Annotated in this window: 84 protein-coding genes and 1 riboswitch (2 of these 85 running past the window's edge); of the genes, 46 read left to right on the top strand and 38 right to left on the bottom strand. The window is 64.1% G+C overall.

The window, feature by feature from the left end:
* The 5 genes from BH93_RS13515 to BH93_RS13495 form a co-directional block, all read left to right on the top strand.
* Window positions 1-105: the final stretch of an amidohydrolase gene (locus BH93_RS13515; protein WP_037173722.1), read on the top strand. It extends 1491 nt beyond the left edge of the window; the window shows 105 of its 1596 coding nt (coding positions 1492-1596); its start codon lies beyond the left edge, outside the window; the stop codon is at window positions 103-105.
* Window positions 95-1702: an apolipoprotein N-acyltransferase gene (gene lnt, locus BH93_RS13510; protein WP_037173720.1), complete on the top strand. Its 1608-nt coding sequence runs from the start codon at window positions 95-97 to the stop codon at window positions 1700-1702. The genes BH93_RS13515 and lnt overlap by 11 nt, the downstream gene beginning before the upstream one ends.
* A 499-nt stretch (window positions 1703-2201) precedes the next feature.
* On the top strand, window positions 2202-2360 hold the full coding sequence (locus tag BH93_RS13505) for a hypothetical protein (protein ID WP_155290941.1): 159 nt from the start codon (window positions 2202-2204) through the stop codon (window positions 2358-2360).
* Entirely contained in the window at window positions 2361-29120 is a 26760-nt protein-coding gene (locus tag BH93_RS13500) for a non-ribosomal peptide synthase/polyketide synthase (protein ID WP_165712709.1), read from the top strand. It begins immediately after the preceding gene.
* 100 nt (window positions 29121-29220) lie between these two features.
* Window positions 29221-29817, top strand: coding sequence for a hypothetical protein (locus BH93_RS13495; RefSeq protein WP_032377910.1), 597 nt, complete (start codon window positions 29221-29223; stop codon window positions 29815-29817).
* A gap of 70 nt (window positions 29818-29887) precedes the next feature.
* Here BH93_RS13495 and pabB read toward each other — a convergent pair whose 3' ends face one another.
* The 3 genes from pabB to BH93_RS13480 form a co-directional block, all read right to left on the bottom strand.
* Window positions 29888-31948: an aminodeoxychorismate synthase component I gene (pabB, locus tag BH93_RS13490; protein ID WP_037173714.1), complete on the bottom strand. Its 2061-nt coding sequence runs from the start codon at window positions 31946-31948 to the stop codon at window positions 29888-29890.
* A 9-nt stretch (window positions 31949-31957) separates the two neighbouring features.
* Window positions 31958-32353, bottom strand: coding sequence for a chorismate mutase family protein (locus BH93_RS13485; RefSeq protein WP_197914613.1), 396 nt, complete (start codon window positions 32351-32353; stop codon window positions 31958-31960).
* A 277-nt stretch (window positions 32354-32630) separates the two neighbouring features.
* Complete coding sequence (locus BH93_RS13480; RefSeq protein WP_027497120.1) at window positions 32631-32969, bottom strand: RNA polymerase-binding protein RbpA; 339 nt, start codon at window positions 32967-32969, stop codon at window positions 32631-32633.
* 193 nt (window positions 32970-33162) lie between these two features.
* Between BH93_RS13480 and BH93_RS13475 the strand changes: the two genes are divergently transcribed.
* The 4 genes from BH93_RS13475 (at window position 33163) to BH93_RS13460 (ending at window position 37270) form a co-directional block, all read left to right on the top strand.
* Window positions 33163-33495 (top strand): hypothetical protein, encoded by a 333-nt coding sequence (locus BH93_RS13475; protein ID WP_037173713.1) that lies wholly within the window; start codon window positions 33163-33165, stop codon window positions 33493-33495.
* Between the two features lie 129 nt (window positions 33496-33624).
* A complete protein-coding gene (locus BH93_RS13470; protein ID WP_027497122.1) occupies window positions 33625-34080 on the top strand; it encodes a tellurite resistance TerB family protein in 456 nt (151 codons plus the stop codon).
* A 208-nt stretch (window positions 34081-34288) separates the two neighbouring features.
* On the top strand, window positions 34289-35926 hold the full coding sequence (locus tag BH93_RS13465; RefSeq protein WP_037173712.1) for a cation:proton antiporter family protein: 1638 nt from the start codon (window positions 34289-34291) through the stop codon (window positions 35924-35926).
* A 756-nt stretch (window positions 35927-36682) separates the two neighbouring features.
* On the top strand, window positions 36683-37270 hold the full coding sequence (locus BH93_RS13460) for a TetR/AcrR family transcriptional regulator (RefSeq protein WP_037173710.1): 588 nt from the start codon (window positions 36683-36685) through the stop codon (window positions 37268-37270).
* A 255-nt stretch (window positions 37271-37525) separates the two neighbouring features.
* Here BH93_RS13460 and BH93_RS27800 read toward each other — a convergent pair whose 3' ends face one another.
* A complete protein-coding gene (locus BH93_RS27800; RefSeq protein WP_197914611.1) occupies window positions 37526-37783 on the bottom strand; it encodes a tautomerase family protein in 258 nt (85 codons plus the stop codon).
* A gap of 203 nt (window positions 37784-37986) precedes the next feature.
* On the opposite strand from BH93_RS27800, the gene BH93_RS13450 reads away from it, so the two are divergent.
* Window positions 37987-38223 (top strand): hypothetical protein, encoded by a 237-nt coding sequence (locus BH93_RS13450; RefSeq protein WP_155290940.1) that lies wholly within the window; start codon window positions 37987-37989, stop codon window positions 38221-38223.
* A gap of 345 nt (window positions 38224-38568) precedes the next feature.
* Here BH93_RS13450 and BH93_RS13445 read toward each other — a convergent pair whose 3' ends face one another.
* Complete coding sequence (locus BH93_RS13445; RefSeq protein ID WP_052065078.1) at window positions 38569-39327, bottom strand: ArsR/SmtB family transcription factor; 759 nt, start codon at window positions 39325-39327, stop codon at window positions 38569-38571.
* Between the two features lie 96 nt (window positions 39328-39423).
* On the opposite strand from BH93_RS13445, the gene BH93_RS13440 reads away from it, so the two are divergent.
* Window positions 39424-39891, top strand: coding sequence for a hypothetical protein (locus tag BH93_RS13440; RefSeq protein ID WP_052065077.1), 468 nt, complete (start codon window positions 39424-39426; stop codon window positions 39889-39891).
* Between the two features lie 206 nt (window positions 39892-40097).
* The gene (locus tag BH93_RS13435; protein ID WP_037173706.1) at window positions 40098-40559 is read left to right on the top strand and encodes a hypothetical protein; all 462 of its coding nucleotides are present in this window, start codon (window positions 40098-40100) and stop codon (window positions 40557-40559) included.
* A 42-nt stretch (window positions 40560-40601) separates the two neighbouring features.
* Here BH93_RS13435 and BH93_RS13430 read toward each other — a convergent pair whose 3' ends face one another.
* From BH93_RS13430 to BH93_RS13420, 3 genes are all read right to left on the bottom strand, one after another.
* Window positions 40602-41066: a hypothetical protein gene (locus tag BH93_RS13430; protein WP_037173704.1), complete on the bottom strand. Its 465-nt coding sequence runs from the start codon at window positions 41064-41066 to the stop codon at window positions 40602-40604.
* 326 nt (window positions 41067-41392) lie between these two features.
* Entirely contained in the window at window positions 41393-41890 is a 498-nt protein-coding gene (locus BH93_RS13425; protein ID WP_037173703.1) for an NUDIX hydrolase, read from the bottom strand.
* 276 nt (window positions 41891-42166) lie between these two features.
* Window positions 42167-43024, bottom strand: coding sequence for a hypothetical protein (locus BH93_RS13420; protein ID WP_037173702.1), 858 nt, complete (start codon window positions 43022-43024; stop codon window positions 42167-42169).
* 423 nt (window positions 43025-43447) lie between these two features.
* On the opposite strand from BH93_RS13420, the gene BH93_RS13415 reads away from it, so the two are divergent.
* From BH93_RS13415 to BH93_RS13400, 4 genes are all read left to right on the top strand, one after another.
* Window positions 43448-44635 carry a DUF6745 domain-containing protein gene (locus tag BH93_RS13415; RefSeq protein WP_242459203.1) on the top strand — a complete coding sequence of 396 codons (1188 nt, stop codon included), beginning with the start codon at window positions 43448-43450 and terminating at the stop codon, window positions 44633-44635.
* 26 nt (window positions 44636-44661) lie between these two features.
* Window positions 44662-45117, top strand: coding sequence for a hypothetical protein (locus BH93_RS13410; RefSeq protein ID WP_037173700.1), 456 nt, complete (start codon window positions 44662-44664; stop codon window positions 45115-45117).
* A 125-nt stretch (window positions 45118-45242) separates the two neighbouring features.
* Window positions 45243-45701, top strand: a complete 459-nt coding sequence (locus BH93_RS13405) for a TolB family protein (RefSeq protein WP_037173698.1) — start codon at window positions 45243-45245, stop codon at window positions 45699-45701.
* 67 nt (window positions 45702-45768) lie between these two features.
* Window positions 45769-46125 (top strand): TolB family protein, encoded by a 357-nt coding sequence (locus BH93_RS13400; RefSeq protein ID WP_165712706.1) that lies wholly within the window; start codon window positions 45769-45771, stop codon window positions 46123-46125.
* 135 nt (window positions 46126-46260) lie between these two features.
* Here the strand turns inward: BH93_RS13400 and BH93_RS13395 are convergent, their stop codons facing one another.
* The 4 genes from BH93_RS13395 to BH93_RS13380 all read right to left on the bottom strand — a co-directional run bounded on the left by BH93_RS13395 (window position 46261) and on the right by BH93_RS13380 (window position 49722).
* Window positions 46261-47100 (bottom strand): SDR family NAD(P)-dependent oxidoreductase, encoded by an 840-nt coding sequence (locus BH93_RS13395; protein WP_037173695.1) that lies wholly within the window; start codon window positions 47098-47100, stop codon window positions 46261-46263.
* Entirely contained in the window at window positions 47097-47441 is a 345-nt protein-coding gene (locus BH93_RS13390; RefSeq protein WP_037173694.1) for a nuclear transport factor 2 family protein, read from the bottom strand. Before BH93_RS13390 ends, BH93_RS13395 begins: the two co-directional genes overlap by 4 nt.
* Window positions 47442-47519: 78 nt before the next feature.
* On the bottom strand, window positions 47520-48704 hold the full coding sequence (locus BH93_RS13385; RefSeq protein ID WP_037174246.1) for a GNAT family N-acetyltransferase: 1185 nt from the start codon (window positions 48702-48704) through the stop codon (window positions 47520-47522).
* Window positions 48705-49206: 502 nt separating this feature from the next.
* Window positions 49207-49722, bottom strand: coding sequence for a GNAT family N-acetyltransferase (locus BH93_RS13380; protein WP_052065076.1), 516 nt, complete (start codon window positions 49720-49722; stop codon window positions 49207-49209).
* Between the two features lie 49 nt (window positions 49723-49771).
* Between BH93_RS13380 and BH93_RS13375 the strand changes: the two genes are divergently transcribed.
* The 4 genes from BH93_RS13375 (at window position 49772) to helR (ending at window position 55844) form a co-directional block, all read left to right on the top strand.
* Window positions 49772-50311 carry a hypothetical protein gene (locus tag BH93_RS13375; RefSeq protein ID WP_037173693.1) on the top strand — a complete coding sequence of 180 codons (540 nt, stop codon included), beginning with the start codon at window positions 49772-49774 and terminating at the stop codon, window positions 50309-50311.
* 42 nt (window positions 50312-50353) lie between these two features.
* Window positions 50354-51016 carry a class I SAM-dependent methyltransferase gene (locus BH93_RS13370; protein ID WP_037173692.1) on the top strand — a complete coding sequence of 221 codons (663 nt, stop codon included), beginning with the start codon at window positions 50354-50356 and terminating at the stop codon, window positions 51014-51016.
* A 179-nt stretch (window positions 51017-51195) separates the two neighbouring features.
* Entirely contained in the window at window positions 51196-53430 is a 2235-nt protein-coding gene (locus tag BH93_RS13365) for a sensor domain-containing protein (protein ID WP_242459202.1), read from the top strand.
* 236 nt (window positions 53431-53666) lie between these two features.
* The gene (gene helR / locus BH93_RS13360; RefSeq protein WP_052065075.1) at window positions 53667-55844 is read left to right on the top strand and encodes an RNA polymerase recycling motor ATPase HelR; all 2178 of its coding nucleotides are present in this window, start codon (window positions 53667-53669) and stop codon (window positions 55842-55844) included.
* On the opposite strand, the gene BH93_RS13355 is transcribed toward helR, so the two are convergent.
* A complete protein-coding gene (locus tag BH93_RS13355) occupies window positions 55805-56704 on the bottom strand; it encodes a LysR family transcriptional regulator (protein WP_037173691.1) in 900 nt (299 codons plus the stop codon). The two genes, helR and BH93_RS13355, sit on opposite strands and share 40 nt — an antisense overlap.
* 72 nt (window positions 56705-56776) lie before the next feature.
* Between BH93_RS13355 and dapA the strand changes: the two genes are divergently transcribed.
* The 6 genes from dapA (at window position 56777) to BH93_RS13325 (ending at window position 63739) form a co-directional block, all read left to right on the top strand.
* Window positions 56777-57721 carry a 4-hydroxy-tetrahydrodipicolinate synthase gene (dapA, locus tag BH93_RS13350; RefSeq protein ID WP_037173690.1) on the top strand — a complete coding sequence of 315 codons (945 nt, stop codon included), beginning with the start codon at window positions 56777-56779 and terminating at the stop codon, window positions 57719-57721.
* A 6-nt stretch (window positions 57722-57727) separates the two neighbouring features.
* Window positions 57728-60112, top strand: coding sequence for an ATP-binding cassette domain-containing protein (locus BH93_RS13345; RefSeq protein WP_037173684.1), 2385 nt, complete (start codon window positions 57728-57730; stop codon window positions 60110-60112).
* 42 nt (window positions 60113-60154) lie between these two features.
* Window positions 60155-60709 (top strand): isochorismatase family protein, encoded by a 555-nt coding sequence (locus tag BH93_RS13340; RefSeq protein ID WP_037173683.1) that lies wholly within the window; start codon window positions 60155-60157, stop codon window positions 60707-60709.
* 19 nt (window positions 60710-60728) lie between these two features.
* Complete coding sequence (locus tag BH93_RS13335; protein WP_037173682.1) at window positions 60729-61406, top strand: GAP family protein; 678 nt, start codon at window positions 60729-60731, stop codon at window positions 61404-61406.
* A gap of 22 nt (window positions 61407-61428) precedes the next feature.
* Complete coding sequence (locus tag BH93_RS13330) at window positions 61429-62229, top strand: HugZ family pyridoxamine 5'-phosphate oxidase (protein ID WP_032377929.1); 801 nt, start codon at window positions 61429-61431, stop codon at window positions 62227-62229.
* A 106-nt stretch (window positions 62230-62335) separates the two neighbouring features.
* Window positions 62336-63739 carry an NAD(P)/FAD-dependent oxidoreductase gene (locus BH93_RS13325; RefSeq protein WP_037173680.1) on the top strand — a complete coding sequence of 468 codons (1404 nt, stop codon included), beginning with the start codon at window positions 62336-62338 and terminating at the stop codon, window positions 63737-63739.
* Between the two features lie 86 nt (window positions 63740-63825).
* Here BH93_RS13325 and BH93_RS13320 read toward each other — a convergent pair whose 3' ends face one another.
* The 8 genes from BH93_RS13320 to BH93_RS13285 all read right to left on the bottom strand — a co-directional run bounded on the left by BH93_RS13320 (window position 63826) and on the right by BH93_RS13285 (window position 71073).
* Window positions 63826-64494, bottom strand: a complete 669-nt coding sequence (locus BH93_RS13320; protein WP_037173679.1) for an urease accessory protein UreD — start codon at window positions 64492-64494, stop codon at window positions 63826-63828.
* A gap of 6 nt (window positions 64495-64500) precedes the next feature.
* Window positions 64501-65205 carry an urease accessory protein UreG gene (ureG, locus tag BH93_RS13315; protein WP_032403459.1) on the bottom strand — a complete coding sequence of 235 codons (705 nt, stop codon included), beginning with the start codon at window positions 65203-65205 and terminating at the stop codon, window positions 64501-64503.
* A gap of 52 nt (window positions 65206-65257) precedes the next feature.
* On the bottom strand, window positions 65258-65914 hold the full coding sequence (locus tag BH93_RS13310; RefSeq protein ID WP_037173678.1) for an urease accessory protein UreF: 657 nt from the start codon (window positions 65912-65914) through the stop codon (window positions 65258-65260).
* Entirely contained in the window at window positions 65914-67635 is a 1722-nt protein-coding gene (locus BH93_RS13305; RefSeq protein ID WP_037173677.1) for an urease subunit alpha, read from the bottom strand. Before BH93_RS13305 ends, BH93_RS13310 begins: the two co-directional genes overlap by 1 nt.
* The gene (locus BH93_RS13300) at window positions 67635-68267 is read right to left on the bottom strand and encodes an urease subunit gamma (protein WP_052065074.1); all 633 of its coding nucleotides are present in this window, start codon (window positions 68265-68267) and stop codon (window positions 67635-67637) included. Before BH93_RS13300 ends, BH93_RS13305 begins: the two co-directional genes overlap by 1 nt.
* A gap of 85 nt (window positions 68268-68352) precedes the next feature.
* On the bottom strand, window positions 68353-69621 hold the full coding sequence (locus BH93_RS13295; RefSeq protein ID WP_052065133.1) for a DUF6986 family protein: 1269 nt from the start codon (window positions 69619-69621) through the stop codon (window positions 68353-68355).
* Window positions 69622-69626: 5 nt separating this feature from the next.
* The gene (locus tag BH93_RS13290; protein ID WP_032377935.1) at window positions 69627-70088 is read right to left on the bottom strand and encodes a PaaI family thioesterase; all 462 of its coding nucleotides are present in this window, start codon (window positions 70086-70088) and stop codon (window positions 69627-69629) included.
* Window positions 70089-70311: 223 nt separating this feature from the next.
* Window positions 70312-71073, bottom strand: coding sequence for a hypothetical protein (locus BH93_RS13285; RefSeq protein WP_037173674.1), 762 nt, complete (start codon window positions 71071-71073; stop codon window positions 70312-70314).
* A 179-nt stretch (window positions 71074-71252) separates the two neighbouring features.
* On the opposite strand from BH93_RS13285, the gene BH93_RS13280 reads away from it, so the two are divergent.
* The 3 genes from BH93_RS13280 (at window position 71253) to BH93_RS13270 (ending at window position 74691) form a co-directional block, all read left to right on the top strand.
* Window positions 71253-72728, top strand: coding sequence for an iron chelate uptake ABC transporter family permease subunit (locus tag BH93_RS13280; protein ID WP_080739028.1), 1476 nt, complete (start codon window positions 71253-71255; stop codon window positions 72726-72728).
* Window positions 72729-72829: 101 nt separating this feature from the next.
* Window positions 72830-73825, top strand: coding sequence for a FecCD family ABC transporter permease (locus BH93_RS13275; RefSeq protein WP_242459233.1), 996 nt, complete (start codon window positions 72830-72832; stop codon window positions 73823-73825).
* Window positions 73822-74691, top strand: a complete 870-nt coding sequence (locus BH93_RS13270; RefSeq protein WP_032377938.1) for an ABC transporter ATP-binding protein — start codon at window positions 73822-73824, stop codon at window positions 74689-74691. The genes BH93_RS13275 and BH93_RS13270 overlap by 4 nt, the downstream gene beginning before the upstream one ends.
* A 6-nt stretch (window positions 74692-74697) precedes the next feature.
* Here the strand turns inward: BH93_RS13270 and BH93_RS13265 are convergent, their stop codons facing one another.
* Together BH93_RS13265 and BH93_RS13260 are read right to left on the bottom strand one after the other, a co-directional pair.
* Window positions 74698-77220 (bottom strand): bifunctional lysylphosphatidylglycerol flippase/synthetase MprF, encoded by a 2523-nt coding sequence (locus tag BH93_RS13265; protein WP_037174235.1) that lies wholly within the window; start codon window positions 77218-77220, stop codon window positions 74698-74700.
* Between the two features lie 128 nt (window positions 77221-77348).
* A complete protein-coding gene (locus BH93_RS13260; RefSeq protein ID WP_037173672.1) occupies window positions 77349-78650 on the bottom strand; it encodes an alpha/beta hydrolase in 1302 nt (433 codons plus the stop codon).
* Between the two features lie 201 nt (window positions 78651-78851).
* Between BH93_RS13260 and BH93_RS13255 the strand changes: the two genes are divergently transcribed.
* From BH93_RS13255 to gndA, 4 genes are all read left to right on the top strand, one after another.
* Window positions 78852-79268 (top strand): BlaI/MecI/CopY family transcriptional regulator, encoded by a 417-nt coding sequence (locus BH93_RS13255; RefSeq protein WP_032377940.1) that lies wholly within the window; start codon window positions 78852-78854, stop codon window positions 79266-79268.
* 23 nt (window positions 79269-79291) lie between these two features.
* A complete protein-coding gene (locus BH93_RS13250; protein ID WP_032403466.1) occupies window positions 79292-80248 on the top strand; it encodes a M56 family metallopeptidase in 957 nt (318 codons plus the stop codon).
* A gap of 278 nt (window positions 80249-80526) precedes the next feature.
* Complete coding sequence (locus BH93_RS13245) at window positions 80527-82263, top strand: DEAD/DEAH box helicase (RefSeq protein ID WP_037173671.1); 1737 nt, start codon at window positions 80527-80529, stop codon at window positions 82261-82263.
* A gap of 184 nt (window positions 82264-82447) precedes the next feature.
* On the top strand, window positions 82448-83899 hold the full coding sequence (gene gndA / locus BH93_RS13240; RefSeq protein WP_037173669.1) for an NADP-dependent phosphogluconate dehydrogenase: 1452 nt from the start codon (window positions 82448-82450) through the stop codon (window positions 83897-83899).
* Window positions 83900-83965: 66 nt separating this feature from the next.
* Here gndA and BH93_RS13235 read toward each other — a convergent pair whose 3' ends face one another.
* Window positions 83966-84427 carry a DUF4262 domain-containing protein gene (locus BH93_RS13235; protein WP_052065072.1) on the bottom strand — a complete coding sequence of 154 codons (462 nt, stop codon included), beginning with the start codon at window positions 84425-84427 and terminating at the stop codon, window positions 83966-83968.
* A 262-nt stretch (window positions 84428-84689) separates the two neighbouring features.
* Between BH93_RS13235 and BH93_RS13230 the strand changes: the two genes are divergently transcribed.
* The 9 genes from BH93_RS13230 (at window position 84690) to BH93_RS13190 (ending at window position 97155) form a co-directional block, all read left to right on the top strand.
* On the top strand, window positions 84690-85934 hold the full coding sequence (locus tag BH93_RS13230) for a DEAD/DEAH box helicase (protein WP_242459200.1): 1245 nt from the start codon (window positions 84690-84692) through the stop codon (window positions 85932-85934).
* Window positions 85931-86830, top strand: coding sequence for a DMT family transporter (locus tag BH93_RS13225; RefSeq protein WP_037173667.1), 900 nt, complete (start codon window positions 85931-85933; stop codon window positions 86828-86830). Before BH93_RS13230 ends, BH93_RS13225 begins: the two co-directional genes overlap by 4 nt.
* An 11-nt stretch (window positions 86831-86841) precedes the next feature.
* Complete coding sequence (locus tag BH93_RS13220; protein ID WP_037150357.1) at window positions 86842-88278, top strand: GuaB1 family IMP dehydrogenase-related protein; 1437 nt, start codon at window positions 86842-86844, stop codon at window positions 88276-88278.
* 345 nt (window positions 88279-88623) lie between these two features.
* Window positions 88624-90003 (top strand): hemolysin family protein, encoded by a 1380-nt coding sequence (locus BH93_RS13215; protein ID WP_037150354.1) that lies wholly within the window; start codon window positions 88624-88626, stop codon window positions 90001-90003.
* Window positions 89996-91126: a hemolysin family protein gene (locus BH93_RS13210; protein ID WP_032403473.1), complete on the top strand. Its 1131-nt coding sequence runs from the start codon at window positions 89996-89998 to the stop codon at window positions 91124-91126. The genes BH93_RS13215 and BH93_RS13210 overlap by 8 nt, the downstream gene beginning before the upstream one ends.
* Window positions 91127-92041 carry a hypothetical protein gene (locus tag BH93_RS13205; RefSeq protein ID WP_037173666.1) on the top strand — a complete coding sequence of 305 codons (915 nt, stop codon included), beginning with the start codon at window positions 91127-91129 and terminating at the stop codon, window positions 92039-92041. It abuts the gene before it with no gap.
* 64 nt (window positions 92042-92105) lie between these two features.
* Window positions 92106-94280, top strand: a complete 2175-nt coding sequence (locus tag BH93_RS13200) for a malate synthase G (protein ID WP_037174232.1) — start codon at window positions 92106-92108, stop codon at window positions 94278-94280.
* Window positions 94281-94347: 67 nt separating this feature from the next.
* A complete protein-coding gene (locus BH93_RS13195) occupies window positions 94348-96012 on the top strand; it encodes a substrate-binding domain-containing protein (protein WP_052065070.1) in 1665 nt (554 codons plus the stop codon).
* 3 nt (window positions 96013-96015) lie between these two features.
* Window positions 96016-97155 carry a metallophosphoesterase gene (locus BH93_RS13190; RefSeq protein ID WP_037173664.1) on the top strand — a complete coding sequence of 380 codons (1140 nt, stop codon included), beginning with the start codon at window positions 96016-96018 and terminating at the stop codon, window positions 97153-97155.
* A gap of 16 nt (window positions 97156-97171) precedes the next feature.
* On the opposite strand, the gene gcvP is transcribed toward BH93_RS13190, so the two are convergent.
* From gcvP to idi, 12 genes are all read right to left on the bottom strand, one after another.
* Entirely contained in the window at window positions 97172-100024 is a 2853-nt protein-coding gene (gene gcvP / locus BH93_RS13185) for an aminomethyl-transferring glycine dehydrogenase (RefSeq protein ID WP_037173661.1), read from the bottom strand.
* 194 nt (window positions 100025-100218) lie between these two features.
* A riboswitch (glycine riboswitch) is annotated at window positions 100219-100316 on the bottom strand.
* Between the two features lie 11 nt (window positions 100317-100327).
* Window positions 100328-100867, bottom strand: coding sequence for a MerR family transcriptional regulator (locus tag BH93_RS13180; RefSeq protein ID WP_157226114.1), 540 nt, complete (start codon window positions 100865-100867; stop codon window positions 100328-100330).
* A gap of 412 nt (window positions 100868-101279) precedes the next feature.
* Window positions 101280-101753, bottom strand: a complete 474-nt coding sequence (locus BH93_RS13175) for a bifunctional nuclease family protein (protein WP_032377953.1) — start codon at window positions 101751-101753, stop codon at window positions 101280-101282.
* Between the two features lie 97 nt (window positions 101754-101850).
* Window positions 101851-102588 (bottom strand): transcriptional regulator FtsR, encoded by a 738-nt coding sequence (gene ftsR, locus BH93_RS13170; RefSeq protein ID WP_032377954.1) that lies wholly within the window; start codon window positions 102586-102588, stop codon window positions 101851-101853.
* The gene (gene odhI, locus BH93_RS13165; RefSeq protein WP_032377955.1) at window positions 102585-103082 is read right to left on the bottom strand and encodes an oxoglutarate dehydrogenase inhibitor Odhl; all 498 of its coding nucleotides are present in this window, start codon (window positions 103080-103082) and stop codon (window positions 102585-102587) included. The genes ftsR and odhI overlap by 4 nt, the downstream gene beginning before the upstream one ends.
* A 212-nt stretch (window positions 103083-103294) precedes the next feature.
* Entirely contained in the window at window positions 103295-103699 is a 405-nt protein-coding gene (gcvH, locus tag BH93_RS13160) for a glycine cleavage system protein GcvH (protein ID WP_032377956.1), read from the bottom strand.
* A gap of 40 nt (window positions 103700-103739) precedes the next feature.
* On the bottom strand, window positions 103740-104489 hold the full coding sequence (locus BH93_RS13155; RefSeq protein ID WP_037173659.1) for a DUF881 domain-containing protein: 750 nt from the start codon (window positions 104487-104489) through the stop codon (window positions 103740-103742).
* 3 nt (window positions 104490-104492) lie between these two features.
* Window positions 104493-104933 (bottom strand): small basic family protein, encoded by a 441-nt coding sequence (locus BH93_RS13150; RefSeq protein WP_371832100.1) that lies wholly within the window; start codon window positions 104931-104933, stop codon window positions 104493-104495.
* Window positions 104933-105784 (bottom strand): DUF881 domain-containing protein, encoded by an 852-nt coding sequence (locus BH93_RS13145; protein ID WP_037173658.1) that lies wholly within the window; start codon window positions 105782-105784, stop codon window positions 104933-104935. Before BH93_RS13145 ends, BH93_RS13150 begins: the two co-directional genes overlap by 1 nt.
* Window positions 105785-105849: 65 nt before the next feature.
* Window positions 105850-106452 carry a CDP-alcohol phosphatidyltransferase family protein gene (locus BH93_RS13140; RefSeq protein ID WP_032403481.1) on the bottom strand — a complete coding sequence of 201 codons (603 nt, stop codon included), beginning with the start codon at window positions 106450-106452 and terminating at the stop codon, window positions 105850-105852.
* Window positions 106453-106511: 59 nt separating this feature from the next.
* The gene (locus BH93_RS13135; protein ID WP_155290939.1) at window positions 106512-107147 is read right to left on the bottom strand and encodes an NUDIX hydrolase; all 636 of its coding nucleotides are present in this window, start codon (window positions 107145-107147) and stop codon (window positions 106512-106514) included.
* Between the two features lie 10 nt (window positions 107148-107157).
* Complete coding sequence (gene idi / locus BH93_RS13130; protein WP_037173656.1) at window positions 107158-107781, bottom strand: isopentenyl-diphosphate Delta-isomerase; 624 nt, start codon at window positions 107779-107781, stop codon at window positions 107158-107160.
* Window positions 107782-107825: 44 nt separating this feature from the next.
* Between idi and BH93_RS13125 the strand changes: the two genes are divergently transcribed.
* The 3 genes from BH93_RS13125 (at window position 107826) to BH93_RS13115 (ending at window position 109609) form a co-directional block, all read left to right on the top strand.
* Window positions 107826-107990 (top strand): hypothetical protein, encoded by a 165-nt coding sequence (locus BH93_RS13125; protein WP_165430220.1) that lies wholly within the window; start codon window positions 107826-107828, stop codon window positions 107988-107990.
* Between the two features lie 102 nt (window positions 107991-108092).
* Window positions 108093-108350, top strand: a complete 258-nt coding sequence (locus tag BH93_RS13120) for a hypothetical protein (protein ID WP_032398144.1) — start codon at window positions 108093-108095, stop codon at window positions 108348-108350.
* Complete coding sequence (locus BH93_RS13115) at window positions 108347-109609, top strand: cupin domain-containing protein (protein ID WP_080739027.1); 1263 nt, start codon at window positions 108347-108349, stop codon at window positions 109607-109609. The genes BH93_RS13120 and BH93_RS13115 overlap by 4 nt, the downstream gene beginning before the upstream one ends.
* 6 nt (window positions 109610-109615) lie before the next feature.
* Here the strand turns inward: BH93_RS13115 and BH93_RS13110 are convergent, their stop codons facing one another.
* Together BH93_RS13110 and BH93_RS13105 are read right to left on the bottom strand one after the other, a co-directional pair.
* The gene (locus BH93_RS13110) at window positions 109616-110377 is read right to left on the bottom strand and encodes an SDR family NAD(P)-dependent oxidoreductase (RefSeq protein WP_037173652.1); all 762 of its coding nucleotides are present in this window, start codon (window positions 110375-110377) and stop codon (window positions 109616-109618) included.
* A gap of 27 nt (window positions 110378-110404) precedes the next feature.
* Window positions 110405-112201 carry an acyl-CoA dehydrogenase gene (locus BH93_RS13105; protein WP_037173651.1) on the bottom strand — a complete coding sequence of 599 codons (1797 nt, stop codon included), beginning with the start codon at window positions 112199-112201 and terminating at the stop codon, window positions 110405-110407.
* 317 nt (window positions 112202-112518) lie between these two features.
* Here BH93_RS13105 and car point away from each other — a divergent pair, with 317 nt between their 5' ends.
* Window positions 112519-115343: the 5' portion of a carboxylic acid reductase gene (car, locus tag BH93_RS13100; protein WP_037173650.1), read on the top strand. Its footprint extends 703 nt past the window's final position; only the first 2825 of its 3528 coding nucleotides appear in the window; its start codon is at window positions 112519-112521; its stop codon lies beyond the right edge, outside the window.

Raw genomic sequence — 115343 nt, 5'->3', positions numbered from 1 at the left:
GACCCACGGGCCGGAGTGTCTCCGCTGCCCAGCCTCGACGCGTCGGCCGAGAGCCCGCGTTGTTCGATGACCGTGCATCGCGGCAAGGTCATCCATGAAGGGTGACAGTCTTCCGGCGGTCGCGACGACGCCGTCACGGGGTGATCGTCTACGCAGGGCCACCGTGTCGACCCTGCTCTCGGTCGGTGCCGGTGTACTGATCTTCGCGAGCTTCCCTCCTCGGACCCTGTGGTTCCTGGCACCGATCGGCATTGCGGTACTGGCGCTGGTGTTGACCGGGTTCGGCGGTCGACGATCGGTGTCACTGAAGGCAGGCTTCGGCTACGGGTATGCCGCCGGCCTCGGATTCTTCGTTCCGCTGCTGCCGTGGATAGGTGTGTACGTGGGGCCGATGCCGTGGTTGGCGTTGGCTGCCGCCGAGTCCGTCTTCGTGGGATTGTTCGGGGCACTCGGCGTGGTTGCAGCGCGAAGTGCCTGGTGGCCACTGTCGTTGGCGTTGGCGTGGAGTCTGACCGAATGGCTGCGGTCGAGTGTTCCGTTCGGTGGCTTCCCGTGGGGTCGGCTGGCTTTCGGGCAACCCGAGGGTTGGTTGCTGCCGTTGGCGAGCGTGGGAGGCGCACCGCTGCTCACCTTCGGGGTGGCCCTGACCGGAACCGGCCTGGCAGCGCTGATCCTGGCGAGCTGCCGTCCGCGCACTGTGCGATCCTTCGTCGTTCCCGTGGCCGCGACAGCGGTCGCGTCCATCTTCGCGCTTGCTCTGCTACCGACTCTGCACACCAACGACGCGGAGGACGGCGAACGCACGGTCACCATCGCTGCCGTGCAGGGAAGCGTTCCGCGATTGGGTCTGGATTTCAACGCACAGCGCCGCGCAGTTCTGGACAATCACGTCCGGGAGACCTTGACTCTGGCCGCCGATGTCGAGGCGGGCAGACAACCGGCTCCGGATCTCGTCGTGTGGCCGGAGAACGCGTCCGATATCGACCCGTTGCGCAATCCCGACGCTGCGACTCTCATCACACGAGCCTCGGTTGCCGTCGGCGCGCCGATCCTCGTCGGCACGGTGCTCGTCAATGCCGATGGCACGAACTCGAATTCCGTCATTGCCTGGAACGGTGACGACGGCCCCGGCGAGAGGCACGACAAAAAGATAATTCAACCGTTCGGCGAGTACTTGCCCTACCGAAGCTTTTTCCGTTTGTTTTCGGAATATGCCGACCGGGCGGGATATTTCGTCCCCGGCAGTGGTAACGGCGTGGTGCACGCCGCAGGAATAGCCGCCGGAATAGCGACGTGCTATGAGGTCGCATTCGATCGCGCCCTCGAGGAATCGGTCAGGTCCGGAGCAGAATTCATCGCCATCCCCACCAACAACGCGACCTTCGGCGACACCGAAATGACCTACCAGCAACTTGCGATGTCGCGAGTACGGGCCGTCGAACACGGACGGACTGTCGTGGTGGCCGCGACGAGTGGCGTCAGCGCGATAGTCTCGCCCAACGGCGACGTGTTGCAACAGACACCGCTGTTCACCCCCGACGTGCTCGTTTCGAGTGTTGCGCTGCGCCGAACGCACACCGTCGCCACTCTGCTCGGCTTCGGATCAGAGCTGATTCTGTGCCTTTCTGCTGTCGGTGCACTCGGTGCGACGCTGCTGATCAGCCGGCGCGAGTTGCCACACAAACAAACACGAGGTCGGTAAATGCCACGTTTTACCGATCACTACGCCTGAAAAATACCGGGACGTGACGCCTGTTCCTTTCGAGAAGTCATTCGTTCGATCGAATAGCGCACGTTCGAGTGGCGAACACGGTCACTCCTGTAACAGGCTGGAAGCGGTCGTCGATGCTTCTTATGACTACTGCACAAAAGGCTCCTGCCAATGTTGTATCTTTGTAAGCCGCTGGAGGTGTTGGAGGCCGGTTTTCGGGTGCGGCTTCAGTGGGTGGACAGGCTGAACAGCTTCGGCCACACGTTGTAATGGGATCCAAGGGTCGGCACCGACGTTGCGTTCATGCCGGACACCTGTTCGGGGAGGGGAAGCTCATGTCGCAGACACATAACCGATCGGTCGTCGTCTCGTACTCGTCCTGCGAACTCACAGTTCGGTCGAAGCGGTAGAACCAGGGAGCCGCCCCGTTTCAATCCGGTCGGCGATGCGCGACGAAGCAATACGAGCCCTTTCAGTACATCGAGCGTGTGTGAACCGACACGAACGCAGACCAGAACGGAAGCCAGAATTGCTCAATCGCGCGCACAAGCCGCCGCGGCTCGACACCCCGAACCGGACCGAAACGTACGAGCCGATGAATTCGGCGTCGGATTTCGCCACCGCGACCGTGCCGCCGAAGGGCAAGTGAATGCGCGCAACAACGACCGGTGGGTCTCAGACGCCGCCGACCGGCACCGGTTTCGAAAACGGCTTCCCACTCTCCTCCGCCCAGCGGGGAATGTGGTTCGCTCAGCAGCTGGCGCCTGACGTTGCAGTCTGCATCGCCCAGTACGTCGACCTGCGAGGCAACCTCGACATAGCAGTGCTGCAGGAAGCATCGGCTCAGGCCGGACACGAGTTCCAGTCCGCCTACCTCCGTCTGGCCGAAGTCGACGGAGAGGCCGTTCAGCTGGTCGATCATTCGATCGACCAATCCGTGCACTATCTGGATCTTCGCGGCGAGGACGATCCGATGTCCTCGGCGCTGCAGTGGATCGACCACAACTACGTGCAGCCGGTCGACATGGAGAACGATCCGCTGGTCGAGAGCTGGATCATTCAGGTCGAGGACGAGCGCAACCTCTGGTACAGCAAGATCCACCACGTGGCCCTGGACGGCTACGGTGCCATGACGCTCGTCAACCGCACCGCAGCGCTGTACACAGCCGCCGTCGAGCACTCCGAACCCGAGCCCAACAAGGCGGCCGAGTTGCGCCGTCTGTACGAGCTCGATCAGGAGTACCGGACGTCGACACGCTTCGAGTCCGACAAGGAATATTGGGTCGCCCGCGCCGCCGACATTCACGACGGAGCAACTCTGTCGAACACGGACGGCCGCACGATTGCCGCCAGCAAGTTGCGCAGCATCGCTCTGCCCGCCGACGTCGTCACCGCTCTCGAAGAGTCCGATTCCACCAAGGGCGGAACCTCGGCCGCGGTGTTCATCGCCGCGTTCGGCTGCTACCTCTCGCGAATGACCGGACGAGACGACGTACTGGTCAATATTCCGGTGTCCGCCCGAACCACGGCGTTGCTCCGCCGATCCGGCGGAATGCTGGTCAACGTCGCACCGATTCCGATGCACGTCCGAGAGGACGCCACCGTCGGTGAACTGGTCCAGCAGGTCCAGCTCGAGTTGATGGGCGCGCTCAGGCACCAGCGGTTCAGCATCGAGGACATCCGGCGCGAGCTGGCGGCCTCGGGTAGCGACAAGCAGCTCACCGGGCCGATGGTCAACATGATGCTGTTCCACCAGCAGATCAACCTCGGTTCCATTGTCGGCGAGTTCAACATCGTCACGTCGGGACCTGTGGAAGACCTTTTGGTCAACGTGTACCAGAGCGGTTCACCTGCAAGAACATTCGTCGATTTCAGGGCCAACCCGAACCGGTACGACGACGACGACCTCACGGCGCACCACTCGAGTTTCGTGGATATGGCCGAAGCATTCATCGCGGCCGCCCCCGATGTCGTTGTCGCCGAAGTACATCCGGACAGCGCCCACGAAGGCCGTCGACGCCGACGCGCCGCCGCTCAGCTCGCCTACTGGACGGATCGACTCTCCGATTCTCCGGACCTGATCGGCATCCCCAGCGATCGCGTCCGTCCTTCACGTATCGGCCATGTTCGCGCATCGCACGAGATCACCCTCGGATCCACCACCTGGGCAGCAGTCGAACAACTGGCCGCCGACCGGGCGACAACGCCGTTCGTGGTGTTCGAATCCGTTCTCGCCGTGCTTCTTTCACGCCTTGCCAGCACCGACGACGTCTCGATCGCCGTGCCCGTCGACAGCGGCGAAACCGTCGTTCTGCGAACCAACCCGAACGGACGGCAGTCTTTCGGCGACTTCGTCGCTGCGACCGAGGTCGATTTCGACGCTGCACTCGCACACGGTGACGTGGCGTTCGACGACGTCGTCGGCGCGCTCGGTCTGTCTCGGTCCGGCTCGCACAGCCCGCTGGCTCAGGTTGCGCTTCGATTCGGTCCCGCAGTTCTGCCGCACGACGGAATCGACATGGATCTGGTCGTCACCGTGAACGAGTCCGATTCGGTCGGTGTCGTTTTCGATTACGCCACAGAACTGTTCGACGCCGCGAGCATGTCGCAATTCGGCCGCCGAGTGGTCCGAATTCTCGATGCACTCACGGATGCACCCGAGCTGCTGATCGGTGACGTGGACATGCTGTCCGCGGCCGAGCGCGCTCGACTGGCTCCGGTTCGTGGTCCGCGGTCTGTGGTGGGTGTGGTGTTGCCGGAGTTGTTGGCTGGTGCGGTGGGTGTGGCTGGTGTCGGTGGTGTTGCGGTGGTGTCGGGTTCGCGGGTGCTTTCGTATGGTGAGTTGGATGCGGCGTCGTCGCGGTTGGCGCGGATGTTGATGTCGTGTGGTGTGGGTCCGGGGTCGTTCGTGGCGTTGGCGTTGTCGCGGTCGGTGGAGTCTGTGGTGGCGGTGTGGGCGGTGGCGAAGGCCGGTGGTGCGTTCTTGCCGGTGGATCCGAATTATCCGGTGGATCGGATCGAGCACATGTTGGTCGATTCGGGTGCTGTGGTGGGTGTGACGTTGGGTGCTCATGTGGGTGCGGTGTCGGGTGTGGGTGGGGTGTCGTGGGTGGTGCTCGATGATCCGGATGTGGTGGCGGATCTGGCGTTTCGGTCGGCTGCTCCGGTGTTGGATGCCGAGCGTTCGGGGGTGTTGCGTCTCGATGATGCGGCGTATCTGATTTATACGTCGGGGTCCACTGGTGTGCCCAAGGGTGTGGTGGTCACTCATCGTGGTGTGGGGAACTTGGCTGCTGAGGAGCGGGTTCGGTTCGGTGTGGGTCCGTCGTCTCGGGTGTTGGCGTTTGCGTCGCCGAGTTTCGATGCGTCGATTCTCGAGTTCGTGTTGGCGTTTTCGGGTGGGGCGACGATGGTGATTGCTCCGCCGTTGGTGTTCGGTGGGGTGGAGTTGGCGTCGTTGTTGGCGCAGGAGCGGGTCTCCCATGCGTTCGTGACGCCTGCGGCGTTGGCGTCGGTGGATCCGGTGGGGTTGGATTCGGTTCAGGTTGTGGTCACCGGTGGTGATGTGTGTGCGCCGGAGTTGGTGGCGCGGTGGGCGCCGGGTCGGCGGATGTTCAATGCGTACGGTCCGACGGAGGCGACGATTTTCTCGTCGATTTCGTCGGCGTTGGTGGTGGGGGAGTCTGTCGATATCGGTTCTCCGACTATCGGTTTCGCGGAGGTGGTGTTGGATGCGCGGTTGAATCCGGTGCCGGTGGGTGTGGTGGGTGAGTTGTATCTGGCGGGTCCGGCGTTGGCTCGTGGGTATCACGCTCGGTTGGGTTTGACGGCGGAGCGGTTCGTGGCCAATCCGTTCGGTGGTGCGGGTTCGCGGATGTATCGCACCGGTGATGTGGTGCGGTGGAATGCTTCGGGTGCGTTGGAGTATGTGGGGCGTAGCGATTTTCAGGTGAAGGTGCGTGGTTTCCGGATCGAGTTGGGTGAGATCGATTCGGTGTTGGCTGCTGTGCCGGGTGTCGATTTTGTGGTCACGGTGGGGCGTGAGAGTGCGGCCGGGGCGACGGTGTTGGTGTCGTATGTGTTGCCGGTGGCGGGGACGGTTCTCGATGCGGCGTCGTTGCGGGAGCATGTGGGGTCGGTGTTGCCGGCGCATATGGTGCCGTCGGCGTTGGTGATGCTCGAGTCGATTCCGTTGACTCCGGCAGGCAAACTCGACCGAAACGCACTACCCGAACCGGAACTCGGATCGCACGGTGCGTTCGAGGCCGCGCAGACGGAGTACGAAGCCGCTGTGGCCGCTGTCTTCTGCGACGTTCTCGAGGTCGATCGGGTAGGTGTGACCGACAGCTTCTTCGATCTCGGCGGAAACTCGCTGGTGGCAACGCGATTGATCGCGCGAGCCAATTCTGCCCTCGGAACCGATCTGAAGGTTCTCGACCTGTTCGAGGCATCGACGGTGCGCACGCTGGCAGAACGTGCGGAGGCAAAGGGTGCCTCGTTGCACCGCCGCCCGGCACTCGTGGCTGTCGAACGACCCGAGTCCGTTCCGCTCTCTCTCGCTCAGCAGCGAATGTGGTTCATCAACCAGTTCGATGTGGCGTCGCCCGCGTACAACATTCCACTCACCGTCCGTTTGACGGGTCGCCTGGACGTCACCGCGATGTCCGCGGCCATCGGCGACGTTCTGTCGCGCCACGAATCTCTCCGGACGGTGTTTCCCACCGGGGGAGATCTGCCGAACCAGGTCATCACCCCGGTCGAGGACGTCACCGGACCCAACCTCCCACTCGACTTCGTCGAGGTCGACGCCGCGTCGGTAGACGCACTCGTCCGCACCTCTGCGACAACAGGATTCGACGTCACGGTCGATCTTCCATTCCGCGCCGTGCTGTATCGGACCGGCGCGGAAAGTTTTGTGCTCGCCATCGTGGTACACCACATTGCTGCCGACGGTGCCTCGATGGCACCGCTGGCGCGCGACGTCATGGTCGCCTACGGTGCCCGGTCTGCGGGATCGGCTCCGATGTGGGATCCCCTGGCCGTGCAGTACGCGGACTTCGCCTTGTGGCAACATGCCGTCCTCGGCAACGAGAACGACCCCACATCCGTGGCATCGCGGCAGATCGACTTCTGGCAGTCGGCACTGGCAGATCTACCCGACGTGTTGCCGATGCCACTCGATCGACCACGGCCGATTCGGCAGTCGATGCGTGGCAGCGTCACCCCGTTCACCATTCCGGCCGATGTCGCCGCTCGATTGTCTTCGGTTGCGGCCGAACACGAGTCGACGCTGTTCATGGTGGTCCACTCCGCGCTTGCTTTGCTGCTCGCCCGGTTGAGCGGCACCCGCGACATCGCTATCGGAACCCCGATCGCCGGTCGAGGGGACGCAGCCCTCGACGATCTGGTCGGTATGTTCGTCGGCACGCTCGTGCTGCGTACACAGGTCGAGCCGCACGCGACGTTCGGCGAGTTGTTGGCCGGTACCCGACGATCCGATCTCGCGGCCTTCGACAACACCGACATTCCGTTCGAGCGACTCGTCGATGTGCTCGATCCGGCGAGATCGACCGATCATTCGCCGCTGTTCCAGGTTCTCCTCGAATTCCAGAACAACGCCGCGGCCACGCTGGAACTGCCCGATCTCACCGTCGAGTTCGAGGAAATCAGCACCGACACAGCGAAGTTCGATCTGCAACTACGGGTCGATCAGAACCCCGCCGACGAAACCGGTGCGTTGTCGGCCGCCTTCACCTACGCCACAGATCTGTTCGATCCCGACACCATCGATCGGTTCGTCGACCGCTTCCTGCGAATCGTCTCCACCATCGGCACGTCGACGGACGTCCGAACCGGCGACATCGACATCCTCTCCGCCGCAGAACGGGAACTCGTTCTGTTCGAGTGGAACGACACCGCACGACTGATCGAATCGTCTTCGGTCCACCAGCAGATCCCGGCCGGAGACATCGGCGTCACGCTGAGCAGCATGTTCGACCGGCAGGTGCTCCGCAGTCCGTACTCGACCGCGCTGGTGTTCGAGGACGAGCACATCACGTATCTCGAACTGGACGAGCGTGCCAATCAGCTCGCTCGGCACCTCATCTCGCTCGGCGTGGCTCCGGAATCCCACGTCGGCCTGGCAATGCGACGATCGATCGACCTGCTCGTGGGCATGTACGCCATCGTCAAGGCCGGTGGTGCGTATGTGCCGATCGACCCGGACCATCCGGTCGAGCGGTCGTCCTACGTACTGTCGAGTGCTCAACCGGTGTGCATTCTCACCACGAGCCGCGACTGGATCAACATTCCGGTGGCAACTCCCGTTCTCGCCGTCGATCTGTTGGACGTCTCCGATCGCGATCACTCGTCGGTCACCGATGCCGATCGACTGGGCAGCCTGGGTGGCTCGAACACCGCCTACGTGATCTACACCTCCGGTTCCACCGGCCGGCCCAAGGGCGTGGCAGTCACGCACTCCGCCATAGTGAATCGCCTGCTGTGGATGCAGCACGAGTATCGCCTCGAGCCCGCCGACACCGTTCTGCAGAAGACGCCCGCCACCTTCGACGTCTCGGTGTGGGAATTCTTCTGGCCACTTCAGGTGGGTGCCAAACTCGTGGTGGCAGAACCCGACGGACACCGCGACCCCGCGTACCTGTCCCGCATCATCGCCGACGAGCACATCACCACCGTGCACTTCGTACCGTCGATGCTCGCTGTGTTCGCGGCCGGCGCCCGGGCTGCAGAGTGCACATCGCTGCGGCTCGTCTTCTGCAGTGGCGAGGCACTTCCGCCTGCCACCGCGGCACAGTTCGCTCGGTTCTCCCTCGCGGAGTTGCACAATCTCTACGGTCCGACCGAAGCCGCAGTCGACGTCAGCTACTACCACGTGACCGGACGGGATCCGGTCTCCATCCCCATCGGCGCACCGGTGTGGAACACCCGGTTGTACGTGCTCGACGCGTCGTTGCGGCTGGCACCGATCGGCGCACCCGGCGAGCTGTATCTCGCGGGTGTCCAACTCGCACGCGGTTACGTAGGCCGCGGCGATCTGACGGCAGATCGCTTCGTCGCCGACCCGTTCGGGGAACCGGGTGAGCGGCTCTACCGCACAGGCGATCTGGTCCGCTGGCGCGCCGACGGTGAGCTCGAGTACATCGGCCGTACCGATTTTCAGGTCAAGTTGCGCGGCCTGCGTATCGAACTGCCCGAGATCGAAGCCGTCCTGCTGCGGTCCGAGTCGGTCGCCCAAGCGATCGCATTGGTACACAAGGACCCCAACACCGGTGAGACGCTGGTTGCGTACGTCGTGGGCGCACCCGGTGTTGCCGTCGACCCCACCGATCTGACGGCCGAGGCCGCGCGGCGGCTTCCGGCCTACATGGTGCCCTCGCACGTGGTGGTGCTCGATTCGCTGCCGGTCAACGCCAGCGGAAAGCTCGATCGAAAGGCGCTGCCTGCACCCGAGTTCACCGTCGCCGCTGCGGAATTCGTCGGTCCCGAGAACCCCGTCGAAGAAATCGTGGCCGGCATCTTCGCTGACCTGCTCGGCATTTCCCAGGTGGGCGTCACGTCGAGCTTCTTCGAGATCGGTGGCAACTCGCTGATCGCGATGCGATTGGTAGCGCGGGTCAATGCCGCACTCGGAAGCAATATCGGTATCCGGGATCTGTTCGACGCGCCCACCGTGCGCGCATTGTCCGCAGGCATCGACATCCGCGAACACGACGCCGACGCGGCTCCACGACTGATTCCGCAGGAGCGGCCCGACGTGGTGCCGCTGTCGCTGGCGCAGCAACGAATGTGGTTCATCAATCAGTACGACACCGAGTCGGCTGCCTACAACGTTGCGTTCGCCATGCGACTGAGCGGTGCCCTCGACGTCGACGCGATGCGATCGGCCATCGGCGATGTGCTGACGCGGCACGAGTCTCTTCGCACGATGTTCCCGCTGTCCGACGACGGCCCTGTGCAATCGATTCTCGATGTGGCGTCGGCACTGCCGGATCTGACTCCGATCACTGCGGACGACGACCGGCATGTGCACGAACTGATCGGCGATGTCGCCGGCTCGGGCTTCGACGTGGTTGCGGACGTTCCGTCGCGCGTCCGATTGATCCGGGAGCGCGAGAACGAGCACGTACTCGTCATGGTGGTGCACCACATCTCTTCCGACGGCTTCTCCAGCGCCCCGCTGGCCCGCGATCTGATGGTGGCGTACAGCGCCCGTGCCGCAGGGCACGCACCGAGCCAGGAACCGTTGCCGGTCCAGTACGCCGATTACGCACTGTGGCAGCGTCGATACCTCGGCACGGAGTCCGATCCCGAGTCGCTGATGGCACAGCAATCGACCTACTGGGTCGACACATTGTCCGGCAGCCCCGAGGTTCTGCCGCTGCCAACCGATCGCCCCCGCCCGGCGGTGGCGTCTCTGCGCGGCGAGTCGGTCTCGTTCGAGATCGACGCGGCCATCCATGTGCGGCTCGCAACTGTTGCTGCCGAGCACAATTCGAGCTCGTTCATGATCGTGCACGCCGCATTGGCCGTCCTTCTCGCCCGACTGTCCGGCACCGAGGACATCTCGGTGGGAACGCCGATCTCGGGTCGAGGGGATGCTGCGCTCGACGAGCTCGTCGGCATGTTCGTCAATACCCTCGTGCTACGCACCCAGGTGCCGGGCTCCACTCGTTTCGAGGATCTCCTCTCGGACGTGCGGGCCACCGACCTTGCGGCGTTCACACACTCGGACATCCCGTTCGAGCGCGTCGTCGATGCGGTCGATCCCGCGAGATCGACCGCCCATGCGCCGTTGTTCCAGGTGATGCTCGAGTTCCAGCACACCGACCGACCGACGGTGACGTTGCCCGGTCTGTCGATCGAGGGCATCGAACTGCCCAATCACATCTCCAATTTCGACCTGCAGTTGACGGTCTCGGAAGAATTCGACAAGTTCGGGGCACCGGTCGGCATCGATGCCGGTTTCCGTTACGCCACAGAACTGTTCGATGCCGACACAGTCCGAGTCCTCGCCGACCGCCTTGCGCGAATCCTCGATGTCGTGACGACGGACCCGTCCGTCCGGATCGGGGACATCGACATTCTGTCGAACGACGAATACGCCACCCTGGCTCCGGTTCGTGGTCCGCGGTCTGTGGTGGGTGTGGTGTTGCCGGAGTTGTTGGCTGGTGCGGTGGGTGTGGCTGGTGTCGGTGGTGTTGCGGTGGTGTCGGGTTCGCGGGTGCTTTCGTATGGTGAGTTGGATGCGGCGTCGTCGCGGTTGGCGCGGATGTTGATGTCGTGTGGTGTGGGTCCGGGGTCGTTCGTGGCGTTGGCGTTGTCGCGGTCGGTGGAGTCTGTGGTGGCGGTGTGGGCGGTGGCGAAGGCCGGTGGTGCGTTCTTGCCGGTGGATCCGAATTATCCGGTGGATCGGATCGAGCACATGTTGGTCGATTCGGGTGCTGTGGTGGGTGTGACGTTGGGTGCTCATGTGGGTGCGGTGTCGGGTGTGGGTGGGGTGTCGTGGGTGGTGCTCGATGATCCGGATGTGGTGGCGGATCTGGCGTTTCGGTCGGCTGCTCCGGTGTTGGATGCCGAGCGTTCGGGGGTGTTGCGTCTCGATGATGCGGCGTATCTGATTTATACGTCGGGGTCCACTGGTGTGCCCAAGGGTGTGGTGGTCACTCATCGTGGTGTGGGGAACTTGGCTGCTGAGGAGCGGGTTCGGTTCGGTGTGGGTCCGTCGTCTCGGGTGTTGGCGTTTGCGTCGCCGAGTTTCGATGCGTCGATTCTCGAGTTCGTGTTGGCGTTTTCGGGTGGGGCGACGATGGTGATTGCTCCGCCGTTGGTGTTCGGTGGGGTGGAGTTGGCGTCGTTGTTGGCGCAGGAGCGGGTCTCCCATGCGTTCGTGACGCCTGCGGCGTTGGCGTCGGTGGATCCGGTGGGGTTGGATTCGGTTCAGGTTGTGGTCACCGGTGGTGATGTGTGTGCGCCGGAGTTGGTGGCGCGGTGGGCGCCGGGTCGGCGGATGTTCAATGCGTACGGTCCGACGGAGGCGACGATTTTCTCGTCGATTTCGTCGGCGTTGGTGGTGGGGGAGTCTGTCGATATCGGTTCTCCGACTATCGGTTTCGCGGAGGTGGTGTTGGATGCGCGGTTGAATCCGGTGCCGGTGGGTGTGGTGGGTGAGTTGTATCTGGCGGGTCCGGCGTTGGCTCGTGGGTATCACGCTCGGTTGGGTTTGACGGCGGAGCGGTTCGTGGCCAATCCGTTCGGTGGTGCGGGTTCGCGGATGTATCGCACCGGTGATGTGGTGCGGTGGAATGCTTCGGGTGCGTTGGAGTATGTGGGGCGTAGCGATTTTCAGGTGAAGGTGCGTGGTTTCCGGATCGAGTTGGGTGAGATCGATTCGGTGTTGGCTGCTGTGCCGGGTGTCGATTTTGTGGTCACGGTGGGGCGTGAGAGTGCGGCCGGGGCGACGGTGTTGGTGTCGTATGTGTTGCCGGTGGCGGGGACGGTTCTCGATGCGGCGTCGTTGCGGGAGCATGTGGGGTCGGTGTTGCCGGCGCATATGGTGCCGTCGGCGTTGGTGATGCTCGAGTCGATTCCGTTGACTCCGGCAGGCAAACTCGACCGAAACGCACTACCCGAACCGGACTGGTCCGCCCAGGTCACCACGGGCGGCCGCGATGCCGACAATGCGGTCGAGAAGACGCTGGCCGGATTGTTCGCCGAGGTCCTGCGGCTCGACCGCGTCGGCGTCGACGATTCGTTCTTCGCGCTCGGCGGCGACAGCATCATGTCCATTCAGTTGGTCTCGCGCGCCAAGGCAGCCGGCCTCGCCCTCTCGCCGCGAGACGTGTTCGAGCACAAGACAGTTGCCGCGCTGGCCGAGGTGGTCGCAGCCGGTGACGGAACTGCTGCGCTCGTGCTCGAGGAACTGCCGGGCGGCGGTGTCGGAGACGTACCGCTAACCCCGATCGTGGCGTGGATGCTCGATCGCACGGCAGTGCTCGACAAGCACACCCAGACCGCTGTCCTGACGCTTCCGGCGGACATCGAACTCGACGTTCTCGAAGCCACTGTCCAGACGGTTCTCGACCACCACGACATGCTTCGCGGTGTACTGCATCGCGGTGAGCACCCCGCGATGGAGGTTCTTCCCGTCGGATCGGTCTCGGCGCAGTCGGTTGTCCACCGAGTCTCGTCGACAACCGTTCACGGAGCGGAGTTCTCGGAGCAGGCCAGAACCGAGGCCGCGGCAGCGGTGGCCCGCTTGGCACCCGATTCCGGCGTCATGATCCAGATGGTGTGGTTCGACGCAGGCACCGAGGGGAGCCGTCTGCTCGTTGTCGCCCATCACCTGGTGATCGATGGTGTGTCCTGGCGAATTCTCGTTCCGGATCTCGCGTCGGCATGGGCCCAGATCATCGGCGGAAACACACCGGAACTTGCTCCGGTAGGCACCTCGATGCGCCGTTGGTCTCACGGCTTGCGTGAGGTCACTGCGACCCGTGCCGACGAGCTGGAGCTCTGGCGATCTGTTGTGGCGCAACCCGATCCGCTCATCGGATCCCGTGCACTCGATCGCGAGATCGACGTGTACCGGACCGTGGACAAGATCGAGACGACTCTGTCGACCGACGTCACCGAGGGACTGCTCACCGCACTGCCCGACGCGTTCCACGGCAGTGTCAACGACGGTCTTCTCGCAGCTCTGGCCCTTGCCACCGCCGTCTGGCGACGAGGTCGCGGCGTGGTCGTCGACGACGCGCTCATCTCCCTCGAGGGCCACGGCCGTGAGGACCACGTCGTGCCCGGCGCCGATCTCGGCCGCACCATCGGTTGGTTCACTACGATCTACCCGCTCAGATTGACCCTCGACGGTATCGATCTGGACGACGCTCTTGCGGGCGGCGCCGATGCAGCGCGCCTGATCAAGTCGGTCAAGGAGCAATTGCTGGCCGTCCCGGACCACGGCATCGGCTACGGCATGCTGCGATACCTGGACGAGACGGGTGCCGCTGCGCTTCGCGACTTCCCGGCTCCCCAGATCAGTTTCAACTACCTCGGGCGCTACAGCACCGACATTCCGGACGAGCTTCGCGGGCACGGCTGGTTGCCGGTGGACGATTCCGGTGTCGGTGATTCGCAGGACGAGGATCTACCCGTCGCCGCTGTGCTCGACATCAACGCCGTCACCACGGCGACACCGACCGGCCCACGGCTGGAAGCCTCGTTCGCGTTCCCGACAGGCGTTCTCGACGCGGCCGAGGTCGCAGAGCTGGTCGAGCTGTGGCGTCAGGCACTCACCGCGCTGACTCTGCTTGCGCAGCGGCCCGGTGCCGGCGGTTTCACTCCATCCGATCTCCAGCTGGTTCGGCTCGACCAGAGCTCCATCGACGATCTCGAACGCGTCTATCCGACACTGGACGACATCTGGTCGATGACGCCTCTGCAGGCCGGTCTGCTGTTCCACGCCGAGCTGTCGGATCAGTCCGTCGATGCCTACATCGTTCAACTCGTGTTGGAACTGCGCGGACACGTCGACGAAGCGCGGTTCCGACGGTCTGCTCAGGCGCTGCTGCGTAGGCACGCCAACCTACGTACCGCCTTCGTGCACAACACCGACGGCGAGTCGATCCAGATCGTGCATCACGAGGTGGACGCACCGTGGTCGTCGATCGACCTCACCGGTCTGGACGTCGACGAGCGGGCCGCCGAGCTCGAACGCATCGAACACGAGGACCGAGCCACCCGTTTCAACATGGCTCAGGCTCCGCTGCTGCGCTTCATGCTGATCACGGTGGCGCCGGGTGAGTGGCGTCTGGTGATGACCAACCATCACATTCTGCTCGACGGTTGGTCGACGCCGCTGCTGCTCAAGGACCTCTTGACCCTGTACGTGGTCGACGGCGACGAGACCGTGCTCCCACGCGTCCCCGCCTACCGCGACTACCTGTCGTGGCTCGCAAAACGTGACCGTTCGTCGGCAACTGCGGCGTGGACCGACGCGCTCGCAGGACTGTCCGAACCCACTCTGTTGACTCCGGTCGAAAGTCGGCGCCAGGAGTCGACGTTGGCCGGCCGTGCGCTGATCTCCTTGGACACCGCACAGACCGACCGACTGCGGGCCGTCGCCCGAGCACGCGGCGTGACGATGAACTCCATGGTGCAGGCGTCGTGGGCCATGGTCCTCGGCACCTTGACCGGACGCTCCGACGTGGTGTTCGGTGCGACCGTGTCCGGACGACCGCCTGAGGTGTCCGATATCGAGTCGATGGTCGGCTTGTTCATCAACACCCTGCCGGTCAGGATCGTGCTCGATCCATCCGAGACACTCGGTGAATACCTCGATCGGGTGCAGGCCGAGCAGGCTGCTCTGCTCGATCACCACTACCTCGGACTCACCGACATCCAGCGCGCCGTGGGACCGGCCGTCGCCTTCGACACCTTGACGGTGTTCGAGTCCTACCCGATGGACCGTGCAGGACTGTCGGCCGAGACCGACCTCGCCGGCATGCATGTCCACGACGTCCACGACGGCAGCGACACCGCGCAGTATCCACTGACTCTGGTCGCCATGGTCGACGACCGCCTGCACATCGAAGCCAAGTATCTGCCAGAACTGTTCGAGGACAGCGTCGTTCGCGCGACGATCGACAGGATCGTCCGGGTACTGGAGGCCATTGCCACCGATACCGATCGGCGCGTCGGATCGCTGTCACTGCTGTCCGAGGACGAACTGGGTCGACTGGCCCCGGTTCACGGCCCGGCGTCGTCGGGTGTTCGTCTGCTCCCCGACATCTTCACCGGTGCAGCGGCGACGAACACCGACGGCCTCGCTCTGTGGAGCGGGGACGGCACCCTCGGCTACGCCGAGCTGGACGCGCGGTCCTCCGCTCTTGCCCGCGCGCTCATCGCCCGCGGTGCCGGACCGGAAACTGTTGTCGCACTGGCTCTACCACGCTCCATCGATTCGGTTCTCGGTATCTGGGCGGTCGCCAAGACGGGCGCGGCATTCCTGCCCGTCGATCCGAGCTACCCCCGCGATCGCGTCGAGCACATGTTGGTCGACTCGGGCGCCTCCATCGGCCTCACACTCGGCACGCATGTCACCGCGGTCGACGGTCTCGGCTCGGCCCGATGGACCGTCCTCGATCAGGACGAGACACGCGCCGAGCTTGCCGATCTCTCGACCACCCCGGTGCGCGACGACGACCGAATGCGTCCGATGCACGTCGATCAGGTCGCCTACTTGATCTACACGTCGGGCTCGACCGGTGTGCCCAAGGGCGTCACCGTCACCCATCGCGGTCTCGCGAATCTGGCAGAGGAAGAGCGAAGCCGTTTCGAGGTGACTCCCGATGCTCGAGTTCTGGCTTTTGCTTCGCCGAGCTTCGATGCCTCCATCCTCGAACTGGTCATGGTCTTCTCCGGCGCTGCGACAATGGTCATCGCACCGACCTCGGTGTACGGCGGCACCGAGCTGGCCGCACTGCTCGCCGAGCAGAACGTGACGCACGCGTTCGTCACGCCTGCAGCATTGGCATCGGTCGACCCCGAAGGCCTCACCGAGCTGCGCGTCGTCGCCACCGGTGGAGACGTCTGCCCGCCCGAGCTGGTGGCTCGCTGGGCACCGGGTCGTCTGATGTTCAATGCGTACGGACCCACCGAAGCGACGATCTTCTCGTCGATCAGCGATCCGCTGAGCGTCGATTCCTCTATCGACATCGGTTCGCCGACAATCGGTTTCAGCGAGGTCGTTCTCGACACACGGCTGCATCCCGTTCCGGTCGGAGTTGCGGGAGAGCTGTATCTCGCCGGGCCCGCGCTTGCCCGGGGCTACCATTCCCGATTCGGTCTGACAGCAGACCGATTCGTTGCACATCCCTTCGCCGAGCCGGGTGCGCGGATGTACCGCACCGGAGATGTCGTGCGGTGGACCGAATCCGGGACACTCGAGTACGTCGGGCGCAGCGACTTCCAGGTCAAGGTGCGCGGGTTCCGCATCGAACTGGGCGAGATCGACGCTGTTCTGACCGACGATCCGACGGTCGAATTCGCCACTACGGTCGGGGTCGACGGTCCGACGGGAAACACGATTCTCGTCGCCTACGTTCTCCCGCGACCGGGTCGGCAGATCGACGCCACCGCCTTGCGGACCCATGTGTCGAGTTCGCTTCCCACACACATGATCCCGACGGCCTTCGTCGCGCTGGAGTCGATTCCGTTGACCCCTGCCGGCAAGCTGGATCGAAAAGCACTGCCTGCTCCCGACCTCCATCTCGGAAGCGATTCACGTGCTCCCCGTACCGAGACGGAGCGGATCATCGCCGACATATTCGGCGAGGTGCTGGGAATCGAGACAGTCGGTATCGATTCGAGCTTCTTCGATCTGGGCGGCGACTCCCTCAGCGCCACCAGACTCACTGCACGAGTCAACACTGCCCTGGACACCGCGATCAGTGTGCGCGCCCTGTTCGAGGCTCCCACTGTCGAGTCGCTCGCCGAGCGCGTGGACAGCAACCCGCTCGGTACGGTTCGCCGCCCCGCACTCGTCGCGAAGCCGCGACCGAGTTCGATTCCGTTGTCCTTGGCTCAGCAACGGATGTGGTTCATCAACCAGTTCGACGTGACGTCGGCGGCGTACAACATCCCGCTCGCGGTTCGTCTGACCGGTCGTCTCGATATCGCTGCGATGAGCGCGGCCGTCGGCGACGTTCTGGAACGTCACGAGTCGCTGCGCACGGTGTTCCCCACGCAGGGGGAGCGACCCGAGCAGAAGATTCTCGATGTACGGACGGCATCGACGGAGCTCGACGTCGTCGATCTCGACGCCGGCGAGGTCGTGGCGGCCGTGTCGGCCGCTGCGGCACAGGGATTCGACGTCTCGACCGAGCTGCCCTTCCGTGCGGTTCTGTACCGGTTGGCACCGGACGAGTTCGTGCTCTCGATCGTCGTGCATCACATCGCCGCCGACGGAGCGTCCATGGCACCACTGGCGCGAGACGTGATGGTGGCCTACGGAGCCCGTGCCGCAGCCACAGTTCCGATGTGGGTACCGCTCGAGGTTCAGTACGCCGACTTCGCGCTATGGCAGCGCGATGTTCTCGGCGACGAGTCCGATCCGTCGTCACTCGCCGCACAACAGCTGGACTTCTGGAAAACCGCCCTGGCGGACCTGCCCGAGGTTCTCCCGCTGCCGTTGGATCATCCCCGCCCGGCCCGTCAATCGTTGCGCGGCAACAGCGTTCGTTTCGAGATCGACCGCGACACCCATGCATCACTGGTCGACGTCGCACGCGCCAACGAGGCAACCGTCTTCATGGCCGTACATGCGGCATGGTCGGTCCTGATGGCGCGACTGAGCGGCACCGAGGACATCGCTGTCGGTACCCCCATCGCAGGCCGCGGCGACGCCGCACTCGACGATCTGGTCGGCATGTTCGTGGGTACGCTCGTTCTGCGCACCGACGTGGCACCGCAGCTCTCGTTCACCGAGCTGCTCCGCGCTACGCGCACAGCCGATCTGGCTGCATTCGACAACACCGACGTCCCGTTCGAGCGGTTGGTCGACGTACTCGACCCGACGCGTTCGACCGACCACTCGCCGCTGTTCCAGGTTCTGCTCGAATTCCAGAACAACACCTCGGCGACGCTCGAGCTGCCGGACCTGACCGTCCGAGCCGTGGACATCGACGCACACGTGGCGAAGTTCGATCTACAGCTGACCGTTGCGGAGAACTTCGACGAGACCGGTGCGCCGTCCGGGATGACCGCAGCGATCACGTACGCGGTCGATTTGTTCGAGGAATCGTCCGTCCAGGAGTTCTCCGCACGCTTCGGCGCCCTCCTCGACGCAGTCACTGCCGATCCTGACAGCGCCGTAGGCGACATCGACCTGCTGCTCCCCGGGGAGCTCGATGCGATGACGCACGAGTGGAACCACTCGGGCCTCGCGGCAGACGATTCGACCTTGGCCGACCGATTCGCCGCTGCTGCAGCGCGATTCCCGGATTCGCGTGCCGTGGTCTTCGGCGATCGATCGATGACCTACGCCGAGCTGGACGACCGTTCGAGCCGCCTGGCCCGGGTTCTCGTCGGGCGCGGCGTGACGTCCGAATCGCTCGTTGCGGTCGCTGTGCCACGTGACGAGCAGCTGATCGTGGCGCTGCTCGCCGTGATCAAGTCCGGTGGCGGGTATCTGCCGATCGACGTCTCCTACCCGGCGGACCGACTCGCGTTCATGCTCGAGGACGCCTCGCCTGTGTGCGTCATCTCCACCGTTGCCGACAGCACTGCGGTGCCGACCTCCGACCTCGACGTTCTCCTCGTCGATTCGCCGGAACTGATCGCCGAGTTGAACGACGTCTCCGGCGCTCCGCTGACGGATGCGGACCGCTCGGGCAAGACCGGTGCAGATTCGATCGCGTACGTCATCTACACCTCGGGTAGTACCGGCCGTCCCAAGGGCGTCCAGATCGCACACCGCAATGTGGCGACACTGTTTGCGAACACCGCGGATCTGTTCGATTTCGACGAGCGCGATGTCTGGACGATGTTCCACTCGTACGCGTTCGACTTCTCGGTGTGGGAACTGTGGGGCCCGTTGCTGCACGGCGGAGCCCTCGTCGTCGTCGATTACTACACGGCACGCTCGCCGGAGCTGTTCCGCGAGTTGCTGGTGCGCGAGAAGGTCACGGTGCTCAACCAGACACCGACGGCGTTCTACCAGTTCGCTGAGGCCGACAGGGTTGCCACCGCGGCCGTGGGAGCTGCCGAGGATTCCGCAGAACTCTCGCTGCGTTACGTCATCTTCGGCGGTGAGGCACTCGATCTAGGACAGTTGGGCCGTTGGTATGCCCGACACGACGAGTCCGCGCCCACCCTGGTGAACATGTACGGCATCACCGAGACGACGGTCCACGTGAGCCACCTCGCTCTCACCGAGGAGTTCGCCGCCTCGGCCTCCGCCAGCGTCATCGGTCAGGCGATCCCGGCACTGAACGTTGCCGTTCTCGACGCGCGTCTGAAGCCTGTGCCACCTGGCGTGACCGGCGAAATGTACGTCTCCGGGGCACAGCTCTCGCGCGGCTACCTCGGACGGGCCGGCCTGTCGGCAACCCGTTTCGTGGCTGACCCCTCCGGTCCGGCCGGACACCGGATGTACCGCACCGGTGACACGGCGCGATGGAACCGCGACGGGGCGCTCGAATACCTGGGCCGCAGTGACATGCAGGTACAGCTGCACGGGTTCCGCATCGAACTCGGTGAGATCGAAAGCGCTCTGCTCGCATTCGACGGTGTCGCGGCCTCCGTGGTCTCGGTACGAGACGACGGATTCGGTGACCGATTGATCGGCTACGTCGTTGCCGAGTCCGGTCGAACCCTCGACCATTCCGCCGTTCTCGATTTCGTGGGCACCACACTGACGTCCTACATGGTGCCTGCCGCGCTGATCGTGCTGGACGAGCTGCCCCTCACCGCCAACGGCAAGCTCGATCGACGCGCCTTGCCTGCACCGGACTTCTCGGCCAATGTCACCGAAAGTCGCTTGCCTGCAACAGAAGTCGAGTCCATTCTCGCCGGCTTGTTCGCGGACGTGCTCGGACTCGACACCGTCGGCGTCGACGACTCGTTCTTCGCACTCGGCGGCGACAGCATCATGTCGATTCAGCTGGTCTCCCGCGCCAAGGCGGCCGGCCTGGTGCTGGCTCCACGCGACATCTTCGAGCGCAAGACCGTGGCCGCGCTGGCCGAGGTGGTCGTTCTCGGAGGCGACGTCGTCGTACTGGAGGAACTCGACGGCGAGGGAGTCGGCCCACTACCCCTGACACCGGTCGTTCGGTGGATGTTGGATCGCAGCACCGACTTCGGTCGCTACACCCAGACCGCTCTGCTTCAGCTCCCGGTCGGTATCGACACCACCACGCTCGAGCGCACAGTCCAGGCCGTGCTCGATCGTCACGACATGCTGCGGTCGCGTCTGTTCCAGGACTCGGACGGCACGTGGCACGAGGCAGTATCTCCGATCGGGACCGTGTCCGCCGCGTCGGTCATCCATGCCGTCTCGGTCGATTCCGTGGACGGTGCCGAGTTCTCTTCCCGCGCCGCAACCGAACTCGACGCCGCAGCGGATCGACTGATCCCCGCCGACGGGGTCATGGTCCAGATGGTGTGGTTCCAGGGCCCGAACGGATCCGGTCGACTTCTCGTCGTCGCACATCACCTCGTCATCGACGGCGTGTCCTGGCGCATCCTCGTTCCGGATCTGGCCACGGCATGGAGCCAGATCGTCGCGGGCGACGAGCCTGTGCTGGCACCGATCGGCACGTCGATGCGGCGCTGGTCCACCGGATTGACCGACGTCACCGCGAGCCGCGCCGACGAGCTCGGGTTGTGGCAGCGGATTCTCAGCGGCGACGATCCGACGATCGGTTCGCGACCACTGGACAAGAGCGTCGATGTCGACGCCACCGTGCAGCGCATTCGCACATCGCTGCCGGTCGAGGTCACCGAGCGCCTGCTCACGACTGTGCCGAATGTCTTCCGGGGCAGCGTCAACGACGGCCTGCTGGCCGGGTTGGCTCTCGCGCTCACGGCATGGCGTCGCGAACGGGGAGCCGCTGTCCGCAGTGCGCTGATCACCCTCGAAGGCCATGGCCGTGAAGACGCCGTGGTTCCCGGAGCCGATCTCGGCCGAACCGTCGGCTGGTTCACCACGATCTTCCCGGTGCGCCTCGACCTCGGTTCCGTCGACATCGCCGACGCGTTGTCCGGCGGAGACTCCGCAGGCGCGCTGATCAAGGCCGTCAAAGAGCAGCTGCTCGAGATCCCCGATCACGGCATCGGCTACGGCATGCTCCGGTACCTCGATCCCGCAGGAACCGAAGCTCTGTCCGATCACGCCGCTCCGCAGGTCAGTTTCAACTATCTCGGGCGCTTCTCGACCGGTTCGTCCGAGGGCATGGAAGACGTGGGCTGGATTCCCGTGGCCGACGCCGAACTGGGCGACGCGCAGAACCCGGACATGCCCGTGCCCGCCGCGTTGGACATCAATGCCGTCACGACGTCGACACCCGACGGCCCGCAGCTGGACGCCACCTTCGCGTTCCCGGCCGGGATCCTCGGTGCCGACGAGGTGGATCGGTTGATCGAGCTCTGGACGCAGGCACTCACCGCGATCACCGAGCACGCCTCGGCCGACGGTGCGGGTGGTCTCACTCCGTCCGATCTCGAGCTGGTCGACATCGATCAGAGGTCCATCGAGGTACTGGAGAACAGGTTCCCGGACCTGGACGACGTGTGGTCGATGTCGCCGCTGCAGGCTGGCCTGCTCTTCCACGCGCGCCTCGCGGGCGAGGTCGGCAGCGACTCTGCGGGCGTCGACGCCTACATGGTGCAACTCGGCCTCGAGTTGCGCGGCACCGTCGATTCCGCGCGGATGCACGCCGCAGTCGACAAGCTCGTCTCACGTCATCCGAATCTGCGGGCAGCGTTCGTCCACAACAGCTCCGGCGAGTCTCTGCAGATCGTGCAGAATTCGGTCACGGTTCCATGGGCAGAGATCGATCTGCGCGGTGCAGCCGATGTCGAGGCTGCACTGGAAGCAGTCCTCGAAGCCGATCGCGGTGTTCGGTTCGAGATGGACTCCGCGCCGCTGCTTCGATTCACGCTCATCACCCTCGCCGACGATCATTGGCGACTGCTGCTGACCAACCACCACATTCTGCTGGACGGGTGGTCGACGCCGCTGGTCGTCAAGGAACTCATCACGCTGTACGTCACCGAGTCCGACGACTCGATGCTGCCGCGGGTGCCCGCGTACCGGGACTATCTGACATGGATGCGGCAACGCGACGTCTCGATCTCCACCGCGCAGTGGGTCAGTGCGATGGCGGGCGTCGAGGAGCCGACCCTGCTGGTCACCGGCGATCGAGGGCGGCAATTGTCCACCGTCTCCCGCGAATCCGAACGCTCGTTGTCGATCGAGACCACCGCTGCCCTACGCGATTTCGCGGCGCGCCGCGGGTCGACTCTCAACACGCTCGTCCAGACCGCGTGGGGCGTCGTGCTCGCGACACTGACCGGTCGAGACGACGTCGTGTTCGGTGCCACCGTCTCGGGACGTCCGCCTGAGGTCCCGGGCATCGAAGGCATGATCGGGCTGTTCATCAACACGCTGCCCGTTCGGGTCACGCTCGATCCCGGCGAGACGCTGGGCGCTCTGGTCGATCGTGTTCAGTCCGAGCAGGCGTCGTTGCTGGACCACCACTACCTCGGACTGACCGACATTCAGCGTGCCGCAGGTGCAGGGGTCGCATTCGACACGCTGACGGTGTTCGAGTCGTACCCGGTCGATCGCGCAGGCGCGTCTGCGGCAACGGATTTCGCCGGTATGCAGGTGACCGACATTCTGGGAACCGACGCCGCGCACTATCCGCTGACTCTGGTCTCGTCCGTCGACGAGCGCCTGAATCTGAAGGCCAAGTACCTGCCCGAACTCTTCGATGTCGAGGACGTCGACGCCATCGTCGATCGAGTCGAGCGGGTGCTCGGCGCAGTGCTGGCAGACGAGCAGCAGCCTCTGGCCCGACTCAGCCTGCTCGATGAGGCCGAATTCGGCTCCCTGGCACCGGTATTCGGAATCGAGGGCCGCTCCACACGTTTGTTGCCGGAGATCTTCTCCGACGCCGCAGCCATCGATCCGGACGCCATCGCGCTGCGCAGCGTGGACGGAGAGCTGACGTACCGGGAGCTGGACCGACGGTCGAACAGACTCGCTCGGATCCTGCTGAGCCACGGCGTGCACACCGAGACGTTCGTCGCGCTCGGTATCGCGCGGTCCATCGAATCCGTTCTGACGGTGTGGGCGGTCGCCAAGTCCGGTGCCGCGTTCGTTCCGGTCGACCCGAACTACCCCGCCGATCGCATCGAGCACATGTTGGCGGACTCGGGCGCGAGTTTCGGTGTCACCACCCGTGCCCATCTCGACGACCTGCCCTCGACCGTGGCATGGATCATTCTGGACGATCTCGCCACGGACGGCCCGAACGGCGTCGGTGACGAGCCGATAGCCGACAGCGAACGTCACGGTCGCGTCACTCTGGACAGTGCTGCGTACACGATCTACACGTCGGGTTCGACGGGCGTTCCGAAGGGCGTCGTGGTCACCCACTCCGGCCTCGACAACTTCGCGACCGAGCAGCGCGAGCGCTACGGCGTCTCGAAAGACTCACGGACACTGCATGTTTCGTCGCCGAGCTTCGATGCCTCCGTGCTCGAATATCTGCTCGCATTCGGTGCCGGAGCAACCATGGTGATCGTGCCACCGACGGTGTACGGCGGCGAGGAACTCGCGTCGTTGTTGGCATCGGAGGCAGTGACTCACGGATTCATCACTCCGTCTGCCCTCGCGTCGGTGGACCCAACAGGTCTCGAAACATTCGCTGACGTCGTCGTCGGCGGCGAGGCCGTTCCGGCCGAGTTGGTCGGCAAGTGGGCCCCCGGGCGCAACCTGTACAACGGGTACGGACCGACCGAGGCCACGATCATGTCCAACATCAGTGCACCGATGGTCGCCGGCGAGCCGGTGTCGATCGGTGGGCCGGTGCGCGGCGTGCACGAGGTGGTCCTGAACTCACGGCTGCAGCCGGTTCCTGTCGGTGTCGCAGGAGAGCTGTACCTCGCCGGTGTCGGTCTGGCCCGCGGCTACCACGACCGAATGGGCCTGACGGCAGAGCGATTCGTCGCCGATCCGTTCGGTGCACCCGGTTCGAGGATGTATCGCACCGGAGACGTGGTGCGGTGGTCACCGGATCTGACCATCGAGTACGTCGGTCGGAGCGACTCCCAGGTCAAGGTTCGCGGATTCCGCATCGAACTCGGCGAAATCGACGCGGCGCTCTCCGCGCATCCTGCGGTGGACTTCGCGGCGACCTTCGGCACTCCAGGGCCTTCGGGGGCGACGGTGCTCGTTGCCTACGTGCGTCTGGGAGGGGAGGCTGTCGACACCGCTGTGCTGCGCGATCATCTCGCCGCTGCGCTGCCGTCTCACATGGTTCCGAGCGCCATCGTCGTGCTCGAGACCATTCCGCTCACCCCCGTGGGCAAGCTCGATCGCGCTGCCCTGCCGATACCGGAGTTCGGTGCGGCCACGTCGTACCGCGAGCCGACCACCCCTGCCGAGCTGACCGTCGCTGCGGTGTTCGCCGAGATCCTCGACATCGACCGAGTCGGTGCCGACGACAGCTTCTTCGAGCTGGGGGGCGACTCGCTCAGTGCAACTCGGGTGATCGCGCGTGTCAACGCCGAATTCGGTACTGCGATCGGCGTTCGCACGATCTTCGAGACGCCGACGGTGTCGGGTCTGGCGAACGCGGTCGGTACTGCGGACACCCGAACCCAGCGTCCGGCTCTCGTCGCGGTTCAGCGACCCGAGCACATTCCGCTGTCCCTCGCTCAGCAACGTATGTGGTTCATCAACCGGTTCGACACCTCGTCGGCGGCATACAACGTGCCTTTGGTCGTCAAACTGACCGGGCAGCTCGACACTGCGGCACTGGCCGCCGCGGTCGTCGACGTTCTCGAACGCCACGAGTCGCTACGCACGACCTTCCCCGAGGGACCGCAGTTCCCGGTGCAGCTGGTGCACCCGGCCGGCGATGTCGCACCGACGGTCGAACCCGAACGGATCGATGCCGGGGTACTGACCGATCGCGTGGCCCTGTTGGCGGGTCGAGGGTTCGACGTCACCACCGAGATCCCGGTGCATGTCGAACTGTTCCAGGTGCTCGACACGACCGGCTCGGCGGCGGACGATCAGGTCTTCGTTCTCGCCATGGTGGTGCACCACATCGCAGCCGACGGCGCATCGATGGCACCGCTGGCGCGCGACGTCGTACTCGCATACTCGGCTCGCAGCGCAGGGCGCGCGCCGGATTGGCGGCCGCTACCGGTGCAGTACGCCGATTACACGCTCTGGCAGCGTTCGTTGCTCGGCGACGAAAAGGACGAATCGAGCGTGGCTGCGGCCCAGCTGAAGTACTGGACCACAACGCTCGCAGGACTGCCGGATCTGTTGCCGTTGCCCACCGATCGCCCTCGACCCACCACTCAGGATTTCCGGGGTGGCCGGGTGCGATTCACCGTCGACGCCGAGATACACCGGGCACTCGTCGAGGTGACCCGCGAGCAGAACGTCAGCATGTTCATGGTGCTGCACGCCGCGTTCGCCGTGGTGTTGGCACGACTGAGCGGTACCGACGACATCGCGATCACCACCCCGGTGGCAGGGCGCGGCGACGCGGGACTGGACGACCTCGTCGGGATGTTCGTCAACACGTTGGTGTTGCGCAGCCGGGTCGTGGACTCCACCTCGTTCGTGGATCTGCTCACGCAGGTGAAGGCACACGATCTCGACGCCTTCGATCACACCGAGATGCCGTTCGAGCGCATCGTCGAGGTGCTCAATCCCACCCGGTCGACGGCGTACGCTCCGCTTTCACAGGTGGCGCTGTCGTTCCAGAACAACGAGAAGGCGTCACTCGAGCTCCCCGACCTACGGGTGGAGGGCTTCGACTTCGACGTACCCGTGGCCAAGCAGGATCTGCAACTCCTGGTGTCCGAGAATTTCGGGGACGACGGGCGACCGGCCGGCTTCGAGGCAGCGTTCGACTACGCCACATCACTGTTCGACGCAGCCACCGTCGACGCCATCGCGGCGCGTCTGGTTCGCGTACTCGACGCCGTCGGGAACGACCGACTCACACCGGTGGGGGATATCGATATTCTCAGTGCCGACGAGAAGCAGGCTTTGGCACCGGCCCGCGGTTCGGCGGACGTCGCGCTGCGGACATGGCCGGAAATGCTGGCCGCGTCGGTGGCACTCGACCCGTACGCGGTCGCCGTCACCTATCGAGGCGTGAGCTTGTCCTACGCCGACCTCGACAGCTGGTCCAACCGCATTGCTCGGATGCTCATCGACTACGGCGTCGGCCCGGAAACGTTCGTCGCCCTGGCACTGCCTCGGTCGATCGAATCGGTCCTGTCGGTGTGGGCGGTCGCCAAGACCGGCGCAGCTTTCTTGCCGGTCGACCCCAACTACCCGTCCGACCGCATCGCGCACATGCTCGAAGATTCCCGCGCTGCAATGGGATTGACCGATATCGACAGTAGGGAGTCGCTACCCGACACCGTGCCGTGGCTCGTGTTGGACGATCCCGAGACGTCCTCGGAACTGTCTCGTTACCCCGTGGACGCCGTCACCGACTCGGAGCGCACGGCAACGCTGCATCTCGACCACCCGGCATATTTGATCTACACGTCGGGTTCGACGGGTCGGCCGAAGGGCGTCGCGGTGCGACACCGAGGCATGGCCAACCTGCAGGCCGAGGTGATCGAGCGATTCCGACCCACCCGAGATTCGCGGGTGTCGCACATCGCCTCGCCGAGTTTCGACGCGTCGGTGTACGAGCTGACGATGGCATTCGGCGTCGGTGCCACGGTCGTGATCGTGCCGCCGGGTACGTTCGGCGGCAGCGAACTTGCCGACCTGCTCGAGTCCGAACACGTCACGCACGCATTCCTGACGCCGGCGGCGTTGTCCTCGATCGACGAGACTCGCCTCGGCACTGTCCGCGTCCTTGCGGTCGGCGGCGAGGCCTGTACTCCGGAACTGGTGGCGAAATGGGCACCTGGCCGCAAGATGTTCAACGGCTACGGTCCGACCGAGACCACCATCCAAGCGAGTGTCGGTGGGCCGTTGGTGCCCGGCGGCACGGTGGACGTCGGCAGCCCTGGGACCGGATTCCGGTTCCTGGTGCTCGACGCGCGCCTGCGACCGGTCCCGGCAGGTGTGTCAGGCGAGCTGTACATTGCCGGCCCAGGCACTGCACGTGGGTACCTACGGCGATTCGGACTGACGGCCGAGCGGTTCGTAGCCGACCCGTTCGGTACTCCGGGCGAGCGGATGTACCGCACCGGCGACGTCGTGCGCTGGGGGAGTACCGGTGCTGTCGAATTCGTCGGACGCAGCGACTTCCAGGTCAAGGTGCGCGGCTTCCGTATCGAACTCGGTGAGATCGACTCCGCCCTCACCGAGCACGAACAGGTCGGATTTGCCGCCACCATAGGACACACCGCGGCGTCCGGGGACACGGTGCTCGTGTCGTATGTCCTTGCGGCAGACGGCGAGACGGTCGACACCGAGGCGCTGCGGGATCGAGTAGCCAAAGTACTTCCACGCCACATGGTTCCGTCGGCGATCATCGAACTCGACGACATTCCGCTCACCCCGGTGGGCAAGCTCGATCGTCGAGCATTGCCGATACCGGAGCTGACGGTCTCGACAACTCCGTACCGAGCACCGAGTACCGACGTGGAGGCCGCCATCGCCGACGCCTTTGCTCAGGTTCTCGGAGTCGAGCGAGTCGGCATGGACGACAACTTCTTCGAGCTCGGCGGCACCTCGCTGGTGGCCACGAAGATCGTCCCGGCCATCGAAGGTGCCATCGGAGTACGAGTGCCGCTGCAAGCGCTGTTCGTCGACCCAACACCGGCCGGGCTGGCCGCACGGGTTGCGTCCGACGCCGATGCCGCGGGTGCCGATCTCGATTCGGTGTTCGGAGTGATGATTCCGCTGCGTGGTACCGGGTCGAAGGCACCGCTGTTCTGCGTCCACCCGGGAATCGGGCTCTCGTGGGGATACGCCGGTATCGTCTCGAAATTGACCGACGACCGTCCCGTGTACGGCCTGCAGCTGCCGAGCATCGTGGAAGGTACTTCGTTCGGTTCGATTCGTGACCTCGCGCATCGATACGCCGACGAGATCCGCACTGTCCAGCCGGTCGGTCCGTACCACCTGCTCGGTTGGTCGCTGGGTGGCTCGCTCGCTCACGCGATCGCTGTGGAATTGCGCAGCACCGGCAGCGAAGTTCACACTCTCGCGTTGCTGGACAGCTACGTCGACGGCCACGACGACGACAACATCGACGGAGCGTTGAGCGTCGAGAATCTGCTCGGTGGACTGGGTCTCGACCTGACGGCGCAACCGTCGGCCGAGCCGTTGACCTACGAGCGAGGCGTGGAACTGCTCGACGAATCCTTGGGTCAGACGACCGGAGTGACCGCCGATCATCTGCGAAGAATCAACGCAGGATTCGAGAATTCGACCAGAATCATGGCCGAGTTCGTGCCGGACGTCTTCGACGGAGATGTTTTGTTCTTTTCCGCAACGAAGGGTGCGAGCGACGGAATTGTCAGATCACCGCAGGAATGGCGACCGTACGTGACAGGGGATATCGTCATCCACGACGTCGAGGTTTTCCACAACGAGATGACAAATGCCGATGCGGCCGATGTAATCGGGCCGATCGTCGATTCTCATCTGGGTAATACAGCTGAATAACGTTTGGCGTGTTCTTCACATCGAGGAGCACCGTCACGAATACCATCGGCGTTCGGTACCAATGCGGTCGAATGCTCGTCACAACAACCAGGGGACAGAAGTGAAACTGATCAGAACAGCTACGGTCGCGGTGGCGTTGACCGCTGCGGTAGCCACCGGAGCGGGCCACGCCGTGGCAGACCCGTCGTCGGACACGGTGAACTACCAGACGTCGGTCAACCCGGATGGATCCGTCAAGACCATCCTCGACGCCGGGCTGTTCCGGGTCGATGCGACGAGCGAGACAGTGTCGATCATCGATCAGTCCGGTGCCACGCTCGCATCGGTTCCGCTGGAGTACACCATCAACGGCACGGTCTACTCGATCGCACCCTTGATCGGTGCCGAGGGTCGCGAGCTGACCTTGACTCCGCAGACCGTTCCCGTCGCCGATGCTGTGGGCCCTCGTACCAAGCAGCAGGCGTTCGACAACATGGTCAACCAGCTGGCAATCGGCTGGAACAACGGCGGCGGCGTCGGTACGGCAATCGGTGCAGGCCTCGGCTTCGCCATCGGCTGCGTGTCCATCTTCCCGAACTTCATTTCCGGTTGCATCATCGGAACTGTGATCGGAACCGTCGCCGGCGCGGTCATCGGAACGGCCAACGGCAACCCGCAGGCACAGCCCGCGGTCTTCGAGTACTTCACCACTCCGTAAGACGCGACAAGCGCTTACACAGACGCACACGACACGGAGGGTAGGGGCGGCAAGCGCCCTACCCTCCGTTTTATGTTCGGCCGGTCAGCGCCCGGCGCATGGACACGGCCTTGACCATCGTTTCCTCGAACTCCTCATCGGGATCGGACAGTGCCACGATCGCACCGCCGACACCGTAGGTCACCTCGTGCTCGGTGGCGACGATCGTGCGGATGACGATCGAGAAGTCCGCGGTGCCCGTGATCGAGAAGTAGCCGATGGCACCCGAATACACTCCGCGCGGGCCGTCTTCGAGCTTGTCGATGATCGCCATGGTGCGGATCTTCGGTGCACCGGTCATGGATCCACCCGGAAACGCAGCGCGGATACAGTCCGCCGCCGACGCGTCGTCACGCAGGCGACCGCGAACCGTCGACACCAATTGATGCACAGGGGCATAGGTCTCGACGTCGAACAACTTCGGCACATGCACCGAACCAGGAATGCACACCTGAGCCAGATCGTTGCGGACCAGATCGACGATCATGAGGTTTTCGGCCTTGTCCTTCTCGTTTGCGACGAGGTCGGCCTTCAGCGCGTTGTCTTCTTCGGAGGTCGCTCCGCGTGGACGAGTTCCTTTGATGGGCTTGGACTCCACGATGCGGTCTGCGTCGATTCGTAGGAAGCGCTCGGGTGACGCGCTCAAGACCGACACCTCGGGAAAATTCAAGAACGCACTGTACGGAGTCGGGTTGATTTCCCGCATATACGAATACGTTGCCGCAGGGTCGATCGAACCCGCCAACGTAGCTGTGTTCGTCAAACAGACCTCGTAGGTTTCGCCGGAGCGGATTTCGGCGAGGCACTGGGAAATCAAATCGAGGTAGTGGGCGCGATCGTGCCGCAGTCGCGGTTCGAGCGAGTGCTCTGCTCCGAGCAGAGGAGTACCGGACGCGCCCATGCCGGAGCGGGCCGCCTGTGCGGATCGACCGGACAGGCCGCGCAGTGTGGCGGTTGTCGAGTCGAACCACTGCGCCAGGACGGGGTCACCGGGCGTGGTGGCCAATCCCATCAGATAGAGGGTGCCGGCCTCGTGGTCGAAGACCAACGCGCGATCCGCGAAGACCATGGAGGCATCGGGGGTGGCAGCTGTATGCACCAATTGTCCGCCGGTGTCGGCCTTCAACTCGTAGCCGAGATATCCGACGTAGCCGAGTCCGAACGCAAACGGAAGGTCGTGGCGAGGGGGAGTGGCGCGCTCGCGCAATCGATCGTCGATGTAGTCGAAGAACGTGGAGTGAACGCGCTCCGTCGTACCGTCGGCACCCTGCACGGACACCATGGTCTCGGCAACGGAGTAGGTCACGTACTCGGCGTGTGGCCCCGAGCAGTCGCCCATGACGGTAAACCTGCATTCGGGCTCGAGTGCTGCACTGCCATCCAGCCAGAAACTCTTCTTACCGTTGGCGTAGAGCGTGGCGAAAACCTGCTCGGGATCGAAAGCCTCGTCGAGAGAGCGAGTTTCGATGGTGAACATCGAATCCTGGGTACCTGCAGCACTCGATGCGTTGGACTGCGCCAATGTCAGGTCTCGGAAGTTGGCGAGCAGTTCACGTCCGTACTCGGTGCTGATGGACTCGGGATGGAATTGCACTCCCCACATCGGCTTGCTGCGATGCCGAACTGCCATCACCAAGCCGTCGGGTGTCCATGCGACTTCCTCGAAGTCGGCGGGTGTTCGCGTCACGACCAGTGAGTGATACCGGACCACCGAGTAGGGAGACGGGATTCCGGCGAAGAGATCGACACCGGTATGAGTGATATCGGTGATCCTGCCGTGCATCGGTGCCGGTGCGAGATCGACACTGCCACCGAACAGGTGGCACAGCCCCTGGTGCCCGAGGCACACACCGAGAATCGGCAGACCGGATTCGGTGATCACTCGACTGCTGATGCCGAAGTCCTGCTCCAGATCAGGGCGTCCGGGCCCGGGGGAGATGACGACGTTGTCGTAGGCGTCGAAGTTCAGAGACGTCCACTCGACGTCGTTCTTGACCACTGTCGGCGGACAGCCGTTGACCTCCGCCAGCAGGCTGTACAGGTTGTAGGTGAACGAATCGTAGTTGTCCACGAGGAGTGTGTTGATGGTCATCGACGTGCTCTACCGTTCACTCTCGGGGCCGAGCCCGGCGGCCGGAGAGTCGATGATCAAGTCCTCGACGCGACATGCTTCGGCAATCATCGATCGGTACAGCTCTTCGAGGAAGTCGGGGGACAGGCCATTTTCGGACGCGAATTCTCGGGCGCGTTCGGTCACCAAACCGACGCGGCCGGGTTGCATCATCGGAATGGAATGTTCGCGCTTCACGTGTGCAACTCGGACACACACATCGATACGGTCTCGAATTGCAGCGCGCAGAACTTCGTCTATTCCGTCCAACTCACGCCTCAGCTCGGCGAGCTTCTGCTCACCTACAGCGCGATGACCTTCGGATTTCGCCTCGGAGGCAGCTGTGCGCAGAGCGTCGTTGGAGCGTTGATCAGAATCCTGGCTCACGAGTTACTGCCCCCTGATGTTTCGACTCCAGTGGTGATGATTATCGGAATGCACCGACAATTGTTACGGCAGACATTGCCGATCTACGTCCTGCACGCGGTAATCGATGCTCGATCATGACACCTCGCGCGGTTTCACCGCCACTCAACAGTATTGGAACGCAGGAAAGCGCGACGATAAACACACCGCCCTCACCCGGAACGTACGTCGAGTTGGAATAGCACAAAAAAACTGCACCGCCGGATTGTTTCCAATCAGGCGGTGCAGACGACGGTTCTCATGCTCCGCGGCGCTTGACCTTCAACAAATCCAAGCGCTCTTTGAGGAGTTCTTCCAGCTCGTCCACCGAGCGCCGTTCGAGCAGCATGTCCCAGTGGGTGCGCGGCGGCTTGACCTTCTTGGCCTCCGGCGCGGTTCCCTCGATCAGCGACCCTTCGAGACCGTTTCGGCAAGCCCAGGTGCCGGGGATTTCTGCGTCGTCGGCGAAGGGAACGTCGAACTCCTCACCGTTGTCGCATCGGTAGCGTGCAACGCGGCGAGGCGCCAGGTCGTGATCACGATCGGTCTCGTAGCTCACGGCTCCGAGTCGGCTACCTCGAAGTACACGATCTGCCATGGTGAAGTCCTCTCCATCGATAGTAGGTACGCGAGTCGGCGTCATCGGTCGACACCGAGCTACACCGTCTACCCACTGATCTACAACGTCGCCGCGCGTCGGTTCGTTCCCCGGGCCGATGAGCCCCGGTGCAATGCCATCGGCGCAGCTGGTGAATGCATCTTACCTTCCTGCCGCAGTAGGCTGAACGACCATGTCCGTCAGAACTCGCCGTGACCAGACGTGCACGTGGTGCGGACGCCCTGTCGCCGACTCCGGAACCGGACGGAAGCGACGGTACTGCCGTCAGTCGTGTCGCCAACGTGCTTACGAGCAGCGCAGTGCGATGAAGGAAACCTCGATTCCCGACGACGCCGTCATCTTGACGGCCGAAGAGGCGTCGGCGGCTGCCGATCGCGCGTTCGAGGTCCGCTGCGCCGCCGAGGACGTCAGCACCGCGGTCACAGAAGGTGCCGACATCGCAGAGTTGCACCGCTTGTGTGCCGAGCTGTTGACCAAGGCGCGCGATGCGGAGCGGCTGCGCTGAGGAGAACAGCAGGGAACGGCTGGTGAAGCGCCCTCACCGAACTGTGGTTCCATCCTCGTTCACCGGCACCGTGGACAATGGACGGGGTTCGCGCATGTGCGCGGATGAAAGAACACGAAGAGGAGCTCCATGGCGTTCTGGGATCAACTCAAGTCCAAGGCACAGGAACTGAACGGGCAGCTGCAAACCAAGACCAGCCAGTTCAAGAACAAGGAATTTGCCAACGGCAGCATGGCCATGTGTGCGCTCATCGCGGCAGCAGACGGCACCATCGATCCTGCCGAGCGTCAGAAGACGGCAGCCCTGATCGCCGGTAACGAGGCCCTGCGGGTGTTCGAGTCCGACGAACTTCGTCAGAAGTTCGACTGGTACTGCGACAAGCTGCAGGGCGATTTCGACTTCGGGAAGGTCGAAGCAACGGCCACGATCGGCAAGCTGAAATCGAAGCCCGACCAGGCGCGAGCCGTCATTCAGATCGGCATCATCATCGGCGGTGCCGACGGTCATTTCGACGATCACGAGAAGGCTGCCGTCCGCAATGCATGCTTTGCAGTGGGAATCGATCCGGCCGAGTTCGAGCTCTGAGACCTTCCGACCGATAGAGGACGAACACTCGATCGCAGCAACGGCGATCGGCGAAGGTGTACCTTCGTCGGTCGCCGTTGTCGTCCGCGGACTGTGTGCGCTGTGAAATAGCCGGAATGCCGGGATACTTGGGTCACTCCGACTGCATGTGCCGATGTCGTCGATCCGTTGGAGATCCGGTTGCGACCCACCAGCAGAGAGACCGTGCATGACAGTTGCCGCGATCTACCTCGTCATCGCCTTCGGCTTGGGCGGACTCGCCATGGCTGTCCGGCTGCCTCCACTGGTCGGCTTCCTGGCGGCCGGCTTCGTCATCAATGCCCTCGACGTCGGTGAGATGCCCCAACTCGAACTGATGGCGGACCTCGGTGTCACATTGCTGCTGTTCGCGATCGGTCTCAAGCTGGACGTGCGGATTCTGCTGCGCCGAGAAGTGTGGCTGACGACGTCGATACATCTGGTCTTCAGCGTCGTGCTCGGTACCACCGTCCTGTGGCTCGCGGCCGTCGCCGGAATGGCAATGCTGTCCGGGCAGAGCACAACGACGATTGCGTTGCTCGCCTTCGCCATGTCGTTCTCGAGCACTGTATTCGTCGTCAAAGTTCTCGAAGAACGAGGTGAATCGCACGCTCTCTACGGTCGTGTGGCCATCGGAGTGCTCGTGATGCAGGACATCGTTGCCGTGGTGTTCCTTACCGTCACCAGCGGCACACTGCCCAGTCCGTGGGCGGTGACTCTCGTACTCCTGTGGCCCCTGACACGAATCCTCCGAAGGGTGTGGAGCGGGCTGGGCCACGGCGAGATGCAGTCGCTCTTCGGCATCGTGATGGCCCTCGTTCCGGGTTACGCCTTGTTTTCCGCACTGGGGCTCAAAGGAGACCTGGGAGCGTTGATCATCGGCGTTCTCCTGGCGTCGCATCCGGCTTCCTCCGAGCTGTCCCGATCGCTGTTTCATATCAAGGAACTGCTGTTGGTCGGCTTCTTCGTTTCCATCGGCCTGTCCGGTTTGCCCGATGTTCCCAGCCTGGGCGTCGCCCTGCTGATGGTGCTCCTACTGCCGCTCAAATCGGTGCTGTACCTGGCGCTGTTCGCCATGATGAAACTGCGTTATCGAACCGCGCTGCTCGCAGGACTGAGCCTGATGAACTATTCCGAGTTCGGTCTGATCGTCGTCTCGGTCGGAGTGACGACCGGGCTGCTGGCACCGGCCTGGCTGGTCGAGATGTCGATCGCCGTGGCGTTGAGTTTCGTCGTGTCGGCTCTGGTGAACGGTCGGGGACACCTGATGGTGGAGAAGATCGCGGCGCGATTGCCCGATCAGGACGATCAGAGCCTGCACCCGGAGGAACGCTCCGGGGACGCGGGCGACGCCGAGGTCGTCGTGATCGGAATGGGGCGTGTCGGCTTCGCGGCGTATCAGCGACTCACCGAGCATTACAGACTCAGTGTGGTGGGGGTCGACTACGACGGTCCTCGGATTCGTCGACTCGCCGAACAGGGTCTGCGAGTGCTGGAAGGGGACGCAACCGATCTCGATTTCTGGAATCAGCTGCGGCACTCGGAGTCGGTGCGGATCGCGGTGCTGGCAATGCCACGTCACGGAGCCAACGTCACAGCACTCGCCTGTCTCCGCGAATCCGGATTCAGCGGAACCGTCGCGGCCGTCGCCCGCTACGACGACGAAGTTCAGTGGGCCAAGGAACACGGTGTGGACATCGCGTTCAACGTCTATGCCGGTGCCGGATTGGAATTGGCAGATCAAGTGGGACACGGTGCACCAGATCCCGTAGGCGACGCGGTCGACCCCGAGTCCGACAAGCCCCGCCGTCCGGACAGCGTGACATGACCCAGGGGAGTGAGCCTGTTGCGACGAGTCGATGGACCCGCCCGCGTGTACGTGCCGGCAATCCCCTCGGCAGCAATGTCCGACGACGACAGCCCTCGTGGGTCGACAAACTTCATGTGACGTCGGTGCTCGTGACCTGCAGGGCCCAGCCAGACTACGATGAAACGTCACAGTGACGTAATGAGTGGTTCACAAGGGGACTATCGAGGCGACAAAGCAAGAGTGAAGCATCAGTGCGATAGCGGCGAAATCGACAGCGCAGACGACTGCAGAACAGCGGGTCGATAGCCCGCAAGCCTTCATCGGTACACACGGACGAACGCATGCACGCACGCACGCACGCACGCACCGACGGTCTACCGGCCAAGTCACGGATGTTGGACGAAAAACCCCACAGCATTGATGGTGGATCGAAACCAAGAACTCGACGATGATCGACAACGTCGACCAGCAACGTTGTTTTGCCGATAATCGACATTATGTCAAGTCGACTGCTGGGCACCTCCTCCGCTCGCGGCCGAGCTGCTCGGATACAGCTACTCCGTCACCCACAGCCACGCCGAACTGGCCGCACAACCATGGGCGCAGAACTCCGCACAACGAAAGTAGTTTCACCGCCCGCCGCGACCGACTGCCAACAGGAGCCACCGGGCACGGTCTCTCGGTGTGATCACGAGCAGCGGCCTCCATCCCGTGGCTGAGAAGGTGACGTTCCACGTTGTAGCCGACTGGTCTATTCAAGCTTAGAATGGGGGTATGGCCAGCCAGGAGATCGACACACGCCAGAGGATCCTCGACACCGCCGAGCAGATCATGTCCCACAAGGGCTACGCCGCCGTCGGCTTGAACGAGGTCCTCAGTGAAGCGGGCGTCCCCAAAGGGTCCTTCTATCACTGGTTCAGCTCCAAGGATGCCTTCGGCGAGGCCCTCATCGAGAACTACTTCGAGCACTATCTCGCGAGTATGGATGGCATCGTCGCTCGACCCGGCAGCGGTGCAGACAGGCTGAGCGCGTACTGGCAGGACTTCTACGACATGCAAGCCTTCAACGAATGCCAGGGCAAGTGCTTGGTGGTCAAGCTTGCGGCCGAGGTCGCCGACCTCTCGGAGACGATGCGCCGGGCACTCGTCGTCGGAACGTCCAGCATCGCCGAGCGAATCGAGCGCATGATCCAGGACGGCGCGACGGACGGATCCGTGACGATCGACGTGGCGCCGAGTGAGCTCGCTCGTGACCTGTACACGGGGTGGATCGGGGCGAGCGTTCTGGCGAAGATCAACCGGGCCCCTGCATCTCTCGACCGGGTGTTCGCAATGACTCGCCACCGCCTGCACCTTTCCTGATCAGACTCGGGCAAAGAGAAATCCCACCGCACTGACTGCGCGGTGGGGATTTTCGTGGGTGCGAGGACGGTCAGCAGCTCACCAGTGGAAGTCGGCGGGCACGCTGTTCGGGTCGAGGCGGTCGGCGGGAACGCCGTTGACGTACGTGGCGATGCCGTTGCCCATCGACCAATCGGCCGGCTGGACGGTCTGCAGGTTGAAGAAGACGTCCTCGGTGCGGAGGAAGAGCTTGTCGTGCAGTTCGTCGACGACGGCCTAGTAGAAGTTGCCCTTCTGCTCAGGAGTGGCGACGTCGAGGAAGATCAGCTGGATGAAGACGGCGTCCTCGGAGCGGTAGATGCCCAGGTAGTCGGGGTCTGCGATGACCTCGCCCGGCGGGTGCTGGGTGATGACCTGGAAGCGGTCCTCGGGAACACCGAGATGAATGATCATCTGGTCGTAGACGACGTCGGCGATTGTGCGGCGGTACTCGGCGGACTTGCCTTCGGTCAGGTCGATGCGAGCGAGGGGCATGATGTCGTTCCTTCGTGTCGGTGGTGGCGATGACTGATGAACATGACAGTACATCCAAGTAGACCAGTCGTCTAGCGCTCCTTTCTTTTGGCCGACGTCTCGGTGTCAGCTGGCGCGTTGCGTCCGCAACTGGTGACAGGTGATATTCCAGCCGCAATCAACGCCCGCACTCGACCACGGAGGGCTCACCGAGCTGGATGGGCATGGCCCACGCGTTGGCCCTGGCCGGCACCACACTCGAGCCAGCCGGTACCAACAACCGCCCGCCGCTACTTGCGCAATCGGACCTTGTCTACCTCGGGGTCGATGCGACTCGCGAGACAACCGAGTGGGAGCGCGCACAGGCTGACGAGATGAGGCTCGCGATGGTCGATCAGGCGGCGCTGTGCAAGCACCCACGAGCGGCGGCGAAAACCGCTCGCATCGGCACTGTCCCCTGAAACTTAATGCGGTCAAAGGCGTTCCCGCACCACGACTCCGAACCGAGGTTGCGATCGACTCCCCCGCCGTGCACCGCCTGCCGGGTGAAACAGCAGGATCGCCGATCCATCAAGCGCTGCGCACGGCCGTAGTTGCTTCGTTGGTGGATTGCAGTTCGGCAACTATCGCACCGGGTTGGCTCCCGTACCGGCCTTTTACAAGCTTCCCGTCGAGTGCGCCGCGCCGAAGAAGGTCGACGACTCTTGCGCTAGCTCGTCCGGCGCTTCTTCGGCCATGTGATGTCCGGAATCGATGCCGTGCCCAACGACGCCAGGTTGCCTGTACGTGCAGATTCAAGAGCTAGTTCAACGAATTCGCAGTCGCGGCAGAACTGTCGACAGGTGGCGGCGACCAGTATCGGTGAGGTGTAGCGCTCGTCCAGTACGCCGGACCAGCCACTGATGCTGCAGGCAGGTGTCGGCTATCGCGGCCCCGAGAGCGCCGGCGAGGTGGAAGCGGCGCTCGCTCCAGTCCAGGCATAGCCGTATCTGGGGTCGCCGCGTGGGTGTGAGGGTGATGCTGATCAGATCGACTTCGAGGGCTGAGAAAACGTGTTCTGCGTTGGGGCCCAGTCGGACCGCGGCGGATGATCCGCAGGCCGCAGATCCGGCGAGCGGGTCCGCGAAGACGACCGCACCGTTGTCGCGGAGAGCATCGGTGAGGGCGACACCCAACCGTCCTGCCAGGTGGTCGTAACAGGTTCGTGCCTCGCGCAGTGCTGCGGCGGCGGTGCTTGCGCTCAGTGAAGTGATGGATCGTGTGGGTGCGAGGGCAGCCAGTGCTTCGACCATGTTCGCGACGTCGGGCCCGGCGAGGGAATGGAGACGGAACCGGCCCACCTGCTCCACACGAATCAGGCCACCGTCGGCGAGCTGGTTCAGGTGGCTCGTCGCCGCAGAACGCGACAGACCTGCAGCAGTAGCCAACTCCGATGCCGGGCGCGCGCGGCCATCAGCCAACGCCAGGAGAATCTCTGCCCGTCGCGGGTCGCCGATCAACCGGGCGATCGACCCGATATCGGCGTCACCTCGTCGCGCAGGCTCATACGTGTGCGCTGATGCCATGCAGACATCGTGTCACGACAACAGTTCACGCCAGCGTGAAGCGTTTCGAGGCCAGACTGGTGCCGACAACCGACCCCTACCGGGAGGAACGACGCTATGGGTGCGACGCAGGATCAGGCCGAGTTTGTTTTCATAGAGTGGCACGACCGCATTCGCAGACGCGACGCGACTGCGCTATCGGCGCTCTACACCGATGACGCAGTACTCGAAAGCCCGTTGGTGTGCCGGGTCCTGGACACGCCACGCGGCATTGTGGCTGGACGCGACGAACTCGACCGATTTCTGACAGAGATCACCAGACGCCGCCCGAGCGAGGACGAGCTCCCGGCGTTGTACCGTACCGGGACATACCTATTCGATGGCGAGACCCTCATCTGGGAGTACCCGCGAACGACCGGCGGTGGTGTCGACCAGCTGGATTTGGTCGAGGTCATGGAACTCGACGGACCACTCATCCGATGCCACCGGGTCTACTGGGGTTGGTGTGGAACGGAACACGTGATCGCCAACGCCGTCGGCAAGGCCGCACCGAACGTCGACGCTGGGCAATACGACAAGTTATGACATGTAGGGTTGCCGGTAGAGCACTGCATATGCTGTACCGCAGGATGTTTCGCTCGAGTTGGTGTCGCCGTTCTGTTTGGTCCGGTTTTCAAAAGGTTCGCCCGGAAATACGCAAGTCCCGGCGTGAACGGATCTAATTGTGAACGTGAGCGGTCAGACAGCGGCTTCGAGGCTGAAGCGCATTGCCGACGTGTTGTAGTGGAACAGTGGACTGGGTCGAGAAAGAACTGACGGACGCTGCTCTTACCGGTGCCTGCACAGCTGTGGGTGTCATGCTCCCCTGGGGCCTCGAAGGGACCTTGTCCCGGTTGGCTCTGCTGGTGTTTCCTGCGTTCTGCGGTGCCGTGGCCGGGCTGTTGGTCGGTGTGATCGCAGTCGGTGGTGGCCGCTACGCCTTGTGGTCGAACCGGGTGTGGCCCGCACGATCACGCCGCACCTGGCGACACCGATTCGCCGCGTGCACAGCAGCAGCGGTCACGCTGGTGACCGCTCTTGCATTGTGCTGGCTGGTCTTCGCTGGCCGTGAAATTGTCACCGACACAGATGAATTCCCGTCCTGGTGGATCGCACTTGCAGCGATAGCAGCGTCGAGTTACCTGTTCGCCTACCTTCTCGCTCCTCCGACCGGCCGCACCGCCCGAACAGTGGACCACCTCGGAGAGGTCTAGGTCACGTACCCCGGCCTGCGCTCAGCTTCCTCAGCGGGTGTGTCAGCGTGCAGGTTCGGTGATATCGGCGTGGAAGGCAACGTCTGCCGACACGGTGGGCACGGCGTTGAACAACTCGACCACGATCGCAGCGGCTTCATTGGCCACCTCGGCGGCCTCGCCTGCGGTGCCGGCCTGCGCGGTGACAGACAGCCCTGCTGCGCCGTCGACCGTGGGAGCGATCGACAGTGTGTCGGAGTAGTCCGCTGCCGATCCACCACGCTGGTGCGCCAGTCGTTCGCCGACCGGCATGAGAGGGTCGTAGCCGGTCAGGTCCAGACCGGTCCCCCTGTACGTCGAGACGGGTGTGTTGGGGTCAACCGTGTCTTCGCCGGGGTAGGTGGCCGTGATGGCAATGGTCGCGGTGCGGGTGTACGTCGCTGCCGTCATCCACCACACGCCGGCGATGATGCCTACGACCGTGACAGCCGCGATGGTCGCGTGCCGGCGCTTACGGGTTCCAGCCACGGGACCAACTCTAATTGCACGCAGTTGCAGGCCGTTGAGCGTGTAGTCCGGGCACTAGTACCGGACTGGCCGAAATACGACCAATCTCGATATGCAGGGCTACCAGTAATCGTCTGTTTATGTTGTGCCACAAAATATTTCGCCCGTACGCTGCCGTCGCCCGTCAGCGGTAACTGTTGCTGAGGCCTGGGTGTCGTGGGGTGTCTTTCGCGGGACGAGTCCTCGAATCAGGAGTTCGGGGATTCCACGATCGCGTTCTCCGCGAGGGCAAGGCGGCATTCGTGTACTGCTGGCGGAAGGGATTCTCGATGGTCATGGCAGAGCATTCAGTGAGTGGTCGAGCCGCCGCGGACATATCTCTGAATGCGTCTTCGGTCGTCAGCGAAAACGCTGCCCCAGAGGACCCCGAGCGGTACCCATCGTGCTGGCTGGTCGATCTCTGAGGACAGAGAAGTCTTTCGGTCGACGCTGGTGCTGTACGACAAGCTGAGTGTGGGTTCCCAGTCTGCTCGGAAGGATCTGACGGCCACGGCTGTCGGCGCGGCCTTTAGCGTGGTGGAGATGCCGGTTTCTTCTTTCAGTTCGCGGATGGCGGCTTGTCTGGGCACCTCACCCGGCTCGACGGTTCCCCCTGGCGGTACCCATCCCCGTATGCGGTGGTGGACGAACAGCACCTGTGATCGTTCTCGGTCTACGACCCAGACTTCGGCGTACAACGGCGTGATCAGAATCGGACGGGCCTGCAGCCAGGCCCGCGCGTCGTCGTACTCGGATACAGCTCGACGAGCATCCGCAACGGCCGCGGTACGAGTCGACTGCATCATGTGGACCACAATAGGTGGGAGCTTTCTTATCGGGCCTCTACGCCATGCGACACAGCGCGGGACCCGGAGGAGAGCTGTAGCGGTCAGATCCCCGGGAGAACTGGGAATCCGACCAATCGTGAAATGCAGGGTTGTTGCTGCCCGCAGTCGTTGATGAACCCAGGGCGCGCCTTCACCCAGTACTCGACAGCGCGGCAACGATATTCGGCGATGCGGTGAGTGGGGTGAATCCGTTCCCGAGTATGCGGCGGCAGCCGTCGAGCTCGACAGCGATAGTCACCGGTCGCCAATCGTCCACCGCGGCGTCGGTGACAGCAACAGCCACGCCGAGGTGGCTGCTTCGTTGCATGGGTTTGCTGCCGGAAGATCTGCTAGCACCTCTTCGCTCAGAACAGGATCGGCGCTGTTCCAGATCCGGGCACCGGTGAACGCAGGTATCGGTCCGGTGGCATCGAATCGGCAGACCCCGGAGGGGAAGATCGAGAGGTCGAGCAGGGGCCGTGGTCCCGGTGTCGGCAGGGCTGGCAGCGCGGATGGGCGGTTGAAGAGCAGGTCGATAGCGGCTGGATCAAGACGTGCATGATGCTCGACTGTGAAGATCTCAGGCAGGGATTGGATCTCGTACAGCCCGAGCGTGTTGTCGAATCCGCAGTCACTGATCGGATACGTCGGCTCCATTGCACGGCCGTCGGCGTCGATCATCCACATGTCTGTCAGCGGCGGCATGCTGTCGTCGGTGGTCCCGCAAAAAATTGGCCAGGCCGGTCGTGCCGAGGGCGCATTCAGGGCCTCGATCACCGGTCCGAAGTCGCCGCTGTAGTGCCGCTCGAAGTAGCTGACGGTGCCGTCGGCTGCGACCGTGTCGCCGGTGAAGGTGTCGCAGACGACCGCCGAGGTCGGGGTGAAGGTGGTCGGGACGGTGCCGGGAGTCGGCCTCGGTGGAACCGCAGTCCTGTTCGCCGTTGTCGGTATGTCGGCGGATCCGCTCACGTACTGAGGTAGCGGGCAGACGAACGAGTCCGCTGACCCGATGTGTGCTGCGGTGCGGGGTTGTGGGGTAGTTGCGACCCCGTACGCAGTGAGGGCGAGCAGCACGGCCACGAACAGAGCCAGCCCTGCCTCTCGTCCGTTCACATTCGCAGCATAGAACCACTTCGGGGCGACGGTGGGCGGGGCGCTACCGGTCGATGATGAACTGTGCTGTGTCGGGGCATTGCTGGCAGTGGAGTGCTAGATACCGTTGTCCCCGATCGACGGGTGGCACTCGGTTGCCGGAGCACAGTTTGCGATTGTCAAGCAATACGACCAGTTTTGATATGCAGGGTTACCAGTCGAGTTCTGCCTGGTGCATCCGATAAACCAGCTAGCTTCCGCTCATGTGCCGCACCTGATCGAGCGCGCCACTAGCTGCCACGCAACATTTGTGTCAAGCTGTTCCCATGACTACCGGAAAGGCTGACACAGCCTCCATCGCGTGAGCGCCGTGCGGATCCCCTCGACTTCTTCGTCGCACGGGACATTCATCGAAGACCCCCATTCAGAACCATTCGCAGTGTCGTGTCCAAGCGCGATACCTATCTCGGTCACGGAATGCGCGCCGGACCATCGGATCGACACTCTGCCGAATCTGCTGTGGCACAGCTGTATCGACATGCCGACCTCCCCGTTCCCCGCTTCGTATGGGAACTGTCTCCGGCTGCTGCAGCGGCCCGCATCGCCGAAGACAACCTGGCTTACGCTGTAACCTTTGCCGTCGAGGGCCCCACCTGTGCATCGGCTCGCATCGCGACACTGCTCTCCATTTCACGGTCCCGAATGGACGCATGCATTCGGTTGCCGGTGAGCGAACGGCCACCGCCCCGGTGGCCGATGACGATCCGGTCTCAGGCGCTCAGAGCAGCCCAAGGTCGCACAGCGGCTACGGTACGAAATCAGCCACCCGAAATGTCGGTCCGCGCGGGCATCGGACTCAACCCGATCATCCGATCGACGGTGTGGGACTCGTTGCGCACCAGCTTGTTCGACGGCGTCGCAGCAGCAATAAGGACACTGATGCCGCCCCTTGTCGGCGGAATCCCCTGGTACGGCCAGCAAGAAGCTCACCGCATCGCGTACTACGACATATACCGCCGCCTCGGCCTCGCAACCTTCCAACCACAGGACAACGAACTGCTCGACGCACTTGTTGCCCTGACCGAATCGACGGGATGGTGGTGGGCGTTCGACGACGTCTGCGTCATGTCCGAACGACCGACCGCGCTGCACTCCGAACCCATTCCCGATCGAGTACACGGTGAACGACGGCTGCACCACCACGACGAACCGGCGCTCCAATTCGCTGACGGCAGTGCGGCATACGTCCTGAACGGCACAATCGTGCCGGATTGGGTGGTGCTCGACCCGAGCGTCGAACGCATCACCGTCGAACGCAACGTCGAGATCCGCCGCTCCGCAATCGAACGCATCGGGTGGGACAACTACATCGACGCTGCAGGACTCGCGCTGGTCGACAACACCGACGATCCTGGCAACGACGGCTGCACCCTGCAGCTGTTCGCCACCCCCGCCGGCTGGGGCGGCGAGGGTCGAGTGCTTCTCGCTGTCAATGGGTCTCGCGAACGCGACGGCCAGCGCAGACGCTACGGCCTCTACGTTCCAGGTGAATTCTCCTCGGCCCTCGACGCCGCAGGCTGGACCTACGGCCTCAGCGGAGAAAACTACGCCCAATTGCTCCGCCGAACCTGAACCTACTCTCACACAAGGTGACTCAGATGAACCAGAACATGACCCTGTCCACATTGACATCGATGACCGGCCTCGATGTCTTCGACTATCTCGACAAGGAGATCTCGGTGCCGATCATCGACGGCATGCAAGCCCAAGGCGACCTCATCGTGGTTCCGTACGCGCTGCTCGAAGGCGTCGTCTCCACCGGGGTGTGGACGCGCATCGACGCCGTGCCCCTGTCCGGAATCGAGTTGCTGCGTAGCGCAGCGGGCGGAAATCCCCACAGCCTCGTAGCCGACGGCGGCCGATGCACGTGGTCGACACCGGTGAGCGATACGCGGCGTCTGGCACTCGGAATTCTCGACAACGCAGTGACCGCCTACCTGATCCACCCCGAACACGGAGCCACCGGAATTGCCCCGGGCCGCTACGTCATCGGCAGACAACGTGAGCGTGCTCGAGGTGGGTACTTCGAAACGACGCAGTTGGTCGCCGACTGAGTGCGGCTCGTCCGCGCTGCTCCTTGCCCATTCGGAAATACGAATGGGCAAGGAGCCACGACCTCAACAGCAGGCAGGGCCGTGTACCAGGGTTCTGCATACTGCGATTCTGAGATGATTGCCCGATGCATCGAATCCGGCTGATCTCCGCGCTCGTCGCGCCGACACTGCTCGCGGCAGCATGCGCCGATCACCCTCCACCCGAGCCGACACCGGTGGTCGTGGCCTTCGACGACGGATGGGGCCAGCTGTTCATCATGAACATCGACGGCTCCGGCTTGCGCCAGGTCACCCCGACCGTGGGCGAAGACAGCCACGACCCGAACTACGGGAACGACGCCGCCCTCTCCCCCGATGGCAAGCAGCTCGCGTACGCCCGTGGCCGGTTCATCGAGATCCTCGACCTCGAGTCGGGTGAATCGAGGTCGGTGCACGAAGGTGGCTACGAACCGGCTTTCTCACCGGACGGATCCAAGATCGCGTTCACCTCGAACGGCAGCATCAACATCATGAACGTGGACGGATCCGACACACGTCATCGCACAACAAGAGTCGGCCTTCGGAGCGACATTCTCCCCGGATAGCTCACGGGTCGTCTACGTCACCGGCGGCTACCTGAACGAAGTGTCTGTCGACGGCGGAGAATCGACAGTGCTTCTGCGCGACCAGTTCTGGAACTCCGACCCGGCCTTTTCTCCCGACGGGTCGACGCTCGTCTTCTCCAGTAACCGAGGCGGCAACAACGGCTCCGAGATCTACACAATGCCCTCCGGCGGAGGGGAAATCACTCCTCTCACCGACACCTACGCCGTACACCCGAAGTTCACGCCTGACGGCTCGCGCATCCTGTACGACCGGGCGGTCACACAGGCAGGTGAACTGGTGACCGACGTCGCCACCGGCTCTCGGCCTGAGATTGCATCGATGAACCCCGACGGGTCCGACCAGAAACGGCTGACTCCACGCTCTCTGAGCGGTCAGATGCCGACCGTGGGCGGGGGACGTTGACCCGCGAGCGACAATCGCTGTTGCTGTGGAGTGGTGACGGACAGGTCGTCGAGGACGACCTGGCCGTCACCACCGTTGGATCGGTCGATCAGCGCAGCGGATAGGCGGTATCGAATGTGTAATCGTCGAGCTCGGTCAGGCGGGGAAATCCGCGCTACGAGATAGCGTTTCGTTCGATCGGATGTCGCTCAGGTTCTGTTCCAGCGCGTCGATCACGGCGTCGTACCCGCTGTTACCCAGGATCAGCCGGCGTGGCGGCGGGTCTTGGGCCATCGCTGCGATCACCGCACGGGCACCACGATGAGGATCGCCCGGTTGCACCCCGTTCATGCCGACGAAAGCGGCACGGACCTCGTCCAGCATGTCGTGGTATTCCGGAATCGCTTCCGCGACGGGCTCGTCGGCGAATCCGGCGTATGCGTTCGTGCGGAAAGCCCCTGGTTCGACCGCCAACACAGAGAGGCCCTGCCCGGCGACCTCTTGGCGCAGCGCGTCGGTGACGGCCTCGATCGCGTACTTCGTGGCGCTGTAGTAGCCGAATCCGACCGCCGCCAGAAGCCCGGCCACCGAGGACACATTGACGATCCACCCGCTTCCGCGGGTGCGCATCCCTGGTAGCACTGCTCGCGTGACGGACAGTACTGCAAAGAAATTGAGCTCGAACATCGCACGAATCGAGGTTTCGTTCATTCCCTCGATCGATCCGTACCAGCCTCGGCCTGCGTTGTTGACCAGCACGTCGATGCCGCCGAAATGCTCTTCGACTGTTCGTACGGCCCGCAATACCTGTGCCGCGTCGGTAACATCCATGGGCACGACGAGAACGCGGTCACCGTACTTATCGGCCCACGACGTGAGTTCCCCTGGAAGCCGGGCGGTGAGTACCACGCGGTCCCCCGCCTCCAGCGCCACCTCGGCGTACGCCATACCGAAGCCGCCTGGCGTGCCACCGGTGATGAACCATCGTTTGCTCATGGCTCGATCACCAACCGATCGATCAGTGCGCCGTCCAGGGTGAAGCGATAGTGCAGATCGACAACTCCCCCTGGGAAATTGCCTTCCAGGTGCTGCGTGACGTCGACAGTCGTGCCGGTCGTGGTCGCTCCGGTGAACTCTGTTGTGTAGGTGTACTCACTCTCACTGACCGAGGCAGTCAGCCAGGCCTCGATCTCGTCGCGGCCCGAGTGGTCGTGGCCCTCATCGGTCACCACGACATCTGCGGTGAACACGGTGAGCGCTCGGGTGCCTTGTCGGGCGTCGAGTGCGGTCATGAACTTCTTTACGGTGTCCGGGAGTTCATCCCATTCTGTGGTCATGACACCACGGTGATGCCTCCCCCAGGGGGAAGGTCAACACAAGGTCGGCACACCGGTGTACACGCCCGATACTCGCCTTCACGTGGTCTGGGAAACACTCCCCGCGGTTGCTGGGACGGACCGCAGAAAACAACGAGCGGCCTCCAGCCGATCGGCGTCGTAGTGATTCCATTTCGCGGCAGGCACATCCTGGCGTCCCACTTCACGGAATCCCCGTCGGCCGAAGAAATCTGCAGCCTCACCGCTGACGGTCACTGCGAACAGGTTCGCGATCCCCCGCTCGCGACAGAGATCCATCAATCCGTCGATCAGTAGGCCCCCAGCGCCGAGACCGGAAAACTCTGCGACCGTGATCAAGCCCGACACCTCGCCGAATCCGGTTCCGGCGTATCGGTCGACCTCGAGTCCGACGATACCGGCCAGGTGTCCGGTGCGTAGGACCCGAGCTCCGAGCCCACCGGCAGCCATCCTCGCAATCTCGATCCGGCTGCGCCGCTTGAGAACACCTTCGCGGACTCCCTGCGCGACCAGCGCCTCGATTGCAGGAAAATCGTCCACCTGTAGCGAGGCCAAGTGGAGGTACCGCCCCTGGGTCAGGACGGTGCCGCGGCCGTCGAAGGTGAACAGCTCGAATTCGAGATCCTCTGCACGGCAGAGGTTTACACTGTACGCGCCGTCTGCAAGCGCGTCCTGTGCCGCGTACGGGAAATCCTCGAGCCCTCGTTCGGCCAGGTGACGGGACAGACGTTCGCGGTGCACGTCGATATCCGCGAAGCTTCGAGGTGGAGTCCCCCAGCCGCCGCCCGGATCGGTGAGCACCATCTTGGATGCCCGAACGCTTGCAGCTACAGACCCGGCGGTGCGCGCGACGTCGGAAGCCTCGGTCCCGATCACGACGCATTCCGAGTCCGCGATAGCGAGCCACAGACGGGCAACTGCCTCGTCGGTCCACGCCGTCGAACCGTCCATGGCCAGACCACCGATCGCAATGGCGGTCTTCGAAACACAGTCGGAAGGAACGACAAAAATGAACCGGGTATCCCCTGTACCGAACTCACCCACCGTGCGGCTGACTGCTTGCAGCCCAGCGGCGCTCACGACGGGTAAGGCAACCACGATGGTGACCCCACGGAACTCTTCGATGAAGAAGTCACGCTCGGAAACTGGTACGCCACTGGACGTCAGTTCGACCGCTGCCTCCAGCGGTGCCGTCCGTCTCGTCCTCACTGTGCGCGGATTTGCTCGAAAGTCGTCGTTCGTCATGATTGCTTCAGTCTGGACTGTTCCCAGTGCACCCCGCAACGCGTCCGAATCTCGGTACCGCGTACGCGGTGTCACGAGCGACCACTCGACATCTCATCGACGCTTTTGGTTTCGACTGCACCCCCAGGATCTGACCGGGGTCATTCGTTGCTGGAATGGGAACGTGGAGTCGACCGAACCTGATCAGCGATCGTTGGACGGGCTCTACTCGCCGCAGCGGACGTCGCTTGTGTGCCTGGTTCCGGTGACCAGTACCCGTACCGCAGCGCCTGGGCGTAATTCGTCAGCGCCCAGCGGCCGTTCTGGAGGGGCTCGTCGGCTATGTGGTTCACCGCCGTTTCCAGAAGGAGAGCAACCGCAGGCACCGCCTTTCCTGCGCTGGTGAGGGCAAGCGCCGGATAGCAGGCGACGAGTGGGTCGTCGGGTCGGTCGTGGCGGGCCTCGGCCAGAACGTCGATCGCCTCATCGAAATTCGACGAAAGCTATATTTCGCGAACGTGTTTCATCGAGATCGGACGTGATCTCGACTATCGGTCGTCCGATGGAACAGTCTCCGCTCCAGTCGACCAGATGCCGCGTCCATCTGCGTTATGTCCGTTCTGAGCCATCCTGCGCCCTCGTACACACCGACGGCACGTTCGTTGTCGTCGATAACCCACAGCTCGCAGGTATCGCATCCGACGGACCCCGCATGACTGTCGACCGCGTGCAGCAAGCATGTGGCGATCCCCCGCCCCCACATCTCCGGATCGACAGCCAGGTAGAAGATTTCCAGAACGTCGCCCTGAACAGCGCACAGTACGAAACCAACAATGTCGCCCGCATACTCGGCCACGAGAGCACGGGCATCGTCCAGTTCGATCCTTCGTCGAATGCCGTCCATTGCCGGCGACACGCGCGTCGGTTCCGCGCATCCGTCGCGCAGGTCCGTCGAGCGAACCCAGATCGACGCCAATTTCTGCGGATCGCGTACGTCCTTTGCGTCGACCGAGCGGATGACGACGTCAACGGACTCCATGGAATCAGGATATGTGCCGCCGATGCCGCCTGCGCGATATTCTCGGCCCATGGCAACCAACCCCGCAGTCAGAGTCTCCCGGCTGCGAACGTTGATCGACCACCCCCGCACGGGCAGCTCGGAACGGGACACGGCGCAGCGAATGCTGAATCGGATACTTCGCACGTCGCGGCCGATCACCGAAACTCATCGACAGTACGGTTCGAGCCACGGCCGTCTCGGCCGACATTCGGGACTCGACAGCATCGCCGAGATGATTCGCGACGACATCACGATGGCCCGCAGCTACCGTCCCTCCGCTACCGAATTCTCCGGGACCACCCCTGTCGATCCAGTTGGCGACGCACCCAGAGACATTCGGATCGAAGTCGACGTACACCACGGCTGCGAGATCGTCGTCGCTATCAGCTGCATTCCGCCCGCTTGGGGCTGGTTCCGCGACAGCGGAATCGATGTCTACTCCCCTGCGCTTCGCGCTCTCGTGGACGAGCTCGCATCGATCGTCGCCAGCTTCGACCATTCCGGAGACGACATCACGAACAGATTCTTCGGTCGAGTTCGCGTCGAAGACACCACTGTGGTGTGGTGACACTTCCGTAACTCCCGGAAGTTCTGAGAGGCGAACTACCACATGACATCGCTATCCACCCGAGCTGGGGCGGCCCCGTACACCAAGCTTGTCCTACGACTGTACGACCTGTGGGTGATCCGACTTTCGAACAGTTTCGGATGGCGTTGCAACAGAGCTCATTTCGTCGATCTCTACCGACGGCACATCGGTCACCGCCACCTGGAGGTCGGCCCTGGATCCGGCTGGGCCCTCGCCAACATCGACCTCCCCGCCGATATCGACCTCACCCTCCTGGACCTCAACGCCAACTCACTCGAACACACTGCATCCCGACTGGATGTTGCTCTCACGCTGATCGAACACGATGTTCTGGTGCCATTGGACGAGAGCATCGAGAAGTTCGACTCGGTGTCGATCAACTATGTTCTGCATTGTCTTCCCGGTGACTGGTCCACGAAGGCCGTCGCGCTGACAAACCTGGCGGAGACGCTGACGCCGGAGGGAGTGTTGTTCGGATCGACCGTGATCGGTGTCGACCAGAGGTTCACCGCCCTCGGCAAGGCGCTGATGTTCGCCTACAACCAAACCGGCGTGTTCGAAAATCGCCAGGACGATCTGCCCGGCCTTCGCCGGTCACTGTCCGAAATATTCGAGCAAGCCGAGGTAACGATGGTCGGCAATGTCGCGATCTTCGTGGCTCGACGGCCTCGCACACGACCATAGGCCCAGAAGTACCGTCGGCGCGCCTCCGAAGCCGCACCCGTTGCCATCAACTCCGCCTGTGCACGAGTGTTGTCCACTACGCCCGCCGTCGCTCTGATCCATGCGTGTCGAGCAGCTAGTTCGGGGCCCGTCGTGGCAATCGTTCACACTCACCGCACCCGCCGAATAGCATTGACTCGGTGGCGCTCGGATCACGAGCGAGCTGGATCGGAGGACCGGTGAAAGATCTCGCGGGCGATCCGGTGAGCCTTCGGTCGTTTCTCGATCGATTCCCGGACTTCGTTTCCCTGTCCGACTTCTCGGGAAAGATCCTCTATATCAATCCTGCAGGCTTGGAACTGACCGGATCGACGAGCCTATCCGCTGCCATGGAGTTGAGTGCGCTCGAATTCCTCACCCCGGGTGGGCTCGATCTCGCGGCAGGTATCGGTGACGGTCTGCGCATCGACGGAAAGTGGGAGGGATACTGCGAATTACGCCATCAGATGACCGGTGCCGAAATTCCGGTGATGGTCACCGCCTATTCGATCGATTCCGGCGACGGTGGGCCCGACTTGGTTGCTTCCATCATTCGCCATCGTCACACCGTCGAACAGCGCAATGCTCGGATGGCCGCAGACGTACTCGTCGCAGGTCGGCATGCTCGAGAACAGAAAGCTCTTGCCGACCTCAGCAGATTCGCCGTCATCGCCGACCTACCGACACTGCTCACCGCCGCCACCGATACCGCCGCAACCTTGATCGGTGTCGGAAACTCGGCAATCTCCCATCTCGAACGCCCCGACGATCCTTACCTGACCATGGACGCAGCAAGCGGTGTACTCGGTATACGGCACGATGTTCCACCGGGAGACGGTTCGCTGATGGGGTTCGTCCTGGCGAACTCCGAGCCGGCCGTGTGCAACGACCGCACTGTCGAGACGCGTTTTCGCACTGAAACTATGGCTGCTTTCGGGCTGCGCAGCGGAGTGGGAGTTCCGATCTTCGACGTTGCCGGCGCCGCCTGGGGTGTGCTCACAATCCACAGCGTGGAGGCCCGTCTCTACCGCGACGAGGAGGTGTCGTTTCTCGGTTCCGTCGCTGGGATCGTCTCCGCGGCAATGAGAAGGATCGACCTGGAACGCCAGCTGAGACGACGCAGCACACACGACGCACTCACCGGTCTGCCGAACCGAACGCTCGCCTACGACGTCATCGACGCTGCGCTGGTTCGCGCGCGGCAACAGTTCGGCACTGTTGCGCTGCTGTTGCTCGACATCGACGACTTCAAGATCATCAACGACAGCCTGGGCCATGATGCCGGTGACAGGGCGCTGGTCAAGTTCGTCGATCGACTTGCCTCGGCAGTTCGAGAAGCCGATACAGTTGCGCGCCTCGGCGGAGACGAGTTCCTGATCGTGTGTGAGGGAGTGGACAGCGTCGAGCATGCGCAAGAACTCGCGCGGCACATCTCGAGTTCGATCGCGGTGCCGTTTTCTGCCGTCGATGTTCCGATTCCCCTCAGCGCGAGTATCGGCATCGCTGTATCCGACCGGAATTCGACGCGACAGGAGCTCATTCACCGTGCGGACCTGGCCATGTACCGGGCGAAGGACAGCGGTACGGGCGGCCATGCCGTCTTCGATCCAACCGATCTCTACGACGCCGATCGCATCAGGTCACTCTCGATCGATCTCAGGGCGGCTCTGAAAGCGAACGAACTCACGTTGGCTTATCAACCGCTGGTGGAGATCGCGACTCGAAAGGTCGTTGCGGTCGAGGCGCTGGCTCGATGGAATCACCACCACCTCGGACCGATAGAACCCAGCGAATTCGTCAGCGTCGCCGAGAGAACCGGCCTTGCAACGCCATTGGGCACCTGGGCCCTTCGCACCGCGTGTGCCGCTGCGGCACGGTGGCGCACGTTCTCCGACATCGTCGTTCGCGTCAACGTCAGCGCACTCCAACTTCGAGATCCGGATTTTCCGAAAGAGGTTGCGTCCGTGTTGACAGACACTGGACTTCCCGCTTTCGCCCTCGGTTTGGAGGTCACCGAAACCGTTTGGGTCGCGGACACCGAACGAGTTGCCGACACCGTCTCCACGCTGCATTCGATGGGTGTCACTCTGCTGCTCGACGACATGGGAAAGGGACACAGTTCCATGTCGTATCTCGACCGCTATCCCATGTTCGAGAGTTTCAAGATCGACAGGTCGTATATCGCCCGACTGCCGGCCCCACGCGCCTGCGCCATCATCTCGGCGATCGTCGCACTCGCCCGGGCATTCGATGTCACCGTCGTCGGGGAAGGGGTCGAGACCGAGGAACAACTCGAGGCATTGGCCGCTGCCGGATGCGATTTCGCCCAAGGGTTCCTGTTGGGACGACCGGTCGATGCCGACGCGATCGCAGATTTGCTGCTCACCGATCCATAGCCAGCCCAGCGCAAGCTGGCACTCGCGCCGCCTCTTCGCCACCGGCAAGCAGGCCGGTTCCGGCAAGAGCAAGACATCCAGGCAGTAGCACGGACGTGCGATCGGGCCATGGGTTCGGAAAGCGAGGATCACCTCTTTCCACTTTCAATGTATAGCGCACCCCGGGGCTTGCGGCAAGACCCCGTACAGGGCTCAGAATGGCTCGCTACCGTCATGAATCAGTCGATCGGAGTTCTGTGAATCCTGTGCGCCCACGCGTCTTCGACCTGCCCGATAGTCTCTCTCACAAGCGCGATCCAGAGCTGATCGAGGTTGATCAGCAACACTTTTCAGCAATCTATTCGAGTATCGAGACGTCTCGATACGATACGACGGATCGGCTGAACACCATCCAGAAGTCGTCGGGCCGGATGGGTCAGGAGGTGATGGAGCGAGACTTCGAGGTCCATCGACTGCGCGGGCGTCTTCGTTCACTGCATCGCTACGGGATCGATCTGTGTCTGGGTCGCATCGTGCCCGTCGACTCGGACGAGCCTGTGTACATCGGGCGCCTCGGACTGTTGGGGAACTCGGGCGAGCAACTTCTGGTGGACTGGCGCTCCCCCGCTGCCGAGCCCTTCTTCGGTGCGACCCATGCAAACCCAATGGGGCTCCAGAGTCGCCGACGCTATCGATGGACGAACGGCGTCATCACGGACTTCTGGGACGAGGTCTTCGACTCGACAGGGCTCGACTCCGATGCGGCGCTCGACGATCAATCGGCATTCATCGCCAGCTTGGGTACCGAACGCTCGGCGCGGATGCGGGACGTACTGGGCACAGTACAAGCAGATCAGGACGCGATCATTCGAGCAGATGCGCGCGGAGCGCTTGTCGTCGACGGTGGGCCGGGAACCGGGAAAACGGTTGTCGCTCTTCACCGTACTGCCTATCTTCTGTACACGGATTCACGCATCGGACACAACCGGGGCGGAGTCTTGTTCGTGGGCCCGCACGAGCCGTACCTCGCCTATGTCTCCGACGTCCTGCCGAGTCTCGGCGAAGACGGTGTACACACCTGCACCCTCCAGGACCTCGTTTCAGAAGGAACGAACGCAACAGAAGAACCCGATCCTGCTGTGGCGCAAATGAAGTCCACTCTCGGAATGATCGACGCAATCGACGCGGCCGTCGCGTTCTACGAGCAACCGCCCACCCAGAACATGATCGTGGAAACAGAATGGGCCGACCTGAGACTCACTCCGGACGATTGGATCGAAGCGTTCGGGGCAGCCGAGCCCGGTACCCCGCACAACGAGGCACGAGAACAGATCTGGGACCTACTCCTCACAATTCTCACGGAGCGATACCACGGCGACGAGTCCACCCAGGAAGTACGACGGTCTCTGCAGCGCAACAAGCATCTACGTCGAACGCTCGAAAACTCCTGGACAATCATCGAGGCCGCCGACCTCGTTGCCGACTTGTGGAGCGTGCCGACGTATCTCCGTCGATGTGCACCCTGGCTGAGTGCTGAGCAGGTGCGCATGCTGCAACGAACCGATCCGACGCGATGGACACTGGCCGATCTACCCCTGCTGGACGCTGCGCGCATGCGGCTCGGAGATCCCGAGCATGCGCGGCGCATGCAACGCCGCGAGGCAGCTTCGGCAGTCGAGCGGACGCGGATGGATCGCGTCGTCGACGAACTCATGGCTGCCGACGACGACGAAATGATGGCTGCACAGCTTCGCCAGGACGGAATTCGCGATGCGCTCGTCGATCGAGCCGGATTCGAGGAGATCCCCATCGACCCACTGGCCGGACCGTTCGCACACATTGTCGTGGACGAGGCTCAGGAGCTGACGGATGCCCAGTGGCACATGGTGCGCCGCCGCTGCCCTTCGGGCAGCGTCACTGTCGTCGGAGACCGCGCGCAGTCGCGTCGTGGGTTCTCCGAATCCTGGCTCGAACGGCTCAAAAGAGTGGGGATCGACCATATCGACGTTGCCACCCTCGGCGTCAACTACCGCACCCCGCGAGAAGTGATGGCGGTGGCCGAGCCGGTGATCCGTGCAGTGTTGCCGGACGCCAACGTCCCGGTATCGATTCGCAGCAGCGGTGTGCCTGTCGAGTACGGCAACTCGGCAGATCTGTCGTCGATCCTGGAAAGGTGGATGGAATCGAACACCATCGGAATCGGCTGTGTCATAGGCGATTCTACGTTCGCGGGATCCGAACGCATACGCTCACTGACGCCCCAACTGACCAAGGGTCTCGAATTCGATCTGGTCGTCCTCGTCGACCCGGAGTCGTTCGGGCCCGGAATCGCCGGTGCCGTCGACCGCTACGTGGCAATGACACGAGCTACCGGGCGGCTGACAATTCTGACCTCTCAGCTCGAGGCCGGGTTCAGGACGTCCAGTACCGCGTGAATTGCGGGGCTCGCATTCGCACTGTGCCTCCAGGCCGCCTGCACCTCACGCGTGGGAGTGCGTGCCGGTGACACTGCAACGAGGCCGACGCTCAGAACCGGCCGTGCGAGACGAGGAACGAGCGCAAGAACGTCGTCCCCTTCGACCAGTGCGAGCTGGGTCGAAAAATCATCGACGAGATGGCGAACTACTACGTCGGTGGGTGTGTCGGCGAACAGCCGACGGAACCACTGATGGCACACCGTTCCCGCCGGGCTCGTCACCCACGGGTAGCGGGCGAGTTCGGAATGGGTCAGCGCAGACTCCCGTCCGGCGAGTGGATGAGTACGCTTCATGATCACGTCGCCGTAGTCGGTATGGATCGGTCGTCGGACGATCGAGGGCGGCGCCGCCGCCGGTACACCGTCCGCGTCGTGCACCAGCGCCAAGTCGGCGGTACCCGCGTGGACGCTGTGCAGGGCGCGATCGGGATCTTCCTCGCTGATGTGGACGGTCAGATCGGGATACCGCCGGTGCAGTCGGCTCAGCGCAGGTGCCACCAGACCGCGAAGGGCGGTCGAGAAGCCGACGAGGCGCACGACCCCACGAGCGACGCCTTCGTCCGCGGAGCGTGCCGACTCCACGCAGCGCTCGAGGGCATGGAACACCTCGTCCGCAGAGTCGACCACCGCTCGACCGGCCGGGGTGAGTACGACGCCTCGGCCGGCCTGCGCCAACACCGGCGTCCCGATCTGCCGTTCGAGTCGTTTGATCTGTTGGGAAATCGCAGACGAGGTGTATCCGAGCTCGTCGGCCGCCCTGGCCAGGGTTCCCAGGGCAGCTACCGCGCGCAATGCATGGAGTGCGCTCACATCGATCATGAAGCAACACTACGCAATAATGCCGATAATCCATCGCTGGACCGTAGGTGTCGGGCCGACCACACTCACCTGGTGACCAATTCCGCGCCTTCTTCCTCGTCGATCTTCGGCACCAATCTCGTCGCCATGGTGACGCCCATGCAGCCGGACGGAACTATCGATCGCTCCGGCTTCGACGCACTGCTCGTGCACCTGCTGTCGACCGGATGCGACGGAGTCGTCGTCGGTGGCACCACCGGTGAAGCACCGACTCTGACCTCTCACGAGATGTCGGAGCTGATCACGCAGGCCCGAGTGCACTCGAACCATGCCCTTCGGGTGATCGCCGGAGTCGGTACCAACGACACGGCGGCGGGAACGGACATGGCTCGGTCCGCTGCAGCGGCCGGTGCCGATGCACTACTGATCAGCGCCCCCCACTATTCGCGCCCCAACCAGGCAGGCATTGCGGCGCACATCGTCGACATCGCCGGAGCCGGTGGGCTTCCCGTCATGGTGTACGACGTCCCGGCGCGCACGGGCATCGCCATCGAGCAGGCGACGTTGATCGAACTGTCCCGACATCCCTCGATCAGGGCGGTCAAAGACGCAAAGGGCGACCTCTACGAAGCCATGACTGTCATGGCCTCGACGGAGCTTGCCTACTACTGCGGAGTCGACGAGCTTGCTCTCCCCTACCTCTGTTGTGGCGCAACAGGTTTGGTCAGTGTCACCGGCAACGCCGTGGCCGACCGGTACGCCGAGATGATCGAAGCCGTCCGGACCGGCGACCTGGATCGGGCAAACGCAGTACAGCGGTCACTGTTGCCGCTGACCGACGCCGTCATGCGTACGACGCAAGGAGCCATCATGGCCAAGGCCGCACTGGTCAGGATCGGCGTGCTGTCCGGCGCAACCGTCCGCCGTCCACTCCTCGAGTCGTCGACAACCGACCTGAGGCGATTGGACGCGGCACTGTGCGCCACCGGAATCGATCAGGAATCGAGAAGCGTGGACATCCCGGTGCGACTAGCCTGACTGCTCATGGCGACGAAGAAGGTCACGCAGGTCTCGGAACCGCACGCTGCCGATAGTCACGATGTGATTCGTGTACAGGGAGCACGGCAGAACAACCTCCAGGACATAGACGTGGACTTGCCCAAGCGACGGCTCACCGTGTTCACCGGTGTGTCGGGCTCCGGCAAGAGCTCACTGGTCTTCAGCACTATCGCTGCGGAATCGCAGCGGATGATCAACGAGACCTACAGCGCCTTCGTCCAGGGATTCATGCCGACACTCGCCCGACCCGACGTCGACGTCATGGACGGGCTCACCACGGCCATCATCGTCGATCAACAGCGCATGGGTGCCAATCCTCACTCCACCGTCGGTACGGCCACCGACGCCAATGCCATGCTTCGCATTCTCTTCAGTCGAGTCGGTAAACCGTATATCGGCTCAGCACAAGCTTTTTCGTTCAACGTTGCATCGGTCTCCGGTGCAGGCGCCTACAAGGTGGACAAGGGTGGCCGTCAGACCACCGAGAAGAAGTCCTTCTCCGTCACCGGCGGCATGTGCCCACGCTGCGAGGGTCGAGGTTCGGTCAGCGACTTCGATCTCACCGCCCTGTACGACGCGAGCAAGTCCCTCAACGAGAACGCCATCACGATTCCCGGCTACAGCATGGAAGGCTGGTACGGCCGAATTTTCCGCGGCTGCGGTTACTTCGACCCAGACAAGACCATCGCGAAGTACACGAAGAAGGAACTCGACGATCTGCTCTACCGCGAGCCCACGAAGATCAAGGTCGAGGGCATAAATCTGACCTACTCCGGACTCGTACCTCAGATTCAGAAGTCGTTCCTGTCCAAGGACGTCGAGGCAATGCAGCCGCATATCCGCGCCTTCGTCGACCGCGCGATCACCTTCACCACGTGTCCCGACTGCGACGGCACCCGACTCAACGCGGGAGCACGATCGTCGAAGATCAAAGGCATCAACATCGCCGACGCCTGTTCGATGCAGATCAGCGATTTGGCCACATGGGTTGCAGGCCTGAAGGAACCGTCGGTGGCACCATTGTTGACGACGCTGAGCGAGACCCTGGACTCGTTCGTGGAGATCGGGCTCGGATACCTGAGCCTGGATCGTCCCTCGGGGACGCTGTCCGGTGGAGAGGCCCAGCGTACCAAGATGATTCGCCACCTCGGCTCCTCGCTGACCGACGTGACGTACGTGTTCGACGAGCCCACGACCGGCTTGCACCCGCATGACATCGAACGGATGAACAACCTGCTGTTGCAGTTGCGAGACAAGGGAAATACGGTGCTGGTCGTCGAGCACAAGCCCGAGACGATCTCGATCGCAGATCACGTGGTGGATCTGGGTCCAGGTGCCGGCAGCGCCGGCGGGCACGTGTGCTTCGAGGGCACCGTCGACGGACTGCGACACAGCGACACGGTCACCGGTCGGCATTTCGACGATCGAGCGTCGCTCAAGGACTCGGTGCGTGGGTTCTCGGAAGTATTAGAAATTCGCGGTGCGAACTCACACAATCTGCGCGACGTGGACGTCGACGTTCCACTCGGAGTGCTGGTCGTCGTCACCGGCGTCGCAGGCTCGGGCAAGAGCTCGCTGATTCACGGGTCGCTCTCGGGCACAGACGATGTGGTGTCGGTGGACCAGGGTGCCATCCGTGGTTCACGGCGAAGCAACCCCGCGACGTACACCGGATTGCTCGAACCGATACGGAAGGCCTTCGCCAAGGAGAATGCCGTCAAACCGGCTCTGTTCAGCTCCAACTCCGAAGGCGCGTGCCCGACGTGCAACGGGGCAGGCGTCATCTACAGCGACCTCGCGATGATGGCCGGGGTGGCCACGACGTGTGAGGTGTGCGAGGGCAAGCGGTTCCAAGCTTCGGTACTCGAGTACCACTTCGGCGGTCGTAACATCGACGAGGTCCTGTCCATGTCGGTCGCAGAGGCCGAGGAGTTCTTCTCCGACGGCGCAGCCAAACTGCTCCCAGCGCACAAGATTCTGCAGCGCTTGAACGACGTCGGGCTCGGCTACCTGAAGATCGGACAGCCGCTGACGACGCTCTCGGGTGGCGAGCGCCAGCGCCTCAAGCTCGCCACGCACATGGCAGGCAAGGGTGGGGTCTACGTGCTGGACGAACCCACCACCGGACTGCATCTGGCCGATGTCGACAAGCTGCTCGGGCTCCTCGACAGACTGGTCGACTCGGGCAAGTCGGTGATCGTGATCGAGCATCACCAGGCGGTGATGGCACACGCCGACTGGATCATCGATCTGGGCCCCGGTGCCGGACACGACGGCGGACTCGTGGTGTTCGAAGGAACGCCGTCCGATCTGGTGGCGGACGGTTCCACGCTCACCGGCCGACATCTGGCCGCGTACGTCGGGAGTTGACGTGCAGGCACTCGGACGAGACACCTTTCGGAAGGAATTGTCGTGACCACCCTGCCCGACCGCCACACAACCGCACTGCTGATCGTCGACGTACAGAACGACGTGATGGTGGGTGTGCACGAGCGAGAACGCGTGATCGACAACATCGTGTCCCTGGTGACCCGCGCACGGGAGACGGGTACTGCGGTGATCTGGGTACAGCACTCGGCCGAAGAGGAACTGCACTTCGGGACGGACGGGTGGAACCTTCTGGAGGCGCTACCTGTGGCTTCGAGCGACCCGATCGTGCACAAGAAACACGGAGACGCCTTCGAGAGCACGACGTTGGAGGCCGAGCTGACAGCGGCCGAAGCCGGGCATGTCGTGGTCGCAGGCGCACAGACCGATTTCTGCGTCCGATCCACCCTTCACGGCGCTCTGGCGCGCGGATACGACGTCACGCTGGCGAGCGACGCTCACACGACGGAAGACCTGACGAAATGGGGAGCTCCCCTGCCCGAGCAGGTCATCGCACACACCAATCTGTACTGGGACAACCAGACCGCGCCCGGACGTACCGCGGCGGCAGTGGCGACGAAAGATATCGCCTTCACCTGACCGATACCCTGAACCTTCCATGGTGACTTTGCTGCTCGCGCTCGTCGGCTTTGCGATACTCGATTCGCTCGACGTCTTGCTGATCGGCGTCACTGCCGCTATTGCGGTGCACTCGAGAACCACACGGCGGTCGCCGTTCCGAGCCGGGCTGGCCTTCGTCGGCGGAGTGTTCACGGCGACGACGGCGTTCGGCATTGTCACCGTTCTCGGCATCGACTTCGTCACGGATCTGTTCGACTTCACCGTCACTCCCACGGTCCGGTATCGCACGGAGTTCGTCGTCGGGCTGGTCCTGATCAGCCTCGGCGCGCTGCGCACCGCCGAGCGTCGCCCACCGGCATGGGCCGCCCGAGCCGGCTCCAGCATTCCCGTGGTCGCCCTGACAGGGTTGACGATCGGTCTGGTGCAGGGCCCGACGGCAGTGCCGTACCTCGCCGGGCTGACGATGCTCTCGACCTATGTTCCCCGCCCGCAGTGGTGGCCGGCCATAGTCGTCGTCTACTGCCTGATCGCACTGATTCCGCCCATCCTCGTCCTGATTCTGGCGTCCAGGAAGAGTCGACGTTCCAGGCGGGCGTTCGTCACCACCGTGCGTGGCTTGACGCGGTACGGCCCGCCGACGGTGCGCGTCATCTTCGTCGTGCTCGGTGTCGCATTGCTCGCCGACGCTCTGATTCATGCCCGACACCTCCTGTAGGTCGTCGCCTAAGCTTCTGCGCATGGCACTCGATCATGGCGACCCCGGTGACGCTCCGTCCGTTCCCCCTCCCCTGTCTCCCGTGGTCGCCGACCGTCGTCCCTCGGCGGCCGAGGAGGCGCGCACGATCGCCGCGTCCACCAACATTGCGACCCTTGCGAGCCTGACCGCGGACGGCGATCCCTGGGCATCGTTCGTCACGTACGGATTGCACGGCGGCGCTCCGGTTCTGTGTGTGTCGCGGATGGCCGAGCACGGGCGCAACCTCGCAGGCGATCAGCGCGCGAGCCTGTCGATCGTGGCACCGCAATCGCAGACCGATCCGTTGGCGTCCGGCCGAATCACTCTGGCCGGCGTGGTCGAACGCCCCGAGGGAGACGAGCTGTCTGCTGCCCGCGAGGCGCATCTCGCGGGGGTTCCTGCGGCGAAGTACTACCTCGACTACAGCGACTTCACGCTCTGGGTCATGCGCGTGCATCGGGTCCGCTGGGTCGGCGGATACGGGCGGATGGATTCGGCAACTGCCGAGGACTACGCCGAGGCCGCACCCGATCCGGTATCGCCCACCTCCGCGTACGCGATCGAGCACCTCAACGCCGACCACTCGACGTCTCTGATGGCGATGGCCCGCGAACTGGGTGGCTATCCCGATGCCACGTCCGCCGAATGCACCGCCGCAGACCGCTACGGACTCGACCTGAAGGTGCTCACGCCGCGCGGAGTCGCGTACACCAGGGTCGGCTACGCGACCCCGATCGACTCGGCTGGGGAACTGCGGGCCGCGACCGTGGAACTGGCGAAGCGAGCGGTGGGCAGCCGCTAGTTTCCGCTGCGCTCCCCGCTCTGTACCGGTACAGCCACCTCGCCGAGACGCCGCGAAGGATGGCGGCTACCGTTGTGGCTACATCTCAACGTCTAGGGAGCAGGTAATGAGCATCCAACCGGTCGAATCGAAGCGTCATCGTGTCGTCGTCATCGGTTCCGGGTTCGGAGGTCTGTTCGGCGTCAAGGCGCTCAAGAAGGCCGACGTCGACATCACCCTCGTCGCCAAGACGACGCACCACCTCTTTCAGCCGCTCCTCTACCAGGTCGCGACGGGCATCCTGTCCGTCGGCGAGATCGCTCCCACCACCCGCGTCATTCTCCGCAAGCAGAAGAACGCCGAGGTGTTGCTGGGCGACGTGTTGAACATCGACCTCGAGGCCAAGACGGTGACGTCGAAGCTGCTCGAGCGCATCACCGTCACTCCCTTCGACAGCCTGATCGTCGCAGCCGGCGCGCAGCAGTCCTACTTCGGCAACGATCACTTCGCCGAGTTCGCGCCCGGCATGAAGACCATCGACGACGCACTCGAACTGCGGGGACGCATTCTCGGCGCGTTCGAGCAGGCGGAACTCTCCGACGATCAGGAGGAGAAGGACCGCCTCATGACCTTCGTCGTCGTCGGGGCCGGCCCCACCGGTGTGGAACTAGCCGGGCAGATCGCCGAGCTCGCCGACCGAACGCTCGACGGAGCTTTCCGCAACATCGATCCTCGCGACGCCCGCGTGATCCTGCTCGACGCAGCGCCCGCCGTACTGCCGCCGATGGGCGAGAAGCTCGGCCGCAAGGCCGCGGAACGACTCGAGAAGCTCGGCGTCGAAATCCAGCTCAACGCGATGGTCACCGACGTCGACAACGACGGCCTGACCGTCAAGGAGAAGGACGGCACGACGCGTCGCATCGAGGCGCAGTGCAAGGTCTGGTCGGCAGGCGTTCAGGGCAGCCCCCTCGGCAAGCAGCTCGCGGATCAGTCCGGTTCGGAGACCGACCGGGCCGGACGTGTGCTCGTCGAACCCGATCTGACCGTCAAGGGCCACTCGAACGTGTTCGTGGTCGGCGACCTCATGTCGGTCAAGGATGTACCGGGCATGGCGCAGGGCGCCATTCAGGGAGCGACGTACGCCGCCAAGCGGATCAAGGCATCGGTGAAGGGCGAGGACGACCCTGCTCAGCGTGCGCCGTTCAAGTACTTCGACAAGGGCTCGATGGCAACGGTGTCGCGGTTCAACGCAGTCGCCAAGGTCGGCAAGCTCGAGTTCGGTGGCTTCATCGCATGGCTGATGTGGCTTGCGTTGCACCTGTACTACCTCGTGGGCTACCGCAGTCGAATCACCACCGTCATCTCCTGGTTCGTGACCTTCCTCGGCCGCGGTCGCGCCCAGATGGCATCGACCGAACAGCAGGTGTTCGCGAGGTTGGCCATCGAACAACTGAATTCTCTCGAACGCGCGGGTGCCGTCGAGCCGGACACCGCCGAGACGGAACAGGAACGCGAGAAGGCAGCGGGCTGACCCACCGCTGACCCCCAGCTTCGAGACATCGCATCGGCCGACCGGACACCGTCGGCCGATGCGATTCTTCGTTCGGCGTGCCGCTCTCACGTACTCGGATCACTGGGCGGCAGGCGGTGCCCCGCCGAAGTAGTCAGCGAGCCGCCTCCTGCCAGAGCCAGCCGAACGCTTCCGCCGCGCAGATCGACCTCGGACGCACGATCATCGGGGTATTGCAACGTACTCGACATCGACAGTGGAGCCCACAACGCGTCGTGCGAGATCGATCCCTCGCCCAGTTCCACCCGGTGGCGCAACAACGGAGTGTCTCCGACGTCGCAGCGCATCGCACTGGTCCACCGACCCGACGCTTCCTCGAAACGCCCGATCTGCGTCCGCTCGCGCAACCACAAGTTCGAATCCTGTTGCAGCGCAATAGTATTGACCACCGAATGCGACGCGTCCGACGCGACGACCATCGGCTCGGGATCGAAGATCAGAGACGCACCCGCACCCACCTCGACGTGCCACTGCGCCGACGAATGACGCAGCTGCCCACCGGGCATCGCCAGCGACGCCGCGACGCTGCGGACCTCCAGGTGTGCGCCGGCCGCCACGGAGATTCTGACGGTGATGGTGTCGCCACCGAGTGGCGTTGCGGCGGTTCCGATCAGGTGGACCGTATCCGGCCCGGTCTGCCGACCGGCAAGGCCGCCCACCGAGGTGATGCGTGGGCTGCGATGCAGGCTCGCATCGATGCAGAACTCGGTGTGCATCGACGCTCAGTGCGTGTGGGCATGCGCGTCGGCATCGGCAACGACCTTCAGCTGCTCGCGAATCCACGCGAGTACCGTGGTCGCGGCCGGGTCGTCGGTGAGTGAGATCAGCGCAGTCGGTCGGCCCTCGCGCACCTGTGCCGCATCGCGTTCCATCACACCCAGATCGGCCCCGACGTAGGGGGCCAGATCTGTCTTGTTGACCACCAACAGATCGGAGAAGGTCACACCGGGTCCACCCTTGCGCGGAACCTTGTCGCCGCCTGCGACATCGACGACGAAGATCTGCACATCGATGAGACCGGACGAGAACGTAGCGGTGAGATTGTCTCCGCCCGACTCGACCAGAATGAGGTCCAGGGGCGGATTGTTCTCGATCAGGTCGTCGATGGCGTCGAGATTGGCCGTGATGTCGTCGCGAATGGCGGTGTGCGGGCAGCCACCTGTCTGTACGGCCGTGATGCGCTCGTCCGGCAGCACCGCATGCCGACGCAGGAAGTCGGCGTCCTCGGTCGTGTAGATGTCGTTGGTCAGAACAGCCAGCGACAGCTCGTCACGAAGCTGGCGACACAGGGCAGCCACCAATGCGGTCTTTCCGGAACCGACCGGTCCACCGATTCCCACTCGCAGCGCCTCGCCTGCCTCCCGCGCGCGTTTCGGACGATCCAGTCCGTGGTCGTGGGGCTCACCGTCGATCAGGTGCGGGGGCATGACATCTCCTTCATTGTTCGAGAACAGTCGGTCGAAACAGTGGATCGGAATTTCAGGATACGAACAACGGACGATCGCGGACGGCGTGGGCTTCGGCGAACATGTCCAGCAACGGATCCGACAACTCCATCAGCTCGGGTAGGCATTCGCACACCGAGGCGGTCACGTCGTCACAGAAGTCGCCCAACCGGATGGTGCATGCGGCAACCTCGGCCGGATCGAGCGCCAGCAGACGCTGCGCCGCGATCGCCGAACCGGTCATGGTGATGTACACCTGCACAGCCGCTGTATCGGCAACCGACAGCCCGCACGCGAGTCCCACGTGCCCTGCAGCCACGGGAAGGTGCGGCTTACGGCCGATCGTTGTCCAATCATGATGCGGCCAAGCCGATTTGGCCAATCGGAGCAGACCGCGACCCTGTGCGCGTGACGCGGATCTGGCCGCCGGAGACGGCGTCCGAGCGTCACACTCGGCGTCGGCACCTTCGGTGCCGAGCGAGCCGTGGACGATCGCTGCAGCCACCGACGCCATGGTGGCACCGGAGGTCCTGATACGACGTCGCAAGAAAGCCTCGAGTGTCGCGATGTCTCGGACGAAACCCGAGGCGATCGCCTCCTCCACTCCACCGGAATGCACGTGTCCACCGGTGGGCAGACGTGAGTCGGCAAGTGAGAGAAGCGTTGTCACCTGCAGACGAGCAGCCGTCATCAGAAGAGGAAGTATCGCTGCGCCATCGGCAGTTCGGTTGCCGGCTGTTCTTTCCACACGTCGCCGTCGATGCGCACCGTGAAGGTGTCCGGATCCACCTCGATGTCGGGCATGGCGTCGTTGAGAGCCATGTCGGACTTCCTGACGCTGCGGACGTTCTTGACCGGAACGAGCCGGCGATCGCAGTTCAGGCGGCCGGCAAGTCCATCTTCGATTGCCTGGGGAGCGACGAAGTGCAGCGATGTCGCGGCAGCTGCTTTGGGCGAGGCCCCGAACATCGGACGCGGAAGCTCGGGTTGCGGGGTCGGGATGGACGCGTTGGCATCGCCCATAGCCGCCCAGGCGATCATTCCGCCCTTGACGACCATGTGCGGACGGACACCGAAGAACGCCGGATCCCACAGCACCAGATCGGCCAATTTTCCCGGCTCGATCGAGCCGATCTCGTCGTCCAGCCCGTGGGCCACGGCCGGGCAGATCGTGTACTTGGCGACGTACCGCATGACGCGGTTGTTGTCGGCCCCGTTGTCTCCGGAGAGGAACCCCCGACGAGATTTCATCACGTGTGCTGTCTGCCAGGTACGCAGAACGACCTCGCCGATCCGGCCCATTGCCTGCGCATCGCTGCCGATCATCGAGATCGCACCCATGTCGTGCAGCAGATCCTCGGCCGCAATGGTCGACGGCCGGATACGACTTTCGGCGAAGGCCAGATCCTCCGGAATGGACGGACTCAGGTGATGGCACACCATCAGCATGTCGAGATGTTCGTCGAGGGTGTTGACGGTATGGGGACGCGTCGGGTTGGTCGAGCTGGGCAGTACGTGCCCTTGCGCTGCCACGGTGATGATGTCGGGTGCATGCCCGCCGCCCGCGCCTTCTGTGTGATAGGCGTGAATTCCACGGCCGTCGATCGCAGCGAGGGTGGTCTCGACGAAGCCGGCCTCGTTCAGGGTGTCCGAGTGGAGCGCGGCCTGCACACCGGCGTCCTCACATACTCGCAGGCACGCGTCGATCGCAGCAGGGGTCGAGCCCCAATCCTCGTGCAGCTTGAATCCTGATGCGCCTGCGCGCAATTGCTCCCACATGGAGTCGGGGTTGACAGTGTTGCCCTTGCCGAGGAGCACGATGTTCATCGGCCAGTCATCGAGAGCTTCGAGCATCCGGGACAGGTGCCATGCACCCGGGGTGACCGTGGTGGCCTTGCTTCCTTCGGCGGGTCCGGTGCCGCCGGCGATCACGGTGGTGATGCCTCCACCGAGAGCTTCCTCCTTGATCTGCGGGCAGATCAGATGGACGTGACAGTCGATGCCGCCGGCCGTGACGATCTTTCCGTTGCCTGCGATGATCTCGGTCGAGGGCCCGATCACCAGATCGGGATGGACTCCGGTCATGGTGTCGGGGTTGCCTGCCTTGCCCAATGCCACGATGCGCCCGTCGCGAATACCGAGGTCGGCCTTGATGATTCCCCAGTAGTCGACGACAACCACCCCGGTGATCACCGTGTCGGGAGCTCCGTCTGCGCGGGTAGCACGCGATTGACCCATCGACTCGCGGATCACCTTGCCGCCGCCGAAGACCGCTTCCTCCCCCGCGTTGCCCGGGCCGCCGCTGCGGTCCTCGGTGACCTCGATCAGAAGATCCGTGTCTGCCAGGCGAATTCGATCACCCGTGGTGGGCCCGAACAACTGTGCGTATCGACTACGGCTCAGACGCGCCATCAGCTGTCCAACTTTCCGGGAGGTGTCATGCTCAAACCGTGGACCTCGCGCGTGCCACCGAGAGGCACGAGCCGAACTGTCTGTTCGATGCCGGGCTCGAAACGTACCGCTGTGCCCGCCGGAATATCGAGGCGGTGGCCGTGGGCACGCTCACGATCGAACTGCAGGGCGGTGTTGGACTGTGGGAAGTGCACGTGTGAGCCCACTTGAACCGGCCGATCTCCGCCGTTCACGACGACCATCGTGATCACCTCGGCACCCTCGTTGATCTCGATGTCCCCTGCGACGGTGATGATCTCGCCGGGAATCAGGTGACCGTCACCTCGCTTGGGTGAGATCGGCTCGTGCACGGTGATCAATTTCGTGCCGTCGGGAAAGGTCGCTTCGACCATCACCTCGGGAAGCAATTCGGGAACCCCACCGAGGACATCGTCGGCAGTGAGGATTTCGCGCCCCGAGGACATCAGATCTGCAACGGATCGCCCGTCCCGGGCACCCTCGAGAAGGTGATCGGTGATGACCGCGATGGCCTCGGGATGATTGAGCTTCAAGCCTCGAGCCTGACGACGACGCGCGAGCTCGGCCGCATAGCTGACGAGCAGTCGATCCTGCTCGTGCGGAGACAACCGCATTGGAGTTCTCCGTCCCGATCGGTGATGGTGCTCGGCAATTCTGACACGCTCGAGGCAGCCCGGCAGCGGAGCGCCGGTTCGCGCCTCACCCGAGGGGCACGGTCACCGATCGATCGAGCAGTCCCCGCAGGACGTCTCGGTCGATTCCCGAGGCAATTGCCTGCAGTTCGGCGAGGCCGAACGCACCCGCGTCGAGGCCTCGCACCAGCACGCCGGCCAACGCCTGCGCGGTGGCGGGTTCGTCCATCACCTCACCGCCCTGACGATCGAGGTAGCCCCCGAGTCGAGCAGCCGCGACCGGCATGGCGTGGCGGAAGAAACCGAAGGTGGCCAGCCACCGCGTCACCAGATGCCCGGGATGCATGTCCCAGCCCTGGTAGAAACCGCGTTCGAGGGACCTCGTCACCAGATCGAAGTGCCGCCGCGCCGACGCCGAAACCTGCTCCGGGCTGCCGGTGGGAACAACCTGGGTCGAACCGTCGCACACCCACACTCCGGTCTGCGCGGCTGCCACCAGCATGACGTTCTTCGCGTGGTCCGCCACCGGATGTGCCAGCGACTGCTGCGCGGACGTGATCCCACACGCGGCGCTGTAATCGTAGGTTCCGTAGTGCAGTGACGTGCAGCGGCCGTCGGCGCGCGTGATCGCCCGTGCGAGAGTCGTCGTACCGTCGGCCCCGATGACCGCCTGGGGACTCTCGATCTGCAACTCGAATCGAAGGGCGCGATCGGGCAGGCCGTGCGCGCGCTCGAGTTCCTCGCACAACGCGACCACCGCGGCCACCTGCGAGGTGGCGCGCAGTTTGGGCACGGTGAACACGAAACCGTCGGGCACTCCCCCGGCCCCGTCCAGAACGAGCTCGAGGGTGCGAATCCCGCGCCGACGCTCGTGTGCTGCAAGTCCTTTGGAACGAATACCCAACCAGGTCGGACCATCGGCATCTTTCGCCAAGGCCGCCAACGCTGCACCCGCGGCCGTTGCATGACGGTCTTCGACGACGTCCGACCGCCATCCGTACCCGTCCTCGAAATCGAATCGGAGGTCCTGGATGGGGGCCGTGCTCAATCGCGCACGAACCAGGGGCAGAACGTTCGCAGTGTCGAGTTCGGCGAATGCCTCGGGGTGAGCGTCCAGAATCGCGGAGGATGCAGCGCCCCACTCGGCGGGCACATTCGCCGAGGCTTCCGCCGCCGAGACGTACACGGTGTGGGAAGGCTGCCCGCCGATGCGGTCCCCGGGATAGTGCCGCGCCAGATCCTCGTCGATGGGCCCGAAGAGTGTCTCGAGGCGATCGAGAGCGTCGGGAGTCAGCGCGGTGACCGGTGAATCTGGATGCTGGTTGTAGCCCGTCATGGGCATCACTGTCCCAGATGTGCAGTGTTTTCGATATTTGCCAGTCGGACTCTGCCCTGAGCTACCAAGCGTCCGGTCTCGTCGGAGATGTCCACCTGCCACAGCTGCTGGGTGCGTCCACGATGAATCGGATGTCCGTGTGCGGCCAAGGTTCCCGATCGCGTGGCTCGCAGGAAGTCGGTGTTGTTGTTGGCGCCGACCACGTGTCCACGTGACCCGAACCAGGCCGATCCGCCGATGCTGGCCACCGATTCGACCACCGCGCACAGGACGCCACCATGCATGATTCCTGCGGGTTGATGGAGCTGCGGAGTCACTGTCCACTCCGCGCGCACGTCCTCGCCGGACACCGCGAGGTATTTCAGACCGACGACTCCGTCGAATCCACGGTGGCACAGCTCGGTCAACTGTTCCGGCGTCAAGGCGTCGAAAGGCGTCTCTTCCGTGGTGCCGTTCGAGTCCGTCATTGCACTGCCTCCGGTTGCGTCGAAACATGTGGGCCGACCGTGCAGCCGACTTTCCATCAGAATTACACGACGGTCGACCCACGAAAATCGGTGGGCCTCCCGTTCGTGAAGAACGAGAGGCCCACCGTGGCAAGGACCGGGAGTCACTGCAGCCCTCAGGACTCCGGCGCGGTCCGTTGGTATGTAGTCAGCATAGGCAAACCTTAGTAACGGCGCAAGAGCTTCAGGACACCCGAAGTCTCGCTCGTCCGGGAACCCCGGCGCGTGACCGGACGGGAGCGCCTGCGTCGACCATGGCGTCGAGCAGCATTTGACCCCGACGAGCTCCGTCGGACGCGCTCGCCCCGGCCAGAATCGGAACGTACGTCGACGCGCCGAGAATCGCGTCCCCGACCAGGGCCCAGAAGACGCGAACATCGAGCGGAGCGCGCTCCGAAATCGCGCGAAACACCGCACCGAGCGACGTCGTGCAGCGATGCGCCGTCCAGACGAGCAGAGCCTCCTCGCACGGAAGGGTGACCGTGCCGGGCTCACCCGCCGAGGGATCGCCGGGCAGCACCCGTAGGATCGGCGACGCGACACCCGCCCAATCGATTCCACCGTCGCTGTCCATGTGGATCCACATGTTGTCGATGCCCGGATCCCACGCCCGGGCCTCCAGGACCAGCAGCGCGGATACTCGGCCGACCACAGCGTGAATCAAGGCAGTGGCCACCTGAACTGCAGCAGCCTCCGGCACGTCCAGATCCTCGAGCGACCGGCTGTACATCCGCTCGACACGTCCGTCCGTGAGACCGACGGCCAACTGCCACCACCGGCGCTTACCCTCGTTCGCCATGGCAGCCACCGCGTACATCCGCGGGTAATCGGGATTGAGCGCGCGAAGAGTCTCACACGAGTCGGCCAACTGGGCCGTCCCATCGGATCGGTTCGAGAATCGATGAACATCGGCCCAGCTGGAGAATGCCGCCGTTGCAACTGACACCTGATCGCTCCTTGAAGTTCGTGGCGGGTGGATTCGTCGCACCCCGACTCGTTATGTAGGTTAGCCTAACCAGATAATTTTGGGAATCAGGTACCGCTACCCTTACCTCACCTCACATGGAAAGCAAGGGTTCCGTAACCTAAACGAGTCCCTTCGATACAGCGAGGAGTCACGACACTGTGACCACAGCTCCGCTACTCGGCCCGCACGGCGCTCGCCGGTCTCCCGATGAGCAGTACGGGACCGAGAACGTGCCCGACGGCCCGCCGCCGCGGAGCTCCTGCATCGCGGCAGGCGCCATCGACGCCCTGATCGTCGTGGTCCCGTTGTTCGTCGGATGGTCGATCGTCGACGCACTGCGTGACGACAACGGGGGCGGACAAGCGGACCGATTCGTATTCGGCGCGATTTCGGTGTGCGTCGCTCTGGCTCTGTTCGTCTGGAACCGCGGGTACCGCGACGGCAACGACGGCCAGAGCACCGGCAAGCGATGGCTGGGGCTGACGCTGCGAGACACCGTCACCCACGGCCCGATCGGCGCACGTCGAGCGCTGCGTCGCCAGTTTCGGATCGGCTCTGCGTCGTCGGAGGTGGTGCGCGAAAAGGTCGCTGCAGCAGAAGGATTCGAGCCCATTCCCAAGGACGGTTCGGTCGCTGCCATTCGGCGCCGGAGATTGCTTGGCCTGGCCGTACTCGTCGCCGCTCTCGTGGCCGGAATTCTCGCCAGCATCGCCATCGGCGCTCGACCCCTGACCTTCGCCGAGATAGCCCACGCCCTGCTGAATTCGACGGGTACCGACACCGACATCATCGTGCGCACGCTGCGAGTTCCCCGCACTGTGCTTGCACTGGTCGTGGGTATTGCGCTCGGCATCGCAGGCGCTCTCATCCAAGGGCACACACGCAACCCGTTGGCCGACGCCAGCCTGCTGGGCCTCAACTCGGGCGCGGCGTTCTTCGTCGTGATGGCCATCTACCTGTTCCGGTTCACCTCGCCGAGTCAATACCTGTGGTTCGCGTTCGCCGGTTCGGCGGCGGCGAGCGTCGTCGTGTTCGGACTGTCGTCGATCGGGTCGGGCAGATCGAGTCCGGTCAATCTCGCGTTGGCCGGGGCCGGCGTCGCATTCTTCCTCTCGGCGATGACCAACGCCGTCGTCCTGCTCGATCAGACCAGTCTGGACGGCTACCGCTTCTGGGTGGTCGGATCGGTCGCAGGACGCGGCCTGGACGTGTTGTGGCAGGTATTGCCGTTCCTGGTGATCGGCGTCCTCATCGCAGTCGCGAGCACTCCCGGCCTGAACGTCATGAGCCTCGGTGAGGATGTCGCGCGCTCACTGGGGACCAACATTGCGGTCACCCGTACCGTCGGGATCCTCGCTATCACCCTGCTGACCGGGGCAGCGACCGCAGCATGCGGGCCGATCGCCTTCGTGGGCCTCGTCGTACCGCACATCGCCCGAGCGGTGACCGGACCCGACTACCGCTGGCTGGTCCCCTATGCAAGCCTCATGGGCGGTGTGATGCTCATGATCGCCGACGTCGTCGGACGGGTCGTCGTGCGCCCGGGTGAGCTCCAGGTGGGCATCGTTCTGGCCCTGATCGGCGCGCCGTTCTTCATCGCTCTCGTTCGTCGTCGGAAGTTGGTCGGCCTGTGACAACCGATCTGCAGTCGACACCGCCGTCGTCCGACAAGGGCGTCGTTCGCGCCCGACCCGCGTTTCGTCTCGGCCCCATTTCCTTGGTCCGACGACCGCTGATGGTCATCGCCACCGTCCTGCTGGCGGCAGCCCTCGTGCTGGTGATGTGCATCAACATCGGACGTGGTGACTTTCCTCTGTCGATCGCACAGGTTCTCGACGTACTTCTCGGAGGCGGCTCGAGGATCGAGCGCTTCATCGTCATGGATCTGCGGCTGCCTCGATCGCTCACCGGCCTCCTCGTCGGAGCTGCCCTCGGTATCTCCGGAGCCATCACCCAGTCGATTTCCCGCAACGCGCTCGCCAGCCCCGACATCCTCGGTATCACCGCCGGTTCCAGTGCCGCAGCCGTCGCGCTGATCGTGCTCGGCGGAGGCGGCAGCTTCAGCGGTCTGCTCGCCACTCTGGGCCTGCCGCTTGCGGCCTTGATCGGCGGTGTGCTCACCGCAATCGCGATCTACACCCTCGCCTGGCGAAAAGGTGTCGACGGTTTCCGGCTCATCCTGGTGGGAATTGCGGTCAACGCCATGCTTACTGCCGTCATCGGATGGCTACTGATCAGCGCCGACATCAACGACGTCTCGCGCGCTCAGGTGTGGCTCAACGGCTCACTCAACGGTGCCAACTGGGCGTCGGTCTGGCCGGTCGCGGCCGCTGTCGTACTCGTCGGCGGTGGCACGGTCATCGCGACGTTCACCCTGGGCGCGCTACGCCTGGGTGACGACAACGCCCGATCGCTCGGAATACGCCTGCAACACAGCCAGGCCATGATGCTCTTGTCCGCCGTCGCTCTTGCCGCCATCGCCACTGCCGCGGCCGGACCCATCGGATTCGTTGCACTGGCAGCGCCACAGATCGCACTCCGAATCCTGCGAACGCCTGGTCCGCCCATCATTGCGTCGGCACTGCTCGGTGGATTACTCGTCGTAGCGAGCGATCTGATCGCTCGAACGATTCTGCCGGTCGAACTTCCGGTCGGCATCGTCACCTCGGCCCTCGGCGGACCGTTCCTTCTGTACCTTCTCGTTCGCAGTAATCGAAAGGCTTCCGTATGACCACCAGCCACCCCTCGCGTCTGATCGCGCAGGATCTCAGCCTCGGTTACGGCGATCGCACCATTGTCGAGCACCTCGACCTCGAAATTCACACCGGAGTCATCACCACGGTCATCGGACCCAACGGCTGCGGGAAGTCGACGCTCCTGCGTTCGCTCGGTCGCTTGCTCAAGCCCAAGGCGGGCAGTGTGATGCTCGACGGCCGAGCGATCTCCTCGATGAAGACCAAAGAGGTTGCCCGGACTCTCGGCATGTTGCCGCAGGCCCCGACCGCCCCCGAAGGTCTGACTGTCGCAGACCTCGTCTCACGTGGTCGTCATCCCCACCAATCGTGGATAAGGCAGTGGAGCTCCGACGACGAGGCCGAGGTGGCGAACGCACTCGAGTTGACCGGAGTCGGCGACCTCGCCGACCGACCCGTCGACGAACTCTCGGGCGGTCAGCGTCAGAGAGCGTGGATCTCCATGGCGCTGGCCCAGGGCACCGACATCCTGTTGCTGGACGAGCCGACGACGTACCTCGACCTCGCACACTCCATCGAGGTCCTCGATCTCGTCGATCGACTGCACGCCGAGCTCGGACGGACGATCGTGATGGTGCTGCACGATCTCAATCTTGCACTTCGCTACAGCGACCGGTTGATCGTCATGAAGCAGGGGCAGATCGTTACTTCCGGCCGACCTCAGGACGTCATATCGGAGCAGTTGTTGCTCGACGTCTTCGGCCTCGAGGCCACCGTGATCGAAGACCCGATGTCCGATCGACCTCTCATCGTTCCGATCGGGACCCGGCACGTGTACGGGTCGGTCGGAGGGCCTGTCAGGTCCGCGGACGACTCCGCCGCGGGCCCATCCACAGCCGTCTAGCCGCGGTCACCGCTCGATCATGGTGCGCACCAGCTTGAACCCCTGACCGATCGACACGTCGGGCAGGTAGGCCCGACCGATCGCGTTACCGATACTGGGCAGTGCGGCCGGATCCGCGAACGTCATGTGCATCGGTTCGTAGCGAGGCTGGAACTTGGATTTGAATGCCAGGAGAGAACGGAATCCGTAGACGGGTTCGAGGGTGCGTCCGAGCACGTCGAGCAACCGTTCGAGCAGTCCCGACAGGGTCGACTGCTCTGCGCTGGAGACGTGTTCGGGTTGCTTCTCGTCGACCTTTGCCAGCGGTGCGCCGGACAAACTGAGGAATCTGGCACCCTCCTGCTCGAGCAGCAGAGCAGCCGACGCGATGAGAAATTCCATCGTCGGCCGAAAGCCCTCCGAACGACGGCGCATGAAGTCGAGCGTCCATCCGACGATGACGCCGTCCTCGTACACCGGCATCCACGAGGTCACGCCGTGCACGGTCCGATGCTCGTCGACCGCGATCAGGCAGCGGACGTTCTCGTCGTCGACCTCCTCGAGACCGCCGAGGGTGAACCCCATCTCGGGCATGCCCTTGTCTGCTACCCATTCCTCCGAAATCGCGGTGATCTGATCGGTGATGGCCAGTGGTGCCGACGGGAAACGAATCCATTCGGCTACGACACCCGCCTTCTTCGCCCGATTCAGTGCCGTGCGCACGTCTTGGAAACGCTTGCCGGTGAAAGCGATTCCGTCCAGGTCGAGCACCGTCTCCTCACCCACCTGGATTCCGCCCCAGCCGAGAGAATCGGTGATGCGGCGAACATCGGGGGTGACGGAATAGAAACACGGTATCCAGCCGTTCTTCGACGCGAACTCGGCGAATTCGACGACGTTGTCCCGCAACGACTCTCGCGGACCCACTGGATCGCCGGTGGTCAGAGCTACACCCGAGATGACGCGGTAGGCGACGTAACTGCGGCCGTCGGGGCCGAACCAGTACTTGTTTCCGCGCCAGGTCGTCATCCACGACAGCGCCGAACCGCTGCTCGCCATGAGCAGTCCGCGCGCCCGTTCGGTCGCGTCGGTCTCCGTCCCGTACACCGGAGTCAGGAAGGTGCTCGCAGCGAAAACACAGACCACCGACCAGAACACCACGCCGGTCCACTCGAACAGCAAGGTTGTGGGAATGCTCTGTGGCAGCAGAGCGGGTTCGAGCCATTGCAGATAGACGGGCGGAATCAGGCGCTGCGGGAAGTCCGACAGCAAACCACCGAACGACGGCGAATCGGCAAAGCCGCCGCGCGCGAGGTACCCACCGACCGTGTAGACCACGCCGAGTCCCACCCCGACCCCGATCACCGACGCCGCCCACCGCCGGTAGGTGCCCGAGGGCGCCGACACGTCGAAGAACTTGCGCGTGACCAAGAGAACCACCAGCACGATCAGTGGTAGCAAGAACGGCACCGCGGTGCGATACGCGGTCGGCGATTCGAGTCCGTAGAACAGCGACTGGTCGTCGCCGGCCTCCAGGAACCGAATGGCGAAGTTGGCCACCGACAGTGCGAGCAGGATCAGCTGGGAGACCATCGCCAGAGCCCACGCGAAACGCCTGCCTCGCCGAAGGCCGTCGCTGATCACCAGCAAGAACAGGGAGGGCATGATGCTCAGAATCGTCGGACCGACGCCGCCGAGCCTGAGATCGAGCAGACCGCGACGGCACTCCACCGGATCGGTGGTCGCATCGGCACAAATCTCGCGCACCTCGGCTGCCGTGTAGGGAACTCCTCGAACCACATCTCGAAGGACGGCGAACGGACCGACAGCGTTGGGGCTCAGGGCCGCCAGAACCGGACCCAATGCACTCGCAGCAACGATGAGCGCAACCAGCACGCGGCCTTCGCGTTGGGTACCCGCCAATCGAGGGCCACGTGCCGACCGACCGACGATCCACGGCCCCACGACGAGACCGATCACCGCGGCGGCCAGTCGAACCACGTCCTGTAGGTGCCCACCGAACAGGGCCAACGTCACCAGCAGTGCCAGCACGCCGACGCGGATCCGTCTGCGCCACAACGTATCCATCCGCGAGGTCGCAACCAGCACCACGCCGAATATCCAGGTCGTCGGACCTACCGCGGTTCCGACGTGCAGCCGGAAACCCCAATCGGCATCGAAGGTCTTGGCCAGAGCTGCGAGACCGAGACCGAGCAGCGAACCGGCTACCTGGGTGACGAACGCAGCGATGGCAAAGCGACGGGACCCTGTCCGGCGCTCGATAGGCGCAGCGGCGAGCAGAACGGCAACAGTCGCCACCACACAACCGGCGATATTGGGAGCCGCCAATCCCGAGGTCAGCGGGGTCCACAGGTGCCAGTGCTCGAACGGCATGATGCCCACGGCGAAGTACTTGTCCAATTCGCCACGATCGTCGAACACGGCCGCAGCGATACCGGTCAACCACACGATCGCAAGCAACGTGAAACTGACCGGGGCCCCCACCGCTCCGAACACGATGAGCGACCACAATCTGCGAATCTGACGCATCGCTGCGGACGATCCCAACTTCAACGCCTTGGTTCGCTTCGATATCCACGAAGGTCCGGCGACGTCGCCTGCGTCGGCCTCTGCCGACGACGAGGTGACTGTCGCGGGTAGCTCCGGCTCGGTCACGTTCACGAAGTCAGCCCTGTTCTCGTTGCCAGCCATGGGAGTTCACGACGCAGGCCTTCCGACCACACTGCGAAGCTGTGTCCGCCAGGTACTTCCACGTACTGCACATCCATTCCAGCGGCCTTCGCCGCGTCGTACATCTCTTGTTGACCCGGTTTGTAATCCTTGTCGTCCGAGCCCACGACGAAAATACCGGCCGAGTCGGGGTACCGACGCGATTTGAGCAGGTCGAGCGGGTTGATCGCGGTGAATGCCGCAGAATTGCCGCCGAAGGCCTGCTGCACGGTTCGATCCCGATCCCCGAGGGTGGGCTCGCGTTGACCCGACAGGTCGAGAAAGGTGGGATAGACGTCGGGGTGATTGGTCGCCATCTGAATGGAGCACGTGCCACCGTAGGACAATCCACCGATCGCCCAGTGAGCGCGATCGCGGTCCACCTGCAAGGTGGCGTCGATCCAATCGGGAACGTCCCGGGACAGATACGTGTCCACGTTCCCCAGCGGCGAATCGACACAGAGTGGATTGGCGATCGATGACCCGGTGCCGTCCGCGACAACCACGACGGGCGCAAGACCGGCATGGTCACGGGCAAAGTTGTCCATGGTCTGGGCGAGCTTTCCGCCGTTGAGCCAGTCCTCGGGCGCACCCGGCTGACCCGCGAGCAACACCAGGACCGGCAGCAACGGGCGAGGATCGGCGAAATACGCGGGCGGGAGATAGATCTCGGCGTCCCGAGCTGAGAAGTTGGACGCGGTGGCCGGGATCGGTGCCGAGGTGACACGTCCTGCGGTCGGCAGATCAGCAGGTGCGGTCCACACCGAATCCAGGGGCGAACCGCTGACGGTCTGCGCCACCGCGGCCGGCACATCCGAGAACTGGATACGGGCAGCGGACTCGACTCCGAGGGCGTTGCCCACGGTGGGATATGCATCGAACTCCAGGTTGACGTGCAGCGCCGCAGCTGCGACCACGAGGATCGCTGCCACCACCGTCGTCAGTTTGCCCAGCACCCCACGAGCTGCGAGCAAGCGGGAGACCACCGCGAACAGTGCGGCGAGACCCACGCCGATCCAGACGTAGATCGAGGTGGCTATCGGATCCGGAAACGGTCGCCATACCTTCTCGACCACCACGTAACCGAGAGCCGTGACAACGATCGCAACCGTCGCCGCGATCGGCAGTGCACGTCTCGAGTATCGCCGCGACGACGAGACGACCAACCACACTCCACCGAGCGCGCCGAGAACGGACACGATCACCGGTACCGGGCCGTCGATCAACGACAGAGAATCGAACCACTCCACTCTTGCGTCTCCGCTCACTTCTCGAAGAGTCGGGCCGCGGGGCGGCACGATCACGTGAGAAGGATATTCGCCCCGAGGTGCTCCCCGTGGAGACCCGTCGATTCGAGACGCCAGGACTATGACCGAACCCACACTGCCCTGACGGTAGGTACTACCACGGGTAGTACGCATCAGCGTCGGAGTAGCCGTAGAGTAAGAAGAATGGCTGGTCTTGGTGAACTAGAGCGCGCAGTGATGGACCATCTGTGGGAGTCGACGGATCCCCAGACCGTTCGACAGGTACACGAAGCACTCGCGACGCATCGCGAGCTCGCGTACACGACGGTGATGACGGTGTTGCAGCGGTTGGCGAAGAAGAAGCTGGTCGTTCAGCAGCGCGACGACCGAGCTCACCGGTATGCGCCCCTCCACGGACGAGACGAGCTGGTTGCGAGCCTGATGGTCGACGCGTTGTCGCAGGCACCCGCGTCCGGTGGACGCGCTGCCGCACTCGTCCACTTCGTCGGACAGGTGGGGGCCGACGAAGCCGCCGCACTCCGTGAGGCACTCGCCGCTCTGGAAGTGGCACAATCGACGAGAGAGTCCCCTTCGGCTGGAGAAGGCCGTCCGACGGACTGACGCTCGCCGTAGTAAGTGAGGACATGAACTCGACGACTGCGTTGGTATTCGCGGTACTCGCGCTGATTCTGGCGGGGCCGGTGCCAGCCGTGCTCGCTCGCGCCAGTTGGCCGTATCGGTCCCCGCGTGCAGCGCTGGTTCTGTGGCAGGCAATTGCGCTGGCCGCCGTGCTCTCGGCATTCAGCTCAGGTCTCGCCATCGGCGGACTGCTTCTGGTTCCCGGCCCGGACGGTCGTCCCACCACAGCACCCACCGACGAAATCGACGCGCTCGGCCTTCCCCTGTGGATCCTGTACGTGGTCGTACTCGCGATCACCCTCGGCATCGGTGCCAAGCTGATGTTCTCCGTTGTTCAGGTGGCGGTCCGAACCCGTCGTCGCCGCTCTCGGCACCGCATGCTCGTCGACCTGCTGGATCGAAACAACCTGAACGAGAATCCCTTTCGTAGTCTGCGCGATGCGGATATCCGCGTGCTCGACGCTGCCGAGCCGATCGCGTATTGCCTGCCAGGTCTGCGTCAGAGGGTGGTACTGAGTCGGGGAACGCTCGCCAATCTCTGCGAGGCCGAGATCACCGCCATCCTCAGCCACGAACGGTCGCACCTTCGCGCCCGCCACGACTTGGTCCTCGAAGCATTCACCGCGGTCAACGAGGCATTCCCGAGAATCGTACGAAGCAAGTCGGCACTGGGCAGCGTGCAGTTGTTGGTCGAGCTGTTGGCCGACGACTCGGCGGTCAAGGTGACCGGACCCACCCCGCTGGCTCGGGCACTGGTCGCGTGCGCAGGGTCCACCGCACCGCGAGGTGCCATGGCGGCCGGAGGGCCTCACACCCTGATCAGGGTGCAGCGGTTGAGCGGTCCCGGCAGCGACGTCCGCATCGCTGCGGTTGCCTACGCGACCGCTGTGGTGATCCTCGTACTTCCGACGATCTATGTGGCGATGCCTTGGCTCGAGGAACTGAGCAAGCTGGTCGGGTGAGCTCTCGGCTGTTCGGCGTCGCACAGGTCACATCGACTCGGGGTGAACAATTCGCGATCCATCCCGTAGAGTGGACCTCGGTCGCCATCGCGACCTAGCAATCGAAATGGCACAAACAGCCCCACTTTATGCGGTTCTCATCCGCATATCGATGGCCAGGTGACAGTGCCCTGGCTCGTATCAATGTGTTCTGGCTGTTTTTCGTGTTTCCCTTCTCGTTCGGGTGCTCTCAGCTTCGGGCTTATTGGCGTGCCCGTAATCCGGAGAGGCTTTACTGCGTGACCCACGCTGTTTCCAACACACCCGTTTCCACCACTTCCGACTCCACGGCAGTCCCGACGCCCGTAGCGGCACCGGCCTTCACCTTCGCCGAGCTCGGACTGCCCGAGGCTGTCGTCGCCGCACTGGCGCGTAACTCGATCACCGTGCCGTCCCCCATCCAGGAGAAGGCCCTTCCCGACGCCATCGCCGGCAAGAACGTTCTCGGCCGGGCACAGACAGGTTCGGGCAAGACGCTCGCCTTCGGCCTGCCGATCCTTCAGCGCCTGTCGCTGCACACCGATCGACCGGCCGCCAAGCGCCCGCGTTCGCTCGTATTGGTTCCCACTCGGGAACTCGCGTTCCAGGTCGTGGAGTCCCTTGCTCCCTACGCCAACGCGCAGGGCTTGCGCGTCATGCCTGCCGTCGGCGGCACCCCGTTCAACAAGCAGGTCGAGCAGCTCCGACGCGGAGTGGACGTACTCGTCGCCACGCCCGGCCGCCTCGCCGATCACCTTCGTCAGGGCACCTGCATCCTCGATTCCATCGAGATCACCGCACTCGACGAAGCCGATCAGATGGCCGACATGGGCTTCCTGCCCGAGGTGCGTGCCGTCCTCGCCGACACTCCGGCGGACGGACAGCGCATGCTGTTCTCGGCAACCCTCGATCGTGAAGTTCAGTCGCTGGTCCGCCAGTTCCTGCCCGACCACGTCGAGCACTCCACTCAGGACGGCAAGGCCAGCGTCCGGACCATGGACCACTACGTCCTCATGGTCGACCGGGGTCAGAAGGATCTGGTTCTCTCCGAGATCGGTGCCCGCGAAGGCGGCCGCACCATCATGTTCGCGCGTACCAAGCTGGGCTGCGACGGAATCACCGATCGCCTTCGTGCGCTCGGTATCGCCGCGGAGTCACTGCACGGTGGCAAGGCACAGAATCAGCGCACCCGGGTTCTCGAGCGCTTCAAGAACGGCCGCACCCCCGTCCTCGTCGCCACCGACGTTGCCGCTCGCGGAATCCATGTCGACGGTATCGACCTCGTCGTTCACGTCGATCCGCCCGCAGATCACAAGGACTACCTGCACCGCGCAGGACGTACGGCGCGCGCCGGCGAGAAGGGCACCGTCGTCGCGATCGTGCTCCCCAACCAGCGTCGTCAGGTTCTGCGTCTGACCGGTATGGCCGGCGTCAAGGCCACTGCTGTCAACGTCTCGCCCGGTTCGGCCGAGCTCAACAGCATCACCGGCGCGAAGAAGCCCACCGGTGAGCCGTTGCGCGCCGAGTCCTCGCCCCGCGATCGCAACAGCCGTCCCGGCTACCAGGGATCGAACCCCCGCAGCAGCGGCGGATACCAGGGCTCCAATCCCCGCAGCGGCGGCGGATACCAGGGCTCGAACCCGCGCTCCGGCGGCGGATACCAGGGCTCCAACCCACGCAGTGAAGGCGGTTACCAGGGTGACCGCCCCCGCACCGGATACCAGGGCTCGAACCCGCGCTCGAGCGGCGGATACCAGGGTTCCAACCCGCGCAGCGAGGGCGGCTACCAGGGTGACCGCCCGCGTCGCACCGACTCGAGCTCGTACCGCGGCTCCGAGAGCCGGGGCTACGAAGGACGCGGCTCCGACAACCGGGGCTCGGACAACCGTCGCCCGGCATCCGCTCCCCGCCAGGACGAGCACCGGTCGGGTGGCTTCCGCAGCCGCACGGAACGTCGCTCGTACGACGGTTTCGACGGTCCGGCTCGCAGCCACTGATCAAATCGTAGCCACTGATCGGTTCGTAACCGTGCGGTCGTGAATCGGCCGGAGCATATTTCGACGACATGAGGTGTCGCATTCTTCGCGAATGCGGCACCTTTTGTCGTTGTCTGCGGCCAGGTTTGAGTTCTGCTGGAGGGGTTGGCTCGCGCGACGCCGCTCGGCAGGGAAAGCTGTCTGTATGACCTCAGCAGCAGAACCGAAAGAACTGGCTCAGATCGGAGTCACCGGACTCGCCGTCATGGGCTCCAACATCGCACGCAACTTCGCGCATCACGGGCACACCGTCGCGTTGCACAACCGCAGTGTCGCCAAGACCGATGCGTTGATCGCCGAGCACGGCAGCGAGGGAAACTTCATCCGTACCGAAACCATCGAGGAGTTCGTCGCTGCGCTCGCGAAGCCGCGCCGGGTCCTCATCATGGTCAAGGCGGGCGACCCGACGGACGCGGTGATCGAGGAACTCGCGGGCGCGATGGAAGAGGGCGACATCATCATCGATGGTGGCAACGCGTTGTACACCGACACCATCCGTCGAGAGGCTGCCATGAAGGAGCGCGGCCTGCTCTTCGTCGGTGCCGGAATCTCCGGAGGCGAGGAGGGCGCTCTCAACGGCCCGTCGATCATGCCGGGCGGCCCGGCCGAGTCCTACAAGGCACTCGGTCCGCTGCTCGAGTCCATTGCGGCACAGGTGGACGGCACGCCGTGCTGCACCCACATCGGACCCGACGGCTCCGGCCACTTCGTGAAGATGGTGCACAACGGAATCGAATACGCCGATATGCAGCTCATCGGCGAGGCATACAACCTGTTCCGCGATGCCCTCGGTTACACCCCGGCACAGGTCGCCGACGTGTTCACCGAGTGGAACAACGGCGATTTGGAGAGCTACCTGGTGGAGATCACCGCCGAGGTGCTCCGCCAGGTGGACGCCAAGACAGGTCAGCCGTTGGTGGACGTGATCGTCGACGCCGCAGAGCAGAAGGGCACCGGCCGCTGGACCGTCAAGGCCGCACTCGATCTGGGTGTTCCCGTCACCGGTATCGCCGAAGCGGTCTTCGCCAGGGCCCTGTCGGGATCGCGGGCGCAGCGCAAGGCGGCCGTCGGGCTGGCCTCGGGTGCCCTTGCGGACAAGCCCACCGACGCGGAGCAGTTCACACACGACATCAGCCGGGCGCTGTACGCGTCGAAAATTGTCGCCTACGCGCAGGGCTTCGACCAGATCGCCGCGGGCAGCGCCGAATACGACTGGAGTCTGCATCCCGGCGACCTGGCCACGATCTGGCGAGGCGGTTGCATCATTCGCGCGCGGTTCCTCGACCGCATCAAGGACGCGTACGACGACAACGCCGAGCTGCCCAGTTTGATCCTGGCACCGTACTTCCGTGACGCCATCGAGAACGCCATCGACAGCTGGCGTCGGGTCGTCATCACTGCAGCCTCGCTGGGCATTCCGGTCCCCGCGTTCGCGTCGTCTCTCTCGTACTACGACGCGTTGCGGGCAGAGCGTCTGCCAGCGGCATTGACTCAAGGTCAGCGTGACTTCTTCGGTGCCCACACCTACGAGCGAACCGACTCGGAAGGAAAGTTCCACACCCTCTGGAGTGGCGATCGGTCCGAGATCGAGGCCTGACCGACCCTCGTCCGCCGGTGGCGCAGCGTGCTTCACGCGGCGCCACCGGTTCATGGACGACTGCAGTCAGCAGGGCAACGGACCGAGCACCGGTTGGACCACCGTCGAGGGAATGCCCTCCCACGGCAACGAACCGTCGCAGTCCTTCCACACGGCCTGAACGGCGCTGAAGCACCCCTTGCCGTACACGTCCGACGCTGCGTGGAGAATGTCGACACAATCCGGTACGTCGATGGTGAAAAGCTCGAATCCTGCTGCCCAGCAGCCGATTCCAGCTTCGACCTCCAAAAGCCCCGACGCTACCGAAGTGCCGAGCGCATTCAGTATTCGTGAAGACTCGTTCGGGTCGCGACCCGTCACGACGATCTCCGGACTTCCGAAACCGGTGAGACCGACGGTGTAGCAGAACGCCGGATGGATACCGTCCCGGTCGACCTCCGATTCGACGTACTGCAAGGCCCATCCGAATCGATCGATGGCGCTCTTCACATCTCCGATGTACTCGTCGACGCCGTAGCCGTCACACATCCTGCACATAGCTCCCCCACTCGGCGAGCGGTCGCCCCCACGGCAACCGCGATGTAGAACGCATTCGAACGTGCGTTCTACGGCAGAGTATTGCGCGCGGCACCGACAAGAAGATTCCATGCGCGCTCGACGCGGCGGTAAGGTCACAGCTATGCCGGGTCAATCACCGAAGGGGCGTTCTGCAGGCTCCACTCCACCCGCTTCATCGTTCGCAGACTTGGGGCTCCCGGTGGTTCTCGTACATTCGCTGAAGAATGCGGGTGTGTCCCGCCCCTTTCCGATCCAGGTTGCTGCCGTCCCCGACGCACTTGCCGGCCGGGACGTACTCGGACGCGCCCCGACCGGATCGGGGAAGACGCTTGCGTTCGGACTACCACTGCTCGTACGGCTGGCAGGTCGTCGAAGCGAGCCGGCGGCACCGCGTGGGCTCGTGCTCGCACCGACTCGGGAACTCGCACTCCAGATCCACGAGGTCCTCGACCTGCACGGTGCCACGTTCGGCCTGCGCACCGTCTGTGTCGTGGGCGGTGTCCCCCTCGAACGAAACGTTCGCGAGATTCAGCGCGGTGTCGACATCGTGGTCGCCACCCCCGGCCGTCTCAACGACCTGCTCGAGCGACGTTCCATCGCGCTGAATCGCGTCGAGACGACCGTGATCGACGAAGCCGACCGAATGGTGGACATGGGGTTTCTGCCCCAGATCGAATCCCTGCTGGCCGCGACTCCGCCCGACGGCCAGCGGTTGTTGTTCTCGGCAACCCTCGACCAGGACACCGACCGCCTGGTCGAGACCTTCATGGACGATCCGGCGGAGCACTCCACTGCCGAATCGGTGAGCGTGCCCGACATTGCGCACTACGTGTTCGAGGTCGATGGCGCGCACAAGACCGAAGTAGCTGCCGCACTCGCCAACAGAGACGGTCGAACGCTGCTGTTCGTCCGTACCACCCACGCGGTCGATCGACTCACCGACGAGTGTCGCCGACTGGGCGTACCCGTATCGTCGTTGCACGGCAACAAGACTCAGGCACACCGCACGCGTTCGCTGGCCGCCTTCGCGGACGGCAGTTCGGCCGCTCTCATCGCAACCGACGTCGCGGCTCGCGGTGTGCACGTCGACGACGTCACGTTGGTGGTGCACGTCGACCCGCCGATGGATTCCAAGGACTACGTGCACCGTGCAGGCCGAACCGCGCGAGCCGGGGCCAGCGGAACCGTCGTGACCTTGGCTACCGAAGATCAGTTGACTCGGGTGCGTGCGATGGCAGACGAAGCGGGAATCTCGGCCACCGTCGTCGATACCGAAGCGGACCCGGTCTCGTGGCGCCGCATGACCGGCGCTCGCACCCCCATCGGCAGACCACTGTCCAATATGGCCGACACCTCGGGATCCGTTCGCGGTGATCTGCCGGAGCGTGGGGCCCGGCGGGGGGCCGCGCCCGCGCGGCACGAACGACGGGGCCGAACCGGAGGCAGTCGGGGCACCGGCCGAGGACGACGCGGGTGACCTCGCCCTGGTTGTCGGTTGTACTCGCTCTGTTTTCGGCATTCCTGTTCGCGTGTGCGGCGGTGGCGCAGCAGAGCGCCGCTGCGTCCGTTCCGGAGGGAACGTCGCTGGTGTCTGCCCTCGTTCGTAGTCCCCGTTGGTGGATGGGCGTGATCGGAGACGGGGGTGGCTATGCGGTACAGATCGCGGCGCTCTGGGTCGGTTCGGTCCTCGTCGTGCAGCCGCTGCTCGTCACTGCCCTGTTGTTCGCGTTGCCGATGTCGGCGAAATTCGCGCGCCGCTCCCTGCCTGGGTCGACCTGGGCACTCGCGCTTCTCCTCGCCGCCGCTCTCGCGGTCTTCATCGTGGTGGGTGACCCGAGCGAAGGCACAACCGATGCTCCTCTCGTAGCGTGGATCGTGCCTCTGATCGTCGCCGCCGTCCTGATCGGCGGCGCGGCAGTGGGCGGCCTGTTGCTGTCCTCCCCTGGCCTGCGGGCCCTGCTTCTCGGAGCTGCGGGAGGTCTGTTGTTCGGACTTGCTGCAGCTCTCACCAAATTCGTGACCGATCTCGTCGACGCCGATCCATTTGCAGCACTGACGGCATGGCAGACCTACACCCTGATCGGATCCGGCGTTGTCGGTTTCTACTTGCAGCAACGCGCGTTCCAGGTGGGGCCGCTGTCCGCATCGATGCCGGCCGTCACGATCTGCGAACCCCTCGGTGCAGCGTTCATCGGAGTGACGGTCCTGGACGAAAGACTCAGAACCGAGGGCGCAGCCCTGGCGACGATCGTGGTGGCGGTGGCCGTCATGATCGTCACCACCGTCCTCCTGTCGCGAACTCAGGCGGCGAACACTGCCGATTCGACGGCGTCGGACCGGGCGTCGAACACAGGAACTTCACCCGACCGGTAGTCTCGATCAACGTGCAGTTCCTCGATGGTCACCAGCCGCCCTACGATCTCACCTACGACGATGTCTTCCTCGTCCCCAACCGAACCGATGTCACCTCGCGTTTCGACGTCGACCTGAGCACGGTGGACGGCTCGGGAACGACCATTCCGATCGTGGTGTCGAACATGACGGCAGTATCGGGTCGGCGAATGGCCGAGACAGTCGCCCGGCGCGGTGCCATCGCCGTCATCCCCCAGGACTTGCCCACCGAGGCCGTCGCCGACACCGTCGCATTCGTCAAGAGCCGTGACCTGATCGCGGACACACCGGTGGTGCTCGGGCCCAACGCGTCCGTGTCCGACGCCTTGGCGCTGGTGCACAAGCGAGCTCACGGATCGGTCGTGATCGTCGAACACGGCAAGCCCATCGGAGTCGTCACCGAGAGCGCCTGCACCGACGTCGACCGATTCGCCCGGCTCAGTTCCGTGGCGTCCGCCGACTTCGTGCGCGTTCCCCGCCACGCGTCACCCAAGGAAGTGTTCGAGAAGATCGAAGCGGCCCATGCACACCTTGCTGTCGTCGTGGAGGACGACGGCTCGCTGGCGGGTGTCGTGACGAGAACCGGCGCGGTTCGGACGGGCATCTACGCCCCTGCCGTGGACGCATCGGGGCGCCTGCGGATCGCCGCGGCGGTCGGCATCAACGGCAACGTGGCGGAGAAGGCGACCGCACTCGTCGAAGCCGGTGCCGACGTTCTGGTGATGGACACAGCCCACGGACATCAGGAGAAGATGCTCGACGCTCTCGCTGCTGTACGCGCTCTCGATCTCGGAGTGCCCCTCGCTGCCGGGAATGTGGTGTCCGCGCAAGGCACGCGAGATCTGGTGCAGGCCGGCGCGGACATCGTCAAGGTCGGTGTCGGTCCCGGCGCGATGTGTACGACGCGGATGATGACCGGCGTCGGGCGCCCGCAGTTCTCGGCAGTGGCCGACTGTTCCGCTGCAGCAGCAGAACTGGGAGCATCCGTGTGGGCCGACGGCGGCGTGCGGCACCCCCGTGACGTTGCGCTCGCCCTGGCCGCAGGAGCCGCGAACGTCATGATCGGCTCGTGGTTCGCCGGAACCTACGAGTCTCCCGGCGACCTACGGGTGGACGCATCGGGCAATCGCTACAAGGAGAGCTTCGGCATGGCGTCCAAGCGGGCGGTTGCCGCACGTACCGCTACCGACGGTGCGTTCGACCGGGCCCGTAAGGCTTTGTTCGAGGAGGGCATTTCCAGTTCTCGGATGCGCCTGGATCCCGATCGCCCCGGCGTCGAAGATCTGATCGATCACATCTGTGCCGGAGTTCGGAGCACCTGCACCTACGCAGGGGCCCGCAGTCTCCCCGAGTTGGCCGAACGCGCAGTTCTGGGAGTTCAGTCCGCAGCCGGATTCGCCGAGGGGCGCCCCCTGCCGTCCGGGTGGTGACCCCGGTTCACGGTTAGACTCTTCAACAGCAATCACAGTTGTCCGCGCTCGCCGTGCGCCCGAGGCCGATCACTCAAGTGCCTGGGTGCCGTCGAATCGTAGGTCCCGCACCGGTGGGGTCACAGCGCGGACCATACAGAAGGGAATCAGGTGCCCGAGGCACCCACTATTTCGGTTGCCGGTCCGGCAACTGCAGAGCAGCACGACGAGAGTTCCACTTCGGAGGGATCCTCTATCGAGCCGGGAGAGAAACCCGGCGACACCGATTTCAGCGGCCGCGCGCAGTCCGGCGGCGCGATGCTCCTGTCTCAGCTTCGACGGCCCCGGCTCGGACGGAGTTGAGACATGGCGACTCTTCTCACCATCGTCAGCCTTCTCGGCTTCGTTGCGCTGACGGCCGGTACCGCCTTGTTCGTCGCAGCCGAGTTCTCCCTCACTGCCTTGGAACGCAGTGCGGTCGAGTCTCAGGCCGAGAACGGCGACATGCGCTCGCGCCAGGTTCTGCACGCCCACAAGACCCTGTCGTTCCAACTCTCCGGTGCTCAACTGGGCATCACCATCACAACTCTGATCACCGGTTATCTCGCCGAACCGGTGTTGGCCGGCTTCATTCGGCCGGTGGCCGATGCGCTCGGCGCGTCCGAGACGCTCGCGTCGGGCATCTCACTTGCCGTGGCACTGATCTTGGCCACCTCGTTCTCGATGATCTTCGGTGAGCTGGTCCCGAAGAACATTGCGATCGCGAAACCGATGTCGACGGCCCGCGTCACCGCAGGCGCCATGGCAGGGTTCTCGCTGATCTTCAAGTGGGCGATCAACGGGCTCAACGGATCTGCCAACTGGCTCGTTCGACGGCTCGGAATCGAGCCGGCCGAGGAACTCAGATCGGCTCGGTCGCCACAGGAGCTGGGTTCGCTCGTGCGCACGTCCGCACGGCAGGGATCGATCGACGAGAACACGGCTCGACTGGTGGATCGGTCGTTGCAGTTCGGCGATCGCACAGCCGAGGAGCTGATGACACCACGAGTCAAGATCGAGACGCTCGCCACAGACTCGACCGTGGCCGATCTGATCGAAACTGCGGCGCGCACCGGCTTTTCACGCTTCCCGGTGGTCGACGGCGATCTGGACGACACCGTCGGCGTCGTCCACATCAAGCATGCGTTCACCGTCGCCGGAGCGCTTCGTCGTACGACAACGGTCGAGTCCCTGGCACGCGATGTCCCCGTCGTACCGTCGAGCCTCGACGGCGACGCGGTGATGGAACGGGTACGGGCCGACGGCATGCAGGTGGCGCTCGTCGTCGACGAGTACGGCGGTACCGCAGGCATGGTGACGATGGAAGATCTCATCGAGGAGATCGTCGGTGACGTACGCGACGAACACGACGAGCCGGAACTCGATGTCTCGCGTTCCGGCGAGGGCTGGGACTGCGCCGGCCTCCTGCGTATCGACGAAGTGGCGTCGGCCACAGGCTATTCCGCCCCGGAGGGCGAGTACGAAACCATCGGTGGTCTGGTTCTGTCCGAGTTGGCACGTATCCCGAGCGAGGGGGACGCGGTTCTCCTCCCGCCGCCGGCGAGCGAGGATCCGCTCGACGGAGACGGCGGCTGGGTGGCACGGGTGATACGGATGGACGGTCGTCGGATAGATCGGGTGTTGCTGTTGCCCGTCGACGCCGCAACGGTGGCTCGAATGAGATCGGAGGGAGAGATCGATGGGTGACCTGTTCGGAGTCGGTCTCGCCGTTCTCCTGCTGGCCGGAAATGCATTCTTCGTCGGCGCCGAGTTCGCTTTGATCTCCGCTCGGCGCGATCGACTCGAAGCGCTGCTCGCGCAGGGGAAGAAACGCGCACAGAGTGTCATCGAGGCCGGTCAGAATCTGTCGCAGATGCTCGCCGCTGCCCAGCTCGGCATCACGATCTGCTCGATTCTCCTGGGCCGGGTAGCCGAGCCGGCGGTGGCGCACCTGATCGAGGTCCCCCTCGACGCCGTCGGAATCCCCGAGTCGTTCCTGCACCCGATCGCCTTCGCCATCGCGTTGACTCTTGTGGTCGTCCTGCACATCCTGGTCGGCGAGATGGTTCCCAAGAACATCGCGATCGCGGGTCCGGAGAGCACCGCCATGATTCTGGTGCCGATCCACCTCGTGTTCATCAAGGTCGCGCTGCCGCTGATCTCGTTCTACAACCTGTGCGCCAACCTGACACTCCGGATGCTGCGTATCGAACCCAAGGACGAGCTGAGTTCTTCGGTCTCGGCGGTGGAGTTGTCGCAGATGATCGGCGAATCACGGTCCGAGGGACTGATCGACGCCGAGGAGCACCGAAGACTGCGGCAGGCTCTCGAGACGTCCGGTCGGACGGTCGGCGAGGTGTTGATCCCTTCCCACCAGGTTCGCAGCATCGAGTTGTCCGGGCCCGATCACACTCTCGGACCCACATTGGGCTCGGTCGAACGCGCCGTCATCGAGACCGGTTTCTCGCGCTACCCGGTCCGCGACGCAGCCGGCGCGCTGGTCGGCTATCTGCACCTCAAGGACGTTCTCGACGACATGGCCGACGAATCGGCCGGACCGGACACGGTCATCCCACGGAGCGACGTTCGAGCACTGCCCGTCGTCTCCATCGACACGGTGCTCGACGATGCACTGACCAAGTTGCGACGCGCCAGCAGCCACCTCGGAGCCGTGCACGACGCGACGGGGGCCACGGTCGGGATCGTCGCACTGGAAGATTTGGTCGAGGAGTTCGTCGGTACCGTTCGAGACGGCACGCACCGCGTGGCCGGTCCTCGGCCGGGTCAATCTGCATCGAGCTCGTCGAGCACTCCCCCACGGAACGCGTAGATGTCCGTCCCGGCGTCGATGACCGAAGCGGAGTGGACCACCAGACGGGCTGCGCACGCGGCGCGGGTCGAGCATCTCGTCGGTGATTATCTGACCGACCGAGGACGTGGCAACACCCATCCGGTGCTGGATTTCCTGTTCACGTATTACAGTCACCGCCCTGGTCAACTACGCCGGTGGAATCCGGGTCACGGCATCGTCCTGACCGGTGAACGTGCACGCGAATATGCCGAGTTCGCGTCCTACGAACAGGTACAGACCGACCGGGGCGTCGGTTACCGGGTGCGGTCCGATCTCGTCGAGCGCCGTCGCGCGAGTATCGAATTCATCCTGGGACTGCTGACCGCCACCGCTGAGCGAGCACCCCTGCTCGGCTGCTTCGGCCTGCACGAGTGGGCGATGGTCTACCGCGGAGGAATCTCGGCCCAGCGGCACGAGCAGGTTCCACTGCGCCTCGGTCGTGACGGAACCGATGCTGTGGTCGATTCGATGTCGTTGCGGTGCACCCACTACGACGCCTTCCGGTTCTTCACCCCCGACGCCGCACCGCGCAACGCGCTGACGCTCTCCCCGGAGTCGCGCATGGGGTCCGAGCAGCCCGGGTGCATTCACGCCTCCATGGATCTGTACAAGTGGTGCTACAAGCTGGGGCCGTTGATCGATTCGGAGTTTCTGACCGACTGTTTCGAGCTGGCGCTGCACGCGCGCACGATCGATATGCGGGCGAGTCCCTACGATCTGAGCGACTACGACCTCGAACCCATTCGAATCGAGACCGCGGCCGGTCGAGCAGAGTATGTGCGCGCGCAGGGGGAACTGTCCACCGAAGCGGCACCTCTACGCTCGGCGTTGATGGCTCGATGCCAGAATTTACTGATCGGCGGCGAGTTCGGCGACGGACTTACTGCCGAGTAACATCGACATCGTTGTCGTGGGGACACCGTCTTCGGTGTCCGAGACCGGAAAGAGTGAGGGATTCATGACCGATCGTGTGCAGGCTGGTGGACTTCAGGTCGCCAAGGTCCTATTCGATTTCGTCGAGAAGGAGGCGCTGCCGGGTACCGGTGTAGATTCCGATGCCTTCTGGTCCGGTGCCGCGTCGGTGATCGCCGATCTCGCTCCCAAGAACAAGTCTCTGCTGGCCGTTCGCGACGAGATCCAGGGCAAGGTCGACGCCTGGCACGGCGAACACGCGGGCCCGAACTACGACCGCGCCGCCTACAAGGCCTTTCTGAAAGAGATCGGCTACCTGTTGGACGAGCCGGCGGACTTCCAGATCAGCACGGCTGGTGTGGACACCGAGATCACCACCACAGCCGGTCCCCAGCTCGTGGTGCCGGTGCTCAATGCCCGGTTCGCGATCAACGCGTCCAACGCGCGATGGGGATCGCTCTACGACGCCCTCTACGGAACCGACGCCATTCCCGAGGCAGACGGTGCCGAGAAGGGATCGAGCTACAACAAGGTTCGCGGCGACAAGGTGATCGCCTTCGCTCGAGACTTCCTGGACGAGGCGCTGCCGTTGAGCTCCGGCTCGCACGTCGGCACCACCGGCTACGTCGTCGACGCCGCCTCGTTGACGGTGACGCTTGCCGATGGCAGCACAGTGGGTCTGAAGGAGCCGGCACAGCTGCTGGGATACCAGGGCACAGCCGACGCGCCGACCGCAATTCTGTTCGTGCACAACGGATTGCATTTCGAGATCCAGATCGACCCCGAGAGCCCGATCGGCAAGACCGACGGAGCGGGCGTCAAGGACGTGCTCCTCGAGTCTGCGGTCACCACGATCATGGACTTCGAGGATTCGGTCGCAGCAGTCGACGCCGACGACAAGGTTCTGGGTTACCGCAACTGGCTCGGACTGATGAAGGGCGATCTCACCGAAGAGGTCTCCAAGGGCGGCAAGACTTTCACTCGCGCGCTGAACAAGGACCGCACCTACACCTCGGTCGACGGTTCCGAACTGACGCTGCACGGACGCTCGCTGTTGTTCGTCCGCAACGTCGGTCATCTGATGACCTCCGACGCGATCCTCGACGCCGACGGCAACGAGGTCCCCGAGGGCATTCTCGACGCGCTGTTCACCTCGCTCGCGGGTCTGCATTCGCTGACCGAGGACAACGTCCTGTCCAACTCGCGCACGGGTTCGCTGTACATCGTGAAGCCGAAGATGCACGGACCGGACGAGGTCGCCTTCACTGCGGAGCTGTTCGGCCGTGTCGAGCAGGTTCTGGGACTGCCGGACAACACGCTCAAGGTCGGCATCATGGACGAGGAACGCCGCACGACGGTCAATCTGAAAGCGTGCATCCAGGCGGCGTCCGAGCGCGTCGTGTTCATCAACACCGGATTCCTCGACCGCACCGGCGACGAGATCCACACCTCGATGGAGGCAGGTCCGGTCGTCCGCAAGGGTGCGATGAAGGGCGAGAAATGGATTGCCGCCTACGAGGACTTCAACGTCGACACCGGACTGGCTGCCGGCCTCGAAGGCAAGGCGCAGATCGGTAAGGGCATGTGGGCCATGCCGGATCTGATGCACGACATGCTCGAACAGAAGATCGGTCACCCCAAGGCCGGGGCCAACACCGCATGGGTTCCCTCCCCCACCGCGGCAACCCTGCACGCCCTGCACTACCACAAGATCGACGTGTTCGCTCGTCAGCACGAGATCGCTCAGGCCAAGCGCGCCTCGGTCGACGACATTCTCGAGATTCCGCTGGCTCCGTCCACCGACTGGACCGACGAAGAGAAGCAGAACGAACTCGACAACAATTCGCAGTCGATTCTGGGCTACGTCGTGCGGTGGATCGATCACGGCGTCGGGTGCTCCAAGGTTCCCGACATCAACGACATCGCGCTCATGGAAGACCGTGCGACGCTTCGCATTTCGAGCCAGTTCATCGCCAACTGGCTGCGGCACGGCATCGTCACCGAAGAGCAGGTGCGCGAGTCGCTGCAGCGGATGGCCCCGGTGGTGGACCGTCAGAACGAATCGGATCCGACGTACAAGCCGTTGGCTCCCGACTTCGACTCGAACATCGCATTTCAGGCCGCCAGCGACCTGATCTTCCAGGGCACCAGCCAGCCCAACGGCTACACCGAGCCGATCCTGCACCGCCGCCGACGGGAGTACAAGGCCGTCAACGCCTGACGGACTTGTCGAGCTCGTGGGTGAACATCGGAACACAGGGCGCGGGAGGTCCATAGCCGCCGGACCCGTGGTCGTCGTGATCGCGATCGCGTTGATCGTTGCGGCCGTGTTCGGTTGGTTTCAGCTGCGAGATCGGATTTCCGATCAAGGGGTCGAAGCTGCGAGCCAGTGTGTGGAGGGGTCGGCGGTGCTCACTGTGGCCGCCGATCCCGACATATCCGGTCCGGTCGAACAGGTGGCCGAGCGGTTCAACGACACCGCTCCGGTGGTACGGGATCACTGTGTGACAGTGCAGGTTCGAGCGACGGCCTCGGACGTGGTGCGGTCCGCTCTGAACTCCGGTATCGACTCGTGGGATGCCGGTGCGCTCGGCGACCGACCGGGCCTGTGGATACCTCAGTCCACGGCCGACGTCGAGGCCGTGACCGCGCGCGGATCCGTCGACGGCACTCCACGGTCGCTGGCGTCGAGCCCGGTGGTACTCGCGGCACCGACCGCCGTCGCCGACGCCGTGACCGCTGCGGGCTCGAGCTGGGCCGACCTGGTCCGGCTGCAACGCGACCCACAGGCTCTCGGATTGGGTGAATGGGGCGGGCTCCGTCTCGCTGTCCCGACGGGTTCCGACACCGGTGCAACCACTCTCGCGGTGGCTGCGATCGCAGCCGGCGTACGGGGCGACCCGACCACGCCGCTGACCGTCGAGCAGGTCTCGTCGAGGGAGCTGATTTCGGCGATGTCGGAGCTGGCTTTCACCGATACGAACACTGCCGCGCTGTCCACGTCGACGACGTACGACGCCCTGGCCGGCCTCGAGAACGCCGCGGGCCCGCAGGCCCCTGTTCATGCAGTTCCGGTGACCGAACAGCAACTGGCGTCGACCGATTCGTCGACATTGATCGCGGTCAGACCGCAGGGTCCGACGCCTGTCGCCGATCATCCAGCCGTCGTCCTCACCGGCGACGAGACGTCCACCCGCGCCGCAAGTACGTTCGTCGAGTTCGTCCGTCAGGCAGACGGCGCGCAGACACTCCGAGACGCTGGGTTCGACGTAGACGAAGCCGAGTCCGCCGGGGTCGTCGCCCCACCGTCGGGACCGGTTGCCGATGCATTGCTCGCCGTGCTGCGCAATCCCGTCCTGCCGCGACGCGCCACCGTTCTGCTCGACGTGTCCGAGTCGATGGGTACGGCAGAAGGGGGCGCGACAAGACTGCAGAACACCGTTCGCGCCCTGGGCGAGCAGTTCGACCGCGTCCCCGACGCCACCGAGCTGGGTCTGTGGAGCTTCAGCGAAAATCTGAACAACTCACTGCCTTTTCGAGTGGACGTGCCGACCGGACCGATGACGGTTCCGGTCGGAACCACCCCCAGGCGCGCTGCACTCGATTCCACCGCGGCCGCGTTGACGCCGGCAACCGGATCGTTCACGTATGCGTCCGTACTGGTCGCATATCGCGACGCCGTGGCCGGCTACGTCCCCGGCCGCGTCAATTCCGTCGTGCTGATCACCGACGGACCGGACGACTCGTCCTTGTCCACGGAGGAACTGCTCACCGACCTGACCGCCGCGACCGACCCGGCGCGTCCGGTGGCGGTGAACATCGTGCGTATCGGAGACAACCCCGACGCCTCCTCGTTCGACGACATTGCCGCCCGGACCGGCGGAACCGTGGAAGCAGTGTCGACATCGGATTCACCAGACCTCATCGATCGACTTGGAAAGTTGCTGTACTAGAACATGTCTCGTGTACTTTTTGTCGGCGTCTTCCTGCTACTCGTCACCCTCTTTCTCCATTGGCGGTTCCTGTCCGTCACCGGAGCACCTACTCGCCTGAAGCGGCCGGCGGATGTGCTGTTGCTACTTCTGTGGCTGTGCGCACTGATCGGGTTCGGCAGCGGTGTCGTCTTCGATCCGTCCTGGGCTCGCGGTCCGGCGTTCGTCGGCCTCACCTGGCTCGCCGTCGTGCTGTACCTGTTCCTCGGAACGGTGCTCGTCGGGCTCGTCTGCACAGTCGTTCGAGTTGTCTTCGCGACGATGCGCCGCGATTCGGCCACTGCACGGTTGCGGGTGTCGAGGGTCGGCTCGGCGATCACTGCGCTCGTCAGCATTGCCGCAGTGGGGTACGGACTCGTAGAAGCTGCGACTCCGCGCGTGACGAACACCGCCGTTGCGCTGGGCGGGCTGCCGGCCGAATTCGACGGAGTACGAGTGGCGTTGGTGTCGGATCTGCATGCCGGTCCCTCCCGCGGTGCGGGATTCGTTCGTACGGTCGTCGATTCGGTCAACGCCCAGAATCCCGATGTCGTGCTACTCGACGGCGATCTCATCGACGGCACGGTTGCTCTGGTGGGAGAAGATCTCGAGCCGCTTCGCGACCTCGACGCGCCGCTGGGAGTGTTCGCCGTCAGCGGCAATCACGAGTTCTATGCGGGCGACGGCGGCGAATGGCTCGACTTCTGGGCCACGCTCGGCATCGACGTGCTGCGAAACGAACGCACGACGATCACTCGTGGCGACGCTGCAATCGATATCGCCGGCATCAACGACGCCACCGCACCGGCTCCGTACGAACCCGATCTCGCTGCGGCATTGGACGGGATCGATTCCGATAGATTCGTACTACTGATGGCACATCAACCGAAGCAAGCCTTGGAGGCATCGGACTTCGGAGTCGACATGCAGGTGTCCGGGCACACACACGGTGGCCAGATCTGGCCGATCCGCTATCTGGTGCCGCTGCAGCAGCCCAGTGTCGAAGGGCTGGACACGATCGGCAACACCACGCTGTACACCACCCGCGGTGCCGGCGCGTGGGGTCCACCGGTGCGGGTGGCCGCCCCGCCCGAGATCGCGATGCTCGAACTCACGCGGGGCTGACCACCGGCCCATCGAATCAGGCGAACGCCTCGATCGGCGGGCACGAGCACACCAAATTGCGGTCGCCGTGTGCGCCGTCGATGCGCCGCACCGCCGGCCACACCTTCGGACGGTCGTAACCGGCAGGGTAGGCCGCCAGCTCCCGTGAATACGGGTGATCCCAGTCCGCTACCAGACACTGGGCAGTGTGGGGCGCTCCCCGAAGCGGGTTGTCGTCCACGGTCCATTCGCCGGATCCAACGCGATCGATCTCGGCTCTGATTGCGATCATCGCATCGCAGAACGCATCGATCTCCTCGAGGTTCTCGCTCTCGGTGGGCTCCACCATCAGGGTTCCGGGAACCGGGAAGCTCATCGTCGGCGCGTGGAATCCGTAGTCCGCCAGTCTCTTCGCCACATCGTCGACGGTGACGCCGGTGTCCTTCGTCAGACCTCGCAGATCGAGAATGCACTCGTGGGCGACCATGCCGTTGTCACCGGTGTAGAGCACCGGGAAGTACTCGTCGAGGCGGCGAGCGATGTAGTTGGCCGACGCGATCGCCGTCAACGTCGCCTGCCGGAGTCCCGTCGCGCCCATCATCGCGATGTACGCCCATGTGATCGTCAGGATCGAAGCGCTGCCGTACGGGGCTCCGGACACCGTCGGTCCCGAACCGAGCTGCGGGGCAAACGGATGGCCCGGCAGGTGGGGCTGCAGGTGCGATCGAACACCGATGGGTCCCACTCCTGGCCCGCCGCCACCGTGTGGGATGCAGAACGTCTTGTGCAGGTTCAGGTGGCTGACGTCGCCACCGAACCGGCCGGGGCGTGCGAGTCCGACAAGGGCGTTGAGGTTGGCACCGTCGACGTACACCTGGCCGCCCGCGTCGTGCACCGCCGCACAGATCTCGGAGATCTCGTGTTCGTAGACGCCGTGTGTGGAGGGGTACGTGATCATGATCGCGGCGAGCGTGTCGGCGTGCTCGGCGATCTTGGCGCGCAGGTCGTCGACATCGACGTCGCCGTTCGGGCGGCAGGCAACGACCACGACACGCATGCCCACCATCACGGCCGACGCCGCGTTGGTGCCGTGGGCGCTCGACGGGATCAGACACACGACGCGCTCGGCGTCGCCGTTGGCGAGGTGGTACCGACGAATGGCCAGCAGACCCGCGTACTCGCCCTGACTTCCCGCGTTCGGCTGCAGACTCACTGCGTCGTAGCCGGTGATGTCGACGAGCCACCGTTCGAGGTCGTCGATCACGCGCAGCAGGCCGGGTACGTCCGAAGACGGAGCGAAGGGGTGTTGGCGGGCGAACTGCGGCCAGGTGATCGATTCCATCTCCGCGGTAGCGTTCAATTTCATCGTGCAGGAGCCCAGCGGGATCATGCTCCGGTCGAGCGCAATGTCCTTGTCGGACAGCGCGCGCAGGTAACGAAGCATCGCCGTCTCGGTGCGGTACCGAGTGAAGGCCGGATGCGTGAGGTAGTCCGACGTGCGAGCCATGTTCGCCGGCACCGACTCGGCACCGGACCCGGCGGGCTCGGCACCGAACGCAGCGAGCACTCCTGCGATCGTGTCGGACGACGTCGCCTCGTCGCACGCGACTGCGACGTGATCGGCATCGACCAGTCTGACATTGATCCCGCGCTGCTTGGCATCGTCGGTGACGGCCTTTGCCCGACCGGGAACCGCCACGAGGACGGTATCGAAGAAGTCGGTGTGCACCACCTCGACGCCTGCCTCCTGCAGGCCGGCAGCCAGGGATCGAGCGTGCATGTTGACCCGAGTTGCTATGGCGCGCAACCCGTCTGCGCCGTGGTAACTGGCGTACATCGCGGCAACGATGGCCAGCAGGACCTGAGCGGTACAGATGTTCGACGTCGCCTTCTCGCGGCGGATGTGCTGCTCGCGGGTCTGCAGCGCCAATCGGTAGGCCCGGTGGCCGTCCGCGTCGAGCGAAACCCCGACGAGTCGTCCGGGGAGCTGACGAGAATGACCGGAACGCACCGCCAGGTACCCGGCGTGCGGCCCGCCGTATCCCATCGGAACCCCGAACCTCTGGGTGGTGCCGAAGCAGACGTCCGCGCCGATCTCACCGGGCGGAGTCACGACGGTGGCCGCCAGCAGGTCCACGCCCACGGCCACCAACGCACCCCGCTCGTGCGCGGACTCGATGGTGGCTGTGTGGTCGACCAGTCGGCCGGACGCACCGGGCAGCTGGGTCAACACCCCGAAGAACTCTCCGTCCGGCAGGCCGTCGGCCAGATCGGCGTACACCAGCTCGATGCCGAGCGGCTCGGCACGAGTGGCGAGAACGGCAGCCGTCTGCGGGAAGATGTCGGAATCGACGAGCAGCCGGGGCGACTTCGACGCTCTGTTCGCGCGTCGCATCAGAGTCATGGATTCGGCTGCCGCAGTGGACTCGTCGAGCATCGACGCATTGGCCACATCCATGCCCGTGAGATCGGAGACCATGGTCTGGAAGTTCAGCAACGCCTCGAGCCGACCCTGGCTGATTTCGGGTTGGTACGGCGTGTACGCGGTGTACCAGGCCGGGTTCTCCAAGATCCCTCGGGTCAGCACCGGTGGAGTGAGTGTGTCGTAGTAACCCAGGCCGATCATGGACGTCGCGACGGTGTTCTGGCCGGCGAGGTCGGCCAATGCAGCCAGTACCTCGTGCTCACTCAACGCCTGCGGGAGCGTCGCCAATCCGTCGGGCACGCCGTCGACCACGGTGTCGAGGATCGAGGACGGCACTGCTTTACGGGCCAGCTCGTCCAGGTCGTCGACGCCGATGGTGTGGAGGATGCGAACCAGTTCGGTCGCGTCGGGCCCGATGTGTCGATCGACGAAAGTGTGTGCGGACGAGGCAGTTCGGTCGGTCACGATGTTCTCCCAGGTGCCGGAAAGACGAGGCGTCGGACGACCGAGGCATACGCGCCGGCCGCTCCTCCCCCTCTGTCGTGTGCCCGCTGACGCGTGCGCCTGAGAGATTCGGTCGGACACGGCGCGTCATGTCGACTGCGCCGGCACCTTTCCCCTTGGGCGGGTGGGTACTCCCACCACTTTCCAGAGTTGTCGAAGCCCACACGGTCCGTGTGCCTGAGAGATTGACGGGGAGGTATTGCTCCTTCGGCGTCCGAGACTGGCTGCCTCGGAACTCTCCCGCACGGGCGCGACGAGGAAAGTCTAGCCGGTCTTGCGGCTCGCGCGATTCTTGCGGCGTGAGGCCAGCTCGTCCTCGGGACTCGGCTGGCTTTCACCGCCATCGGCTCGTTCGGCCGGGAAGTCGGCGATGGTGCCGGTGAGCTCGCGCATCGCGCCGTTCACGGCGATACCGAACACTCCCTGACCGCCCTGCAAGAGGTCGACCACCTCTTCGGCGGACGTGCACTCGTACACGGTCGTGCCGTCCGAGAACAAGGTGATGTTGGCGAGGTCGCCCACCCCGCGCTGGCGCAGGTGATCGACGGCGACGCGGATGTTCTGCAACGAGATACCGGTATCGAGCAGTCGCTTGACGATCTTCAGAACCAGCATGTCCTTGAACGAGTACAGCCGCTGACTGCCTGAGCCTGCTGCGCCGCGAATGGACGGGACGACCAACCCGGTGCGGGCCCAGTAGTCGAGCTGACGGTAGGTGATGCCGGCGATCTGGCAGGCACTGGGCACTCGGTAACCCACGAGCTCGTCCGGCACCGAATCATCGGGGAACAATCCCGGCTGAATGTCCTGAGGCGTGTCGACCCGGCCGTTCGACGCCTGGTCGGGGGTGTCGACCCGAGCATCGGAGACGGACGCGTCCTCGGTCCGGCCTGCGGCTTCGGACTCTCGACTGCCGTGATGCTGCTGCGGCTGATCTCCCACTGACTGCTCCCTCTCGGATGTCTCACTGCGTTCGGATCGAGTCAGTACTGCGATCCGTCCGGGGCACCTGAACGCCTCGGTGTACTCGCGTGAAGTCATACCGTGTACCAGGCCAGAGTACGCCTCGCCAGGTCTGCGAGAGGCGCGAAACTGCACCGAATCCGACCAGCGACGGCGATGAACTTCACTGGCACGAACGTTATGGGGGCAACCGCGCAGATTCAACGCAACGCGCCGTAAACCTGAACCTAAAGTTGAGGTTGAGACTCTTCTGTTACCCGTCGGTGGCCTTGAAGTCGTCCGGCGACACCGATTCGAGGAACTCCTTGAACTTCTCGACCTCGTCCTCACGCTCGTCGGGCATGATCAAGCCGGCCTCGGCCAACACGGGTTCCTCGGCAAAGATCGGTACCCCGGCTCGCAGTGCAATGGCGACGGAATCCGACGGACGAGCAGAAACTCGGACGTCTTTGTCGAACACGAGATCGGCGTAGAAGGTGCCCTCCTGAAGGTCCACGATGCGCACTTCCTTGAGCTCGCGACCCAACGCCGAGATCAGGTTCTTGACGAGATCGTGGGTGAGCGGTCGGGCAGGCTGGACCCCTTGTTGCTCCAAAGCAATTGCAGCAGCCTCGGTTTGACCGATCCAGATCGGCAGGTACCGATCACCATCGGCCTCACGCAGCAGCAGCACGGGCTGATTCTGCGGCTGTTCGACACGAATACCGACCACACGCATCTCACTCATCGTGTCTGCCTCTCACCTCGAGAAATCCGGGCTGCACTTCGCTCGTTCAGCTCGTCGCAGCCGAGTCTATTGGAAGTCGATCCGACGCGAGCGAGCCTTACCGGTCGAGTGCACCGCGCACCGCCGCTTTGACCAGACAGGTGTGCAACGTCAACGACAACGCCGCGAGCTCCCGAATCATTTCTTCCGCGCGATCACGCGCGCCGGCGTCGCGGCCCTTGGCGACCGGTCCGGCAATCTGTGCAACCAAACCGGCCTCGCGGTCCGCCGCGAGTTTGAAGGCACGCAGATGACGCACTTCGAGACCGAACTGCAACATCGCGTGTGCCGTGCGTGCAAGCGTCACGGCTCCGTCGTCGTAGAAACCGGCCTGCCCGGGAGTGATCAACCCGCTCCGCAGCAACTCGGTCAGGAACGCGTCGTCGATACCGGCCTGCGCCAGGAGGTCTGCTTTGCTGATCCGCACCTCTCGGTCCGGCAAGAACTCCTCGGGCGACACCTCGCCCGCGGCGAGCGTCAGAGACCGCGGCCGTTTGACCGATGCGTCGGCTCGCTCGACAGTCGCAACACCGTGATCGATAGCTTCGAGTTGCTCCTTGATCACCTTGAGCGGCAGGTACTGGTCACGCTGGGCGGTCAGAACGAATCGGAGCCGTTCGCAGTCTGCAATGGAAAACCGCCGGTATCCCGACGGCGTACGTTCCGGAGAGATCAGACCCTCGGCTTCGAGAAATCTGATCTTCGAGATCGTCACATCCGGAAAGTCGGGCCGAAGTCGATCGAGGACGGAGCCAATCGACATCCCCCCGTTGGACTGCTGCCCGACGGCGGTCACTGGCTTCCTGCACCCGCAGACGCGTCGCCGACCTGAGATCCGTTGCCGCCCCGCGGCCCGGTCAGGAACACCAACCGGAACTTACCGATCTGCACCTCGTCGCCGTTGGCCAGAACTGCGGAGTCGACCGGCTCCCGGTTGACGTAGGTGCCGTTGAGGCTGCCGACGTCGACGACCTGGAAGTCGTCCTCGTCCTGCCGGAACTCGGCGTGCCGACGACTGACTGTGACGTCGTCCAGGAAGATGTCGCTGTCGGGATGCCGTCCGGCGGAGGTGGTCGGCTGGTCGAGCAGAAACCGCGATCCGGCATTGGGGCCGCGCTTGACGACGAGCAGAGCGGCACCGACAGGCAGCCCCTCGACACCCGAGACCGGAGCTTCGGTGCTCTGGGCGGCCGCGGAGTTGTCCAGCTCCTGGAGGAAATCTGCACGGAAGACCGAGGTGGTCTCTGCCGGCGACTCCCCGTAGTTGCTGTCGTTGTCGTTCTGGCTCACCGTTACTCCTTCTCAGTCCGTTCACCCGGGCAGTAGACGCCGCGGGTAACGCAGTACATGGTCTTCACATCTGGTATTGCGTTGCGCCTGGTTCTATTTACGTCTGTACAGCTTGCTGGACCTTCGCCCCGACAGGGTATTCGCTCGGTGTCGACCGTACCCTGCGCAGTGTGGACCGTGTGGCCGGTTGGCAGGTGTCGACAGCCGGCCGATCACTCGGCCGTGATGAGAGCATATCCGGCAGCGTCGAGCATCTGCGCCAGTGCCGCGTCCAACTCCTCCGGCGACGAAACCTCCAGGTCGATCAGCCAGCCCCCGGTGTACGGTCCCGAATTCACCTTCTCCGGTTCGCCGTCCAAATCCTGGTTCACGCCAATCACTTTCGCAGTCAACGGGCTGAACACGTCGGACACACTCTTGGTCGACTCGACTTCTCCGAGAGACTCACCCGCGGTGACGGTGTCGCCGACAGCCGGAAGCTGAACGAACACCACGTCCCCCAGCTGAGACTGCGCGAAATCGGTGATACCGATTCGCACTGCCGCCGGGCCTGTGCGCTGCACCCACTCGTGCTCGGGCGTGTAGTACAGATCAGCTGGTGTGTCGATGTCGCTCAACGCGGCATTCCCTTCGATCGTGGCCCGGGCGGTCGGGCAGTCAGTTACCTGGCTGAGCGTATTGACGCGGGCGCGGATCCCGCAAGGCGGAGACCGTGACCTGGTCCGACTGCGTGATGTTCGAGGACGCCCCGTTGCGCGTGACGGTGTCCACCACGCCCCCGGGGATGTTCAACGCCGACGCCAGCGTGGGCGAGTCTCCGATTGCCGTGAACGTGTACGGGGCTCGCAGTTCGCGGCCGTCGACCACCACTCGACCGGCAGGCCCCGCGATCCACGAATCGACGCCGATGCGGACGGCACTACCGCCACCCTCGATCTGGAGTGCTTCGGCACCGGCGGCACGCAACTCCTGCATGGCGTCGAGCAACACCTCGGACCCGACGCCCGAATTCGGGTCGTCGACGACCAAGGTCACGCCCGGGCCCTGGGCAGCAACCGTACCGACTTGAATCGACAACGCGGACAATCGTTCCTGCGCCTCTGCCACTGCCGCCTCCGATCCCGAGCCGGACTGGCGCAGAGTCGCCAACGTGGCCTGCAGTGTGCTGATCTCGTCGCGAATCGACGCCTCGCGCCGGGTGAGGGTGTCCAGCACGACCAACAGGTCCTCCGGCCGGGAATTCTCCAGATTGTCGGAGGTACTCGTCTCTCGCACCTGCGTGGCGATACCGATTCCGAGGACGCACAGCAGGGCGAGCGCAAGAATGCCGAACGCCGTTCCGCGCCTGCGTCGATCTGTATCGAGGGCTCGAGCACGCCAGCCGTGCCGCCCGGTTCGTGCCGTCATCTCCTAAGCACCGAACAGACGGCGGCGCAACGCCGCCGCATTGCCGAAGATACGAATTCCCAGAACGACGACGATGGCCGTGGACAGCTGGGTTCCCACACCGAGCTGATCACCGAGCCACACGATCAAGGCGGCGACGAGGACGTTGAAGACGAACGAGACGACGAATACCTTGGCGTCGAAGATTCCGTCGAGAAACGCACGCAGACCACCGAATACCGCATCGATCGCAGCGACGACGGCGATCGGCAGATAAGGCGCGACGACTGCAGGCACCTGTGGTCCGGCAACCGTACCGATGACCACTCCAGCGATCAGGGCAGCAAGAGCGGCAATGGCGTATGCCCCGTGAGTGGTGGTGATCGGGGTGTCCACAGTTGTGTCGGCGCCGGTTGCCTCGCCGTCCTGCTCGACCGGTACGGCCTTCGTCGGGTCGTGCTCCATCATCGTGGGCCTGCCTCCTCTGCCTCGAACGACTCTCTCACAGCGGCTGGACCGAGTTCGAGATCATCGGCAGGGCGCACCGAGAACCCGACGCCGTACAACTGCGCAACAGTGCTCATTCGGAGATACGCGTCGCTGACGACGAATTGGACTTGGATACGTTGCGGGGGTCCGATCGCCTGAATGTCATACGGCGAGTCGATCGGGCGGTTGTCCAGCAACATGGCCCCTCCGGCCTGCCTGATGGTCACGTTCGGGCCGACTCGAACGCCGTCCACGGACACCGCCTCGGCACCGCTGGCCCACAGCGAGTTGACAATTGCGGCGATATCTCGATCGAGCACCGCAGCGCCCGAACCCGTGCGAGCCGACGAACCGCTCGCACCTGTCGGCTCCGTGACGACCACTGACAGTCCCGGACCCGAGACCGTGTCGATACCCGCCGCGGATTCGACGGCACTCAATCGGTCCAGCAGCGCGCTGCCCGCGGCGTCGGACTGCAGGGCTCGATCGCGTTCGGTCGACACCTGCTCGGCCAGTTCGTCTCTCGTCGATTCCAGGTCGGCGCTTCGGCCCTGGGCAGCTCGGACGGCTGCCGACGCATCGGCACCTGCGCTATCGACCTCGGCAGCACCGGATGCCAACTGGGAGAGAGCGACACCGAAGATCAGACCCACCACGACGGCACCGGTCAGCAACCACAGGGCAGCAGGTACTCGCGGCTTACGTGTGTGTTGCGCTGTGCGTTCGGCTGCCGCGCCTGCGTATCCCGGATCGAGGTGGTCGGTCAGCAACGAGGTCAGCAGCGACGGGACAGGATTCCTCCTGACCCGAGCCGCTGACCGTTCCACAGGCTCCACTCCTGACCCCGGTCGTTCCGCAGGCTCCACTCCTGCCGGTTCCGCACGCTCCACCGTCAGGTGCCGGCCACGGTCGGATCGACTGCCCTGGCGACCGCGATGGCCTTACCGAGATACAGCAGACCGGTCCAGGTGTACAGCGCGGTGCCCCAGATGAGCAGGGCGTACCCGAGTGGCCCTGCCGCGTCGGCTACCGAACTGGTGCCTGCGGAGACCAGCAGCACCGGTAGCGCGATCATGACGACGAAGGTAGCGGCCTTCCCGAGGTAGATGACGTCCGGAGGAGGTAGAGATCGACGTCGGTAGACGAACATCGTCAATCCGAGCACGGCATCTCGCCCGATCAGTATCGCTGCCACCCACCACGGAATGATGCCGCGCAGAACGAAGGCGACGAGGGTACTGACGACGTAGAGCCGGTCGACCAACGGATCGAGTACGGCACCCAACTTCGATGCCTGGCCGAGCATGCGAGCGAGTTTGCCGTCCAGCCAGTCGGTTCCGCCGCTGACGAGCAGAATGACCAGTGCCCACCCGTCAGCTTCCGGGCCGAGCAGGAGATACAGGAACAGCGGAACGCCGGCGAGCCGGATGGCGCTGAGCAGGTTCGGAACGGTCGCAATGCGATCGGATACCTCGAGCTCACGGTTGTCCGTCACCGACGATCACCTCCTGTCGTTTCTGCTCGTCGTGCGTTCGGGCCGAGTCTTCGGCCACGTTAGCGCCACGCGAACACGGGCTGCTCGAAGTCCGCGACTCTGGTGTGTCGACCGTGCATCGCCACCTCGCGAAATTGATGGACGATCGCGCCGGTCGGAGCATGGATGGCTCCGGTTCGGTACGGCCATCGAATCACCGGGCGGGACGATTCGGGAATCGATACGAACTGCGCATCGACGTCGAGTTCGTCGACGGTCACCTCGAACACCTCGGATACCTCGTCCTCGTTGGGACGCAACGTGGACGAGTAGTCACCCACCCACACGACGAACGGGGTGATGACGTAGCCGGATCGGGTGACGTAGTCGTCCAACCTGCCGAGCACGTCGGCCGACCCAGCACTGATGCCCAGCTCCTCGTGCAATTCCCGTAAGCACGCCTGCATGGCGGATTCACCTGGATCCACGCCGCCGCCCGGCAGGGCGTACTGGCCCGGGTGCGCGCGCAATCGACTCGGCCGCTTCGTCAGAAGCATGCGCCGGTCCCCCGGCGCTCCGCCGAGAGCGACGGCCACCGCAGCGGCGCGCAGGCCGTCGGCTTCGGCGGTGCGGTGGGTGAAACGTGCGAGTTCGCGCGCAACGGAATGCCGATCGAGCAGGTCCTCGGCCGACTCTGCGGAAGTATCGTCACTCACAGCACGAACACTAGAGGCCCGGCGATGTCGGCGGGCGATGTCGGCGGGCGGCGGGCGGAAGCAGGTCGTCGGCGGCAACCGGCCAGCCGAGCGGGTCGTCGGCAAGAATCGTCAATTGTTCCACCTGTGTTCGACACCAGGGTGATACGTCGACGGTTCCGTCGAGCACGCCGGCAGAGAATTCCGACCACGACACCCACCGGGTCTCCTCCACCTCGAGTGGGTCGGGGTCGAGCGTCGCGCTCTCGTCCACCCGCACGCGGTACACGGGACAGATCTCGTTCTCCACGATGCCGTTGTCCATGACGGCCCGGTATCGAAAGTGCGGGAGAACCAGTTCGGCCGAGCGTGCGCGGAGCCCCAACTCTTCGCCGATCCGGCGCAGCACCGCATCGGCGAGGTCTTCGCCGGGGGCTGGGTGACCACAACACGTGTTGGTCAGCACGCCGGGCCAGGTCGTCTTGCTCGACGCTCGCCGCGTGAGCAGTACCGCCCCGTCCGATCCGACCACATAGCTGGAGAACGCCAGATGCAGCGGCGTCTGCAGCGTGTGCACGGTCGTCTTGTCCTGTGTGCCGACGGCGCGGCCTTCGTCGTCGAGCAGCACCACGTGCTGCGCCGGTGATCGATCCATCGTTCCATGGTCCCACGGTCGAATTCCCGGTCTACTGTCGAACCATGGGACGCACAGAGAACGCCGGCGACGAGACACCGACCGACAACAAGGAATCGACCACGTCGGATTCGCCGAAGGGTGGGCGACCCGGACCCGTGGACGGCGGGGGCGGCGGCGGGATGGCGACACGTGAGAATGCGCCCGAGATCGCCGAAGACTCCGACTGAAATTTCCACATCACTGCTGTTTGAAAAACTTCGTTCGCGTCAATACCCCCGATGTTCTCGCGCCGCGCGGGCACACGAACCTCCACGACCGGAAGGATCTCGATGAGCATCAACGACGACGACATCACCACCACGGGCGGAGCCGCAGGCGAAGGGCCTGCTGACGGCGGATCCAACCCGGGCGGTCACGACGGTGGAGCAGACGGCCCCGCCGGAGCAGGCGAAGGCCCGGCCGACGGCGGATCCAACCCCGACGGCCATGACGGCGGAGCAGACGGCCCCGCCGGAGCAGGCGAAGGCCCGGCCGACGGCGGATCCAACCCCAACGGGCACGACGGCGGTGCGGACGGCACCGCTTGAGCACTGAGCTGAGCGGCGAGCGCGGATCGGGTCACCGGTCCGCGCTCCGTCGTCTCACCGGTATCGACCTCGGGACGTTCTCGGATCGGTTCTGGGGCGTTGCTCCCAAGCTGACCAGATCCGCTGATCTCTCGGACTCGTTCGACGATTTGATGACGCTCGATGCGGTCGACGAGCTGATCTCCGAACGCGGAGTACGCACTCCGTTCGTGCGAATGGCCAAAGACGGCCGCCTGCTGGACAAGTCGCAGTTCACGTCGTCCGGCGGTTTCGGTGCCGAGGTGAAGGACCAGGTCGACTCCGCAGCGGTGCTGGCGGCCTTCGCGGCCGGAAATACGCTGGTACTTCAGGGCCTGCATCGACTGTGGCCCCCGCTGATTCATTTCGTCGGTGACCTCGTTCGCGAGCTGGGCCATCCGGTGCAGGTCAATTCGTATGTCACACCGGCTGCGTCGCAAGGCTTTTCGCCGCACTACGACGTACACGATGTGTTCGTCGTGCAGATCGCAGGCACCAAGCGGTGGAGCATTCACTCGCCGGTGCACGTGCATCCACTCAACAATCAACCGTGGTCGGACCGACGGTCGGCCGTCGAAGACCACGCATCGAACACTCCCGAACTGGACATCGTCCTCGAGCCCGGCGACGTGCTCTACCTACCGCGCGGGTGGATCCACTCGGCGCAAGCGCTCGGCGACACCACCGTGCACCTGACCATCGGCGTCGCGTCGTACAACGACTACGACCTCGCCCACCACGTGCTGAAAGCGCTCGGCGACGTCGAGAGTCTGCGTGCTCCCCTCCCCGCCGGCCTCGACCACTCCGACCCGAATTCCATCGTTCCGCACGTACACCGAGTTGTCGACGCGATGCGCGCCGCGCTCGACGAGATCGACCGAGACCCCGACGCAGTACGCCGACTCGCCGAACGCGTCGCAGATCGTCACGACGACCTCGTGCGACCGGAACCGGTGCGCCCGCTGACGAGCGTCGCCGCGATGGGTGCGTTACGGGGCGAGGATTCGATTCGATTGCGGCCCGGCATCTTCGCGCGGATCGCGCACACGAAGGACGGCGTCTCGATGGTGCTTCGGAACAAAACGGTCACGCTGCCGTCTCAATGCGCCGACGCGATCGAGAGCCTGATGAAGGGCGCTCCGTGCCGCCTCGATTCGATGCCGGGCCTCGACCTCGACGATGCGCTGGTGGTTGCGCGCAGACTCATCCGCGAGGGAATTGCAGTGACGACAGCGCCGTAGCAGCCGTCAGGTGATCGTGACTCCACCGTCGACCGCGATGGTCTGACCCGTCACGTATCCCCCGGCGTCGGAGGCGAGCCAGATCGCGGTAGCGGCCAGTTCCTCGGGGTCACCCTTGCGGCCCAGGATCATTCGAGGAGCCATCGAATCGAGGTACCCGGGCTGGTAGGAGTCGGTCATCTCGCTCTGGAAGAAGCCCGGCGCAATCGCGTTGACCCTGATCCCCTTTCGCGCGCCCCACTGCTGCGCGAGGTCGCGGGTCAGCCCGACGATGGCGGCCTTGCTTGCGCTGTAGGCGGCCTGCGGTAGGCCCGCAGTGGTCAGCCCGAGCACGCTGGAGATGTTCACGATCGAACTGCCTGGTGCCATTACCCGTCCGCACGCCTGGGCTGCCCAGTAGGACCCGTTCAGGTTGATGTCGATCACCGAGCGAAACTGCTCGGGAGTCTCGCGAGTCGCCGGGAAGGCTGTGCCGACTCCAGCGTTGTTGATCAGCACGTCCACCTTGCCGAACTCTGCCACTGCGGCCTCGACCATCGCGGTGCACTGGTCGGGATCGACCACATCGGTTGCGACGGAGATCGAACGTCCTCCGACACTGTCGATCAGCTTCGCGGTCTGCGCCAACTTGTCCACGCGGCGTGCGGCGAGCACGACGTCCGCCCCGGCCTCGGCCGCTGCTTTCGCGAAGGCAACACCCAGGCCGGAGGATGCGCCGGTGACGATGACGACTCGACCGTCGAGGCGGAATTTGTCCAAGATCGACATGTACGTGAATCTCCTTGTAGGTCGTGGTCAGAACCAGGCGGGTGACATATCGAGGGTGGTGCGGTCCAGTCGCGCCAGCAGATCGAGCTGAACCGTCACCTTCGGCAACTCGTAGACGTAGAAGTACTGCGCTGCAGAACGCTTTCCGTCGTAGAAGTCTCCGGACTTCGCGCCGACGGCCAGTAGCTGTTCGAGCCACATCCAGGCGATGACGATGTGCCCCATGGCTTCGAGGTAGGCAGTGGAGTTCGCCAAAGCCAGAGCTGCGTCACCGGTCCCCCATACTGCCGCGGTGACCTCGACGATTCTCGCGAATTGGATCTGCAGTTCCGCGCCGAAGGTGGCAGCGTCACCGCCGGCAGCGTCAGCCCGCGCGACTGTCTCCGAGACCTGCTCGCCGAGTAGCGCCAATCCCGCGCCGCCCTGCATCACGACCTTGCGCCCCAGCAGGTCCAACCCCTGAATACCGTGCGTGCCTTCGTGAATCGGATTGAGCCGGTTGTCACGGTAGTGCTGTTCGACGTCGTAGTCGCGTGTGTATCCGTAGCCGCCGTGCACCTGGATGGCCAAGCTGTTGGCCTCGAGGCACCACTGTGACGGCCAGCTCTTGGCGATGGGAGTCAGGACGTCGAGCAACAGGGTCGAGCGCGCCGCTTCGGCGTCGTCGGACGCCGAGTCCTGAAGGTCGACCAGACGTGAGCAGTAGAGTCCGAGCGCGAGCGCACCTTCGACATAGGACTTCTGGGCCAATAACATTCGGCGAACATCGGCATGTTCGATCAGTGCGACCGGAGGTGCTGCTGGATCCTTTGCGCCGAGCGGCCGCCCCTGGGTGCGCGTCTTCGCGTACTCGACCGACTTCAGGTAGCCGACGTACCCGAGCGCGATGGCCAGGAACCCGACCCCGATACGGGCCTCGTTCATCATGTGGAACATGTACGACAGTCCGCGGTTCTCCTCGGCGACCAGGAAACCGACTGCACCGGGTTGCCCTGCGGGAGAATGGGTTCCGTCGCCGAACGCCAGCAGGGTATTGGTGGTGCCGCGGTTGCCCATCTTGTGATTGAGGCCGGTCAACACGATGTCGTTGCGCTCGCCGGCACCGCCGTTGCCGTTCGGGAGGAATTTGGGCACGATGAACAGCGAGATCCCCTTGACACCGGGAGGACCTCCCGGTGTCTTCGCGAGCACCAGGTGGACGATGTTCTCGGTCAGTTCGTGATCGCCGCCGGAGATCCACATCTTGGTACCGGTGATACGAAAGCTGCCGTCGTCCTGCGGTACCGCTTTGGTCGTGATGTCCGCCAGCGACGACCCGGCCTGTGGCTCCGACAGGCACATCGTTCCGAACCACCGACCGTCGAGCATGGGCCGCACGTAATCACGTACCTGATCCGGCGTGCCGTACGTCGCAATCAAATTGGCGTTGGCCATGGTGAGGAACGGGTAGGACGAGGTCCCGGCGTTGGCAGCCTGGAAGAATGCCATCGCGGCCCGAGAGACCGTCGCAGGCAGCTGCATCCCGCCGATCGACTCGTCGAACTGCCCGGCGATCAGACCTGCCGAGGCATATACGTCGAGTGCTTCCTTGACCTCGGGGATCAGCGTCACCGAGCCGTCCGGATTCATGGTCGGTTCGTGAGTGTCGGCCTTCTTGTTGTGCGGCGCGAAATGTTTGCGGGCGATATCTGCGCTGAGGTCGAGTACCGCGTCGAAGGTCTCGCGCGAGTGTTCGGCGAAGCGGGGACGAGTGGTCAGGCCGGCCACGTCCAACCACTCGTACAGCAGAAAATCCAGGTCGCGCCGCGAGAGGACGTCCGACATTCACTTCTCCGATCGCGAGGGGTGACACGCGCGCACGATGGTGACGAGCACTGTGACGCACATGACTGTGGATTCACCATACAAGTCGCGATCTCCGGCGTTCACCGAGTACCCACGCGATCTGTCACCGCCGATCCGCGTTCGCCATCCGGGCTCCAAAAACGCAGCCAGCCAGACTTTTACGACTTATCGGACTATGAGGAGCGTCACGATTGGTGTAGACCTCGACGGCATATACTTACCTTTGATAACGATATGAAGCGGACAATTGCGAGGCGCTCCGGACAACCGGTGCGTGTCGTCGGAGGGAGTCGAGCATGACGCACACACTGGCCGTCGACAGCCGACAGGATCGAGAGAGCAGGCAACGCAGTCGATTCCAGGAGCTGCACGAGTCCGACCAGGAGTTTCGAGCCGCCGAACCGGAGAGCTCGGTGGCGGACGCCGCCCAGGAGTTGTCGCCCAACCTCGCCCGCGTGGTTGCCGAGATCATGACGCGCTACTCGGATCGACCGGCCCTGGGTAGTCGGGCTCGCGAAATTGCCCGAGTCGACGACGCAAACACCCTTCGCCTGCTCCCGCGCTTCGATACCGTCACCTACGGGCAAGCCTGGAAGGATGCCGGTGCACTGGCCTCGGCTCTGACTCACGACTCGTTCGGAATCGCTCCCGGTGACTTCTTCGCAACCCTGGGTTTTGCGAGTGCCGACTATGTCATCGCGGAATTGGCCACGATCCGACTCGGCGCAATCGCCGTTCCGTTGCAGGCCGGTGCCTCCGCGGGCCAGCTCTCGGCCATCGCCGACGAAGTCGAACCCGTCGTCCTCGCAGCCGATGTCGACAATCTGTCCGTCGCGGTCCAGGTTGCCACGCAGTGCCGGTCCATTCGGCGAATCGTCGTCCTCGACTACGACGCTGCCATCGACGTGCACACACGGATCATGACGTCCGCGCACGCCGATGCCGAACAGGTCGGGGTCGTCATCCGGCCCCTCACCGAGCTGGTTCGCGACGGCGAGAAACTACCGGAGGTTCCGCTACCCGATGCCGAAGATCCCGACCGACTCGCGACACTGATCTACACCTCCGGCAGCACCGGAACTCCCAAAGGGGCGATGCACACCGAACGAATCGTCTGCGGAGCCTGGACCGGAGCCTGGCACCACACCGGAGCTTCCTCCGAATCCGTTGACCGGCCTGCTTTCCCCGTGATCACACTCGACTATCTTCCGATGAGTCATCTGGCCGGCCGTGGCCTCGTGTTCTCGGCGCTCGCTGCCGGCGGGACGGTGCACTTCGCCGGTGCCAGCGACCTGTCCACACTGTTCGAGGACTTCGCGCTCGCTCGGCCCACGATGGCACTGTTGATCCCCCGAGTGTGCGAGATGATTCGACACAACGTTCTCGCCGAGATCGACCGAGAGGTCGAGCGCTCCACTGTGGGAGACGAAGTGGCCGTACGGCGAGAGGTTCTGGAGCGCTACCGGAACGGGCAATTCGGCGGACGCATCCTGGCGGCGATGGTCGGCACTGCACCGATCGCGACCGAGGTCAAGGATTTCATCACCGAGCTGCTCGATATCCAGGTCCGCGACAACTACGGCTCCACCGAAGCCGGAATGGTGCTGCACGACGGCGTCATCGCGCGCCCCCCGGTGATCGAGTACAAACTCGACGACGTACCCGAGCTCGGCTACTTCTCCACCGACACACCGCATCCGCGCGGCGAACTCCTACTCAAGACGTCGTCCATCATTCCCGGGTACTACAAGCGCCCGGACGTCACCGCGGACGTGTTCGATTCCGAGGGCTTCTATCGCACCGGGGACGTCGTAGCCGAGATCGAGCCGGACCGACTTGCCTACGTAGACCGCCGCAAGAACGTTCTCAAGCTGGCCCAGGGTGAGTTCGTGGCCCTGGCCCGTCTCGAGGCAGTGTTCGGTACCAGCGAACTCGTCGACCAGATATTCCTCTACGGCAACAGCCAACGCGCATATCTCCTGGCCGTCGTCGTCCCGGCTCGGCCGGATACGACCACAGCCTCGATCATCGAGTCACTGCAAGAAATCGCTCGTACGGAATCGCTGAACTCGTACGAAATTCCGCGCGACGTGACGATCGAGCACCAGCCGTTCACGCAGGACAACGGGCTGCTCTCCGGTGCCGGGAAGCAACTACGGCCGAAACTCGTCGAACGCTACGGTGCCGATCTCGAGCGTCGCTACGCAGAACTCGAGTCGGGTCAGAACGAACGCCTACGCGAGCTTCGACGCAGCGGTGCCGACGCCCCGGTGCTGACCACCGTCGGCGATGCGGCACAGGCACTGCTGGGATGCGACGGATCCGACGTCCGACCCGACGCCCATTTCAGTGATCTCGGTGGAGACTCGTTGTCGGCGTTGACGTTCTCGACGCTCCTGCGGGACATCTACGGAGTGGACGTCCCGGTGGGAGTGATCACCGGGCCGGCCATGGATCTGTCTGCCTTGGCCGACTACATCACCTCGGCCCGGGACAACGATTCCGACACAGCAACATTCGCCTCGGTGCACGGACGCGACGCCACGGTTGCGCACGCCTCCGACCTGCGCCTGTCTGCCTTCCTGGACGAGACGCTCCTCGATACTGCTCATCATGTTTCGGGCCCTCGCACCCGAACCGAAACGGTGTTGCTGACCGGTGCCAACGGATACCTCGGCCGCTTCCTCTGCCTGGAATGGCTCGAGCGTATGGCCGAGGTCGGCGGAACTGTGGTGTGCTTGGTTCGCGGACGCTCCGATTCCGACGCGCGTTCCCGACTCGATGCAGCGTTCGACAGTGGAGACACAGAGCTGTCCGCTCACTACCGAGCTCTGGCAGACTCTGCCCTCGAGGTCGTGGCAGGAGATCTCGGCACGCCTCGATTCGGCTTGGACCACGACCAGTTCGCGGCTCTGGCCGGGCGGATCGATCGCATCGTTCACCCCGCTGCGCTGGTCAACCACTCTCTTCCGTACGAGCACCTGTTCGGTCCCAACGTCGTCGGTACGGCCGAGGTGATCCGGCTCGCGCTGACCGACCACGTCAAGCCGGTGACCTACCTGTCGACGGTCGCCGTCGCTGCGGGCGTCGACAATTTCCGGGAGAACGGCGACATCCGCAC

Source organism: Rhodococcoides fascians A25f (assembly GCF_000760935.2).
In the GTDB taxonomy this organism is placed as follows: Bacteria; Actinomycetota; Actinomycetes; order Mycobacteriales; family Mycobacteriaceae; genus Rhodococcoides.
Note: the sequence above shows the minus strand (reverse complement) of the source record. Positions and strands in the feature narration are given on the sequence as shown.

What these genes read in the sequence shown, in the direction of transcription:
- lnt (WP_037173720.1), top strand. Translation starts at nt 95, where the DNA reads ATGAAGGGTGACAGTCTTCCGGCGGTCGCGACGACGCCGTCACGGGGT.
- BH93_RS13500 (WP_165712709.1), top strand. Translation starts at nt 2,361, where the DNA reads ATGCGCGCAACAACGACCGGTGGGTCTCAGACGCCGCCGACCGGCACC.
- pabB (WP_037173714.1), bottom strand. Translation starts at nt 31,948, where the DNA reads ATGACCATCAACACACTCCTCGTGGACAACTACGATTCGTTCACCTAC.
- BH93_RS13480 (WP_027497120.1), bottom strand. Translation starts at nt 32,969, where the DNA reads ATGGCAGATCGTGTACTTCGAGGTAGCCGACTCGGAGCCGTGAGCTAC.
- BH93_RS13475 (WP_037173713.1), top strand. Translation starts at nt 33,163, where the DNA reads ATGTCCGTCAGAACTCGCCGTGACCAGACGTGCACGTGGTGCGGACGC.
- BH93_RS13470 (WP_027497122.1), top strand. Translation starts at nt 33,625, where the DNA reads ATGGCGTTCTGGGATCAACTCAAGTCCAAGGCACAGGAACTGAACGGG.
- BH93_RS13465 (WP_037173712.1), top strand. Translation starts at nt 34,289, where the DNA reads ATGACAGTTGCCGCGATCTACCTCGTCATCGCCTTCGGCTTGGGCGGA.
- BH93_RS13460 (WP_037173710.1), top strand. Translation starts at nt 36,683, where the DNA reads ATGGCCAGCCAGGAGATCGACACACGCCAGAGGATCCTCGACACCGCC.
- BH93_RS27800 (WP_197914611.1), bottom strand. Translation starts at nt 37,783, where the DNA reads ATGCCCCTCGCTCGCATCGACCTGACCGAAGGCAAGTCCGCCGAGTAC.
- BH93_RS13450 (WP_155290940.1), top strand. Translation starts at nt 37,987, where the DNA reads ATGGCCCACGCGTTGGCCCTGGCCGGCACCACACTCGAGCCAGCCGGT.
- BH93_RS13445 (WP_052065078.1), bottom strand. Translation starts at nt 39,327, where the DNA reads ATGGCATCAGCGCACACGTATGAGCCTGCGCGACGAGGTGACGCCGAT.
- BH93_RS13440 (WP_052065077.1), top strand. Translation starts at nt 39,424, where the DNA reads ATGGGTGCGACGCAGGATCAGGCCGAGTTTGTTTTCATAGAGTGGCAC.
- BH93_RS13425 (WP_037173703.1), bottom strand. Translation starts at nt 41,890, where the DNA reads ATGATGCAGTCGACTCGTACCGCGGCCGTTGCGGATGCTCGTCGAGCT.
- BH93_RS13410 (WP_037173700.1), top strand. Translation starts at nt 44,662, where the DNA reads ATGAACCAGAACATGACCCTGTCCACATTGACATCGATGACCGGCCTC.
- BH93_RS13405 (WP_037173698.1), top strand. Translation starts at nt 45,243, where the DNA reads ATGCATCGAATCCGGCTGATCTCCGCGCTCGTCGCGCCGACACTGCTC.
- BH93_RS13395 (WP_037173695.1), bottom strand. Translation starts at nt 47,100, where the DNA reads ATGAGCAAACGATGGTTCATCACCGGTGGCACGCCAGGCGGCTTCGGT.
- BH93_RS13390 (WP_037173694.1), bottom strand. Translation starts at nt 47,441, where the DNA reads ATGACCACAGAATGGGATGAACTCCCGGACACCGTAAAGAAGTTCATG.
- BH93_RS13385 (WP_037174246.1), bottom strand. Translation starts at nt 48,704, where the DNA reads ATGACGAACGACGACTTTCGAGCAAATCCGCGCACAGTGAGGACGAGA.
- BH93_RS13380 (WP_052065076.1), bottom strand. Translation starts at nt 49,722, where the DNA reads ATGGAGTCCGTTGACGTCGTCATCCGCTCGGTCGACGCAAAGGACGTA.
- BH93_RS13375 (WP_037173693.1), top strand. Translation starts at nt 49,772, where the DNA reads ATGGCAACCAACCCCGCAGTCAGAGTCTCCCGGCTGCGAACGTTGATC.
- BH93_RS13370 (WP_037173692.1), top strand. Translation starts at nt 50,354, where the DNA reads ATGACATCGCTATCCACCCGAGCTGGGGCGGCCCCGTACACCAAGCTT.
- BH93_RS13355 (WP_037173691.1), bottom strand. Translation starts at nt 56,704, where the DNA reads ATGATCGATGTGAGCGCACTCCATGCATTGCGCGCGGTAGCTGCCCTG.
- BH93_RS13345 (WP_037173684.1), top strand. Translation starts at nt 57,728, where the DNA reads ATGGCGACGAAGAAGGTCACGCAGGTCTCGGAACCGCACGCTGCCGAT.
- BH93_RS13335 (WP_037173682.1), top strand. Translation starts at nt 60,729, where the DNA reads ATGGTGACTTTGCTGCTCGCGCTCGTCGGCTTTGCGATACTCGATTCG.
- BH93_RS13330 (WP_032377929.1), top strand. Translation starts at nt 61,429, where the DNA reads ATGGCACTCGATCATGGCGACCCCGGTGACGCTCCGTCCGTTCCCCCT.
- BH93_RS13325 (WP_037173680.1), top strand. Translation starts at nt 62,336, where the DNA reads ATGAGCATCCAACCGGTCGAATCGAAGCGTCATCGTGTCGTCGTCATC.
- BH93_RS13320 (WP_037173679.1), bottom strand. Translation starts at nt 64,494, where the DNA reads ATGCACACCGAGTTCTGCATCGATGCGAGCCTGCATCGCAGCCCACGC.
- ureG (WP_032403459.1), bottom strand. Translation starts at nt 65,205, where the DNA reads ATGCCCCCGCACCTGATCGACGGTGAGCCCCACGACCACGGACTGGAT.
- BH93_RS13310 (WP_037173678.1), bottom strand. Translation starts at nt 65,914, where the DNA reads ATGACGGCTGCTCGTCTGCAGGTGACAACGCTTCTCTCACTTGCCGAC.
- BH93_RS13305 (WP_037173677.1), bottom strand. Translation starts at nt 67,635, where the DNA reads ATGGCGCGTCTGAGCCGTAGTCGATACGCACAGTTGTTCGGGCCCACC.
- BH93_RS13300 (WP_052065074.1), bottom strand. Translation starts at nt 68,267, where the DNA reads ATGCGGTTGTCTCCGCACGAGCAGGATCGACTGCTCGTCAGCTATGCG.
- BH93_RS13295 (WP_052065133.1), bottom strand. Translation starts at nt 69,621, where the DNA reads ATGACGGGCTACAACCAGCATCCAGATTCACCGGTCACCGCGCTGACT.
- BH93_RS13290 (WP_032377935.1), bottom strand. Translation starts at nt 70,088, where the DNA reads ATGACGGACTCGAACGGCACCACGGAAGAGACGCCTTTCGACGCCTTG.
- BH93_RS13275 (WP_242459233.1), top strand. Translation starts at nt 72,830, where the DNA reads ATGGTCATCGCCACCGTCCTGCTGGCGGCAGCCCTCGTGCTGGTGATG.
- BH93_RS13270 (WP_032377938.1), top strand. Translation starts at nt 73,822, where the DNA reads ATGACCACCAGCCACCCCTCGCGTCTGATCGCGCAGGATCTCAGCCTC.
- BH93_RS13265 (WP_037174235.1), bottom strand. Translation starts at nt 77,220, where the DNA reads ATGCGTCAGATTCGCAGATTGTGGTCGCTCATCGTGTTCGGAGCGGTG.
- BH93_RS13255 (WP_032377940.1), top strand. Translation starts at nt 78,852, where the DNA reads ATGGCTGGTCTTGGTGAACTAGAGCGCGCAGTGATGGACCATCTGTGG.
- BH93_RS13250 (WP_032403466.1), top strand. Translation starts at nt 79,292, where the DNA reads ATGAACTCGACGACTGCGTTGGTATTCGCGGTACTCGCGCTGATTCTG.
- gndA (WP_037173669.1), top strand. Translation starts at nt 82,448, where the DNA reads ATGACCTCAGCAGCAGAACCGAAAGAACTGGCTCAGATCGGAGTCACC.
- BH93_RS13235 (WP_052065072.1), bottom strand. Translation starts at nt 84,427, where the DNA reads ATGTGTGACGGCTACGGCGTCGACGAGTACATCGGAGATGTGAAGAGC.
- BH93_RS13215 (WP_037150354.1), top strand. Translation starts at nt 88,624, where the DNA reads ATGGCGACTCTTCTCACCATCGTCAGCCTTCTCGGCTTCGTTGCGCTG.
- BH93_RS13210 (WP_032403473.1), top strand. Translation starts at nt 89,996, where the DNA reads ATGGGTGACCTGTTCGGAGTCGGTCTCGCCGTTCTCCTGCTGGCCGGA.
- BH93_RS13205 (WP_037173666.1), top strand. Translation starts at nt 91,127, where the DNA reads ATGTCCGTCCCGGCGTCGATGACCGAAGCGGAGTGGACCACCAGACGG.
- BH93_RS13200 (WP_037174232.1), top strand. Translation starts at nt 92,106, where the DNA reads ATGACCGATCGTGTGCAGGCTGGTGGACTTCAGGTCGCCAAGGTCCTA.
- BH93_RS13190 (WP_037173664.1), top strand. Translation starts at nt 96,016, where the DNA reads ATGTCTCGTGTACTTTTTGTCGGCGTCTTCCTGCTACTCGTCACCCTC.
- BH93_RS13175 (WP_032377953.1), bottom strand. Translation starts at nt 101,753, where the DNA reads ATGAGTGAGATGCGTGTGGTCGGTATTCGTGTCGAACAGCCGCAGAAT.
- BH93_RS13155 (WP_037173659.1), bottom strand. Translation starts at nt 104,489, where the DNA reads ATGACGGCACGAACCGGGCGGCACGGCTGGCGTGCTCGAGCCCTCGAT.
- BH93_RS13150 (WP_371832100.1), bottom strand. Translation starts at nt 104,933, where the DNA reads ATGGAGCACGACCCGACGAAGGCCGTACCGGTCGAGCAGGACGGCGAG.
- idi (WP_037173656.1), bottom strand. Translation starts at nt 107,781, where the DNA reads ATGGATCGATCACCGGCGCAGCACGTGGTGCTGCTCGACGACGAAGGC.
- BH93_RS13125 (WP_165430220.1), top strand. Translation starts at nt 107,826, where the DNA reads ATGGGACGCACAGAGAACGCCGGCGACGAGACACCGACCGACAACAAG.
- BH93_RS13120 (WP_032398144.1), top strand. Translation starts at nt 108,093, where the DNA reads ATGAGCATCAACGACGACGACATCACCACCACGGGCGGAGCCGCAGGC.
- BH93_RS13110 (WP_037173652.1), bottom strand. Translation starts at nt 110,377, where the DNA reads ATGTCGATCTTGGACAAATTCCGCCTCGACGGTCGAGTCGTCATCGTC.
- BH93_RS13105 (WP_037173651.1), bottom strand. Translation starts at nt 112,201, where the DNA reads ATGTCGGACGTCCTCTCGCGGCGCGACCTGGATTTTCTGCTGTACGAG.